Genomic DNA, 105,172 nt, shown 5'->3' with positions numbered 1-105,172 from the left:
CGCGACAACCGGCGGCGGCAACAGTAACGTGTCGTATTTCATCGACACGACGCGGCTTACTCCATCTTGGTCATCTGCTCGTACAGCAGCTTCCAGGGGCCGCCGCGCTTGACCCAGATCTCGGCCACTGCCACCTTGTCGCGCATCGGCTGGCCAGTGGTCTTGCCGCTGAATTCCGCCGTGTACATCACCAGCGCGGCGGCCGCCGCAATCGGCTTCACCTTGAAGTCGGTGAGCGCGTACTGCTCCAGATCGACCTGGTCAATTTCGGCTACCTCCGCCATCTTGTCGCGCGGTCCGGCGCCATCATCTTCCACGGCGATGAAGTCGTCGGTCAAGATCGCGGAGAACGCCGCCTTCCGCTTCAACTGGTAATCCGCCCACGCCTGCCGGACTTTGGCTTCCAGCGCGGCGGCCAGCGGCGTCCTTACCCTTGCTGGCACAGGCTTCTTCTGCTGCGCCAATCCGGTCGCGATTAGCATGCAACAGAGGCACGACAGGACAGCCAACGATTTCCTCATTTCGGCGCTCCCTGCGGCAGTGCGGCAGACACTACCCAACCGCGCCGGCAAAGTCAACGCGCCCTGCCCTTTCGCCGATTGTGCAGCGCCAGAAATGCCCAGCGCCGGCATTCATTCCGCCGCGCGGGAAGTCCTCTCTGAGGCGAACCGATTGCTGTCAGACGCGTGTCAATAGGCAGGAAACGTTAACTCATTTGCTCGGCAGAGGAGCAGTGGTGCGAACGGAGAATTCGACGCCGCGCTCTTCATTGACCTGGCGGGTCACGTCCAAGTCGAGGTCGGCGAGCGAGATTTTGCGCGCGCGCGTTTCCGAAAATACCCACAGCGTCTGGCCGACAACCGCGTAATTGTGAATCTCCACGCGGTGACCGTCGCGGTAGACGAGCACGGTATTCGGCTCGGGCGCTTCCTGCCTAGGGCGTGTTGCGGGAATGGGCCGCGGTGTGTCGGTCGGCGAATTCAGAGCATACTGCTGACGTTCGGCTTGCGCCGCCTGCTGCTGCTGGAGTTGGTTCACCTCACCCTGCAGGCGATAGACCTCGTTCTGAAGCCCTGTGTCGCGCTCCTCCATGTATGCCGGTTGCACGGCACTATCGCTATAAACGAAGTCGCTCTGCAGGCCGAGGGGGTAGTAAGGATAGATCGTATACGGATAGGTATAGGGGTACGCGTAGGGGTACGCGAGCGGGAACGAAGTGAAGGAGCGGCGGTGATGGAACGGGCGCGGATTGAAGAAGACGCCAAAGCCCGGATTGTGTCTGAAGGCGATGCCGCCGCGCACTGCCATGCGGCCGTTCGATCGTACGCCGTTCGATCGTACTCCGATGGATGCGCCGGCGTGCGGCGAAGAGAAGCTGCGGCGCTGCGCGCACACCGGGATGGCGATGGAAATCAGAAGCGCGGCTGTTACCATGGCGCGCCGCATAGTCGAATTATAGCGCCATTCTAGACACAACCGCACTTTTCTCCGGCCCCGTTTTGGGACGGACTAAAATTCTCTCTCGCAATCCGCTGGAAGTGGGCGTAATGTTACCCATAATCTAACCCTTGACTGAGCAGGCAGGAAGGCACGGGATTGGGAAGGCTCATTCAAGACCAACAGTCGCTCACCTGTGGAAACATCTAGCCAGTACTCGGAGAGGTACGAGTATGCGTCCGGTGGCCAACCATGCAGCGACTCAGAGCGAGAGAGACGCTGAAGCAAAGAACATCACCTCATTTAGCGATTTGCCGCCCAGCATTCAGCAGGAATTGGAGCAGATCAGTTTTCCGCTGCGTTATCCCGGAGGGAGCAAGCTGTTCGTGGACGGCGAGCCGCCGCGTGGGGTGTTCATCCTGCGCAACGGACGGGTAAAGCTGTACGTCTGTTCGGGCGAAGGCAAGACATTGATCTTACGGATGGCCAAGAGCGGCGACGTGCTGGGCATTCCAGGAACGCTGGCCGGCCGGCAGTATGAGGTGACCGCGGAGACGGTGGGGCCGTGCGAGGTCGCGTTCATCAAGCGCGATGCCTTCCTGCGGCTGATGTACGCCCACAAGGAACTGTGCATCGCCGTCGCCCACGAAGTCACGAACAACTACATCGGCGCCTGTCAAGAGATCTGCTGGATCGGGCTGTCGCACTCCGCCGCCGAAAAGCTGGCCAACCTGCTGCTGGAATGGCCGATGGTGAACGGCGACACCCCGAGCCGCATGAAGTTCGTCTTCCGCCACGAAGAGGTAGCGCAGATGATCGGGACCTCACGCGAGACGGTGAGCCGCCTGTTCACCGAATTCAAGAGAAAACACATCGCCGAACTGAACGGTTCCACGCTGCTGATCCGCAACCGGCCAGCCCTGCAGGCGATTGCCGCGGGCGCCCCTTTGTCCGAGCAAAACGGGACCGACGGTCACTCAGACAGCCACTTCCACCCCGATGGCGTGTAAGCGCTTGGCGATCGCATTCTTGGCATAGCCGATCATCTCCGCGCGCAGCGAGTGAGTTGAATGCTCTTATCGGTTTCTGGGCAGAAGTTCAGGACAGCTTCTTCTTTGCGATTGGCCGAGCGAAGGCGTTGGTCGGGTTGTGATTGTTGATGGCCAGGACCTTGCGGTAGTAGTCCACGGCTTGCGCTTTGTCGCCGGACTTTTCATACGCCTGGGCGAGCAAAACGAGGATGAACGGATCACGCTGATTTCCCTTCAGCAGGCTGGCGACCGCGGCCTTGTAATCGCCGAGGTAATAGGCGACGTAACCCTCGAGATAGGGGAAGAAGGGCGCCTGCTCGGGATTGGCGCCCTTGTCGAGGATGGCCTTGGCGGCGGCAACATGCTTTTCGGCTTCGGCGCGCTTGCCGCGGCGGGCAGCGATGCGCGCCTGAGCGTGCTCCCAGCGGAAGTTCCACAGATCAACGCCGGCGGGCTTGATGTCGGTCTGTTTCAGGCCGGCGGCGTGACCCTTCTCGTACCAATTCTGCGCGTTGTCAAGATCGCCGGATTCCAGGTAAATGCGCGCCAGCTCGTTGGCGATTTCGCCGGCGTTGAAGAAGTTTCCCTTGGCAATGTACTCATCGTAGAGCGGCTGCTCGTAGCGGGCGGCGTCGGCGGCCTTGCCTTCGAAGGCGTAGGAAAACGCCATGTTGCGCTGGGCCTGCGACTTCTTTTCCGTGGGAGCAAGATCGATAGCCTTGGCGAGGTGCTGGCGGGCTTCGTCGTACTTGCCGTCGAGATCGAGAACGATCCCGGCGCCAAGGTGGGCGTCGTAGGAATTGGGGTCGGCCTGCAGGACCTGGGTGTAGAGGGCGAGCGCCTGGTCCTGGTGGCCTTCGCTGTTGAGCTTGCGTGCCTGCTTGATGAGTGCGGCGGGATCGGACTGTGCCAGAGCGGCGGTGCAGAGGAGGAGAAGCGCAGCAAGAGTTCTCGTGGTTTTCATGGGAGCGGAATTATGGCGGGGAGGAGGAGGAAATGCAACTTGCGGCAGACGAGGGCGGGCGAAAGTGGTGAGAAGGGGATGCATGGCCAGTTGCGAACCGCGCCGCGTTGCGGCAGAAGAAAGTAGCCCGTCAATATCGACTCGACGAGTCGGCCAGATCCGAAAAGGTATGTCAATAGACGACTGGCAGACCCTGTATTCTGAGCGGATGCCAATGGCTAAAGCTGCGATCCTCGACGACTCGCCGTCAAACACGAAATCAGCTTGAAAGCTCTAGGCTTGATGGCGCAGTCAACTACGGAGCCGAGGAGTTACGACCGCGCCAGCACTGCCGGGTTCATCGGTGTAATCCGTCGCTAAGATTTGCCCCATCCCGCGCCCGGATCACCAGCAGGAGCGCGCAAATCATAACTGCCCCGCACAAGGGCATAGCCATGCCTGCGCGGAAGCCGACCGAATGCGACAGATGGCCGATGCTCCAGGGGAAGACCATGCCTCCCGACAGACCGACGGCAAACAGCACGCCGAACACGGTGCCGGCAAAACCGCGGTAATGATTGCCGGCCATCGCCAGCATGGTGGGATAAATGGACGCGAAGGTCAGCCCGCCCAGCGCAGCTCCCAGCGCGAGCCCTAGAATGGAGCGCGCGCTTACGAGAATCGCCATGCTGGCCAGCGCGCCCAGGGCGCTGCCCAACACCAGTTGGTCCTCGCGAACGACGCGAAGCAGGCGGCTGGCGCCAATTCTGCCGAGCATCATCATGGCCTGAAACAGTGCCAGCACCAGGGTGGCGGTGCGCACTCCGGCGCCCATGGCGCCGGCCCACGTGGAGGTCCAGCCCAGCAAAGCGGCTTCATTGCCCGATTCGAAAAACAGCAGGAACGCGAACAGCAGCATGCCGGGATAGCGCACCACCTTGCCGGCTTCACGCAGGGAGAATCCGCTGGCCTCGCGCGCTGGGGGAAACGCGAGCAGCAAGTAGGAAACCATGCAGGCGGCCGCAATCACGGCAGCGGCGGCCATCACCCCCGTGATGTGCTTGGCTCCCGCCACCGCCGCCGCCAAGGGAACCAACAGCGCGCCGACGCCGAAGAAGACGGCCAGCAGGTTCAACCGGGCGCCGCGGTCGTCTGGGAAAATGTCGGAAACCAAGACGTTGGTTGCCATGTTCAGGCCGCCGCCGCCGATGCCGAGCACAACGCCGAATACCAGTGCCATCGAATAGCCGGCGACGACGACGAACCCCGCCAGCGCCAGCGTGGCAAGAAATGCGGAGACGACCAGCACTAGCTTGTTGCCGTAACGGTCAATCAGCGGCCCCGCCGCCACGGTCGCCAGGAAGACACCGAACAGCAGCAGGGTCTGCAGGTTCCCCTGGCGAACCATGTCGCTCACGTCCAGCCGGGCGCGCGATTCCGGCAAGCCAAACAGGGTGCCCAGCAGAACCATCACCACGCCGAAAACCAGCAATCCCCCGCAGGCCGACAGGAATAGAGGAGCGCGGCGCAGGGTGTCATTCGGCACGGGAGATTCGGGCATGAGAGAGGTCAGATGTCTGCCGGTCTCGAGTTCGGATTATCTTGTGGCCGCGTGTGCCCCGGCGTGCTTCTTCTTAACCTTTGTAGCCGAAACCTGGTGAGGGTCTTCATAGGAAGCCGGCGGAGACGCCGCCGCGTTGGCTCCCCGCCACGCCAGATAGCCGGCGCCGTGGAGGTTGGCATCTTCTCCCAGGCCGCTGATGCGGATGCGTGCCAGGCGCGCGGACATCGGAAAGCAGCGTGCCAGGGCGGTGTGCGTCAGTTCGTCCCAGAACAGGTCGCTGGCCGACGCCAGGCTGCCGCCCAACACCACCACGTCGGGATCGAAAAGACTGATCAAGTTGGCGACCGCCAGTCCCAGCAGCTTCCCGGCGCGGCGGTAGAGCTGCAGACGTTGCCGCGGCGGGCGAGTTCAGCAACGTCTTCGGCGGTGAAGGCGTCCCCATCGAACTCAGCGAGTTCTTCGCCAACCCCTGTCTGCATCGCTTTCTTGGCGGCGCGAACGATGGCCGGCTCGGAAACAAACGCTTCCAGCCCGCCGAATTTGCGCACCTCGAACCCGTCGCTATCGCAGACGGCCATCCAACCCGCCGCGCCGGAGAGATCGTGCGCACCACGCAGCAACCGGCCCCCACAGATGATGCCGGCGCCAACGCTGGCGCCGACGGTGAGGGCAATGACGTTGTTGCGGCCGCGGCCCGCCCCGCGCCAGGTTTCGCCCAGCACGGCGGCACTGCGGTCGCTGACTACGAATATGGGGATTCGGAGCTTGGCTTGAAGTAAACGAGCGAGGGGAACTTTATCCCACCCCGGAACGTATCCGGTGCAGACCGTGCCATCGCAGCGAACCAGCCCGGCGACGGCGATCCCGGCGGCGCAGAAGCGGGGCTTCCCGTTGGACAGCTCGTCGGCGATGCGTGCGATCTGCTTCACCGGCGCCTGGGTTGCGGAAAGATCCAGGGATTCCGTCCTGCGCGCCAGCACCTTGCCGTCGCGGTCGAGAACCGCGGCAGATAGTTTGTTCGCCCCGATATCGGCAACGAAAACGGCTTCAGCCATTGATGGCACCTATGTCTACGGACCGCCTGCTGAAGCATATCAGCGACAGAGCGCGAAAAGGCACATGCTTTCTTGGCGAATACGCGGCGATGTCCAAGTTGGGACGGGGCGCAGCGGCGGACGCACATCCCGGCAACGTCCCACCGGCAGGGCTGAGAAGGCCGATGCGGCCGACGGACGGAGTAAGTTTAACAATTTTTTACTTCTTTTTACTTCGATTTCACATCTGCGAGGACCGAATTAGCTATTGTGTGAACGCTTTGGGGACAGGTGGGAGGTACATCAGCGATGGCAAAACGACCGCGTGGCGAGCGAATGAGGCTGCTGGTCACACTGGGATTCGTGGTGTTTCCGGCGGCGGCGCTGATTGGCTTTAGCGTGCTGCACTTGCGCAGCATCCAGCGCGACAAGGCGATCGAGGCGGCCATCCAGCGCGACTTCCAGCACATGATGGCAATCACGGAAAAGCGCCTGGCACGCAAGTCCTACGAGATGGTAGACGAGGTCCAGCCCAAGGTTCCCTGCGCGTTCGATTCGGCGGCTGGAAGCAAGCTGGAGGCGATCCTGAAAACGCATCCCTATGCGGCGCACGTCTTCACCTGGGCCAAAGGGAAAGGGACGGTCGTGCGCTCGCAATCGCGGCATTTAAAAGCGGCCGAGGTCGGCGCCGAGGGCGAAAAGCTGGGCAGCATGATCACCGGGTGGTTCGACCTGGAAGGCGCGTCGATCTTGGAAAAGCTGCACAAAATGCAAAGCAAGGGTGAACGACCGTATGCCACCTACCCGGACTCGGTCACCCGGGACGGCAAGCAGGTGTATGAGGCGTTGGTGTTCTTCCCGGTCAATGAAAACAACAACGCCATCGGCGGCATGGTCTTTGATCCCGATTATCTCCAGGACAAGCTCTTCCCCGAAATGATGAACGCGATGATGGCGGAGAGTGAGACCGACGCAAAAAGCAATAACAATGGGCACTCGGAGGCGGTGATGATGATTCATCAGCCGAAGGAGCCACCGCTGGCGGCCTGCTCCGATTGGGACGGCGGCACTCCGGAGATGGAGCGCAAGCTGGAAGCGGGCTTTCCCGGGCTGATGCTGGCCATGAAATTCCGCGGCACCACGGTGGAGGCCATCGGACAAAAATTCTTGCGCACCAGCTTCCTGGTGCTGGGAGGGTTGTCACTGCTGCTGGCGGCCGGGATCGTGCTGACGTATCGCGGCGTAAAAAAAGAAGTGGAACTGGCGAAAACCAAGTCGGATTTCGTGTCGAACGTCTCGCATGAGTTGCGGACGCCACTGGCCCTGATCCGCCTGTATGCCGAGACCCTGGAGCTGGGACGCGTGCCCAACCCGGAGAAAAAGCAGGAGTATTACTGCACCATTCGCAAGGAGAGCGAGCGGCTGACGGCGCTGATCAACAATATCCTTGACTTTTCGCGCATCGAGGCGGGACGCAAGGAATATGACTTCCGCGAAACCAACCTGCCGGAACTGGTGCGCACCACGCTGGATTCGTATCGCTACCAGATCGAGCAGCACGGATTCAGGTTCGAGGAACACATCGCCGAGGACATTCCGCCCGTGCTAGTGGACCGCGAAGCGATTGCGCGCTCGCTGCTCAACCTGGTGAACAATGCGATCAAGTATTCGTCGCAGGACCGGTACCTGGCGGTGAACCTGAAGCGCATCAACGGATCGGTGAAGCTGGAGGTGGTGGACCACGGGATCGGAATTCCTCGCGACGAACAGCCCAAGATATTCGAGAAGTTTTATCGGGTTTGCGATCCGCTGGTGCACAACACGAAGGGGAGCGGGTTGGGGCTGTGCCTGGTGCGCCACATCGCGCATGCCCACGGCGGTGACGTGTCGGTGGAGAGTACGCCCGGCCAGGGCAGCAAGTTCAGCCTGGTGCTCCCGGTGTCGCCAGCGGTGGTCGCAGCGAGCGGGCCTGACATGAAACAAGGCGTGGGGGTGGCGTAAATGAGCAAGATTCTGATCATCGAAGACGAACCCAACATGGTGGCCGGGCTGAGGGACAACTTCGAGTTTGAGGGCTACGAGGTGGTAGCGGCGTACGACGGGGTGGACGGACTGGAGCGCGCGCTGAAGGAGTCACCCGACTTGGTCCTACTCGACGTCATGATGCCGAGGATGAGCGGACTCGATGTATGCAAGCAGCTCAAGGCGAAGCGGCCGTCCATGCCGATCATCATGCTCACCGCGCGCGGACAGGAGGTGGACAAGGTGGTAGGACTGGAATTGGGAGCAGACGACTACGTCACCAAGCCATTCAGCATTCGCGAACTTCTGGCGCGCACCAAGGCGGTGCTGCGGCGGGCGCCGCACGCCGGCGCGAACGGCGACTGCATGGGGTTCTCCGATATTTCGGTGGACCTGAAGAAATGCCGGGTGACGCGCCGCGGCAAGGCCGTGGAAGTGTCGGCGAAGGAATTCGAGTTGCTGAAATATTTCATCAACCACAGCGGCGAAACCTTGAGCCGCGACCGTCTGCTGGGCGACGTCTGGGGCTACGAGCGCTTTCCGACCACGCGAACCGTGGACGCACACATCGTTCGCCTGCGGCAAAAGCTCGAGCCCAACCCCGAGCAGCCGCAGTTTTTCCTTACCGTTCATGGTGTGGGGTACAAGTTCGTTGGCTGACGCGTGAGAGCCACGCTGGAGAACAAGGATGGCAAGCAGCGGTTATAACCATGCGCCTCAGGACGACCCTTACTTGATGGTGAACGCGGGTGCAGGGAAAAAGCGCGCTAAGGGTCCGTCGAAGGCCGAAGATCTTGAACTGAGAGTTGCCACGCTGGAGCGCGAACGCCGCGAGATCCACCAGGAATTGTTCGAAGCGGCGCAGGTGCAGCGGCGGCTGAGCGGGCCACGGCAGTTGCTGCGTGGGCGCTTCGAGATCGCCAGCGAGATATTCCCTGTCCGGCACCTTGCGGGGGACTTCGTGAGCGCGACGGACATCGGCACGCGGACCTGGATTGCGCTCGGCGACATCTCCGGCAAGGGTCTGGCGGCGGCGATGTGGTTCACGCACCTGGTCAGCCTGATCCGCTGCCTGGCGACGGCACATCAGCGCCCGGCAGCGGTCATGCGTGAACTGAATGAGGATTTGTGCGGATTGCAACCGGCGATACCGTACACGTCGATTGTCCTTCTGGTTCTCGATTGCGAATCAGGGCAGATGGAGTACTGCAACGCGGGACATCCGGCGCCGCTGGCGCTGCGGCGCGCCGGCTCGGTGGAGAAGTTAGAAGCGGGCGGGCCATTGCTCGGCGTGGTGAGCGGCGCGGCGTACGAATCGGCGCGCGTCGAGCTTTGTCCGGGCGACCTGCTGCTGGGCTGCACCGATGGCGTCTTGGAGTGCCGCAACGCGGCCGACGAGGATTTCGGTCATGTCCGCCTGGTAGGAGAAGCGCGCGAGCATGCGAAGGAGTCGGCGCAGGCCGTGCTGTTCTCGGTCCTGGGCGCGGTGCAAGACTTTGCCGGCGAGAAGCCGCGACATGACGATGTCAGCCTGCTGGTGATCCGCCCGGCGGAAGAGTTCCGCGCCTGAGCGCGACGACCATGTGGTTGAAAGCGACAATTCGCACTGCCGGGTACGCACCGGAACCGGTTGCCGGACGCAGCCCGATGTCTCCCGACGAACCGGACGAGCGGTTGATCCGGCAAGCGGAAGGCGGAAACGCGCAGGCGTTTGAGAAACTCTCCACGCGCTACGACGAGGCGATCCTCGCCTTGCTGCTGATGCTGACGTCATCGCAGCAGGAAGCGCTGGAGCTCTGCCACGCGACGCTGATCGCCGCATATCAGGGACTGGCGCGGCGCAAGACCGAGTCGTTGTACATCTGGCTGTACCGGCTGGCAGCCGCGCAGTGGCTGGAGTGGGCGAAAAAGGAAGCTGCTCGTACGCAATCGGCGGCGGAGACCGTGGGGCAATTGTCGGCCCGCGAACGGCTGGTGTTCACCCTGAAAGCGGACCAGCATCTGGCGCTGCGGACCGTGGCGCAAATCCTGGACGCTTCCGAAGAGACGGTTGCGCGGACCTTCAGCCGGGCAGTGTGCAAGCTGCAGTTATCGGCGCGAAAAGCGGGCTGAACCGTTACTGATTCTTGCGCAGGAATTTCAGGCGCTTGTGCGGCTGGGCGGCGGCAGTGATGTCGTCGTACTTCAGCGCGCTGATGGAGCCGTCCACCTCCAGGACGGCGAGCGCCACATCGCCCAGGTCGCCGATGCCGTGCTCGCGCAGCGCGCGCATGAGTTCGTCGTGCGAGACGTGCTCACGCGCCAAGTGCGACTCGAGCACTTGGCCGTTGTGTACCAGCAACGTGGGCGAGCCCTCGATGACACGCCGTAAACGTCGGTCCTTACCGGACACTTCAGCCACCAGATAATTCACCACCAGCAGGGTAGCGGCGGCGACGATGCCGCCGAGGAGCGAAGTGTCGGGGCCGGTCATGGCGTTCTGCACCGCGTTGCTGATGAGCAGCAGGAGCGTGAGGTCGAACGGGGTCATCTGGCCGACTTCGCGCTTGCCGCTGAGACGAACGCCGATCAGCACGACCAGGTAAATGACGAGTGTGCGGGCGACGATCTGTAGGAGAACCGCGTAGCCGGGGTACATGAGTGGGCACTTTCGAGTTGTGAGTGCAGGCCTTCGAGGCCGAAACATTAAACCGCAGGACGCAAAGTACACAAAGGACAAAAACGCCACGGATTTCACGGATGCACACGGATCGAAACCGAAATGGTCGAGCCGCGTTGACGCGTAAGATCCGTGGCTTCCTCTGCAGCCTTGGCGTTCTTTGCGGTCCAGGGTTTTCAGATCGTTACTGCTTCACGATCGGGACCGGTGCGCCCTTCGGCGTGCTGAGATAGCCAGTCACTTTGTTCTTCTCGGTCGAGAGGACCACGACTTCGTACAAGTTGCGATCGCGTCCGGAGTAGAACTGGAGCGGCTCGAACAAAGTGCGGTCTTTCTTCTCGATGGTGCGGTCGTCGGCCATGACGTTGAGGGTGTACTTGCCCTTCTTGGCGTCCACTTTTTTCAGTTGCAGGCTGATGGTGGATACCGGAGTGGGGTGCCTGCCCTTCTGCAAACTGAATTCGTAGATGTTGCGATCGCCGCGGTGCTTGAGCGTCTCGAGGTCCTCACGCGTATGAGCGATCAGACCGCTCTGCACGCCGAGGTCGCCCATAACGCGCTCCAGCTTCGACTTGGTAGCTTCCAGGTCGGTGCGCGTCGTTGCGATTTCGGTCTTGGCGCCGCCGAGCTCGGTTTTGACGCCGGCCACTTCCCCGCTGACCTGCTTGGTCTGCTCGCTCAGCCGCTGTTCGGCCTCTCTCTGCTGGCGCTGAAGGGCGGCGGAACGCGAGGCGATGTCCTTCTGCGTCATGCCGACTTTTTCAGCCAGGACCTGTTCGGCCTGGCTGGCGGCCTTGAGGCTGGCTTCGGTGATGCCGAGGCGTTTCAGGAGCTGGGCGTTTTCCGCTTTCGCGGCGGTTTGCGCGGCTTCCAGCTTGTCGATGCGGCCGCGGGAATCAAAGATGAAATACAGCGAAGCAATCACGTAAACGATGGCGATGCCAAGCAGCACGTTGCGCAGCATGCTGCCGTTGGAGGAGGTCTCGGTATCCGGGTTATCTGCTGGCGAAATAATTCGGCCGTCTTCTTCGGACATAAGTCTCCTGACTGGCGATGAAGGCCACCTGCATTCTTCAGCAGAAACCCAGGGAGTGTCAATGACGGGAGCCGCGGGCTGCCAGTTCCGCGCTGGAGCGCATGGAACAGCGGGTACGGCACGAGCTTAGGGCTCCAATTGCAGGTCTTATGAGCAGGAGATTACCCCGGAGAAAGGGGCGCAAGCGCTGGGCACATAACAGACTCGGTTTCGACCTCCAGGGGAGGACAACCGAACTCCAACGGTTGGAATCTACACGCTTAGCGCGCCTCAAGCTTCGGTCATGAGCGGAGTAACTTGGGAGGCCAAAGTGAGAGAGCTAAGGATCATCGCCGTCCTACTAATCGTGCTGGCTGTGCTGCCGGCGAGTTTGGGAGCGCAAAACTCGCGAAGCTCGCCGAAGCAGGGAGCGGGCCAAACAGTCAATCCAGCCGCACAGGTAAGCGCACTGCGGATCATGTCGCCGAAAGCGGGAGAGCATCTGCGACAAGACTATGTCAACGTGCAATACGAGTTGAAGAACGACGCCGCGTCGGCGGCGGGGATGCCGACCTTCCGAGTGAAGCTGGACAGCCAGGACCCGGTCACGACCAGCGCAACCAACTACACCTTCAATGGTCTTAAGCCGGGCCCGCACACGGTGATGGTGCAGTTAGTGGACGCCAACGGCACGCCGATCACGGGTGCGGAAGGCGAAGTCCAATTCATTGTGCCGCAACCATCGCCGGGCCCGGGAGCGGCGACCGCGGCGCATGGTGGGCTGCTGAAGGAAATTGTATCGGCGATACACATCAGGCCAAGGTAGATCTCCCAGATCGTGCCAATGAGGTTTGATTTGTCCTGCTGGCGGGAGATTCGCCACCCCGGATTTCTTGAGCGGGTGCGCGTCCTCGAGTTCCAGAGCCGCCGCCTCACCCAAGAGGCTGGCGGTGTTTGCCAAGCTCGTGGGCGAAGACGAGGCGCAGGCGCAGAGGTCGGCGGGCAACGCATTAGTCCGTGGAAAAGATCCTATTCAACACGGCACAGTAGAATGTCCCGGTGAAGACTTGGGATGCCATCATCGTCGGCGGCGGGATTATCGGAATGTCGCTGGCGTATTCGTTGAAAAAGCACGGAACGCAGGTGCTGGTGGTGGAGCGCGGTGAGCCTGGACGCGAGGCATCGCATGCGGCGGCCGGAATGCTGGCCGATCTCGATCCGCACACGCCGGAAGCGCTCCGACCGATGGCGACGGCCAGCGCGCGGATGTATCCCGAGTTCGTGCACGAGCTGCAGGACGAGTCCGGCAGCCGCGCGGACCTGCGCGACGACGGCACCATCTACTTCCCCGACCCGAAGGCCACGCTGGGGGCCACCGCCGCCGAGATGACCGACGGCGAGAAGCTGAAAGCACTGGAGCCATGGCTGAGGTACACCGGAGTTGCGGTGTCGCTGAAGGAACGCAGCGTAGATCCGCGGGCGCTGATGGCTGCGCTTCTGAAAGTGGCCAAGCACCGCGAAATCCAGATCGCCTCCGGCAGCCCGGCTACGGGACTGATGCTGAACCACGGAGCCGTCGTGGGAGTAAAGACCGCAAGAACCGAGTTTTACGCACCCGTTGTCGTGAACTGCGCGGGCGCATGGGCGAGCGCATTCGGTCCGGGACGCACGCCCACCAAACCCGTTAAGGGGCAGATGCTGGCGCTGATTCCGTCGCGCCGCAACCTGCTGCGGCACGTGGTGCGCGCGCCGACGGTGTACCTGGTGCCGCGCAGCGACGGGCGCATCGTGGTGGGTTCGACGCTGGAGGATGCTGGCTTCGACAAACAGGTCAATCCGAACACCATTCAACACCTGCATCAGAAAGCGGCGGAACTTCTGCCCGAGCTTGGACAGGCGCGGATATTGGAAGCGTGGGCGGGCTTGCGGCCAGGCACGCCGGATGGATTGCCGATCTTGGGTCGCGGAGACGTGGAGGGATATTTTCTGGCCACGGGCCACTATCGCGACGGCATCCTTATGGCGCCGATCACGGCGGTGGTTGTGACGCAGTTCATCCACGGAGTGCAGCCGGAGTTTGACCTGAAGGAGTTCGCGCCAGAAAGATTCAGATAAACATCTCGTCCTGCGGCTGGCCGGCGTGATGGCGCGAACGGCGGCCCAGCAGCGCGCCCAGGCCGGCGGTCAGGCCCTGCACGATGCCGGCGATCTGGCGGACGGGCGAGATGACCGTGTGGTGGACGAGATCCGTGGTCTCTTCCACGCGATCCATGGTACGCGTGACAAGCTCATCGGCACGGATGACGTGCAGGCGGGTGCGGTCCACGACATCGTTCACGGTCGCGTCGAGCCGTTCCAGTTGGCTCTTGATGGTAGCGGACGAGGCGGCGGCGTTGGCCACCAGTTCCTCGATCTTTGGCTTGGTGGTTTGCAGCAGCGACTGCGCCGCATCGAGGGTAGGAAGCGCCCGGCGCTGGACTTCTTCGGCCAGTGCCTGCATGCGCGCGGAACTCTTCTTCACGGCGGCAAGGATCGCCAGCAGGATACCGATCTGCAGCGCCAGGGCCACACCGATTTCAAACAGCAGAACCGTGAACCGTGTTTCCATAAGGGGCGCTTATACCTTCGATTCACCTTCGGCAGTGGCATCGCGATAGGCCTGGCGGCCGGCTTCGTACGCCGACTTGAACTGCTCTTTCTGCTGGTTGAGAACTTCGCGTCCCTTGTCCACCCACTCGTTGGCCTGGTTGCGGGCACGCTGCGCCCGCTCCAAGACCAGGTCGCGTCCCTCCTCCGCCCTGCCGACCAGGGTTTCGCGGGTTTCGCGGCCCGACTTCGGAGCGTAGAGCACGCCGATGGCCGCGCCGATTCCAAGACCGGTTAAGAACCAGAGAAAGCTGCTTCCGTCTCTGTCCGACATGAGAACCTCCCGGGGTGTTCCTGAAACACCCGATGTTAGCATCCGTGGCAGTTAGCAGCAAGCGGCAAGCGGACACGGCCGAATTCGGAAGTCAGAGGCGGTCCTTGGGGTAAATTGCATTCCCTACTCTCACTTCTGACTTTTTGGCTTCTGACTTCTGACTTTCCTCACGGCTTCTGGGCCGGGCGGAGGACGACCTCGCTGGCGAACGATTGCGGCGCCTGCGTGACCAGCATGGCGACAACGTGCGCGACATCGCTGGGGCGCAGCATTTTCAATGAATCCTTGCCGGGGTGCGGGCTGAGCTCGGATTGCGTGCTGCCGGGACACACGACGCTGACGCGGATATCGTAGCGACGAAGCTCCTCGGCGACCGAGTAGCTCAACCCGTTCAGCCCCCATTTCGACGCGGCATAGGCGGCGCCGTTGGGCAGCGGATTTTTGCCGGCGATGGAGGAGATGTTGATGATGTCACCATGGCCGGCGTTGATCATCATGGGCGCGAACGAACGGATGGTGTAGAAGACGCCGCGCAGATTGGTGTTGACGATGCGGTCCCAATCCTCCGGCGGGAGCTGATGCAAGGCTCGGGAGAAATCGCCGACGCCGGCATTGTTCACCAGGATATCAGTGTGGCCGAAGGTCTTGTCCACCCGGGCGGCGAGCGCTTCCACCGAGCTGAGTCGGCTGACGTCGCAGACCACGGCCTCGCATTGTCCGCCGGCGGAGGTGATGGCCTGCGCCGCCGCGTCCAGCGTTTCCTGCGAGCGCCCGCAGATAATGGTAGTGGCGTCCATCTGCGCCAGCCGCTGCGCAATCGCGCGCCCTATGCCGCGGCCGCCGCCGGTGACCACGGCGATCTTGCCGGTGAGCGGCTTCGTTCCATCGTTTGTCATACGTGTCTCCTCGAATTACGCGCGGGAGCGGCGCCCGGCGCGGCACCTCCGCCGACCGGGAAAGCCGCATTAAACCAAGCGGGAGAGTCTATACCCAATACGTAACTTGCCTTTGCACGCGGTACATTCTTATAATCCCTGCCTCTGAGCGTCCTGCTGTATAGAAGCAGAACCAGGGCAGGTGGTGGTAAGAAGTTGCCGTTCCGGGCCCGGGCACGTGCGCCTCGACGCGTGCCACCCGCGTGCCGGTTTGTGTGCGTGGAGAGACGTGGCAATTTTCCCAGGAATCCGAAGGAGCCCTATGAAGAAGTTGCTCATGTTGCTGGTGCTTGTTCCTGCCGTGCTGGGCATGATACAAGCCGGCGCGCAAACCGCGTCTCAGCCGTCCGGCCAGGCGGCCCCAACCGGACCGACCATCAAAGACCCCGCTGAATACAACGCTTACGTGACGGCCCTCAACCAGACCGATCCGCCCTCCAAGGCGCAGGCGCTGGAAACCTTCCTGCAGCAATACCCGAACAGCATCGTGAAGGTGAGCGCGCTGGAATTGCTGATGGCGACCTACCAGCAGCTCGGGAATGCGCCGAAGGTCACGGACGCGGCAAATCGCGTGCTCCAAGCCGATCCCAACAATCTGCGGGCGCTGGCGCTGCTGACTTACATCTACCGACAGCAGGCGGAGGCCGGCGGCGCCAATGCCGCGCAGATGCTGCAACAGGCGGCGCAGTATGCGCAAAAGGGAATGCAGGCCATCCAAAGCGCGCAAAAGCCGAACGAAGTCACCGCGGCGGACTGGGAGAAACTGAAGGAGCAGACGCAGGTGATCTTCGCCGGCGCGGCCGGCATGGCGGCGCTGCAGCAGAAAGACTATCCCGGCGCGCAGAAGTATTTGACCATCGCGGCGCAGGCGCAGCCCAATGATCTGCGCAACGTCTACCCGCTGGCGCTGGCGTATCTGCAGCAGAAGCCGCAGGATGTACGCGGGCTGTGGTACATCGCGCGCGCGGTAAACCTGGCCGCGGGTTCACCGGCGCAAGCGCAGATCGCCGCCTATGGCAAGCGCGCCTACACCGTCTATCACGGCGGTGACGATGGCTGGGACCAACTGGTGGCGCAGACAAAGACCACGGCCGATCCCCCGGCGGGATACTCCGTAAAACCCGCACCCACGCCGGCCGAGCAAGCGGCAAATTTGGTCAACACAAAGCCCGTCGGGCAGATGTCGTTCGATGAGTTCCAGTTGATCCTGACCGCGGGCAATCAGCAGGCTGCAGAGAAGGTCTGGAACGGGATCAAAGGTCAAGAGATCGCGTTCGAGGGCAAGGCCATCAGCACGACGAAGAGTTCCCTGATGCTGGCCGCGACCGTGGACGACATTCAGAACAACAAGGCCGACGTGGAATTGATGTTTGAGGCGCCGATTACGGCTAGTTTGATGCCGAAGGAGGGTGCAATGGTGAAGGTGCAAGGCGTGCCCGTGAGTTATGACGTAAGCCCGTTCATGATCCACATGAATAAGGGCGTGTTCATTGGGGCGCCGGCTAAGAAGACTCCGCCGGCGCGCAAACCTCCGGCTCGGAAGAAGCCAGCGCATTAGTTTGATCAACTGCAGTGAGAGAGTGGGCACGGTGTAATGCCGTGCCCCTTTGTATTGAGCCCACGGGTCAGTGGGCGGCCTTCTTCTCCACGGCAAGCGGACGGGCGCTGCGCGGTGGACGCCGCGCGCCGTCGCGCAGGCTGCGGACGTCCACCTTGAGTTCGGCGATGGTGCGAGAAAGCGTGTTGCGGTGCATGCCCAACTGGCGGGCAGCCTTGCACTGATTTCCCTGGTTCTCTAAAAGGACAGTCAGAATAAATCGCTTCTTAAACTCTCGGACGGCCTCGGAATACAGTATGCCGCTCTTGTACATCTGCATGACCAGGGATTCCAGTTGGTCTTTCACGGTACATCTCCTTTGATGACTGTCCGTTCGTTCTTATTTAGCCGGGACCGCGGACGGTCCGGGCGCGGCCGTTCCATTCGCCGCCGGCGCCACACCCCTGCGAATGTTGGCGATGGCGTCCATGCCGGCACGAAATTGTTGCCGTACCTGCGACGGTGCGACCCAGACCGCTGCCCGCGCCAGCACCAGCAGATACGGCGCCGTGCGCGAACGCGCCAGCAGGCTCGAACCGGGGGAGAATGAAGCCAGCGCTAGAACGAAGACCATAACCAGGGCCACGCCTCGCGCCAGTCCGAACATCCCTCCCAGTACGCGGTCGAACCAGCGCAGCCCGGCTTCCTTCATTCCGAAACGCGCGATCCGCCCGATACAGCCCGCCAGCAGGACGACAACCACAAAAATCGTCAGAAAGGCACACAGGTCGGCCACCCACGGCGTCTTCGCGTACGGCATATACCAGGGCGCCACCTGCCGGTATCCCCACGCCGCAAACAAATAACCTGCCACCACTCCGGCGAGGGAAAAAACTTCGTACATGAACCCTTGCGCGGCCGCGACCAGCACAGAAAACAAAACGACGGCGATAATCAGCCAATCGGCACCAGTCATGCGGAATCTTTCAGCAAACCTTGCTCTCTCCTCAACCGCAAGCGCGGATCACGCAGCCCGCGTCTGCAATTCACGTCCGGTCAACCGCCGGAACGCCTCCAGATACTTCGCGCTGGTGTTTTCCACCACGTCGGGCGGAAGCGCCGGAGCGGGCGGCTGCTTGTTCCAGCGGATCGTTTCCAAAAAGTCGCGCACGTACTGCTTGTCGTAGGAATCCTGCCCGCGGCCCGGTGAGTAGGTTTCGGCGTTCCAGAAGCGGGAGGAATCCGGCGTAAGCACTTCGTCGGCGAGCACCAGGCCGGCGGCGGTGCAGCCGAATTCAAACTTGGTGTCGGCGATGATGATGCCACGCGCGGCCGCGTAGTCGGCAGCCTTGCGGTAGATGCGCAGGCTGAGGTCGCGCAATTGCTCGCTGACCGGCGCCCCGACGATCTTCTTCATCTCCCGAAATGGAATATTTTCGTCGTGGCCGCTGCTCGCCTTGGTCGCGGGGGTGAAGACGGGCTCCGGCAGCTTGTCGGATTCGCGCAGGCCCTCCGGCAAGGTGATGCCACAGACTGCGCCGTTCTGCTGGTATTCCTTCCAGGCGGAACCCGAAATGTAGCCCCGCACTACGCACTCCACCGGCGCCATGTCGGCGTGGACCACCAGCATGGAGCGTCCGCGCAGTTGGTCCTGGTACTTGCGCAGGCACTGCGGGTAGCGGTCCACGTCCGCGGTGACGAGATGGTTGGCGACTATATCCTTCAGAAAATCGAACCAGAACAGGGAAAGCTGCGTCAGCACGCGGCCCTTGTCGGGAATGCCGGAGGCGAGGACGTAATCGAAGGCGGAGATCCGGTCGGTAGCGATGAACAGCAGGCGCTCGTTGTCCACCCGGTAAAGGTCCCTCACTTTTCCGCTGGCATAAAGCTCGAGGTCGGAAAAGTCGGTTTGCAACAGGGCGTCTTGGCGGGGGAGGGCCACGGGGGATTTTTTTTAAAAAGAGAACGCCGCGTATTCTAGCCGCCCACGTTTTTTTGTCAACGCCAAGACTTGCAGCACCCGCCGCTGTCGTTTCCGGCGCGAAGAAAAAATATTGACAGCAGGACCGTTCCCGCGAATTGGGCTCTGGTGGCCGATTTCGTGGAATCCCGATGTGGAAATCAGGTCCCATTTGTGGTACGTGATGGGAAACCAATCGGCCACCGGACCGAATTGGTTTCCCGGTAGCGACTCGTCGTTATGCTGTCGCCGCCTGCTGGCTCTCGTGAAAGCGTACCGAGACCAGCTTGGACACGCCCGGCTCCTGCATGGTGACGCCGTACATGACCGGCGCCACGCTCATCGTCTTCTTGTTGTGCGTGATGATGATGAATTGCGTGGCGCCGCTCATTTCGCAAACCAATTCGGTGAAGCGGCCGATGTTGCTTTCGTCCAGCGGCGCGTCCACCTCGTCGAGGATGCAGAAAGGGCTGGGCTGATACTGAAAGATGCCGACCAGCAACGCCAGCGCGGTCAAGGCTTTTTCTCCGCCGGAGAGCAGCAGCACGTTCTGCAGCTTCTTGCCCGGGGGCGAGGCGACCACGTCGATGCCGCTGTCGGCGGCATTTTCTTCGTCGGTGAGGCGCATGAAGCCGTTGCCGCCGCCGAACAGCTTGCGGAATGCCGCCTGGAAGTTGATGTTGATGGCGGCGAACGCCTCCTGGAATTTCTGACGCGAAATGGTGTCGATTTCCCGGATGGCATTCTGCGTATTCTCGATGGAGTCGATCAAATCTTTGCGTTGCGTTTCCAGGAATGCGTGGCGCTGCGCCGCCTCCTGATATTCCTCCAGCGCCATCATGTTCACCGGGCCCATGTTGTCGAGTTTGGCGCGCAACTCGCGATGCGCCGCCTCCTCGAGCACGAGTTGTTCTCCCCTGACCAGCACGGTGGACTCGTCAATCAATAGCGTGTCGGCCGTCACACCGAGTTCGTTCAGCGCGGTTTCCGCCATGTGCTGCTGGTCGGACTGGAGCTTGGCCGCCTGCGCCGAAAGCTCGCCGCGCCGGTCGCGCACCGCGTCCATCTCCTGCCGCGCGCCGCGGAGTTGATGGTCGATTTCGACCAAGCGGGCACGCACCTGCTCCGACTCGGCCTGCAGTTCGCGTTCGCACACCTCCGCCCGCCCGCGTTCGCCGGCCAGCGCGACCAGTTGCTCGGCAAGCTGCAGGTTTTCGATCTCGCGCTGCGCTTGCTCGGCGGAGGCCATCTGCCGCTGCGAATCCAGGGCCTCGACCCGCGCAGCGACGTCCGTAGCCATGCTGTCGATGCGCGCCAGGGCGGCCGCGGCGGCACGGCGGCGTTCTGCGACGGCGGCGACCTGCGCCCGCATCTCCGCCGCAATCTGCGCCGCGGCATCGCGCGCAGCACGCAGGCCGGCGAGGCTCTCCCGCGCGGCAGCAGCTTCGCCGTCCAAAGCCGCGCGGCGTTGCTCGCATCCTGCAAGCTCAGCCCGTTTCTCGAGCCCCAGCGCCTCATACGCCGAGCGCTCGGCCGCGACGTGCTGTGCTTCGCGCTCCGCCAGCGCAACCCGCTCGGCGATGCGCGTTACTTCGCTCTCGAGTTGACGCAGGCTGTGACTCGTGGTCAGCGCAGCATGGTCCGCTTCGCGCTTGTCCGTTTCGAGTCGTTCCAGCAAGCCGGTGAGGTCCGCGATCTCGCGCGCCAGCGCGGCCGCTCGGCGCTCTTCCTCAGCCAGCGCTTTCTCCAGCTCGGCGATCACGCGCAGCGCGTCGCGCAGTTCGCGCTTCATGGAGAGCGGGCCTTCGCTGCGTTGCTTGCCGCCGGTAACGGTGAGGTTATGGAAGCACTCGCCGGACTCGCTGAGGAAGAACGCGTCCGGATTCTCCAGCGCCAGATCGCGCGCCACGTTTGGATCGGGCACGATGTAGCCGTCGCGCATCTTGGGCAGGATCACTTCCAGCGACTTGCCGAAGCCGTTGAGCACGCGGATGGTCTCCTTCAGCGGGCGTATCGGTTGCGCGTGCGGTGGCGCTTGATGCGCGGCCTCGTCGAGCACAAAGGAGAAGCGCGCCTGCGCGTCGTGCGGGTGCACCAGGAAAGTCGCCCGGCCGTCCACGTCGCTGCGCAACAAGCGCATGCCTTCGTCGGCGGCGTCCCACGATTTCACGACGATATAGTTCAGTTCGTCGCGCAGGAAATCTTCCACCACGTGCTCGTAGCGGTCTTCGACTTCCAGGAAATCCGCCAGCACGCCAACCGGCGCGAAGCCGCTGCTCAGCGCGCCTGACTGGAAGAGGCGGCGAACCGATTCGGTAGAGTATCCGTGCTCGGCGATTACCGCTTCCAGGGAACCCCTCTTGCCCAAGGCGGTGGCGTACTCGGCGCGCAGCGTGTCCAGCCGACGCTTCGACTCGGTTTCCGCACTGCGCTTCCCGGCCACCGCGGCGCGCGCCTGTTCGATATCCTCCCCGAGCGACTTCACACGCTCCGACGCATTCTCAAATTCAAACGCGATCTGCCCGCGCTGGTTACCGAAGACATCCATCTGCGCGCGCCCGGTGTCAATCTCGTTGGTGAGGCGGCGCAACTCGCGTTCCAAGCCGGTGATGTGCTCTTGCGCGCGCGTCAACTGATCGCGCACGCCGGACGCAGCGGCAACAGCTTCCATGATGGCGGCACGGAGCGATTCCTGCTGGCGCTCGACGTCAGCAAGCGCGATCGCCGCGGCCGAGGCTTGCTGCAGTGCCATCGTTGCCTGTTGCTGCGCGGCCGCAACTTCGCTGTCCGCCGATTCCAAACTCTGGCGATAGGACTGGCGCTCTGCCTCGATCCCGACGAGCTGCAGGCGTGTCTGCGCCAGTTCGGCGGCGGCGGACTCAGCGCGCCGCGTCAACTCAGCACAACGCTCTTCGTTATTGCGTTGACGCGAATGGGCGCGGTCGATCTCGCGCGTAACGGCCGACAATCGCTCGTGGTTATTGCGGGCATCGGTTTCCAGTCCGTAGCCGCGCTGCGTGCACTCGGCTTGCTCCAGTTCAAGCTCACCCACCGCCTGGGTTCGGGCGCGCAATTCTTCCCCGAGTGCAGTGATGGTGGCATCCAACTCCTCGGCTTCGCGGCGGAGCTGGGCGAATTTTCCGGCCAGCACGACGCGCAGTTTGCCGCGCATCTCCTCGCGCAAGCGGGCGTAGCGCTCAGCCTTCGACGCTTGGCGCTTGAGCGAGTTCATCTGGCGCGTGACTTCGTCGAAGATGTCGTTCACGCGCGCCAGGTTCACCTTGGCTTCTTCCAGGCGGGCTTCGGCAAGACGCTTGCGGGTTTTGAATTTTGTTATCCCCGCGGCTTCTTCGATGATGGCACGGCGGTCGGTGGGCTTGCTGGAAAGAATCTGGCCGATTCTTCCCTGCTCGATGATCGCGTACGACTCCGGCCCCAGGCCGGTGCCCATGAAGATGTCCTGGATGTCGCGCAGGCGGCAGAGCTTGCCGTTGAGCAGGTACTCGCTGTCACCGGAGCGGAACAGGCGGCGCGTGACCACAATTTCGCCCGCTCGGAAGCTGGGCTTGAACTTGCGGCGGCGGATCTTCAGAACTACGGTCGACGGTCGATGGTCGACGGTCGACGGCTGCGTGCCTGAATCCGCTTCCGCTTGATTGCCGCTCGTCGCGGTGGTGGACTCTGCGCTCGTATCGGCGCGCAGTTCCGTCGGGCTTGTCTGCAATTGTGATGCAGCTTGAGGCGCACTGGCACCCTGACCGTCGACCGTCGACTGTAGACCGTCGCCCTCTTCGGCCTGTCCCGGCTGCACTTCGCCGAGGTACTCATCCGTCTCGGCTGCCGCCTTCTCGCGCAGCACTGCCTCGTCCCAGTCTGCCTCCGACATTTCGTCGTGAATTTCGATCTCCGGCTCGCCCGCGACGTCGGGGCCGTCATACACGGCGGGATCAATCAGGGTGAGCGATACCTCGGCCATGCCGGTGGGCTTGCGGTCGCGGGAACCGGCGAAGATGACGTCCTCCATGCGGGCGCCGCGCAGCGTGCGCGCCGACTGTTCGCCCAGTACCCAGGCAATGGCGTCGGAGATGTTGGATTTCCCACAACCGTTAGGGCCGACAATCGCGGCGATCCCGTCGCCATGGAATTTCAGCTCGGTGCGGTCACAGAAAGACTTAAACCCGAGGATCTGGAGCTTCTTGATTTTCAGCAACGTCCACTCCTTAACTCGCAAGACCGGCGGTTCGCTGGTCCCACAACGTTGCGTTCAACCCGCAATTGCGGGCAACGCGGCGCGTTCCGGCTGGGAGAGACGCCGCTCCAAACTCCTTCCGGGCAGAGCCAGGGTCGCACCCGGATAGCACGGATTTGAAGTCAATGTACCGTCGCAAAGGGGCGGCGTCAAGACAGAAAACGCTATATATTGGGGCTGCCTGTGGGTAAACCCACGATATTGCACAGGCATTGCAGCAAACAGGTGTTGCACGTCGAACGTTTCCTTGAGATGGGAAAGGAGATCGGCAGGATGGACCGCAAGAGCAGACAAAGCGTAGCGCAATTCGCCCCGCTTTTCAATACTCAACGAGTGTCATTCTAGGGGCCGCTGCCAGGATCAAATGCGTTCGGAAACATCGTGGTTCTGGGTTTCTGGGGATACGCAAAGGGGGACGCAGGCGCGCCCCCACAAAATGTTGCAGCTTTTATTCGAGTCTTATCCAAGCCGCTGGAAGAATCGGATGATGCTCTCGATCCCACGGTAGAAGTTCGGGATGTGGAACTTCTCGTTGGGAGCGTGCAGATTATCGTCCGGCAGGCCCATACCCATCATCACGCTGGGGATTTTAAGCTCGTTCTCGAAGTCGGAGACGATGGGAATGGAGCCGCCCGAGCGGATGTACACCGTGTCCTTGCCGAAGATTTCGTGCATGGCCTGCGTCGCCGCCTCGATGTACTTGTTGTCGGTGGACACCACGCAGGCCGGACCCTTGCTGTGCACCTTGATGTTGATCTTGATCCCCTTGGGCGTGAGCTTGGTGACGTAGTCGGTGTACTTCTTCAGGATGTCGTCCGGGTCCTGGTCGGGAACCAAGCGCATCGAGACTTTGGCCGCCGCGCGCGCCGGAATCACGGTCTTGGCGCCGGGCGCGGTGAAGCCGCCGGGCATGCCGTGGACCTCCAATGTCGGGCGCGCCCAAGTGCGATACAGCACCGAGTAGCCGGGCTCGCCGGTCAACACCTTGGAGCCGACTTCCTTCTTGCGGTACTCCTCTTCGTCAAACGGCAGGCGCTTCCAAGCGTCGAGCTCCGCCTTGGTCGGCTGCTTCACCTTGTCGTAGAACCCCGGGATCAGGATCTTGCCGTTGGCGTCCTTCAGCTTGCCGATGATCTCGACCAGCGCGAACAGCGGATTGGGAGCGGCGCCGCCGTAGACGCCGGAATGCAGGTCTGTCGCTGCGCCCTGCGCCTCGATTTCCGTGTACACCAAGCCACGCAGGCCGACGCAGAGCGTGGGGAGATCGGGCGCGAACAGCTCGGTGTCGGTGACCAGCGCGAAGTCGGCCTTGAGCCTGTCCTTGTGCTTGTGAACATATTCGGCAATGGATTCGCCGCCGACTTCCTCCTCGCCCTCGAGGATGACACGCATGTTGATCGGCAACCTGCCTTCGGATTTCATCAACGACTCGAAGGCTTTCAACTGCATCCAGAGCTGGCCTTTGTCGTCCACCGCGCCGCGAGCATAGATGTTGTTGTTGCGCTCGGTGGGTTCGAAGGGCGGCGACTTCCACTCGTCCAGCGGCTCAGCGGGCTGGACGTCGTAGTGCGCGTAGCAGAGGACCGTGGGCTTGCCGGCGGCGTGCAGCCAGTCGGCATACACCAAGGGATGCGCGTTGGGACGCTCCTTGGTGGCGCTGGGGATGATTTCCACGTGCTCGAAGCCGATGCGCTTGAGCTCGTCGGCACAGACTTGGGCGGCCTTCTCCGTGTCCTGGTTGTGCTCTTCCAACGTGCTGATGCTGGGGATTCGCAGCAGGTTCTTCAACTCTTCAAGGAACCGCTTCTGGTTTTCACGAGCGTAGTTAAGTGCGGTGGATGATGCGGCTGTGGCCATCTGGATTTTCTCCTCTACTGGCGCCAAACCAGCTATGACGCTCCAATGTCATCACGCAAACCAACAAGTATACAACTCCGGTCGGGAGAGCTGCAGGGTTAGCCACACCATTGCCGCCTCGTTGAAATTATTTAGCGTTGTGGCGGGTCATCTGTTCCAACAAGCGCGGATTGCCGCAGGCGGCGGCGAACTCGGCGTGCACGCGGGCGCGGTCAAGGTCGCCTTCGGCAATATAGATCTCACCCAGGGCGACGTGGGCGTCCGCCAACGCGGGTTGCATTTCCAGCGCGATCAACAGATGGCGCTTGGCTTCGTCGCGCTTGTGCTGCACACGCAAGAGCTGCGCCAGGTGGTAGTAGCCTTCCGCCCAGTCGGGATTCTGCTCGATGGCGCGTCGCTGCTCGGCGATCTGACGAGCGGTCTCGTCATCGAGCGCCTCGTCAGCGGCGCGGCGGAAGAAAGGTAGCTGGCTGGACATCGCATTAGAATAACTGCATGCCTGTCAAACCGCCGGACTATTTGGACGAGAGCGATCACCTGGACAATTGGCAGATCGAGGAGATCAAGAAAGCAATTATCGAAGCTGATCGCGGTGAGTTTGCCAGCGATGAAGAAGCACAGCAGATATTTCAAAGACTGTCACACCACTAAACGATCCAGCCGCCGCCGACCACCAGATCACGGTCATAGAACACCGCTGCCTGGCCGGGCGTAACCGCGCGCTGGGGCTGGTCAAAGGTCGCCAGCACTTCATCGTCACCGGTCTTTTCGATCACGGCGGGTGCGGGCTCGTGGCGGTTGCGGATCTTTACGGAGACGCGCATCGGCGAAAGGAGGTCATCGACAGCGACCCAGTTCAACCGGCGCGCACGTAGCGTCTTCGAATACAGCTCTTCCCCGCTGCCGACCACGACCCGGCGCTGGTCCCCCTTGATCTCCAGGACGTAAAGCGGCGAGCCCGTGGCCACACCCAGGCCCTTACGCTGGCCGACGGTGAAATTGTGAATGCCGGCGTGCGTGCCGATGACCTCGCCGTTGGTGGTGACAAGTTCGCCCGAGGTGTCGGGCGGCGACTCGCCCTGCTCCGCCAGGTAGGCGTCTATGAACTGCTTGTAGTCGCCGCCGGGAACAAAGCAGATTTCCTGCGAATCCGGCTTCTCGGCCAGCGCCAGCCCGTGCTGCCGCGCCAGCTCGCGGACCTCCGACTTGCGCATATTGCCCAACGGAAACAGCGTGCGCGAGAGCTGCTCCTGGGTGAGGCCGAACAGGAAGTACGTCTGGTCCTTGCTGAGGTCCGCTGGACGGCGCAGCAGCCAGCGCTGGCGCGAGCTGTCGAACTCCACGCGCGCGTAATGCCCAGTGGCAAGCTGCTCGGCGCCGATCTGGCGCGCGGTGATCAGGAGCTGATCGAACTTCAGGTGGTTGTTGCACAGGCTGCAGGGAATCGGCGTGCGGCCGGACAAATACTCGCTGATGAACGGGCGCACGACTTCGTGCTCAAAGCGGCGTTCCTGGTTGACGACGTAGTAGGGAATGCCGAGCGATTCGGCGACGCGACGCGCATCGTAGACGTCGTCCAGAGAGCAGCAGCGGCCGGTGACCGTCTCGGGCATGCCGTCGTGCCCAGCTAGGCGACGCTGGTCCCAGAGCTGCATGGTCAGCCCAATCACTTGGCGGCCCTCAGCGCGCAGCATGGCCGCGACGGTGGAGGAATCGACACCGCCCGACATGGCAACGGCGATAGGAAAAGAAGCCATTGGCTTTTAGCTCTTAACTGTTAGCGCTCGACGACAAGACTCACCGGACACGATCGGACGGGCCAAGTATGACGCCAGCCGGCCCGACGGACAAAACCTGTTTCCCTGGCAAGAAGAACATCCAGTAATGGTCTCGTTCATCGGCATCGTCCAAATAATCAGGACGACCTACGGTCAGCCGAAACTCACCAAATCGAAAAACTGTTTCCAACGAGGCGGGATCCACCTCGATATCGCTGAGTTTCGTTTCCTGCAGCCGTGGGATGGCAAGGGCGATGTAACGTCGCTCCGAATCAGCATTGACAATTTGCCGTTGCTGATCGGCAAGCGACCAGTTTGCCTGATAAATCCACAAGTGCCACTTGCCGACCAAGTGGTGGTCCTCACGCGACAGAGGACCGAAATCGAACGTCAGAAAGCTGCCGACACCGAGCTTGGCGCGAGTAGGCCTTTGTCCGATAACTGGCTGCAGCACTTGTCGTATGTCAATTTCAGTAGCTTTCATGGCTCAACTGAACATCGATAAACCGGTTTGAACTATATTTTCGTAGTCAAAGCCCAGCTTAGTAACTTCGCGGTGTAAGCGATCCCATTCTTTCTCAGTGAGCTGCCGCCGTAAAATGCGCTCGATTTCGCGTACTGCCGCACGAAATTGGCGGTTCTGGTCGCGATTGCTCATCCGATGTGAAAGTTCTCACACAGCTTTATTGTAAACCGGCGACAGCTCCCGCAGCCACGCCACGGCTTCAGGCAGGATGGAGAGCAGCAGGTCCACATCTTCGCTGGTGTTCTGCTTGCCCACGGAAAACCGCAGGCTGGCGCGGGCGCGGTCGGGGGAAAGGCCCATCGCGGTCAGCACGTGCGAGGGCTCGATAGCGCCCGAGGAACAGGCCGCGCCGGTGGAAACCGCTACGCCCTTCAGATCGAGGGCAATCACCAGCGCTTCGCCCTCGATGCAATCGAAGTAGATGCTGCTGGTGTTGGGAACGCGCGGGGCGCTGCCGCTGTTCACGCCGACCGAATCAATTGTCCCGGTGATGCTGCGCTCCAGCCGGTCGCGCAGAGAGCAAATGCGCTCGACCTCGCCGTCGCTGAAGCCGGCGTGCGCCAGTTCCGCCGCCTTGCCCAGACCAACAATTCCCGCGACGTTTTCCGTCCCGGCCCGCCGCGCGCGCTCGTGACGCCCACCGTACAGCATGGGCTGCAGCAGCGTTCCCTTCCTCACATAGAGCGCGCCGATGCCCTGCTGGGCGTGGATCTTGTGTCCAGAGATGGAGAGCAAGTCGCAGCGAATCTTGGCGACGTCAATCGCCACTTTGGCCGCGGCCTGCACGGCGTCGGTGTGGAAGTAAACGTCGGCTTCGGCGGCAATTGCACCGATCTCGTTCACTGGCTGCAGCACGCCGGTTTCATTGTTCGCCATCATGACGCTGATCAGCCGCGTTTTCTTGGGCCGCAGCGCACGCTTGACATCGTCGGGCGACACCAGAGCCTGTCCGTCCACCGGAACATAGGTTACCTCGCAACCCATGGCCTCTAGCCGCTTGCAGGCGTTGAGCACGGCATGGTGCTCGATGGAACTGGTGATGACGTGGTCGCCGGGACGGACGATGCCAAAGATGGCAAGGTTGTCGGATTCCGTGCCGCCGCTGGTGAAGACGATTTCCGAAGCTCGGCAGCCTAGCAGCGCGGCCACCGACTCGCGCGCGCGCTCCACCGCGGCGCGCGTCTGCTGGCCGTGATGGTGGATGGACGAGGCGTTGCCGAACTGCTCGATGAAGTACGGCTGCATCGCCTCCAGCACCGAGGGCAGCAGCGGCGTGGTGGCGTTGTTGTCCAGGTAGGCGCGGCGCATCGCCTTTATTCTACGCCGTCACACTCGAGAGTGATCTACCAGGGAGCCACGGAGGCACGGAGCGCTTTGTCTCCTCTGTGTCTCTGTGGCGAATCGGTTTGGGAAGTTCACCGCCGATCAATCGGCACGTAGTGCTGCGGGTAGGCCGGGCCGACGTAATCCGCCCGCGGGCGGATGAGGCGATTGTCGGCAAGCTGTTCCATCACGTGCCCCGTCCAGCCGCTGATGCGCGACACGGCAAAAATCGGCGTGAACAGGTCGAGGTCTATGCCGAGGGTGCGGTAGGTAGAGGCGGAATAGAAATCGACGTTGGCGTTGAGCTTCTTTTCGGCCTTCATGAACTGCTCGATCTTGTGCGAATACTCGAACCATGGGCTCTGGCCGCTGGACTCGCCCAGCTCGCGCGACATCTGCCGCAGGTGGGTGGCGCGCGGGTCTTCGGTGTGATAGACGCGGTGGCCGAAGCCGGGAATTTTCTTCTTCTGCGCCAGCAAGCCCTTCACGTACTCCACCGGATCGGCGCCGGCTTTCGCAATCTCTTCCAGGATTTTGAACACCGCCTCGTTGGCGCCGCCGTGCAGCGGCCCTTTGAGCGCGCCGATGCCCGAGGTGATCGCGGAATGCATGTCGGAGAGCGTTGCCGCGGTCACACGCGCGGCAAAGGTGGACGCATTCAGCTCATGGTCGGCGTGCAGGATGAGGGCAATGTCCAGAGCGCGTTCGGCGGTCTTGGACGGCGGCTCGCCATTCAGCATCAGCAGAAAATTTCCGGCGTGGGAGAGCGAGCGGTTGGGCTCAACTAACGGCCGTCCCTTGCGGATGCGGTCGTAGGCGGCGACGATCATGGCGATCTGCGCGGTCAACCGCAGCGACTTGTGCAGATTCGCGTCCGCGGTGTTGACCCTCTCCTCGGGATCGTAGAAGGAGAGCGCCGACACGACGGTGCGCAGCACGTCCATGGGCAGCGCATGACGCGGCGATTGCCGCAGCAGGTTGATGATCGCCGGGTCCAATTTCCGCTCTTCGGCCAGCGCACGCGTGAATTCGCGCAACTCGGCCCGGGCCGGCAGCTTGCCGAACCAGAGCAAGTAGCAGGTTTCTTCGAAGGTGGAATTGTCGGCGAGTTCGTGAATATCAATTCCGCGGTAGGCCAGGATGCCACGGTCGCCGTCGATATAACAAATGCTCGATACGGCCGCGACTACGCCTTCCAGGCCCTTGGGCGCAAGAGTGCTGCTGGACATAAAAACTCCTCGCAATCCTATTGATGCGGGACGCCACGCAAGTGACTCTGTCCCCCGCCGCTGACACCCAGCCGGAGAGAACCGGTTACCATACCGCAAACCAGAGGCAATTCCAAATTGGTCCCGCCCAAGGAGAGCTGCACGCGGATGAGCGGCGCGGCGTTGCCGGGCAGCGCGCGCCAGCGTATATTCAGGAGTTTCGTGATTCTCGCCAGCCGCAGTAGTGCGGCGGCGACGGTTCTTACATTTGTGAAACTCGCAGTCATGCCGGACCGGCATGGGAGATCGAGCATGTTGAAACGCGCAGTTCTATTCATCGGTATCGCAATAATTCTGGCCGGAATCGCGTCGGCCGACGAGGGCATGTGGCTGTTCAACGCTTTTCCCAAGGCCCGTGTGAAAGCCAAGTACGGATTCGAACCCACGCAAGCGTGGCTGGACAACGTGCGGTTGTCGTCGGTGCGGTTTAACAACGGCGGCTCGGGTTCGTTTGTCTCCCCGCATGGCCTGACGTTCACCAACCATCACGTGGGCGCCGTCTGTGTGCAGCAGCTTTCCACCGGCGGCAAGGACTACATGAAAACCGGCTTCTACGCCAAAACGCAGGCGGACGAGGCCAAATGCCCCGACCTGGAATTGAACGTGCTGCAGAGCATTGAGGACGTCACGCAACAGATTCAGAGCGCGGCGAAGCCCGGCTCGTCGGCGGCCGAGGCCGGCGCCGCCCAGCGCGCTGCCATGTCGGCGATCGAGAGCGACTGCGCCAAGAGCACCGGCTTGCGCTGCGACATCGTCACCTTGTACGCGGGGGGCATGTTCCAGCTCTATCGCTACAAAAAGTACACTGACGTGCGGCTGGTGTTCGCACCCGAGTTTGAAGCCGCGTTCTTCGGCGGCGATCCCGACAATTTCGAATACCCGCGCTACGACCTGGACATCACTTTTTTCCGCGTGTATGAGAACAATAAGCCGGTCGACCTCACCCATTCTTTGAGGTGGTCCAAGGCCGGTGCCAGCGAGGGCGACCTGATCTTCGTCCCCGGCAATCCCGGCTCCACCGGACGCCTGCTGACCATGGCACAACTGGAGTTCCTGCGCGACACCAGCTATCCGTGGCGGCTGAAATCGCTGCGGGAGATGATCCAAACGTTGAAGAGCTTTTCCGCCCAGTCTCCGGAAAACGCGCGGCGCGCGCAGGAAGATATCTTCGGCATGGAGAACTCACTGAAAGCGCTGACCGGCTATCAGTCCGGCCTGCTCGACAAGAAGCTGATGGCGCAAAAGCAGCAGGACGAAGACAAGCTGAAGCAGGGCGTCGCTTCCGATCCTCAGAAGAAGCAGAAATTCGGCGATCCGTGGGCGAAAGTTGCGCAGGCGGAGAGTGTCTACAAGCAGATCTACCTGCCGTACATCTACCTGGAGCGGCGGCAGGGACTGCGCGGCGACCTTCCCGGGATTGCCCGAATCCTGGTCCGCGCCGCCGTCGAAAAGCAAAAGCCGAATGGCGAGCGCCTGCGCGAGTATCGCGAATCCGCGCTCTCGTCGGTCGAGCAGCAATTGTTCTCCACCGCACCCATCTACAAGGACCTGGAAACCATAACCGTGACCGAGTCGCTGCGGCAGATGCAGCGTGATCTCGGCCATGACCCCGCCGTCGCCCAGGTGCTGAAGGGGCAGGAGCCGGCGCAGGCAGCCAAGGCGTTGATGGACGGCACCAAGCTCGACGACGTTGCCGTCCGCAAGCAGCTCTATGCGGGCGGCGAGGCGGCGGTGAACGCCAGCACCGATCCGCTGATCGTTGCCATGCGCAACCTCGATCCGGAAGCGCGCAAGTACCGCAAGCAGTATGAAGACCAGGTGGAATCGGTGGAACGCCGCACCGGCGCCACGCTGTCCAAGATCCGCTTTGCCGAGCTCGGCACCGACACCTATCCCGACGCCACCTTCACCCTCCGCCTCAGCTACGGCGTGGTGAAGGGGTACACGGAGGACGGGCGTGGCGACGTCGCATCCGCCGGCACCAAGCTGCCGTACTTCACCACCTTTGCCGGCGCGTTCGAGCACGCCGCCAAGCACTCTAGCAAGCCGCCTTACCGGCTGCCGCAGAGCTGGATGCAGAACAAATCGAAGATCAAGCTCGACACGCCCCTCAATGCCATCGAAACCGCGGACATCATCGGCGGTAATTCCGGCAGCCCGGTGGTGAACAAGGCGGGTGACGTGGTGGGCATTATCTTCGATGGGAACATCCAGTCGCTGCCGTGGAATTTTCAGTACGAAGACGAGATCGGCCGCTCGTTGCACGTGGATTCGCGCGGCATCCTGGAAGCGCTGCGCAATATCTACGGCGCCACGCGTCTGGCGGATGAACTAGCCGGAAGTTCGGCCGCGGCGGCCAAGAAGTAGGCGCGAAAAGCAAATAGCCGCGGATTGACACGGATGCACACGGAAATGCTTATTTGAACCGTGACAATCCGTGGCGATCCGTGGCTCGTTGTTTCCGATTATTCCGGCCAGATGCCGAGCGCCGTCTTGCCGAGAATCTGTCCCTTCGCTGTCTCCGACAGCGGCAGCGCACGGATGGCATCGATATTGCGGCGGATGTCCACTCCGCCCGGGCCGGGCCAGTCGCTGCCGAACATGGTCTTGTGCGCGATCTCCTCCAGCCGCGGAAACCAGTTGAGAAGCTGGCGCGGCGGGATGCTGCTGATATCGAGATAAACGTTGGCGTGGCGCCGCAACAGGAAGAACGCCGTGTCCATCCACAGCGGACGCCCGCCATGCGCCATCACGATCTTCAGCTCCGGGAAATCCACGGCGACGTCGTCGATGTAAATGGGATCGCCGTAGCGGTTGCGCGCTCCCGGAAAAATGGACGTTCCGGTGTGGAACATGACCGGAATCCCGTTCGCTTCCCCCGCACGATAGAGGAGTTCGAGTTCGGTCAGCCCGTTGAGGTAATCGTTGGGGTAGAAAAGCTGGTGCGGCGGATGAATCTTGATGACGCGAATGCCGAGCCGCAGAAAATCGTCCAGTTCGGCCATGAAATTCTGCGCATAGCGCGGATGCAGCCCGCCGCAGGGGATCAGCCGCCGCGGATCGGTGCGCGCATATTCGGCGTAATACCCGTTGATGCTGGAATCCAGGCCGATCACTTCCGGTGACACCGATCCGATCAGCACCGCGCGGTCCACCTCGATGCTGTCCAGGTACTTCAGAAACGATGCAGGCGAGCGCGCAAACTGGCGCATGCGCTCGTAATCGGCGCTCGCCTCCATTAGCGCCTGCGCCCCGGGCTTGAGCACCAGGTCGGGCGGGTGAATATGGATATGGCAGTCGGTAATCATCAGTCGACGGTCGATGGTCCCCTCGGCTGCGCTCGGGGTAGGCTTTGGTCGATGGCCGCAGCTTCCAATACGGCGCGCTTGGAAAACACCCGAATCATCTCACGGCGGTACTCCGGCGTCAGCGCCGATGTCGTCAGCGGCTTGGCGGTGCGCGCCGCCAGCTCGCCGACGTGCAGCGCGATCTCCTCGTTCACTTTCCTTCCCGCCAGCGCCTCGGTTGCGCCTTTCACCAGCAGCGGCGCCGGATTGACAGCGGTGATTGCGACCCTCGCATCGGCCACGTGCCCGTTGCTATGTTTCAGCGCCACCGCGATCCCAGCGAGCGGATAATCAATCGACCCGCGAATGCGCAGCTTGCGATAGACGCCGCGCCAGCCCGCGGTCCGCGCCGGCAGCAGCACGCGCGTGAGCAGCTCATTGTTTCGGAGATTGATGCGCGCGTCGCCCAGGTTGGTGTAGAACTCGCTGAGTGGGACACGGCGCGTGCCCTGCGGTCCGGCAATTTCGATCTCCGCCTCCAGGCAGAGCAGCGCCGGCGGCGTGTCGCCGGAAAACGCCGCCCAACACTTCGTCCCTCCGGGCGCGACGTGGCATAGGTCGCCGTCTTTCTTAATGCAGAACCCGCACGACTTCCGCCACGGCAACGATTGGTTGTACCAGAGACAGCGCGTGTCCAGGCAGATGTTTCCGCCGATCGTGCCCATGTTGCGCAGCAGGGGCGAGGCAACAGTTTTCACCGCCTCGTGCAGCACAGGATAGGTGCGCGCGATCTCCTGTGAGCGCTCGATCGCAGTGAGCGTAGTTAGCGCGCCGATTTCCAGCCCACCGTCACGCGCACGAATGCCGCGCAGTTCGCTAATGCCCCGAATGTCAATCAACCAGCGCGGCGCGAACAAATGCTGGCGCAAGGACGGAATCAGATCCGTGCCTCCGGCCACGATCTGTGCACTGGCCTCGTGCTTTGCCACCAGGTCGATGGCTTCGGCGAGCGCGGGCGGACGGAGAAGTTGAAATTCAGGGAGCGACATCAGCGGTCGCCTCCCAGGTCCGCGGGCGAGGGCGCCCGCGCCACATCGAGTGGGTGCCGCGCCGGGCCTCTGCCCTTGAAGCAGAGCGCGCCGCCGTGTTCGGGGAAAGTCGCGGGCGCGGTCGGGTCCACGTCGCGCGTCATGTTCAACTTCTTGTCGCCTTTTTTCGCGCGGAGCGCCGCGAGCACGCGTTCCGGCGTGAACGGCACTTCCCGCAGCCGCACGCCAACCGCATCGTAGATCGCGTTCGAGATCGCAGGAATCGTCGCCGCCAGCGAGCCTTCGCCCGCTTCCTTGGCGCCGAACGGACCCTCGGGATCAATGCTCTCCACGATCATGCACTCGATTTCCGGCGACTCCGCCGCCGACGGCGATCTGTACTCGAGCAGGCCGGGGTTCATCAGCAGGCCGTCCTTCCACACCATCTCTTCTTCCAGCGCCTGCCCCAGCCCCATCCACACTGAGCCGATCACCTGGCCCTCGACCGCGACCGGATTCAGCGCGCGCCCGCAATCGTGCGCCGCCCAGATCTTGTGGACGGTGACCGCGCCGGTCTCCTCGTCCACGCTGACCTCTGCCACCTGCGCGGAATACGAGTACGCCGGCGATGGACCGACTCCTGCGCCCTTGAACTGCCCGCCACGCGCCTCCGCCGGCGGCGCGTACGACCCGGTGCCGGTGAGCGCGCCGCTGAACTCAATCGCCGCGACCACGGCCTCTTCGAAGCTCATCCAGTCTCGGGGGCCTTCGTCTTCATTCTTTCTCTTCTGCTGGACCGAGCCGCGCAGAATCTGGCCCTCCACGCGACCTTGGGCCTTCACCGCGCTCGAGGGCGAGCGCGCTCCCTCGCCCGCAGCCCCAGTTGGACGATCTTTGCCGGCAAGGATCGAGGCTGTTTGCTGGGTAGAATTCGCGGGCAAGGACGCCCGCGCCACATTCTCTGTGCCTCTGCGGAAGACTTTGTCGCCGCGAAATACAACGTCTTCAATGGCGCAATCCAGCCTGCGCGCAGCCGCACTGGCGATCTTCTTCTTCACCTCTTCGGCCGCGCGCAGCGACGCGTTGCCGTTCATAAATGTCACGCGGCTGGAATACGAACCCAGATCAATCGGCGTGAGGTCGGTGTCGGCGGCAACCACCTTGACGCGCGACAAATCGCAACCCAGAACTTCGGCAATGATCTGCGCGGTCATGGTGTCCGAGCCCTGCCCGATTTCTGACGCGCCGGTGTACGCCACCACGCCGCCGTCGCGGTCCACCTTGAGGTTCACCGTGGAGTGCGGCATGTCGGAACGGATGATGGAATTCGCCGCGCCGCTGACGTAGTGCGAGCAGGCAATGCCGAGACCGCGGCGGAGTGAATCGCCGTTGGCCATTGGCGGTTGGCCGTTAGCCGCAGAGCCACGCTTCTCGCTCCACTTGGATCGTTCCACGACCTTCTCGATGCACTCGCGCAACCCGTAACTGAGCACCCGCAGCCCGTTCACCGTCACGCACGGCGGCTTCAGCAGATTCCTGCGCCGCATATCTGCCGGGTCCAGCTTCAGCGCGGCCGCAATCTCGTCAAGCTGCGATTCAAAAGCGAAGCGCACATTCACCGTGCCGTGCCCGCGCATGGCGCCGCATGCCGGCTTGTTGGTCAGCACGCGATAGCCGTCGTAGCGCACGTTGGGAATGTCGTACAGCGCCCCCAGAAGCGCACCGGAATACAAGATCGTGACCGGGCCGTAGGAGCAGTACCCGCCGCCGTCCTGGATTACGCGTGCCGCCACGGCGACGATTCGCCCGTCGTTCATCGCGCCCATTCTCAGGTCCATGATGGTGCGCGGCCGGCCGCGATGCGCCCAGAAAACCTCTTCCCGCGTATAGGTGATCTTCACCGGCGCGTGGGCGGCGCGCGCCGCGATGGCCGCCGTGATTTCCAGCGGGATGACCTCGCTTTTGCCGCCGAAGCCGCCGCCCACCAGCGGCTTGATCACGCGAATCTGCGACATCGGAATGTCCAGCACCAGCGAGAGCTTGTGCTGGAGATAGTAGGGCACCTGCGTGGACGACCACACCGTCAGCCGCCCCGGCTTTCCGGTTTGCGGATCAAACTCGAATGCCGCCAGCGTGGAATGTGGCTCCATGGCGGCGTGTGTCACCTCGTTGGCGACGTAGCGCGCCTCGGCTACGTAGTCCGCCTCGGCGAACGCCTTGTCCGGATCGCCGAAGGTGTGGTGATATTCCTTCTCGATATTGCGTGGCCGCTTCTCATGAATGAAGTCGCTCTCCGCCTTCATCGATTGCTCGGGATCGAACCACGCCGGCAGCAACTCGTACTCGACATCGATCAACTCGAGCGCCTCTTCCGCTGTCGCCTCATCCACCGCCACCACGCATGCGACGTTGTCCCCGACATAGCGCACTTTGTCCAGCGCCAGCGCGTGCTCGTCGTGGCCGATCGGCAGGATGCCGTACGTCGTCGGCGCATCATGGCCGGTGATAACGGCGACGACTCCCGGGAACGCCCGCGCACGCGACGTATCCGTACTCTTGATCCGCGCGTGCGGATGCGGAGAATGAAGAATCTTCCCAATCAGCATTCCGGGCACGCTGAGGTCGTCGGTGTATTTGCCATGGCCGGTGGTTTTCTCCGCCGCATCGACGAAGGCGACGGGCTTACCGATGGCGCTGAATTCGCTCATGCTCCGCTCTTCCGCGGATCCATGTCGATACCCGCCTCATCTGGATCGCGCACCATGGCAATGTTGGCGTCAATGGCTCGCATTCGAATGGGAACGATCTCCTGGTACTCGGGAGAGTCGTACCACTTCTGCGCCGCCGCAAAATTGGGATAGGCAACAATCACGGTGCGCACGAACGGCCACTCGCCCGAGCGCACGTCCGGGGTTTTGTCCACCGCCACGTACTTTCCGCCATACCGCTCGATGATCGGGTACACCTTCACGGCGTACTCGCGGAACGCTTCGATGTCTTTCACTTTCTTGATGGTGACAACCACGTATGTCATCGGCTCACCGCTTCTCTCCCCTTGCGCTCCGCTTCGATCGCCGCCTTGATTGCCTGGAACATCTGCATGTACCCGGTGCAACGGCACAGGTTTCCGCTTAACGCACCACGTATATCGTCTTCCGATGGATTGGGATTCTCCGTCAGCAAGTGATCCACGGTCATCATGAAGCCGGGCGTGCAGTAGCCGCACTGGGCGCCGCCCCAGTCGCCATACGCTTTCTGAATCGCAGCCAGCGATCCGTGCTCCGCGATGCCCTCCACCGTGGTGATCACCTGATCCTGGCAGGACGCCGCCAGCAGTGTGCACGAGAGCACGGGCACACCGTCCAATTGCACCGTGCAGGCGCCGCACGAGGAGTCGTCGCAACCGCGCTTCGAGCCCGTCAGCCCCAGGTCCCGCCGCAAGACATCGAGCAGCAGCTTGTTGGGCTCGCTGGCGAGCTCGTGGGTGCGCCCGTTGATCTTCAGAGTGATGAGTTCTTTTTTCATTTGAGCTTGGCCGTTGGCGGTTGGCCATTAGCCGATGGCAATCGGCGGACCTTCGCGGGCCAAAGGCCAATGGCTAACGGCTAACACTTCAGTACGTCGGAACCTTCGAGTCCACTTCGCGCGACCAGCGGTCTATCCCGCCGCGCATCGACTGCACCTTCTCGAATCCTTGCAGCCGCAGCCAGTTGGTCACGTTCAGCGAACGCACGCCGTGATGGCACATGACCACGATGTGCGCGTCCGGGTCCAGTTCCTGGTTGGCGCGCATGGGGATCTCGCCCATCGGAATATGAACCGTGCCCTCGAGGTGCGCCATCTGCAGTTCCACCGGCTCGCGCACGTCGAGCAGCAAGGGAGCCTCGCCGTTATCGAGCTTCTGCTTCAGCTCTGCGGGTGTAATTTCAAATTCCATGTCGTTAGTCGTTGGTCGTTAGCCGTTGGCCGGTCGTCCGCAGATCGGCGAACGACCATCGACTAACGACAGCTTAGTATCCGAAATCCGCCGCTGCGGCGTACGCGTGCTGCTTTACGCCCAGCTCTTTTACGCGACACTCGCCCAGCAGTGCGACATATGCGGCGCGGTCCGCCACACCGTGCACCCAGCGCTGTGCCCACGCATCAAAATCCGCTTTAGTCTTCGTCTGCTCGTGATACTGGCGGAAGTACGCGTCATCGCGCTTGTAATATCCCTGGACCGGCGACGGATGCGCCCCCATCGGCGCCTCCACCACGGCGCTCACCAGGAACCCGGGAATCACGGTGCGGTTCGGGTCGCTGGCGATCACCTCCGGCGCAACCACCTCCTCCGCCGTCACGATGACACGCTGGGCCGCCTTCACCGCCTCCAGCATGATCCCGAAATTTCCCCAGCAGTGCGCATTGCCCTCAGCGTCCGCCCGCTGCACGTGCACGATGGTGACATCCGGATGCAGTGCCCTCACGGCATGCAGCTTCTGTTTGCGATGCGCCACGCCTCCGTCTACGGTCATCTGCTCTCTCTTGGGTGTCATCCCGACGCCGAGCGAAGCGAGGGGGAGGGACCTGCTGTTGTCGTCAGCGAACGGCGATTCAATCTCGGCAAAGAACTCGTTATCCCGCGCTACGTCACTCCCCATCGCCGACAGCGTCGGCAGGAAAGGCACGCCCATGGCAGCCGCCTGCAGCGCTAGCGCGACGGTGAAGTTGGTCATGTCGGTGACCTTCAGCCCTTCCTGCTCCACCGCGCGCCGGAAGTTGTACGCCGAGCCCATCATCACGTTGCCCACCCAGGCGGCGATCACCCGCGCCGCGCACCCCGCGCCAATCATCTGGTCGAACAGGATGTCCGAAATCGGCCCCACCAGCGTCAGCCCACGCTTCTTCTGCCGCATGACCTCGTGTCCGGCGGCAAACGGAATCATCTGCTCCAACTGGCAGCCAAGCACGACACTGCTCCCGTCCGGCACGAACCGGGCAATCGCGTCGCCCATGGTTACCAGCTTAGACATGAACGACCTTGCTCCTAAGCCACTTCAATCCGTATGCCGCGAGCAGGACAAAAGCCGGTAGCTCGGTGATGCTCGACGTAGCGGTGAGGACCCGCGCGGTTGAACTCGACAAATGCAGCCAAATCATCACAAAGTGCATCAGCATTCCGATCAACATCAGCCCAAACGCAAATCTCAGAATCCGCTCTTCGCTCTTAATTACGACATTCACACAGATGAACATAGCGAACGCGTAGAAGAACGAATCCGACAGTCGCCAAAACATCGGTTGCCGAGGCACTAGCCGAAAAGCAAATTGCCCGTGGACTACATGCCAAATATCGAAACCAATCACGACAAAAAGGAACAGTAACCCACACGCGACCAGCAGGGCGGTCAGCCAATCGGTGTCGAGCGCGACTTCCTTCTTGGGTGTACCGGTCACTTCCCCTTCCACACCGGCTTCCGTTTCTCCATAAACGCCTTGATTCCCTCGTGCGCGTCCTCCAGTTTCATCAGCTCCTCCAGGTAAATCTGTTCGGCGCGCATCAGTCCCTTGTCGAAATGAATCGCGTCCCACGAATAAAGCGCCTTCTTGGTCATCGCCAGCGACGCCGCGCTCAGCTTGCCCAGCCGCTCCGAGGTTTCGTCCACCAACTCCGACAACTCGTCCTCCGGCACAGCTTCATTGGCCAGCCCGATCCGCATCGCTTCCTCGCCGCTGATCTTGCGCCCGGTCAGGATCAGGTCGGCAGCGCGCTTCTGCCCGACGATTGCCGAAAGCACCACCGCCGCCACCGGAGGAAAGCAACCCAGCGTGATCTCCGGAAATCCCCAGTTCGCGGTGTCGGTGGTGAACACCAGGTCGCACATCGCGGCCAGCTCCGCGCCGCCACCGAAGCAGTTGCCACGCACCGCCGCGATGGTCACCTTGCGGGTGTCGGCCAGCGCGCGCATCACCGCGTGCATTTTCACCAGCATGTCCCCCACTTTGTCCGGAGTGTGCGCGCTCACGTCCACCCCCGCGGAGAACGCGCGGTCGCTGCCCGCAAACACCACGGCCGCGATGTCGGCCCGCGCTTCGATCTGCTCCATCGCGACCAGCAACTCCTCCATCATCGGAACATCCATCACGTTCACCGGCGGGTTTGCCAGGATGATGCGCGCCACCGGCGCCTGCAGGGAGACCATGAGGCGCTGGTACTTCCAATTCCTGGTCGCGGTCGCCATGGGCACCAGCCTTCAGCGGTTTCACGCTTCGAGTTTCACGTTTCACGTTGTGGAGAGAGAGACCAAATTCGAGCAACGTGAACCTTTGAAACGCGAAACTTGAAACATCCTCTCTACTTCGTCCAGAAACCTTCTTTGTCGTACTCCCGGATGGCTTGCAACTCCGCCGCGCTCGGCGAAGGCGTCTCCGCCACATTGTCAAGGACGCGCAGTTTCCATCCGGTGTTCGCCACGACTTCCTCGACCGCCACGCCGGGATGCACCGACGCCAGTCGCGCCTCGCCGTCCTCCCCAAACCGCAGCACTGCCTTGGTGGTGATCACCGCACTCGGCCCGCCGCGCGGCAGACCAACGCGCTGGCGCCACCCCGCACCGTCGCCATTGCCCGGACTGGTGACATAGGCAACTCTCTCCGGCAGCCGCCGCTTGGAATGTTCCAGCAGCACAACAAAACGTTTCGCGAGCGAAGCGATATCGCACGCACCGCCGGAACCTGGCAGTCGCGTGAAACTGCCTTTGGCCATTGTCCGTTGGCCGCTGGCCGTCGGTTGTTGGGCTTTGGCCAACCCGACACGCGTTGAATTCAGATTCCCGAAGCGATCCACCTCCGCCGCTCCCAGGAATCCGAGGTCTACTCTCCCCGCTTGCAGCAGGCTCATCACGCTCAGCATGTCGAGGCACTGCGTTGCCCCCTGGATGTTCGGAGGATCGGCCATGGTGTAGATCAACTCCGGCGCCGGCGTTGTCCGGATCACGCCATTCTCGAACAACCCCACCGCATTCGGCGCATGCGTGCGCTTCGCCACCACGAAAGCGATCAGCGGCAGCCGCATTCCCACGAACACCACTTCGTGATCGCGAATCTCGCGCGCCGCCGAGGCGACCATCAACTCGCCCAGCGTGTAGCCGGTGCGCTCCGAAATGTGGGCGGGGGTGGTCATTGTGAGAGTTGTCGGTTCTCGGTAAGGAATTCCGGTACCGGCAACCGAAAACCGTAAACCGACGACTAAAGATTTATCGCCGACTTCCTTACTTCCCCGATCGACTCCAGCGGATCGCGCGCGCCGGTCTTTTCGGCGATCCAGTTCTTCTCGTTGTGGATGATCTCCACCAGCAATTGCTTGTCCGCAGCGGTCGGCAGAAATTCATTCAATTGCTGTTGGTATGCTTTGTCTTCCATCGCCTCGCCGGTTTTCGGATGGAACTTCTGTCCCGCCCAGCGCCCGATGGCGCGGTTGAACTTGATGTCCGGCGCATACAGCGGATCGGTTCCCGCCGGCAAATATTTGTTCAGCCGCTCGATCAATCCCGCCACCTCGTCGCGATACAGATTGCGGTTGTAGTCGTTCAGATCATCGAGGTCAGGCGTGCTCGCGTTCTTTGGCTCGTCGTACCGGCCCTTGATGCCCCACACATAGACCCAGTGCGCCGACGACGAATGATCGGTGCCGAACAGGTCGTACGATCCCGAAATCCACTTGTTCAGGTATTTCTGGATCAGCCACGCCGGCACCCTGCCGGCCTTTACGACGCGCGCCAAGCCGTCGTTGCCGGTGCCCATGTGGAACGCCTCTTCACGCAGCATGTAGGACATCGAGCGCCCCAGCGGCGCGAACGCCGAGTACTTCAGCATCTGCAACTGGAATTTTCCGTCGCGGTCCACGAAATCCGTGTAGGTGAAAAAGTCCATCCAGTTGTCCACGTCCACGTTGAAGGCGCCCAGCAGGCGCTTGTTCTCGAACGCGCGCCGCTCCAGCATCTTCTGCGCTTCGACTTTCCCTGAGTGTCCGAAGTGGTCCACCAGCAGGGCGCACATTTGCCAGCCGTGCCGCATCTCCTCGATCCAGACCCGCAGCAGCGCCTTGCGGTCGTAATCGGTGGGCGCGGTTTCGTACAGCCAGCGCTGCTGCTCGACGCTGGCAAATTCGGTGTCGCCCTGGTAGACGATCAGGTTCATCAGCGCGTCGCGCATCTGCTGCGTCGGTATCTGGCGCAGGTTTTCCCACTTGCGCCGGCCCTTGTAGTGGCCGAACTGGATCTCGTCGGTCTCGATCGCGCCATAGAGCGTGTCGAACTTGAATCCGGCAACCTCACCCTGATTCACGCCGACGTCCTTGCGCCACTCGTCAAACAGTCCCACCCAGTCGCTGAACGTTCCGATCTTCAGGACTTTGCCCGGCATCTTGCTTTTTCCTCAACCGCCAAGGTCACGAAGGAGCACGAAGTCCTTTGCGATCCTTCGTGTCCTTCGCAGTTAGCTATTTCGCTTTGAACTCCGCCGGCCGCTTCTCCACGTACGCCGTCAAGCCTTCCTTGGCGTCCTGGCTGTTGAACAGCAGCGCCTGCAGCTCGCGCTCCACCGCCAGCGCCGACTCCATGGGAATCTCGCACCCGGTCTGGATGGAGCGCTTGATGTTCCCCACCGCCTTCGACGCCTTGTTGGGCGGGCAGAACTGGCGCGCGTACTCCAGCACGTTCTCCATGAAATTCTCGCGCTCGAAGATGTCGTTCACAATCCCGAGCTCTTTCGCCTCTTCGAAGGAAAACGTGTTCCCGGTCACGATCAGCTCGATCGCTTTCGACTTGCCCACCAAGCGCGACAGCCGCTGCGTCCCGCCGGTGCCGGGCAGAACTCCCAGGTTGATCTCGGGCAGCCCGATCTTGCCCGCGTCGCGGCGCGCGATGCGCAAGTCCGCAGCCATGGCGATCTCCAACCCACCGCCCACGGTGTGTCCGTTCAGCGCCGCGATCACCAGCTTCGGCGTGTGTTCCAGGCGCAGCAGGGTCTCGTTGGCGTGCAGACAGAAGTAGTACTTGAAGGTCGGGTCCACGCTGGCCAGCATCTTGATGTTCGCGCCGGCGGAGAAAAACTTGTCGCCCGCGCCGGAGAGCACGATCACGTGAACGTCCGTGTCCATCCTCGCCTTCAGGATGGCGTCGTCCAGTTGCCGGTTCATCTCGTAGGTGTAGGTGTTCGCCGGCGGATCGTCCAGGGTGATGATCCCGACGCCGGCGTCACAGCGGTAGTGAACAAGCGGTTTGGCGCCTGCAACTGTCTCAGTGGTGCTTGCCATCCTAGGCCCCCTTTTTTTCAGCTCTCGATTCAGATCGTGGACGATGCCGAACGGGCTGCGCGTCCGCTCGACTTCTGCCCCGCCGCGCTCCCCACAGAGCTCGGTTTCGACGATGGTTGTCCCACCCTAGTGCCGCCCGCTTTTGGCGAGACCGGGTGGGCTTGTCCCAGCAGACCGCGCAGGAAAATATCCGCCATCATGTCCGCCAGCTCCGTCGCCGACGGATCGCGGCGCGGGTTGTGCCAGGTATAAATCCAGTTCATCATGCCGAACAGGCTCAGCGCGGCCGCGCGCGACGAAATTTCCCCGTTGAACTCCTTGGCCGTGGTCCGCCGCAACTCCTCCACCATGCCGCGAATCAGGCGGTAGTAATCGCGTTTCATCGCCGCGATCTCCGCCCCCAGCGGCCCGGTAAGCGCCTCGTCCTCGTGCGACAGCAGCTTCATCGCTTTCAGGTTCGCCAGAAAATATTCCAGGTGATTGCGGATGAACACGCGCACGCGCTCTTCGGGATCGGAAACACCGCGCAGCCGTTGCTGGAGCTGCTCGGTGATGGTGGAAAAGGTATGCTTCTGGATCAGGTAGAGGAGTTTCTCTTTGGACTCGAAATAGTAATACAGCCCCGCCAGCGACATGCCGCTGGTGCGCGAGAGGTCGCGCATGGAGGCGCCCTCGTAGCCCTTGGTGTAAAACACCTCGGTGGCGTGTTCGAGGATTTCGCCCAGCCGGCGGTCGAAGCGGGTTTCGCCGTTCTCCCCGGCGGTGGGGCGCGACCGGCGGTTATGCCTGCGGCCTTTCATCCCGTCCCTCCGGACTCGAACGGACGTTCGTTATTTTACACCATGAGCGGCATCCTGCCAGCGCCAGCCGCAGTTGGTGGCGCGCGGCTAGTTGTGGATATTGGCCATCAGCCTCTCGACCGTGGCTTTCTCTTCCGCGGTCAGCGGCAGCAGCGGCAGGCGGACCGGGCCGCCGAAGTAGCCGTTCAGGTCCATGGCATACTTCACACCCGGGATGCTCATCTCGCTGACTACCTTCACCGCCGCCTCCGCGATGCGCTCCTGCTTCTGGCGCGCGACCTTCTCGTTCATCTCTTTCCACGCCGCGTAGATCTCGAAGCAGGCGGTCGGAGCGGCGCAGGCAAACGCCAGAATCGCGCCCACGGCGCCCACGGCCATGGACGGCTCCAGTTTCTGCGCCGCGCCCACCATCACCTGGAACCCGACTTCCTTCTGGCGCGTCTTCAATCCCGCGATTGTGACGACCGCGGAAGACGATGACTGTCCCGCAATCGGCAGGCTACCGGAGCAAGCCGCGGCCTCGGCGGCCTTCTTCATCCGTCCGGTCACCGCTTCCTGCACTTCGGTGACAGCCACGGTGCGCTGGATGTGGCGCGTGAAGGCGACCATCTTCTGGACCTTCTCGATCGAGCCGCTGGATTCCTTGATGGCGACGATGTTGGGATGCTCGGCGAGCTGGATCACTACCTCGGCGGGAATGTCGTAGCCGGTGGCCTGCGGGAAGTTGTAGATGATCAGCGGCAGCGGCGAGCGGTCGGCGATGGTGCGGTAGAAGGCGAGCATGTTCTGCGGCCGATTGATCTGCGCCTTGTAGTAATGGGGCGTGCGCACCATGGCAGCGTCGTAGCCGAGCGAGGCGGCGTACTCGGTCAAGCGCAGGGTTTCGCGCGCCGACTCAATGCCGGTTCCGGCAATCATCAGCTTGTGTGGCGCAGCCGCGGCCATGGCCGCCTTGAGCACGTCCCGCCGCTCCTGGTCGCTGAGCAGGATGGCTTCGCCTGTAGATCCTTGCACGACGAGCCCCGCGACCGGCGACTTGCAGTAGCGCTCGACGTTGGCTTCGAGCTTCTTGTAGTAAATCTCGCCGTCGGGATAGAACGGCGTCGTGATCGGAGGAACAATTCCGTGGAGAAGCATGTTTCTAGTTTCCAGTTTCTAGTTTCTAGTTGCAACTCATTTCGCTTGCGTCGTGATCGTTTCAATCAGCTTCGGATCATCCGGCAGCAGCCCGGAGGCGGGCAAGCGCGGGGTCAACTCCGCCCAGCTTTTCTCGATGGCAAAGCACTTCTTGAACAGCGGCAGCGCTTCATCTACGCGCTTCATGTTGACCAGTGCGACCGCGTGCCAGAAAATCATCTCCGCCAGGCGGCTGGGGAAAACGCCTTCGGTGTGCGCCGCGATATCCTCGGCCGCAGCGTACTCCTTCAATGCGGTTTCATTGTCCTTGTGCTCGACCGCGAGATCGCCGGCGTTCATGTGGTTATAGGCGCGCTGGAGGGCGACGAGGCGCCGCAGTTCTTTCAGCGGCTCCGCGGCATCGTCCACGCGCAGATCGAAGACACGTCCTTCCCACGGCGCCTTCTGCCGCTTGCCTTCCACCACGATCAGCGCCGCGGACTGCCGCCCGCGTATGTCGCCGCCGACGGCCTGCGCCGCATCGAGCGCGGCGAGCATGCGCTCGGCGAGATCGCCTTGAGTCATCGAATAGGCCTCAGCCATTGCGCCCCAGATCTTGTCATTCGACATTAGGTTCGCTTGCGCGGAGAAGCCCTTTCCAATGCTAAATTGCCCGTCGCTGATCGTACGATCTGCGTCGGCCGCGCTGTTCACGGGGTTCGCCGTGGCATGCCCTGCGGGTTGAATGTCTTTCCTTCCGGTCCAAGTAGCTACGCGACCTTCGGCATCTACAAACGCAACCTGCCGCACGTCTCGACTCGCATCCGTGTTCAGCAGTCCGCGCAGTGCTTCCGGCGCGCTCTTCCCCGCCCGCATCAGGTTCAGCCCGAGCGGCCCGTAGCTCGGATCGACGAACGACTGTGTTGCGACCGCGCCAACGCCTGCTTCCGCCCAAGGCACTACCTGACCAACCGAGAACCAGTGCGACTGGACGGCAACGCCGATCTGTCCGGTGGCGGGATCGCGGGCAACGATGGAGAAAGTGTGCACCGGCCTTTGTTGCGCCAGGACGGAGCCACAGAGAACACAGAGGACACAAAGCAGGTTTTCTATTCTTGATGGCACAAGCTATACCCCTCCCGTTCCCCAACGAAATCCGATTTAACCACAAAGGGCACGAAGGAACACAACGGGTAATTCGGAGGCGGTTTTTGAAATGCTTATCAACAGCCGCAAAGCAACCAACAAACAGCAGGTCCCTCGACTCGGACGCGCCAACCCGCGCGCCAACAACGGGCGCGCTGGTTGTATGGCGCGTCCTCGCTCGGGATGACACGCCTTTAATTCTTGTTTGTCTGTGCCGCTGTGTCTCGGTGGTGGAGTCAACGCACGCCGGCGCGCTGGGCGTGGTGCGACTGGAGGGCGCGGACGGAGGTGTGGCCCTGCTGCAGGGCGGCGATGCCGTCGGCGGCGGCGCGGGCGGCGGCCAGCGTGGTAATGGACTGCACGTTGTGGGTGACGGCGGCGCGGCGGATGGATTTTTCGTCAAACCAGGGCTCGGCGCCGTGCGGCGTGTTGATGATGAGCTGGATGCGGTCGCCCTTGATCAGGTCCACGACGTTGGGGCGTCCTTCCTTCACCTTGTATACGCGCTCGATGGTCAGCCCGGCTGTTTCCAGAACGCGCGCGGTGCCGCTGGTAGCGACCAGCTTGAAGCCGAGATCAACGAAACGCTTGGCAATGTCCACGACAGCAGCCTTGTCGCGATCGGTGACGCTGACGAAGACCGCGCCGTGCGTGGGCAGGCGGTTGCCGGCGGCGATCTGCGCCTTGGCGAAGGCTTCGCCAAAAGTGTCGGCCGTGCCCATCACTTCGCCGGTGGACTTCATCTCCGGGCCCAGCACGGTGTCCACGCCGGGGAATTTCGACCACGGGAAGACCGGCGACTTAACGTAGTAGCAGGAGCCGGTGTCGAGGTCGGCAGCGCGCTCGATGTTGTCGGGGAGGAACTCGCGCAGCTTGCGTCCGGTCATCAGACGCGCGGCGATCTTGGCCAGGGGCACGCCGGTGGCTTTGGAAACATAGGGCACCGTGCGCGAGGCGCGCGGGTTGACCTCCAGCACAAAGACTTTCGCGTCGCCGTTGTGGCGCTGGATGGCGTACTGGACGTTCATCAGTCCGATGACCTTGAGCGCGCGTGCCAGCCGGAAGCTGTAATCGCGCAGCGTGCTGAGCACTTCCGGAGAAAGGTCCACCGAGGGCAGCACGCAGGAGGAATCGCCGCTGTGGATGCCGGCTTCCTCGATGTGCTGCATGATGCCGCCGATGACTACGTCCTCGCCGTCGGAGAGCGCATCCACGTCCACCTCGATGGCGGCTTCGAGGAAGTGGTCAATGAGCACCGGGCGCTCCTGCGAGTACTCGACCGCTTGCTTCATGTAGTGGATAACGGACTCGTCGTCGTAGGCAATGACCATGGCGCGCCCGCCGAGCACGTAGGAAGGGCGAACCAGCACCGGATAGCCGACTTGGTTGGCGCCGGCCACGGCTTCCGCGATGGAGGTTGCCATCGCGCCCGGCGGCTGCGGGATTTGCAACTCGTCGAGCAGTTTGCCGAAGCGTTTGCGGTCTTCGGCGAGGTCAATGGATTCGGGCGAGGTGCCGATGATGGGCACGCCCGCGGCCTTCAGCGGCAGCGCAAGGTTGAGCGGCGTCTGGCCGCCGAACTGCACGATCACTCCGATGGGCGCGCCGCCCTCCACCCCGTCGCGCGCGGCGCGCGCCGGGGACCCCGGCTTCCGCGCTTCGTGCTCGTACACGGCCATCACGTCCTCGAGCGTGAGCGGTTCGAAGTAGAGGCGGTCGCTGGTGTCGTAGTCGGTGGATACCGTCTCCGGGTTGCAGTTCACCATAATGGTTTCGTAACCATCGTCGCGCAGCGCGAATGCGGCGTGGCAACAGCAGTAATCGAACTCAATTCCCTGCCCGATGCGGTTGGGACCGGCGCCTAGGATGATGACCTTCTTCTTGCCGGTCGGCGCGGCTTCGTCCTCGTCCTCATAGGTCGAGTAGAGATACGGTGTGTAACTCTCGAACTCGGCGGCGCACGTGTCCACGTGCTTGTACACGGGGATGACGCCGCGCGATTTGCGCAAGTGGCGAATCTTCTCCGCCGCACCGCGGCCGTTGGACACGCGCCACGCGCGGGCCAGCCGGTTGTCGGAGATGCCGGCGCGCTTGGCTTGGCGGATTACCTCGGTCGGAACGGCTTCGATGGGATGCTTTTCGACCTCAAGCTGCGTGTCGATGATTTCCTTGAGTTGGAAGATGAACCACGGATCAATGGAGGTCATCTTCGCCAGCTCTTTGACGGTGTGCCCCTGGCGCAACGCGTAGCGCAGGTAGGAGAGGCGCTCGGGATGGGGCGTGACCAGGCGCTGGATGAGAATCTTCGGCTCGATGTCTTCCGTGCCGGGCTTCTTGCCGGTTTCGAGCGAACGGACGGCCTTGAGCAGCGCCTCCTTGAAGGTGCGGCCGATGGCCATCACTTCGCCGACCGACTTCATCTGCGGCCCGAGGCTCTCATCGGCGCCGGGAAATTTTTCGAACTGCCACTTGGGAATCTTGACGACCACGTAATCGAGCGTCGGCTCAAAGCAGGCGGGCGTCTTGCGCGTGATGTCGTTGGGGATCTCGTCGAGGGTGTAACCGACGGCAAGCTTGGCCGCAATCTTGGCAATCGGAAAACCTGTGGCCTTGCTGGCCAGCGCGGAGGAGCGCGAAACACGCGGGTTCATCTCGATGACGACCATGCGCCCAGTGGTCGGATGTACCGCAAACTGGATGTTGGAGCCGCCGGTCTCGACGCCGATCTCACGGATGACGCGGATGGCGGCGTCGCGCATGCGCTGGTACTCGCGGTCGGTCAAAGTCTGCGCGGGCGCCACGGTGATGGAATCGCCGGTGTGCACGCCCATGGGATCGAAATTTTCGATCGAGCAGATGATGATGACGTTGTCGCGCAGGTCGCGCATGACCTCGAGCTCGAATTCCTTCCAGCCGAGGACGGACTCCTCGATCAGCACTTCGTGGACGGGCGAGAGATCGAGGCCGCGCGCCAGCAGTTCGACCAGCTCTTCGCGGTTGTAGGCGATACCGCCGCCGGTGCCGCCGAGGGTAAAGCTCGGACGAAGAATCACGGGGAAGCCGATTTTGCCGCTGAATTCGAGGCCGTCGCGAAGGTTGTTGACCAGGGCGGATTTTGGGACGTCGAGGCCGATGCGCGTCATGGCGTCCTTGAACATCAGGCGGTCCTCGGCCTTCTTGATGGCCTCCAGTTGCGCGCCGATAAGCTGGACGTTGTATTTTTCGAGCACCTGCGCGTCGGCGAGTTCGACGGCGAGGTTGAGCGCGGTCTGGCCGCCGACGGTGGGCAGCAGGGCGAAGCCGTGCCCGCCAGACATTTCGGATTCAAGGCGGATGATTTCTTCCAGGTACGGGCGGGTGAGCGGCTCGATGTAAGTGCGGTCGGCGATCTCGGGGTCGGTCATGATGGTGGCCGGGTTGGAGTTGGCGAGCACGACCTCGTAGCCTTCCGACTTGAGCGCCTTGCAGGCCTGCGTGCCGGAGTAATCGAATTCGGCGGACTGGCCGATGACGATCGGGCCGGAGCCGATGATGAGGATCTTCGAGATGTCGGTGCGGCGTGGCATCAGTTCGTTCGCTTCACCAGTGCTTTCGCTGTTGTCGGCAAATTTTGTGGTGTGTCATCCCGAGGAGCGCAGCGACGAGGGACCTGCTGTTCCGGGGCGTAGATGTGAGAGTCGTACCAGTGTTCAGCCAAGTCCTCCCAAGTTGGATTGAGTGATTCGATCAGCGCAATCTTCTTCTCGCGACGCCAGCCCTTAATTTCTTTCTGGCGATTGATCGCATTGATCACTTGAGAGTAAAGCTCGAAGTACACCAAACGATGGATTTTGTATTGCTTGGTGAAGCCGTCCAGCAGGTCGTTCTTATGTTGAAATACGCGGTTGTGAAGGTCGTTCGTCATTCCCGTATATAACCGGCGCGACTTGCTGGCCATCATGTACACCGCGAAATGCCATTCACGCCGCATTAAAAGCAGGTCCCTCGCTCGCGCGCGAATCTGTCCGCGCGCGCTCTCTCGGGATGACACACGCTAAGGGTGCTGCTGATCTTCGAGATGTCGGTGCGGCGTGGCATCAGAGTTTTCGGACCAAATCTTCTTCTTCGTCTTGCAACTTTTCTTCGTTTTGAAGCGGCGCGCCTTCACCCGATCGCAACTTTGATTCTTTCGATCTTTGAAGGGGCGCGGCTTCTGCCGCGCCACAGGCCGCAGTCCGAGTTTCTGGCTTTAGCCGTTGAGGGACATCGTCCAGCTCAAAGCTGGCATGCGCCGACGAGTAGCCATACTGTTCCGGCTGTGAGCACAACCCAGCTCGCACCGGATTGAAGTGAATGTAATTCACATGCACTTCCCAATCTGCAGCGTCACGGATGCGATGATCGGAAAATCCCTTTTGCCATACCTCCATATTGGAGCCTAGCTCAATCTTTGCGCGATGTGAAAATCCGCCCTTGATGTACTGGATGGCGCGCTCCAGGGAACCGGTCGGTGTAATCAGGGCGTGAAAATGTTCGGGCATTAATACAAATGCATGAAGTTTGTAGCCAGAGTCGCGGTAGTGATAAAGCGTGTCGATGAACAGCTTTGCCCAAGGCTCAGCACAAAACAGAGATCGACGACCCCACGTCTCGGAGGTGACCATGTACGTCTGCTGGTTGTGGGTCGCGTGCTCTCGTGTGGGTCTCAACCCATTTCCCTCAGCGGCTAAAGCCGGTTTTGTCATGGCCCTCAACGGCGCGGCTGAAGCCGCGCCCCTTCAAAGCCAAATCAGCGGCTGAAGCCGTAACCCGATCAAGATCATCCGATGTTCCTCCCCTTCCACTCCTCCATCATGGCCACGAAATCGATGAACAGGTAATGCGAATCGTGCGGGCCGGGTGAGGCCTCGGGGTGGTACTGCACCGAGAACAGCGGCAGGTTACGGTGGCGCAGGCCCTCCAGCGTGTTGTCGTTCAGGTCCATGTGCGTCAGCTCGACTTCGCTCATGGGCAGCGAGTCGGGATCGACGGCGAAGTTGTGGTTGTGCGCGGTGATCTCGACTTTGCCGGTGTGCAACTGCTTCACCGGGTGGTTGCCGCCGTGGTGGCCGAACTTGAGCTTGTAGGTCTTGCCGCCCAGCGCTAACCCGACCAACTGGTGGCCCAAACAGATGCCGAATATCGGGACACGACCCATCAGGCGGCGGATGTTTTCCTGGGCGTAGGTGCAGGGTTCGGGGTCGCCGGGACCATTGGAGAGGAAGACACCGTCGGGCTTGAGTGCGAGCACGTCTTCGGCGTTGGTTTCCGCGGGCACGACCGTGACGCGGCAGCAGCCGCTGACCAGCTTGCGCAGGATGTTGTGCTTGATGCCGAAATCGTAGGCGACCACGTGGCGCTCGGGCTCGGCGTCTTTCACGCCGACAACTTCAGTAGGTTCAATCGACCGTTCGCCGGTGTCCCACACGTAGCGCTGCTTGGTGGTGACCACCTTCGCCAGATCGGTGCCGTCCATTTTGGGGATGGAGCGGGCTTTGGCGACCAGCTTGTCGGTATCGGTTTCGATGGTCGAGATGACGCCGCGCATGACGCCGTGATCGCGCAGATGGCGCACCAGCGCGCGCGTGTCGATGTCGGCGAGCACCGGGATGCGGTAGCGCTCCAGGTATTCATCGGCAACCTGTTGCGAGCGCCAGTTGGAGCTAATGCGGGAAAACTCGCGGACGATCAGGCCCTCGATGTAGGGGCGGGTGGCTTCGTTGTCGTCGTCGTTGGTGCCGTAGTTGCCGATCTCGGGATTGGTGAGAACGACGATCTGGCCGGCGTAGGAAGGGTCGGTGAAAATCTCCTGGTAGCCGGTGATGGAGGTATTGAAAACAACTTCCCCGTAACATTCGCCTTGGGCGCCAAAACCTTTGCCGCGGAAGACTCGGCCGTCTTCCAGGGCGAGAATGGCTTGCATCAGCTCTCCGGGGAGTGGATTTTGAGGATTCTAGCAGGTTTGCAGGAGAGCGGGGGTTGTGAAAAACACGGCTTATTTCACCGCCAAGACACAGAGGGCAGCGAGGTTCACCGAGAAATGCTTCTTGGTTGGCTACTTCACGATGCCCATGCGGTCCACGGGCCAGTAACCGAAGACGGCTTTGCCGTATATGTAGCGTTGGCTGACGGGGCCGAAATCGCGGCTGTCGCTGGAAGAGCTGCGGTGGTCACCGAGCAGGAAGTAAGCGCCGCGGGGAACGACGGTATCGGCGACAGAGCGGTCATCGGCGAAATCGACCGGAACGTAGGGCTCGCGCAGGTGGTGGCCATTGACGTAGACGGCGCCGTCGTCAATGCGGACGCGGTCACCGGGCACGGCAATGACGCGCTTGATGTAGCTCTTGGAAGGGTCGCGGGGATAGCGGAAGACGACGACATCGCCGCGCTCGATGGGCTCGAAGTTGTACACGAACTTATTGATGAAGATGCGCTCCTGATCATCGAGGCCGGGGAGCATGCTGGTGCCTTCAACTTTCACCGGCTGGTAGAGGAACACGATGATGAAGGCCGCGATGACCAGAGAGACGACGAGGTCGCGCCCCCAAGCCAGCAGCGACGGCGCTCCGGGGGTCCGGCGGTTACGAGCGGGAGGTTGAGCCACGGGTTCCATGCTCGGTCGTAGGTTAATACAGAATGCAGCCGCAGGGAAAAAGTTGCACGAAAACAGCAATGGCTCTTAGCGAGCAGCTCTAGGCTTGATCGGGACGGACCGAATGTTGGGATCGGAGGTTAAGTTTGGAGCCGGTGCGCTGTTGCGTGCATCTAAAGTAGAATTTCGACCGAGGATGGTGCGATGAAACGAGTCTGGTCCCTGTTGTTGGTGACGCTGGTGGCGATGGCAATGTTTGCGCAGGGCGATGTGCCGGCGCATCACACGGCCCCACCGCCCAAGGGTGCGAAGTTGCCGCCGATCCTGCCTGCTCCCGAGCGTTGGGGACCGAGCTTCCAGTATCCGGTGCAAGCGCGCGCCTATGAGGTGGCGGAAAAGATACCCGGCGTCCTCTACCAGCAACCGTGCTACTGCCATTGCGACCGCTCGGTCGGGCACACCAGCCTGCACAGTTGTTTCGAGTCTACCCACGCCGCCCACTGCGATGCCTGCATGAAGGAAGCCTTCTACTCCTACCAGATGACCAAGCAGAAGAAGACGCCCGCCCAGATTCGCGAAGGGATCATACGCGGCGACTGGGAGAAGATAGACCTGGAAGCAGCGGTGAACATGCAGTAGCGATCGTCAGCCAGTGTTCGATGGCCAGGTGCGGCAACCCCGGCCGCGCCGCCAGCGTCTTTCTTCGGGTGCCCCGGCGAGCAGCCCGGAAATGGGGCGAGTTGACGCGCACTGGCTTTTCTCGTATATAAACGTTCGCTCGTCGGCACAGCCTTTTCCACAGGCTGTTGCAAGATGGTCCGCGCCGGCAGTTGCGCAGGTGCAACTCGATGAAGAAAAAACCCGTGGCGAAGATTAAGCATTCTTCGGCTAACCTCAAGAAAAAAAAGGTGAAAATCGGCAAGGGTGGGCGCGTTCCCAAAGCCACCTTGCCAGTTCAGGCTAGGCCGTCGCCAGTGGCGGATCCGCGTTATGCACAAGCAGTGGAAAACTACCAGGCTGGCCTGAAGGCCATGCAGGAGCACAAGTTCGAGAAGGCAAAGGCGCTGCTGCAAAAGGTGGTGGCCGCCGGACCGCGGGAGTTGGCTGATCGCGCCGCCGTTCACCTGAGCAGTTGCAACCAGCGGATGGCGCACGCCTCAACCACCTTCAAAACGCCGGAGGAACATTATGACTATGCTGTCTCGCTGATGAATATCGGCGACTACGTGGGCGCGCGCGAGCACCTGGAAAAGATCCTGAAGCAGAATTCGAAGGCGGATTACGCCGTCTATGGACTGGCGGTGCTGGATTGCCTGACCGGGCACTATGAAAATTCGCTGAAAGGGCTGGCGGAGGCGATCATTCTCAATCCGGGTAACCGGTTCCAAGCGCGGAATGATTCCGACTTTCAGAATCTCGCCGATGATCCCCGTTTCACGGAATTGATCTATCCTGAGGTGGACGAGTCCCCCAAAGGGGACGGCTGGCGCTAGGATGCAATGAAAACCCCGGCCACGAAGAGCATGGCAAAACCGGCGCGTGAGCAACGCGCGCTGAAGGTTGTGGCAATCGGCGGCGGCACGGGCCTGTCCACTCTGCTGAAGGGCTTGCGCGAGTACGTAGCGCACCCGGGCGAAGAAGGTCCGGGCGCGGCGATCACCGAACTTTCGGCGGTGGTGACGGTGACCGACGACGGCGGATCCAGCGGACGGCTGCGCAAGGAATTCAACATCCTGCCGCCGGGGGACATTCGCAACTGCATCGTCGCGCTCTCGGAAGACCAGGCGCTGCTGTCGCAGTTGTTTCAGTACCGCTTCCGCGGCGAATCGGCGCTGGACGGACACAGCTTCGGCAACCTGTTCCTGGCGGCGCTGGCGGGGGTGACCGGCGACTTCGCCGAGGCGGTGAAGCTGTCGTCTGAGATTCTGACCACACGCGGACATATCTTTCCCGCCACCACCTCGAATGTCGAACTGGAAGCGGTGATGAACGACGGCTCGCGGGTGCGCGGCGAAACCAGCATCACGAACAGCCAGAAGCGGATCGTGCGGCTCGAGATGGTGCCCGGCGACGTCAAACCCATGCCGCAAACGCTGGCGGCGCTGGCGCAGGCGGATCTGATCAGCATCGGGCCGGGGTCGCTGTTCACCAGCCTGATTCCCAACGTGCTGGTGCACGGCATCCCGGAGGCCATGGCGAATTCGCCAGCGATCAAGGTGTTTGTCTGCAACCTGATGACGCAGGCAAACGAGAGCCTGGGACTCACGGCGGCCGACCACGTGCGCGCCATCTACAATCATGCCGGTTGCGCCATCCTGGATTACGCGTTGCTGAACCGCACGCCGGCATCGAATTCGATGAAAGCCAAGTACGCGCTGGAGGCGGCGACGCAGATTGTGGTTGATGCCGACCAGTTACGCCAGCTCGGGGTCGAGCCCATCTTCGGCGATTACCTGTTCGAGGAAGACGGAGTGGCCCGCCACGCCTACGGCGCCGTCGCCCAAGATCTGCTGCAACTGGCGTCGCGGCAACGGCTCCCCACCGGAGCGGGAAGTCCCACACTAAAGGCGTAGCAGGCGCCGGGTTTAAGGCGAAAGGCGCAAGGAAAACCAACATCGCCCGCGAGCCACCGTCAATTCCCTGCTCTGAATTCCAATCCTCTCGCGGTAAGATGAGCGCCATGAGTTCGCGCAAGCCATCATCCCAGAAGGCGCAGTCTGCGCCGCGCTTCGCAATTGCCATCATGGCCGCCGGCAAGGGCACGCGGCTGAAGTCAAAGCACCCCAAAGTGCTGCACGAGATTGGCGGCAAACCGCTGCTGCAATTCGTGGTGGACGCAGCTAAGGCGGTGCTGCCGGCGAAAGACATCTTCGTCATCATCGGGCACGAGGCGGAACGCGTCCGCGAAGCGATGGGAGGCACTGGCGTGCAGTTTGTTTTGCAGACAGAGCAACTGGGCACGGGACACGCGATCATGTCGGCGCGGGCGTCGCTGACCGGGTACGACGACGTGCTGGTGCTTTCCGGCGATGTTCCCCTGCTCCGGCCAGAGACGGTTCGCGGCATCCGAGACTCTCACCTGAAGAACCATGCGGCGATGACCATCCTGACCGCGGATTTTCCCGATCCCACCGGCTACGGCCGTATCGTCCGCAAGAAAAGAAGCGGACGCGCCAGCGACGAAGTGGAGGCTATCGTCGAGCAGAAAAAGCTCAAGGCGCAGCAGGAAAAAATCCGCGAGGGCAATTCGGGCATCTATGCGTTTGCAACCGGGCCCTTATTCGAACATCTCGATGAGCTGCGCACCGACAATCCGCATGGCGAGTACTACCTGACCGACATCGCCGGAATCCTGGGGAAATCCGGCGCCAAGGTACTGGCCCTCAAGGCCGGCGAGACGCACGAGGTCGCCGGGGCGAACAATCGCGCCGAGTTGGCAGTGCTGGACAGCGAAGTACGGGCACGCAAATGCGTCGAACTGATGGCGGCGGGGGTGACCATTTTCCGGCCGGAGACGTGCGTGATTGACGCCGAGGTCGAGGTCGGCGCCGACACGGTGATTGAGCCCTTCGTGCAACTGCTGGGGAAGACGCGGATCGGGGGGGACTGCCGCGTACGCTCGTATTCGGTGATTACGTCGTCGGAAATCGGCGATGGAGTGACGGTGCGCAATGGGTGCATCATCAGCGGCGCGCGCGTGTCCGAGGGTGCGGTCCTGGGGCCGTACTCGCACCTGCGCCCGGGCAGCGATATCGGGCCGGGAGCGCATGTCGGAAACTTCGTGGAGACCAAGAAGGCCAAACTGGGCCGGGGCGCGAAGGCCAATCACCTCACCTATCTCGGCGACGCGGTAATCGGGGAAAACGTGAACGTGGGCGCGGGCACCATCACCTGCAACTACGATGGGGTTAAGAAAAACGTCACCATCATCGAGGATGGCGCCTTCATCGGCAGCGACAGCACGCTGGTGGCGCCGGTCAGGATCGGTCGCAATGCCTACGTCGGCGCGGCGGCGTGCGTCACCGAGGATGTGCCGGAGGATGCGCTGGCGATCGCGCGGGCGCGACAGGTCAACAAGGAAGGCTGGGTGAAGAAGAAGCGGGAGGAGATGGAGGCGGCGAAAGACAAATCGTAGCCCCAAAGGACGCAGGGGTGCGCAGAGGAAATCAAAACGAGAAATCTAGATTGCAGAACTTAGTTTGAGCGATGCAGAGGGAGGTGGCAGCTGGCGCAACGAAGAGAAGCCTGCTACGAGCTACGAGCTACCAGCCACCGAACTCATGCGCCGGCGCTCGGCTTCAGCCCTGGTGAACACGCCGGGAATGTGCGTGCCGCAGTGCCTGCACTTGCCGTCGCGCACATCGTTGCTTAGGATCGAGTGCCAGGAGCGGCGAATGATGGCGCGCTTGCACCCGGGGCAGATGGTATTGCCGCCGTCGGACCAGATATTCCCTTCGTAAACAAACTTCAGCCCCATTTCAAAGGCAATGGCGCGGGCGCGATGCAGCGTTTCCGGCGGCGTCGGGGGCTTGTCCTGGAGCTTGAAATCGGGGTGGAAGGCGGTGAAGTGCACCGGGACATCGTCGCCCAGGTTCTGCAGCACCCAGTCGCAGAGCTGGCGGAATTCGCTGTCGCCGTCGTTGAGCGTGGGAATGATCAGGTTGGTAATCTCGAACCAGACTTCGGTCTCGTGCCGCAGCCATTTGAGCGTATCGAGCACCGGCTGAAGGTGGGTCAGCGTGATCTTGGAATAGAAATTTTCGGTGAACGCCTTGAGGTCGATGTTGGCGGCGTCAATGTGCTGGTAGACGTCGAAGAAGGCCTCGCGCGTGATGTAGCCGTTGGAAACCATCACCGTGTTCAGGCCCTCTTGGTGCGCGACCTTGGCGATGTCAATGACGTACTCGCTCCAGATGGTGGGCTCGTTGTAGGTGAAGGCGATGGAGGGCGCGCCGTGCTGCAGCGTGAGGTCCACCACCTGTTCGGGCGTCAGGCTGGCGGATTTAACCTGGTCGGATTTGGCCTTGGAGATGTCCCAGTTCTGGCAGAAGAAGCAGCCCATATTGCAGCCGGCGGTGCCCATCGACAGGATTTTCGTGCCCGGGAAAAAGTGGTTGAGCGGCTTCTTTTCGACCGGGTCCATTTGCAGCGCGGCGGGGCGTCCGTAGCCGAGTTGTACCAGGTGTCCGCCTTCGTTCTTGCGAATGAAGCAGAAGCCGGTCTGTCCTTCGCCGATGTGGCAATGCCGCGGGCAGAGATAGCAATGCAGGCGGCCGTCGGGCATGGTCTCCCACCAGCGGGCCGGGTGGTGGGCGGAATTGAGCACGGGGAGCATTGGGACTACGGATATTGTACTGCCGGAAGCTCGTCGAGGGATTTGGCGATATCGTGATTTGCGTCTTAGAGATTGCCGGCGCCGCCAAATCGATCAATCGCAAAACACTCAACCGTCCAATGAACAAGCCCCTCATTCGAGGGGCGAGTTCGGGAGAGAGGAAAGGGAAAAGCCGCGCTCGGAGCTGCCACTACCGGACCATTCTCGCCAGCAGGTTGCGCAGGCGGAGCCGCGCCTGATGCACTCCCATCCGCGATTCGTCCACGCTGATGCCCAGAGTGCGGGCAACGCGAGAGTGGTCGTAGGCTTCCACATCGTGGAGCAGGAAAATCACGCGCTCGGTGGGCGGCAATTGCACCAGGGCGCGCTCCAGGTGCACCCGCAGGGTATTCTGGCGCACGCTGAGCGCGTCGGCACAGATGCCCTCCTGGAGCGTCAGGACGCCGATCGGCATTTGCTCGCGCAACTCGGTGATAAGCGCCTGGTCAAGGGCTTCCGCCGAAGCTTCGGCGCTATGGGCAAAGCCGCGGCAGAAGGTGAGATGCATGAGTTCTTCGGCCGCCACTTCGTTGTCGGTCATCCAAAATGCGAGGGCGTAAATGCGATGGCGGTTTTCTTCGAAGATCGCCCGGAATTTTTCCGCGCGTTCGGCGGCAACTGCGGGTAAGAATGTGGCGTACCCGGAAATTTTTGCTTGCTGACTGATGCTCGCCATGTCGCCTCCCATTTGCTAAGTACTTGGGATGTCGCTTCAAATCTGCTGTTTGCGCGTCAATAACGCGGGAAATGACTGCACTTACCACGCCATTCCAGCCACTCGGGAACTGCTTGAAAAGGGCGCCGTGAAAAAACTGCTGCCCGCGGACACCGGCAAAGCGAGCCTATCCGGGTGCCAAGGGAGGAAACCCAGCCATTGCGGGTTGGGCGAGGTTACAAATCGTTACACTTCTGTGCCAATCGAAGCTGCGGATAAGAGAGGACTGCTCTCCCCACAATGGCGGGACGACCATGGATCACGACGGAGGGTAGAACCGCGGGTGCCAGAAGTTGGCATCGGGAGACACATTTTGAATGCGAAACCGGTTAGTTTCTGCTTGTCGAAGACCAGGAGAAACAGGACTCAGTTGGCTCCCGAGGACTGGGTCAGCAGCGGACGAGTAATCGCAATCAGGTCAGCCACCTGGAATGGCTTGACGATGCATGGAATGCGCGCCTGCTGGAGGAAAGCGCGCGTCTGACCATCGCGGATCTCGGAAGTCGCCAAAATGACGTTCTTCTCCGCCCCGGGAAGATTCGCAGCCACCCAGCGATAGAGGTCAATTCCGGTCCAGCGGCCAGGCATGCTGGCGCCGAAAAGCATGGCGTCGAACTTCTCCGCTTGCAGATGCTGGATGGCCTGATCGCCGTCGGAAACGGCGACCACCTCAGCGCCGGCGCCGGCCAGGGCTTCACGTTCGAACTCGAGCACCGCTTCCTCGTCGACCAGCAGAATACGGCCGCTCAACGGGGGCAGACGAGGCGCGACCTCCTGCGGCGCCTGCGCCGGTACCATTTGAGTAGCCGGCAACAAGACGCGGAACAATGCTCCGCCGTCGGGGTGGTTCAGAGCCACGATGTCGCCGCCGTGCTCCTTCACGATGCCGTAGCAGATGCTCAGCCCCAGCCCGGTTCCCTTGCCCACCGGCTTAGTGGTGTAGAACGGGTCAAATACCTTTTTGGGCTCGCGAATGCCGGGGCCGGAGTCGCGGAACTCAAGGCAGACGTGCCCGTTCTGGCGGCCGGCGCGGACGGAGAGCGTACCGCCGCGCTCGCGCTCCAGCATGGCATCGACGGCGTTGTTGATGATGTTGAGGAAGACCTGCTCCATCTGGTGAGCGTCAGCGACGACGGCCGGCAAGTTGTCCTCCATGTCGCACACGACGCGGATGTCGTGCCGGGTGAGGTCGTAATCGCGCAGCGCCAACGTGTCGTCGAGAACCTTGCGGATGTCAACTTCCTTTTTCTCCGGCTTGCGCTGGCGGGCGAAGGAAAGAAGATTCTGGACCAGGCGCTGGGTGCGCTGCGCCTGCTTGAACAGCTTGGCGACGAAATCACGGGCGCGTGCCTCCAGCGCTTCGTTCTCCAGCAGTTGCGCGTAACCGAGGATCGCCGTTAGCGGGTTATTGATCTCGTGGGCGACGCCGGAGATCAACTGCCCGATCGCCGACATCTTCTCGCTCTGCAGCAATTGCTCCTGGGTGCGGCGCAGGTTGTCGTAGGCGCGGCAGGTCTCCTCGTAGAGTCGCACCTTTTCGATGGTCATGGCCAACTGGCGCGCGACGGCCACTATGAGGTGCTGATCGGTCTCGCTAAAGCAGTGCGTCTCGTCGCGGCTGGCGATGCCGAGCACGCCCACTGCGGCGTCGTTGGTCCACATCACCGCCCAGATCCAGCGGCGCAACCCTTCGCTGCGAACGTACTCGCCGACATTGTCGGGCAGCAGTTCCAGGTCTTCGTGGGTAAGCACCTCGCGGCGCGATTCGCGCAACTGTTGGGTGAATTCGGGCGTCAGCTCGAACTGGGTCGCGGCAAGGCGGCTGCGATGGCCGTTCGAAGCGCGACGATGGAGGACGTTGCCTTTGCCCATCAGGTACACGCTGCCGACATCGGCGGTGAACAACTCCATGACGTGGCGCAGCGAGGTATTCAGGATTTCATCCAAGTCAAACGACTGTGAGGTAATCACGGCGATGGCGTTGAGCACGCCCAGTTCGCGGTTGTGCCGGCGGATCTTATCTTCGGCGCGCCGCTTTTCGGTAATGTCGAGCAGAAATCCCTGGTAACGGTCGACCTTTCCGGAAGCGTCGCGGGTGGCGAAGCTGTGTTCCAGCGCGTTCAGCACTGATCCGTCGCGGCGCCGCAGGTCCACCTCGTAATTGCGAACGAAACCGCGCTCATTCATGATTTCGCAAAACGCCTGCCGCTGCGCCGTGGAGAAATACAGGTCGCGGGCGACGTCGAGTGCCAGCACCTCCTCGCGCCGGTTGTATCCGAACATGCGGACGAAGGCATCATTGCAATCAATCACCCGCCCCTCCGGCGTGGAGACGAACACGCCTTCCTGCACCTGCTCAAAGAGCAGGCGATAACGGTCCTCGGCTGCGCGCCGCTCAGTGGTATCGCGGACAACGTGGATGGTGCCCTGGAGCGCGTCACCTTCAGTGTACGACGAGGTGGAAACCATCGAGAGCCCGCCGAAGCAGGGGTCGGGCCCCTCATCGAAATTGGTCCGACTGTACTCGCAATACGGGCACTGGCGCCATCGCGCGTGCGCCCCCGGCAGCACCTGGTCGCAGCGCTGATACACGACGTCGCCGACCCTGTCACCTAAACGCTGCAGGACGGCGCGATTGAGCTTGAGAATGCGAAAGTCGGCGTCGTGCACCAGCACCATGTCTTCGATGGAATCGAAGGTGCTGATCCATTGCCGATGCGACCGCATGATTTCTTCCATCAGGCGCAGGTTTTCCAGCGCCAGCCCGACCTGGTGTCCGGTGGAGGTGAGGAAGTCAAGCTCGTCGCGCGTGTAGGAACGGCTGGGAGCCTGGCCCAGGGCAATCATGCCGATGACGGAGGTCTTGCCCCTTACCGGGATGAACAGGACGTGGCTGAAACCTTCCTCTCGCAGTACGCGCTGGTTGTCCGGCTCCAGAGCGGCAAGGCGCAGGATGGTGGGCACTCCCTGCTGCACGAGGCGCGCGCCGTCGGTGGTGCGGACATCCAGGGTCGGCCGCTCGCGGATGAACTTTTCCGAGAGGCCGATGTGGCGCGTCAGTACCATGCGATCGCCTTCCAGCACTCGAAACCATGCCGCGCGCGCTCCGGTCAAATTCTTCAGTTGCTCCAGGGCGGTCAGCACCATCGAGCCTTGTTCCTGGGCCCTAGCCAGCGCGCGGGAAAGCAGGTTCAGCGCGGTGAGGCGGTCGGTTCGCTGCTTGGAGTCGTCCAGCACCACCACCAGCATGCTGAGGCCGAGGAGCAACTCGATCCCCAGGTCAATCCCGGAGAGGAAGTGGGGGCTGGCGACGTCCTGATCGAGGTGCAGCAAGAGCAGCATGGCCATGATGACCCACTGCCCGATTTGGCGACGGCCGCGGCTGTACACCACCAGTGCGACGCCGCCGGCCGCCGCCATCACCGTGTAGAGACCGCGAACCATCCCCAGCAGGACCGCCGAATTGGGCCACCAGATGGCGCGCGCGACAGCCATGGCCACCGCGATGGTGGCGGTGGCCGCCAGCGGGAGCAGAAAATCCATCCTGTCGATGTAGTAAAAGATGGAAGCCACGAACAGCGCGACGGCGCAAACAAACGCACATTGCGAAACCGCGATCAGCCAATGGGGAGGCGTGAACAGCAGGAAACTGGCCGTCGCCAGACGGTACACCAGGTAGCAGAACCAGCCCAGGATCCAGGGCAGCAGATAGCGTTCGCGGAAGGTGCGGAAGACGAGAAAGCTCGCCGCCAGCAGGATCAGGACCCCGGAGCAATTGGCCAGCAACTCGAGAGCGGGGCCGCCCCGGTCCCACAGAGCGCTGAGTTCTGCCAGATTCATGGACGGAAGCAGGCGCGTCGCCTTGCTAATGTGGGCCTAGGAGCGTGTGTATAGCACGGAATCGGGGTGGGACGTTGCCCTATTTGTCTCGACTGGTGGTGTCTTTCAAGGCACGGCGGGCATCATCGTGGGGTACAATGCGCCGAACCTGCTCCTCACGGGACAATCATGCCGGCCGAACGAATCTTGATCGTTGACGACGAAGAAGCGATCCGGGAAATTGTGCACTCCATGCTGACGATGGCGGGCTACCGCTGTCAGCAGGCCAACTCCGGGGCTGAGGCCCTCGCCATTCTGGAGTCGGGCGAGCAATTCGACCTCATGCTTTCCGATCTCATGATGGCGGAGATGGACGGCATCGCCTTGCTGGAGCGCACCAAGGAAAAATATCCCGACATGCCGGTGGTGATGGTTACCGCAGTGCACGATATTTCCGTCGCCCTGGCCGCCATCCGCAACGGCGCCTACGATTACCTGCTGAAGCCGTTCGAGCGCGAACAACTGCAGGCCATCGTGCGCCGCGCCCTGGAGAACCGGCGCCTCAAGCTGGAGAACCGCGCCTATCAGACCAACCTGGAAGCGCTGGTCACGGCGCGCACCGAGCAGTTGCGCCACACCATGCAAGACCTGGAGCGTTCCTACGACATCACGCTGGAAGCGCTGGGCGACGCGCTCGACCTCAAGGACGCCGAAACCGAAGGCCACTCCAAGCGCGTGACCGCCTTCACCATGGCCATGGCGCGGTCCATAGGGTTGCCCCAAGATAAGATCCGGGTCATCGCGCGCGGCGCTTTCCTGCATGACATTGGCAAGATGAAGATCCCGGATGCCATCCTGCGCAAGCCCGGCGCCCTCACCCAGGAAGAGATCGCGCTCATGCAGGAGCACTGCTATTGGGGCTACCAGATGCTGCGCAAGATACCTTTTCTCACCGAGGCGGCCGAAATCGTTTATGCCCACCAGGAAAAATGGGACGGCACCGGCTATCCGCGCGGGCTGAAGGGGAACGAGATTCCGCTCGGCGCCCGCCTGTTCTCCGTCGCCGACACGCTGGATGCCATCATGTCCGACCGGCCGTATCGCGCCGCGCAGACCTTTACCGCCGCGAAAGAGGAAATCGTGCGCTGGTCGGGACGGCAGTTCGATCCCGAGGTGGTGAAAGCCTTCCTCACCATTCCCGATACCATTTGGGACGACCTGCGCAAGGAAATTGGTCGCACCATCGACCGCATCACCTACTCGCAGAAGGTGGCTACGAAAGCGTAGGGGCGGGACTTAACGCGCACGCGGCGCGGGGCCGCGCGTTCTCCTTCTCCTTGCCGGTATTGGACGCCGGATGCAACCGCAAAGCTTCCAAATGCCTCATTCTTGACGCTACTTTTTTCGCTCCCGGGCCGCATCCCCACGCCGGATTTTGGGTTTATGTAAATCGAACGTGCAAGAGGGTGCGAATCACGAATAAAAGAGGTTCTTATGAAAAGGACGGCCCTGTGGACCGCTGTCTTGGCTCTGGTGCTCGCGGGTTTGCCGCTCTGGGCACAGTACACCAGCCAGGATCAGAATTCCGGGTACGGCAACAACCCGTACCCAAATTCAACTTACGCGAACAACGCGATTCCCGAAGGGACGCGCTTCGTCGTCAGGCTGGATGACACACTCGACACGACAAAGCTGAAGCCGGGAAAGAGGTTCACCGCCAAGCTGGGCGAGGATCTCACCGCCCCCGACGGCTCCACGATTCCCTACGGGAAGAAGATTCACGGGCACGTCAGCTCCATCAACCGCGGCCTGCACGGCAGCATGCTGCTCAGCTTCGACGAGATCGAAACACGTCACGGTTGGCGTCCGCTGGCGGCAACCGTCAGCGATGTTCCCGGCGAGCATGGGGCGAAGGCTAACGGCGAGGAAGGCGAAGTCGAAAAGAAGGGTACCAGCAAAAAGCGCGTGATTGAAGGCACTGTGGCCGGCGCTGCCGTCGGCGCGGCAGCCGGAGCGGTGGCTGCCGGACCGCATGGCGCGATCATCGGCGCCGCTGCCGGTGGTGCGCTCGGTGGAACCGCGGGCCTGCTCACCGATCGCGACCTGAGGCTCAACAAGGGCCAGCAGCTCGAGTTGCGGCTCGACCGCCAGCTGCAGGTCCCTCGCTAATATTTCCCCTGAGGTCCGGCCGCTGCCCCGGGGTCACACGCGGCAAGCAGGACCCTGCCCTGCGGTAGTTAGTTGGTAGTCGGTAGCAGACAGCGCTACCAGCTACTTGCTACCGGCTGCCAGCCCGAGTTGCTCCGCTCACACCGAGATACTGCAAGCTTCCTGAGCTTCCGCGTTCTATGATCGGAGATCGAGGACGAGTCACCATGAAACCGGCTTCGTCAGTTCTTCTGGCGCTCACGCTCTTGGCGTGCGCCGCCGCTCAGAACATGCCCTCCGTGACGGCGCAGCCCAACACGGTTTACGTAAGCGCCGAGGGCAAGTTCGAATCGGCGCCCGACACCGCGCTCATTCAGTTCAACATCTCCGCCCAGGAAAACTCGGCGCGCGCCGCCTATGATCGCGCCGCACAGGAAAGCGAGCAGGTCCGCCAGATCTTGAGAAGCAATGGAGTGGACCCCAAGTCGGCGGAGATCGGATTCTTCTCGCTGCAGCCGGTATACGACTGGAAAGACCCCAAGCGCCGCGTCATCGGCTTCCGCGTCAGCAACAGCGTCAGCCTGAAGCTGAAGGATTTCGCCAAGGTGGGGCCGATCGTGCAGCAGCTCGGGGCGGAGGAATTCAATGAAAACGTCAACCTCGGCTACACGCTCCAAGACATTGACGCCGCCAAGCTGCGCGCCGTGGAAGACGCCTTCCAGCGCGCGCGTGCGGAGGCCGCAGCGGCGGCCAAGGCTGGCGACCGCGCGCTCGGCGAGTTGAGTTACGCCTCCGTGGACACGTTCGAGCCGATCATCCGCTCCATGGGTGTAGCCATGCAAGCACGCGCGATGGCCGGGCAAGCACAACAGGTCGCGGCCCCGACAGAAGTATTCTCGGCGCAGAAAATCACGGTAACGGCGAGGGTGAGCGCGGCATTTGCTCTGAAGTAAGAATTATGAAATCAGCTGACTTCTTAATTCTTACTCTTCCCGCTCGCAAACAGCTTTGAAAATATTCCACCAGCCTTTGCCTCCGGCAGGTTCAACTGCGACAGGATGGGTGTGATACCGGCCTCGCCCAGCGGCGGCGCGTCCTTACGTAGGCGAATCATCTCCAGAAACGACGTGTAGCGGTCAAGGCAGCGGAAGCAGTCGCGGATATGCTGCTCGGCCAACTCGCGTTCGCGCCACGACAACTGCCCGTTCACCAGGTTGTTGAAGGTCTTCAGCGGCAGGCAGGCGTCGCCGCCGGTTTTCTCCGCTTCCGCGATCAGCACGCGCGCCGAGATGTTGTAGGCGTCGGCGGTGGCGGAGGGCAGCGCCTGCTGCAGCCGCTCGTGCGCGATCACCTTGGCAGCTTGCGCTGTGGCTTCGCTGTTCATGATCATGGCGCCGATGCGCCCCGCGTCGTAGCCCTTGATGAACAACCACAGCACCTCGCGCTCCACTACCGGCAGGTCCTTCATGATCGAGCGCACCTGCTCCAGCGAGAGCTCCGGCGCCGGCACGCGTGCCACCTCGCGTCCGTAAGCGAAGACCAGCTCGCGGAAGGTCATCATGAATTCGCGCTCATTCTGGAACTTGAGCTGGCCGAACCAGGCATTGTCATTGGCACGGGCGCGCTGAAACACCGCCGTGACGTGCGTCTCGATCTCCGGCGCCAGCATGGGGAAGTAATGGTTCAGCAGCGTGCGCGCCAGGGGAGCGTAGTCGCGGACGAACTCCTGCCATCCCAGGCGCTCGCCCCGGGCGCAATCCTCGGCCATGGAAAAGATGGTGCGAACAGCCACGGCTGGAGTCTAGCAAACGGCTCGGATAGCTGCGACCGACGCGGGTCGAATGGAATTCTTGCCGAGGTGAACGGCGGTGGGTGGGAGTCGGTAGTTCGTAGTCGGTAATCCGGGCGTTCCGATCACCGACTACCGACTACGTTCTACCTGATCTTATTTCCGTCGAGCGACAACGGCCGCTCCAGCACGAGCTGTACGCTGGTTCCGGGCGGCAGATTGATGTCAGGTCCGCGCGTAAACAGCACGTACGCCAACCCGGCGGCTGCGCCGGCCGCACCGCCGATGCCCGCGCCCTTGACGCTCCGTCCTGCGATGGACCCCACGCCGGCGCCGGCCCCTGCCGTCTTGGCGACGGTTCCCGCGTCCTTCCCCTTGGTCCCTTCCTGCTGGATGGTGCCCTCCCTGTCCTTGATCCGTTGCTGATCGGCGCCGGGCACATTTTCCACTCCGCCGGGCAGCATCACCGTATAGCCGTTGTGGTAGATCATGGTGGTGAAGTGCATCAGGAACTCGGCGCGGCCCTTCACCCGTCCCGGGCGCTTGATGTCGGTAATCCGGCCCTGGACGTAGGTGCCGGCGGGAATGATGATGCGGTCGTTGGCCGTGACCGGAAACACCGTCTCGGCGTACACTGCGTCGCCGATTTTCGCGCTCTTGGTGGAAATCCCCTGCGCCAGCTTGACTGGAATCTGCGTGCCGGCCGGGACGGTGATGGTGGCATCGTGGCGCGAGCCGGCCGGACTCGATTCGCGCACGTCCTCCGCCTGCTGCGCTGCCGCCATTACACTCAGCAGCATAACGACAATCGCCCAACGCATAGAAGTGCCTCCGAACGCGCCTACGAATTAGAACACGCGGAAGAGGAAATTGTTTCTCGTGCGTCTATCGTTCCATCGGCCTTTCGGTCATTCGGTTTCGATCTGCCGACCGACCGAGAGACCGACCGACCCCCTTCAATACAGCAAATACTCCCTCCTGATCTCGACAAACCGCTCCAGCTCCTCGCGCCAGTCGTCGGCGATGTTGCGCGGGTCCGTGCCGACAGCAATCGCGTCCATGGCCCGCCGGTTGTTGACCAGCAAAATCATCTGGCGCATGTCAAATTCGTTGGGGTACAACTTGCGCAACGCCGACGCCAGCTCAATGCCCAGCTCCGGCGCGTCCAGCGTGTTGCGGTTGAGCAGCACGAGGTTGACGCCGCCGAGTCTCTGTCCGGCGAACTTCGCACCCGCGGTGGGCGTGAAATTGATTGGGACAAAGCGCACGCCCTGGATCCCGCGCGCGTTCAGGTAGTCGGCCAACTCCTTCGCTTTGATCCACGGCGCGCCCACGACTTCGAACGGCGTATCCGTTCCGCGCCCCACCGAAACATTCGTGCCCTCGATCAAAGCCACGCCGGGATAGAGCGTCGCTTCGGTCAGATTGCGCAGGTTGGGCGATGGGCTTGTCCACACCAGCCCGGTCGAATCGAACCAGTCGCCGCGAATCCAGCCTTCCATCGGAATCACGGTGAGGCGCGCGCCGAGGTGTCGCTCGGCGTTGAACATCTTCGCGAGTTCGCCGACAGTCATGCCGTGCCGCGGCGGTTCCGGCATGTAGTTGACGAAGCTCTCCTGCCCCGGCTCCGACACCGGCCCTTGCACGTAGCTGCCGGTGATGGGATTCGGGCGGTCGAGCACCACTACTTCAGTTCCTGCCTTCGCCGCGGCCTCCAACAAATATCCCAGCGTGGTCTCGTAGGTGTAGAAACGCGCGCCAGCGTCCTGAATATCGAACACCACGGCGTCGAGATTGCGCAGGACGTCCAGCGGCGGCCGGCGTTTCGCATCCGAGTCGCCATAGACGCTGTACACCGGCACGCCGGTCGCCGCGTCCACCGTGTTGCCGACCGCAGTCGTGTCCAGCGCGCCGGTGACGCCGTGCTCGGGGCTGAAAATCGCCATGAGCTTCGTGCCCTCCACATGCGCCAACACGTCAATCGTCCGCCGGCCCTGGCCGTCCACGCCGGTCTGATTCGTGAGTAGCCCAATGCGCCGCACCTTGCCGGGCTCGGCCGCGCGCAGCCGGTCGAAGTTGTGCGCTTCAAGCACGTCAATTCCGGTCTTCACCTGCCCGTTGCGCACGTTGACGCGCCGTGAGGCCGCGAAGCTGTCGTTGTACCCGGTAATGCGCGCCAGACGCATGCTCTCTTCTTCGCTCGGGGACAGCTTCAGCGCCGCCGTGACCGCGGTCGCCGTGCGGTTGCGCAGCGACACCATGGCGCCGTTTTGCCCACGCGGATGCACCGCGTTGGAAAGGATCATGATGTAGGTCCGCGTCACCGGATCGATCCACAGCGAAGTGCCGGTAAAGCCCGTGTGGCCGAACGATCCCACCGGCAACAGGTCACCGCGGTTGCTGGAGAACGACGTATCAATGTCCCATCCGAAGCCGCGCACAGACGTGGCGTTGGGCGGCTGCTGCGGGGTGGTCATTTTCTCGACCATCAGCGGCGACAGCACTGGTCCCCCACCGTCGAGCATGGCCTGCGCGAACTTGGAGAGATCGTCAGCGGTCGAGAACACGCCCGCATGTCCCGCGACTCCGCCCATCCGCCGCGCCGTCGGATCGTGCACCACACCGCGCAGCATCTGGCCGCGCTCGTCATATTCCGTGGGCGCAATTCGCGGCCGCCACGATGGCGGCGGCAGAAACGCGGTGTGCTCCATCTGCAGCGGCTGAAAAATGTGCAGCTTCGCATATTGATCCAGCGGCAGGCCCGACACGCGCTCCACGAGGAACCCGAGCACCTCGTAATTCACGTCGCTGTAGAAGAACCGCGAGCCCGGCGCATACACCGGCGTGGTGTCCATCGCCATGCGATACGCCGTATCCCGCCCGCGCCACGGCTGCTTGAGATCGAGATCGTCGGGCAGGCCGGAATAGTGCGTCAGTAACTGCCGCACCGTGATCTCGTCCTTGCCCTTCGCGCCGAATTCCGGGATGTAATGCGCCACCGGATCGTTCAGCCGCACCTGCCCGTACTGCACCAGGCGCATCACCGATACCGCGGTCACCAGGCACTTGGTGAGCGACGCCATGTCGAAGATCGTGTCCAGCGTCATTGCCTCGCGCCGCGGCTCCAGGCTGCGATGGCCGTAAGCTTTGCGGAACACCACCTTGCCGTCGTGACCCACCAGCACCACTGCGCCGGGAATGCGATGTTGCGCGACGGCCGCGCTGAAGATGGAATCGACGGCGGTGAAGCGTTCGTCCGTCGTGGGGGACGGCTTTGGCTTGCTCGCCGTAGCTTTGCGTGCCGCCTGGCGCGCGCTTTTCTGCGCGCTGGTGGGGATGGCCGGCGCAAAGATGAAAATGAGCGCCAAAAAGGCGGATAGCGAGCTGCGATGGGCTTTCATGCAGGGCACAGGATTTCATCGCGAATTTACAGGAGTTCGCCGCGACAGTACAGTGATGAGCGTCGATCTTGCTCCCAGTGAACCTCAAATCCAACCTCGCCGCCCAGGACCGGCGCTTCGCCCGCGCGTTCCGCCTGGTGCACGATGCCATCGCCGCGCGTGCCTTCCCCGGTTGCTCGCTTGCCGTCGTGCATCGCGGCGAACTGGTCGCGTGCCGGGGCGTGGGCCGCTTCGCCTACGAGCCACAGGCGCCCGAAGTCGCTGCCGACACGATCTTTGACGTCGCCTCGCTCACCAAAATGGTCGCCACTACGACGATGGCGATGATCCTCTACGAGCGCGGCCTGCTTGATCTCGACCTGCCGGTGCAATCCGTGGTCCGCGAATTCGCCGGCAAGGATAACGACGCGCGTCGCCAAGATGTCACCATCCGCTCATTGCTGGCGCACAACTCGGGCCTGCCGACGTATGTGCGCCTGTACGAAACATGGCGCACGCGCGATGAGCTTGCCCTTGCCGCCTGCCGCACTCCTCTGGAGGCCGCGCCCGGAGAACGCACCGCGTACAGCGACATCGGCTTCATCGTGCTCGGTGAGGCCCTGGCGCGCCTGGCCGACGACCCGCTCGACTCCTTCTGCCGCCGCGAAATCTTCGGCCCGCTCGGAATGTCCCGTTCTTGCTTCAATCCGCCGGCAGAATTGCGTCCGCTGATTCCGCCCACCGAAGACGACCGGAGGTTTCGCCAGCGCATCATGCAAGGCGAGGTCCACGACGAAAACGCTTTCGTGATGGGCGGAGTCGCCGGACATGCCGGTCTGTTCTCCAGCGCGCCCAACCTCGCCTGCTTCGCTGCAGCCATGCTGCGCGGCGGCGTCATCGTGCGCGCGCAAACGCTTGCCGTATTCGCACAGCCGCACCTCGCAAAGGCCGGCAGTCCGCGGGCTCTCGGTTTCGACCTGCCCTCCGTGCCCTCGCAGTCCGGGCGCTACTTCTTCCCGCGCGCACTCGGCCATCTCGGCTTCACCGGTACTTCCCTGTGGCTCGATCCGGATCGCGACCTCGCCGTCATTCTTCTCACCAATCGCACTTGGCCCGATCGCAGCGCGCAGGAGATCAAGCGCGTGCGTCCGCTGGTGCATGATGCGATCGTCGAAGCGCTGACATCGTAGTCGGTAGGCCGGAAATCTGGGTCGCGCTATCACCACTCGTAATCACAACTGCTAAACTCTCTTCCAATGCTCGACCGCGAACACTTGCGCGACCTCCGCACCGAAGCCCAGAATCCCGCATCGGCGGAACTGGATACCAAGTCGGCGCTGGAGATCGCGAGCATCATCAATGCCGAGGACGCCAAGGTCGCCGACGCGGTTGCGCGCGCGCTGCCTCAAATCGCGCAGGCGATTGATGTCGTCGCCGAAGCGATCGGCAATAGCGGGCGGCTGATCTATGTTGGCGCCGGCACCAGCGGTCGGATCGCCGCGCTCGATGCCGCCGAGTGCCCGCCCACCTTCAACACCGATCCGCAGACGGTGCAGTTCGTGATCGCCGGCGGCGTCGAAGCCTTGTCGCGCGATGTCGAAGCCGACGAGGACTCCGCCGAATCGGGCCGCCACGACCTGGCCCGCCGCAAGCCGGGCCCTCAGGACGTGGTCGCCGGGATCGCCGCCAGTGGCCGCACTCCCTACACCGTCGCCGCTGTTGAATACGCGCGCAGCCAGGGCGCAAGGACCATTGCCATCACCTGCAATCCCGGCACGCCGCTGGCTCGCACCGCCGATATCGGGATCATCGTCGACGTAGGCCCCGAGGTGCTCACCGGTTCCACCCGCATGAAGGCCGGCACGGCACAGAAGATGGTCTGCAACATGATCACCACCGGCGCCATGGCACGCGCGGGTTACGTGTATGGCAACCTGATGGTGAACGTGGACGCGAAGAACCAGAAGCTGCTCGCGCGCGCCGTCGGCATCCTGGAACAGGCCTCCGCTGTGGACCGCGAACGCGCCGCGACCGCGCTCCAAGAGGCTGGCAACAGCGTGCCGGTGGCGCTGATCATGCTGAAGGCAGGTGTCAGCAAGCCGGACGCGCAGCGCCACCTCGAACTAGCCGGTGGTAACGTGCGCAGGGCGATCGAGTCCGCGCAGCCGCTGAGCGCGCGGCGAAGTTCGCGGAAGACTTAACCGTCGGCTGGAGGGAGTGCGAATCCAAAGAAGAGTCTGCGTAAACCCAAACGCACAAAGCCGCCCAAACGGGCGCGGCGGTCTCTGCTCGCGCAACTGATCGCGCGGATCACGAAGTCGAACCGTCACAAGCAAACCGACTGGGGACCTCCGGTCGGCAACGAGCAGTGGTAAAGCGACTTTCGCAGCGAACTTCCGCACACAAGTACAATGTCAACTGAGGTTCGTGGCTGATCCAAGCGTGTGCTCGTGCGACACTAACCACCGGCCACTGCTTTATGGACAAGTTCGTCATTCGCGGCGGCAATCCCCTGCTCGGCACCGTTCGCATCAGCGGCGCCAAGAACGCCGCCCTGCCCGCGATGGCGGCGGCGCTGCTCACCGACGAGCCGGTCATCCTGGAGAATATCCCGCAGGTGCGCGACATCGAAACCACGCGCCGGCTGCTGGCCAGCATGGGCGCCGAGGTCGAACTCGGCTACGGCCGCGCTCACCATCGCACCACCATCTCTTGCGCGAAACTCGAACATCCCGAAGCCACCTACGAGTTGGTGAAGACCATGCGCGCCTCCACGCTGGTGCTCGGGCCGCTGGTCGCGCGCTGCGGCATGGCGAAGGTCTCGTTGCCCGGCGGATGCGCCATCGGTGCGCGCCCCATTGACCTGCACATCAAGGGCCTGGAACGGCTGGGCGCGACCATCACCACCGAACACGGTTACGTGGTGGCGCGCGCCGAGCGGCTGCGGGGCGGGCATGTCGTGTTCGACAAGATCACAGTCACCGGCACCGAAGACTTGCTCATGGCCGCCGTGCTCGCCGACGGCGAAACCCTGATGGAGAACTGCGCGCGCGAGCCTGAGGTCGCCGACCTAGCCGCGCTGCTGGTCAAGATGGGCGCCAACATCGAAGGAGCGGGCAGTTCGACCATCCGCGTGCACGGCGTCGCCAAGCTGGGCGGCGCGCGCCACCGCATTATTCCCGACCGCATCGAAGCCGGCACCTACATCATTGCCGCCGCGCTCACCGGCGGTGACCTCAATGTCGCCGACTGCAATCCCGCCCACCTGACCGCGCTCCTGCAGAAGCTGGAGGAGACGGGCGTGAAGGTGCGGCACAATGCCGAGTCGGTGCGGGTGATGAGCGAAGGCGGAATCATGCCGGCTGACGTCAACACCGAGGAATATCCCGGATTCGCCACCGACATGCAGGCGCAGTACATGGCGCTGGCCACGCAGGCCGATGGCACCTCGATCATCACCGAGAACATCTTCGAGAACCGCTTCATGCACGCGCAGGAACTGGTGCGCATGGGCGCCAACATCAGGATTGAAGGCCGCCGGGCGATCGTGCGCGGCAAGACGCCGCTCAGCGCCGCCGCCGTGCTTGCCTCCGACCTGCGCGCCTCCGCCTCGCTGGTGCTGGCCGCGCTTGTCGCCGACGGGGAGACCATCATTGACCGCGTCTACCACATTGACCGCGGCTACGAGCGCATCGAAGAGAAACTGCGCGGCGTCGGCGGGGAGATACGCCGCATCGGCGAAATGTTTCCCAAGCGCGCGACTGTTCCCGCCGCACAGGGTTGAAGAAGAAGTTTCAGTTTCAGGTCTCGGTTACAGCACGTTGCAGGTTTCGGTGTGGGCTTCGTATCTGATTCACCGCTGCCATGCCCAGAAGAGTTCTAGCCGCAGGGATTGTGCTTTGGCTCACCGTTGCGCTGGTGCACGCGCAGGGCCTGGGAGCGCAACCCTACGGCCAGGCGCGTGGATTCGATCCCAACGCGCCCACGCACGACGTCAGCGGGAGCGTGATCAACACCGCGACCGGCGAGCCCATCCCGCGCGCGCTGGTGCAGATGTTCGGTCCATCTCAGCGTTCCGACTTCACCGACTCGCAGGGCAGCTTCCGCTTTGAAGGCGTGCCTGAAGGCCAGGCCATGTTCACGGCGCGCAAGCCTGGGTTCTTCAACTCCGATGAACTCGCGCGCGGCGGTGGGCGTCCGCGCTCGGCGGTAAAAATCACGTCGGGCATGAGCCCGATCATGCTGCCACTTACGCCGGAAGGAATTATCACCGGCACGATCACGGGCGATGACGGCGAGCCGCTGGAAGGCGTGCGGGTGCGACTGAAGCACCAAGTCGTAAACAACGGCCGCAAGCGGTGGGAGGAGAGGCAGCAAGCAACCAGCAACGAGGACGGGGAATTCCGCGTCGCCAACCTGGTTCCGGGAACGTACAACCTGTTCGCGGAAGCGCAGCGTCCGGCGACACCGCGGGCAGCCAGCGAACCCAGGCTCGGCTACGCGCCGGCGTATTATCCGGGCGCGCCCGATGCTTCCTCCGCCGCTCCCATCGAGGTGCGCGGCGGGCAGACCGTGCAACTGGACTTCCACCTGCGCACGCAGCCGGTGTTCGATGTGAGCGGGCTGGTCACCGGCATCGCGCCGGGCCAGCGGGGCGTAAACGTGCAGTTCATGAACCACTCCGGCGATTCGATCTCGGCCAATGTGCACTTCAACCCCAGCGAGGGAACGTTCAGCGCCAAGCTGCCGGCGGGCACCTACACGGTGCGAGCTTCGTCGTTCGAACCGCCGCGCCATAGCTTAAGCGCAACCGCGACCATCACGGTGGCGGCCGACGTCAGCGGCCTCCGACTGCCGCTGCAGCCCGGCGCCTCGATTCCCATCGTAGTCAGGACAGATTTCACCAAACAGCAGAGTTCGCCCAATCTCGGGAGCGGCAGCGCATCGCAAGATCGCGCTCCGGCGCAATACGCATCGGTGCAATTGATCGGTCTCGACAGCACGCGCATGAGTGCGTTCTCCAGCATGGAGCGCACGTCCGACAACGCATCGTACGCCTTGCAGAACGTGGAGCCAGGACACTACGCGGCGCAAATCTCGCCGCACGGACCGTGGTACGTGCAGTCGGCGACGTATGGCCAGACCGATCTGCTGCGTGAGGACATGGTAGTCACTCCAGGCGACGCGCGTCCGATCGAGATTACCTTGCGCGACGACGGTGGTTCGATCACCGGGTCCGTCATGTCGGACAACGCCGCGGCAACGGCGATGGTGCTGGCTGTGCCGGAACGCCGATCAACACCGCCGCAGCCGCACTTTGCGTCGGAGACCGGATTCACCATCAACATGCTCGCGCCGGGAGATTACCTGCTGTTCGCCTTCGACAGCACGGACGGCCTGGAATACACGAATCGCGACGCGCTGGAGCCGTACGCGTCGCGGGCGACGCGCGTCAGCGTGTCCAACAACAGCAGCGCCAACGTCACGCTCACGCTGACCAAGCGAGGCGCGCCATGAAGATGCTGCAACGGTTCGCGTTCGCACTCCTTTGTGCTCTCGCGCTTCCGCTGGCGGCGCAGCAGCGCAACCCTGCAGCCGCCGGCGGATATCAGATCAGCGGCGTGGCCATCAACGCGACCAGCAATTTGCCGGTCGCACAGGCGCATGTGACGATCGCCTTGTCCGGCGGCAGCTTCAGCCGAACCGTGATGACCGGCGCGGATGGACGGTTCGCCTTCGACCACCTGCGCGCCGGAAAGTACGCATTGGCAGCAGAGCGCCGCGGGTTTGCGTCGCAGGGTTACGAGCAGCACGAAGGGCGCTTCTCTACCGCCATCGTGGTCGGTCCCGAACTCGATGGCACCAATCTCGTTTTCCGCCTTGCGCCGGATGCATCGTTCACCGGGCGCGTTACCGACGACGGCAATGAGCCGGTGCGCAACGCGCGCGTCATGCTGGTCCACGAGCTCATGGTCGAAGGACGGATGAGCAAGCGCGTCGTGGGAAATACCTCGACCGACGATCAGGGCCGCTACCACTTCGCGCATCTCAAGCCGGGCGCGTATTACATCGCGGTGTCGGCGCGGCCGTGGTACGCCCAGCCCCTATTCATGGGCCGAATGGGCTTCCGCGACGGCGGCGTTGTTGGCTTTGGCGGCGGAAGCGCCGACGCGCCAGCCAATCCGGCGCTCGACGTTGCCTATCCGCTGACGTTTTATCCCGACGTGACCGATGCGGCGTCGGCGAGCGCGATCACGCTGCAAGCCGGCGACCGCGCCTCGGCCGACATCATGCTGCGCGCGGTTCCCGCGCTGCATGTGCGCATCAACAACGCAGCGGGACAACAAAAGGGAGAGGAACAGCGGCAATTCGTCAATGCAACGCTGGTACAAACCATGTTTGACGGCATCGAAGTTCCGATGCCGGCCATGACTCGCCCCATGGGCGGAAACGTAAGCATGCTTTCCGGCCTTGCGCCTGGACATTACCTGCTGCGCGTCACGCCGAATGCTCGCAGGTTCCCGCGCATGGCACAGCGAGTAAGCGACGAGCAAGATCAGCCAGAGCAGGAGCAGCTTGCGCGCGTGCGCGAAGTGGACCTGGTCTCGGACACGGAACTGGACGCGAGCGAGATGGCGCCGACGACGATGGTCAGCGGAACGGTGCGGCTGGCGAATGGGAAGGCTCCGTCGAAACCGCCAATGATCGAATTGCGGCGAGGCGCAATGCGGCGGGCGTTCAGCGCGCTTGCCAACGCGAATGGTGAGTTCGCGTTTCCGCAGGGATTCGCCGCGGGAACTTATGAAATCATGACGAGCAGCAGCGATGACCTGTTCATCGGCAGCGTGACGGCAACCGGCGCGAAGATGGCTGGACGCACGCTGCAGATCGGCAGTTCGGATGCAGTGAAGCTGAACATCATGGTGAGCGCGGGAGCGGGCAAGATCGAGGGCGTTGCGCTACGCGACGGAAAGCCACAGTCGGGAGCGATGATCCTGCTGGTGCCACAGGATCCAGAAAACAATCTGCCGCTGTTTCGCCGCGATCAGAGCGACAGCGATGGCTCGTTCACACTGGCAACCGTTCTGCCTGGGCGATACACGTTGCTGGCGCTGGAAAAGGGATGGGATTTGCAGTGGGGCGATGCTGCGGTGCTGAAGCCGTTTTTGGCGAATGGCGAAACGCTGGTGGTGCCGGCAAAAGGCAAGAACGAGGTACGCGTGACGGTGCAGTAAGAAAAATGGAAGCCAGAAGTAAGTGGTCAGGGAAAGTTAGATCTTACTCTTACTTCTTACTTCAGTAGTTCTTGTACGGGGTCTGGGGCTCGGGCTGGTCCGGCTCGGTGATGGTTTTCCAGTTCTCCATCTGGTCACGAGTGGCGCGCTCGGGCTGGTCGGGAGGATGGCCGCGGCGCACGGTGACGGTGGTACCGCCCCGGCAGGTGATGGTGCCGGGGATGTTGGGGTCGACACTGGATAGTTGAACGTTGCCGGAGATGCAGATGAACTTGGTGAGGTTGGGGTCGGTGGCGTCGACGCCGAAGTCGGTGCCGATGACACCGGCGATAGCGGTAGGAGTGCGGAGCTCGAATTTGCCTCCGGCGCGGGTGATCTTAGAGACCTGAGCGCGCAGTTTTCCGTAGTTGAGTTCGAGCGAGGTCTGGCGAGAGGCGGCGTCGTGGCTCACGATGCGAAGCTGCGACTTCACGCCAATGGAAAGCACCGACTGGTCGAGGAGCTTGATGCGGACGCGGCCCTGGTCGTCGGTGCGGAGAAGGTCGTTGAGTTGGACCTCGGCACCGCGGGAGGCGTCCATGACGGCGCCGGCGCGCTCGATGCGGGCGGCGGGCAGCAGGGCGGAAACGCTGCCGGCGCGGGTGTCGGCGAAGCAGGTAGTGGTCAGCAGCAGTGCAAGCAAGAGGTGGCGCATACCGGGAGAGTGTAGCGGGATTGGGGAATTTTGTAATTTGGTAATTTGAGTGATGAGCGGTTGACGGCCCTGGTCGGGGACGAGCGAACGCAAGGTCCCTCGACTCACGCGGCAAGAAGCTTGCCGCGCTGCTCAGGATGACATCTCATTAAATTTGGTTCGTGCGCAAAGGAAAGCGCGATCGAGGGCGAGCGCGCTCCAACTCACGGTGTTTGCAATACAACACACGCGCGGGCGCGTGTGCCGCAAGGCTCTCTTGAGCTTAGGCCGGCTTGGGAAATGGTGTAGCCGTGAAGCAGTCCCTCAGCGGCTAAAGCCGGATAATTTTCCGGGCCTCAACGGCACGGCTGAAGCCGTGCCCCTCCTCGGCGGTTACAGCAATTCCTAAACGGCTCTAGTGTCGGCCGCCGCGGTCGCCGCCGCGACCACCACGCCCACCACGGCCGCCGCCGTCATGGCCACGGCCGCCACGGCTACCCCCGCCGCCGGGTCGCCGACCGCCGCCACCGCCGCCGGGCCGGCGGCCGCTGCCGCTGCCTTCAGAGCGTCCACCAACGCTGGGGGCTTCGGCGCGATTGAAGTTGGGCTCGTGCTCGTGCTCGGCTGCGGGTTCCTCGACGAAGTCGCCGCCGCCCTCGAAGGTCACCGGACCAGTGCCGCCTTCGAGGCTGGGTTCGCCGCCGCCCATCTTGGCGCGCTGCTCCCTGAGGATGGCCTTGCGCGACAGACGGATGCGATTGCCTTCGACCGACAGCACTTTCACCAAGACCTGGTCGCCTTCCTTCAACTCGTCGCGAACGTCCTTGATGCGATGTTCGGCGACTTCGCTGATGTGAAGCAGGCCGTCAGTGCCGGGCAGGATTTCGACGAAGGCACCGAAGTCGGCGAGTCGAACGACCTTGCCGAGGTAGGTCTTGCCGATTTCCGCGGTGGCGGTGATGTCGCCGATCATCTGCAGGGCTTTGGCAGCCGATTCCTGGTCGCTGGAGGCGACGTTGACGCGTCCGCTATCCTCGACATCAATCTTGACGCCGGTGGCCTCGATGATGCCGCGGATGACCTTGCCGCCGGGCCCGATGAGGTCGCGAATCTTGTCGGTCGGGATTTGCAGGGTGTAGAAGCGGGGCGCGAACTCGGAGACGGCGGCGCGCGGCTCGGGCAACGCCTGATTCATGTGCTCCAGGATGTGCAAGCGGCCGCGATTGGCCTGCTGCAGGGCCTCGCGCATGATCTGCGGGGTGATGCCCATGACCTTAATGTCCATCTGCAAGGCGGTAATGCCCTGCGCGGTACCGGCGACCTTGAAATCCATGTCGCCATAATGGTCTTCGGCGCCGGCGATGTCGGTAAGGATGGCGTAATCGTCGCCTTCCTTGACCAGACCCATGGCGACGCCCGCCACCGGCGCCTTGAGCGGAACGCCAGCGTCCATCAGCGAGAGCGAGGCACCGCAGACGGTGGCCATGGAGGAGGAACCGTTGGACTCCAGGATGTCGGAGACCACGCGCATGGCGTAGGGCCAGTCGGTTTCGGCGGGGAGAACGGCCGCGATGGAGCGCTCGGCGAGGGCACCGTGGCCGATCTCGCGGCGTCCAGCGCCACGCAAAAATGCCACTTCACCAACGGAAAATGGCGGAAAGTTATAGTGCAACATGAAGCGCTTCTTAGCTTCGCCTTCGAACAGTTCCAGACGCTGCATGTCGTCGGAGGTACCCAGAGTGGTGGTCACCAGTGCCTGAGTTTCGCCGCGGGTAAAGATGGCCGAACCGTGAGTGCGCGGCAAGACGCCGATTTCGATCCAGATGGGACGGACTTGGTCGAAGGCGCGGGCGTCGGGACGGCGGCGCTGACCGATCACCTGCTCGCGGAAGAGGCGCTCGCGCAGGATTTCGAAGTTGGCGGCGAGTAGCTTGCGAGCGTCTTCGTCCTCTTCGGAGATGGCTTCCTTCAACTCGGTTTTGAGCGCTTTGACCAGGGTATGGCTCTCGGCCTTGGGGTGCCTGGCGGTGTCAAGGGCGTCGGTGAGGCGAGCGCCGATGCTCTTGCGGAGCGCGGCGATGCCGGCTTCGTCCACTTGCGGAGCTTCGAAGGCGCGCTTGGGCTTGCCGGCGCGCTGAGCCAGATCGCTGATGGCAGCACAGATTTTCTTGATTTCCTTGTGCGCGAACTCGATGGCGTCGACGATGGTGTCTTCCTGGACTTCACTGGCGCCGGCTTCGATCATGACGATGCCGTCGGCACTGCCGACCACCATGAGGCGGAGCAGGCCGTCGCGCATCTCTTCGTAAGTGGGGTTGGCGATGAACTGACCGTCTTTGAGGCCGACGCGAATCGCACCAACCGGCCCGGCGAAGGGAATGTCGGAAAGCGTCAGGGCACAGGAGGCGGCATTGATGGCGGCGACGTCGGGATCGTTCTGGGTGTCGGCCGAGAGGCAGAAGGCGATGATCTGCGTCTCGCTGCGGAAGCCCTCGGGAAACAGCGGGCGAATGGGGCGGTCAATCTGGCGGCTGGTGAGGATTTCGCGCTCGCTGGGGCGGCCTTCGCGTTTGATGAAGCCGCCGGGAATCCGTCCGCCGGCGTAGGTGTACTCGCGGTAATCGACGGTGAGGGGGAAAAAGTCGATGCCCTCGCGGGGCTCCTGGTTGGCGGTGGCGGTACCGAGTACAACGTTGTCGTTCGTGCGGACGACGGCAGAGCCGTGGGCCTGCTTGGCGAGCTTGCCGGTTTCAAATGAGATGGTTTTGCCGCCGGTCAATTCGACGGTGACGGACTGTGGTTCTGGCTTCATGAGAAATTCCTTCCAAGAGGAGCGCGGGACCGGGTAGGTAGGTGAGAGCAGACCCGGCGTAGACGCAAGCGCACGCGCCAACGCGGTGAAGCGATGGTGTGGGGAGCAACGCCGGGAAGACGCAAAACGACCGAGTCACAGATATTTAGTGGGCAAACGCAGCTACTTGCGGATGCCGAGTTTGGCAATCACTTCTTTGTAGCGCTCGGTGTCGTATTTCTTGAGGTAGTCGAGCAGGCGACGCCGCTTGCTCACCAGCATCAGAAGGCCGCGCCGGGATGCGTGGTCCTTTTTGTGCGTCTTGAAGTGCTCCGTCAACTGGCCAATGCGCTCACTCAACAACGCGATCTGAACTTCGGGACTACCGGTATCGCTAGCGTGCGTGCGGTATTGGCCGATGATGGTCTGTTTATGCTCTCGGGCTAACACTGAACTGGGTGCACTCCTGTAATTTTCGCTATCTCCTTCTACGTAAAGGAGCGTACCACGCGCGGCGGAGGGCTGTAAAGCCGCGCAGGAGCGATCCTTAGCGCGCGCCGGGCGGCGTACATCCAACCCCGCAGCGGGCGAGGAGAATCACAGGTGTGGAGGCTACGAGCAGGCACGGGTCACAAGCGAAGACAACTAGAGCAGCATGTCTGGGTTGGAGAGTAAGAGAGGAGAGTGGGCTGTGTGGTGTCGGCATTGCGGTCATAACAATCCGGAGGAAAACCGTTTCTGCGGAATGTGTGGGAGGCTGCTGATATTCCAGCCGATTGCGGAGGTCGAGTCGGCGCCGGTGACTCAGCAAATGCAGGCGCCGGAGGAGCCGGAAGAAAAGGTCGCGCGACCGGAGGTCAGGCGAGAGGCGGTGGAAGCGCAGCCTGAGCCAGTTGAGGCCGGCGAGGTGGCGCCGGAACCGGCCAAGCGCAGCAATCTATGGTGGGCGGATGAATACAAGGACGAAGACCAGACGACGATCAGTGGGCCGTCGTTTCTGGGACTGGGCAGCGCGAAATCGGGCGAGCACGGATATTCGTACTTGTTTCAGGAAGACGCGGAAGAGGGGGAGCGGTCGCACAAGGCGGGTTGGGCGTTGCTGCTGGTGCTATCGGTGTTGGGCGGAGTGATGTACGCCAACTGGCATCCGATCCGGGATTATGTGCTGTCCACGGCTAACTCGCTGGCGCACCAGAAGCCGCCGAACCAAGCCGCGGACCCCGGGTCAGCGATCCCGGCCACGCCAGCAGCGCCGACCACGACGGTAGCGAGTAGCGGTGCGCAGGCGCCCCCGACGAGCACCGCCGACACCGAAGGTCAGAGCAAGGCGGCAGAGGCGCAGACCGGCGCTGCCCAGGAGGGGCTTCCAGAACGAGACCATGAGTCCGGCGCCAACAGCCCCGGCAAGCAAGCCGAAAAACAGCCAGCGGCTGCCAAGGAAAAAATCCCAGCGGACGAAACCGGGCCGCCCCCGGCCAAGAGGGAGAGCACGACACCATTGAACGAAGGCGGCGAACTCGTAAACAGCGGCGAAAAATATCTTTATGGGCGCGGCGTGGCACGGAGCTGCGGCCAGGCGATGATTTACTTCAAGGCGGCGGCGGCGAAGCGGAATCCGCAGGCGTTCAGCCATCTGGGGGCGCTGTACGCTACGGGCAGGTGCGTGCCGACAGACCGGGCGGTGGCGTACGCGTGGTTCCGGCGGGCGTACGCGGAGGAACCCAATAACCGGTATTTCGAGCAGAACCTGACCATGCTGTGGCGGGAAATGACCCCGTACGAGAGGCAAAGGGCGACGGGGAGGCAGTAGGTCGGGAGTTAGTAGTTAGCTAGGCGCGGCTGCGGCGGCGCCTTTCTTGTGCCTGTCGTGGCGAAGAACACACTCGCAACAGCCAGGGCACCGCGGCGATTTGCCTTGCGGCCTCACCCTGAGGAGGGTTGTGGAGCACATATAGCTGTGACAGGCGCGCTCCGGGGCCGTCTTGACCCCGGTTTTTCCGGCCAGAATCGGCGAACACCGAGCCTGGATTGTGCCAACATCACCCGCGAGTGTGATTCCGCTCACTGCTTCGTTGCCCATTGAGCAACACAATGGCTCCGGCAGAGGTGCATTACAGAACCCTGTCTTACCCTGTCTTCCAGACAAGCTTCCCGCGCCAATCCTGGGGTGCCTGGAACTGGGCTGTGTGAGCGTGAAAGGAGTTCTCATACTATGGCACTGAAAGAAGTACTAAGACAAAAGATCGAGGAGTTCCGCCCCCGCACTACAAAGCTCATCAAGGAACACGGCCATGTCGTTATTGATGAAGTGACCATCGAACAAACCATGGGAGGTGCGCGTGACATCCGCAGCCTGGTTACCGACATCTCCTACCTGGATCCGCAGGAAGGGATCCGCTTTCGCGGCAAGACCATTCCTGAGACTTTGGCGTTCCTTCCGAAAGCAAGAAATTCGAATTACCCCACCGTAGAAGCTTTCTGGTACTTCCTTCTGACGGGCGAGTCGCCGAACCAGGCGCAGCATCGTGAAGTTCTCGGCGAATGGAAGGTCCGCCAGATGGTTCCTTCCTACGTATGGGACGTCATCCGCGCCCTGCCCCGCGACAGCCATCCCATGGTGATGCTCTCCACCGGCATTCTGGCCATGCAGAAGGACTCCAAGTTCGCGCATTTCTACGGGTCGGGCAATTTCAACAAGATGGCGGCATGGGAATACGTCTACGAAGATGCCTTCGACATCGTGGCCCGTATCCCCATCATCGCCGCGTTCATTTACAACCTCAAGTATCGCAGCGATTTTCAGGTGGCGATCAATCGGGATCTGGATTCGGGCGCAAATTTCGCGTACATGATCGGGCAGGTCGAAGAGTACAAGGATGTTGCCCGTATGTACTTTATCCTTCACTCCGACCACGAATCCGGCAATGTTTCCGCCCATACGACGCACTTGGTGCACTCGGCCCTGTCGGATCCCTACTATGCTTATTCCGCCGGCCTCAACGGCCTTGCCGGCCCGCTCCACGGCCTTGCCAACCAGGAGGTCCTGGACTGGCTGCTGAAATTCGAGAAGAAATACTGCAAGGACGAGGAACCGACCAAGGAGTTGGTGACCCAGGCGCTGTGGGATACGCTCAAGGCCGGCCAGGTGATTCCGGGGTACGGCCACGCCGTTCTTCGCAAGACCGACCCGCGCTACATGTCGCAGCGCGAGTTCTGTCTGGCGACTCCAGGGCTCAAGGTCGATCCGCTGTTCAAACTTGTTTCCATGATCTTCGAAGTGGCGCCCGGTGTTCTGGCGCAACACGGCAAGGCCAAGAATCCTTGGCCGAACGTGGATGCCCAGTCCGGCGTCATCCAGTGGTACTACGGGCTGCACGAGTGGGACTTCTACACCGTGCTGTTCGGTGTCGGTCGCGCCCTCGGGTGCATGGCCAATATCACCTGGGACCGAGCTCTCGGAAGTCCTATCGAGCGTCCCAAGTCTGTTACCACACCGATGCTGGAGCAGTGGGCTGCGGAAGGTGGCCGCAAGCTGGGAACGGCGGCGAAAGCAGCAGCAGTTCCAGCGACTGCACTTGCCGGTGCGGGTCGATAGGACCTGGCAAAGGTCGACGCGAGGCAATTGTCGGTTGCGAGTGTCTTGTTGTTTGTGAGTTGGCGCGGACCCGGGGGCCGCGCCAATTTTCTTTCTCCGCCGCCACTTCCGCCGGAGAGCACAATGGTGACGCTCGAAGCCGGAGGCCGTCGTACCCCTACGCGAAGTTTTTCTCGAACGGCTTCAAGTTGAGATCTTACCTTATACTGCTCGCGTAACTCCGAGGCTGATGATTCGATGACTGGGCCCGACGAGGTGACATCTCCAACGCCCAAATCCCCTGCGGTTCAGCCAGGGATAAGCTGTGCCGAATTCCCACGGGATATGCTCGTTCTGCTTCGCTGCAGCCATGATGGCGGTGAGCTGGCGCCTACAGCCGAACTGCGCAGCGGCGCCTTCGGCGTGATCGACGCGCAACTCCGCTGCGTGATCTGCAAAACTGAATACCTAATCCAGGACGGAATCGCCCGCATGGTGGTGAGCGCTTTGGGAGCTGAAGGCGATCATGAGATGGCCATCCGGGATCGCGAATACGCGAACATGCCCGAAAGCTTCGTCGCGCCCCAGTTTGGCTGGCGTTCCAGCTTGTTCGATCTGCTCCAAGTACCGCAACATCTGCGTCGCCTGGAACCTCTCGACGGCTGCACCGCGGTGGACATTGGGAGCGGGGATGGCCGGTTCACAATGTTGATGGCGCAATTAGGGGCGCGAGTGCTGGCAGTGGATTTCTCGATTAACGCGCTGCGCAGGTTAAGCTCCAGGCTACCGTCCGGCGTTGCCCCGACTACATTCCCGCTTCCACGCGTGGTGCGCAGCGGCGATTTGCGCGGGCAGGTCGGGCTGGCGCAGGCCGACGCAGGCCAGTTTCATCTGGCGCCTGGCAGCTTCGACCGGGCAGTCTCAGCGACTCCGCTCGATTCACGCGACCAGCGCATGGCCATGTATCGCGTCATTGCCGATGCGTTGCGCGACGACGGCCGCTACCTTTGCTCGGTGGAGCACGATGACTTGCTGCGGCGACTCCTGGGCTTGCCGCTGGCACGCCGCTACTCAAGGGCGGGAATTTTTCTCGAACACTTCGATGCCGACACGCTACGGCGCGAAGTATCACCCTACTTCCTGAAGCTGGAGACTCGACCGATTCGGCCCGACGTTCCATTTATTTCCCATCTGCCGTTTGCCTGGCAGGTGCGTGTGTCGCTCGCATTTCAGACGTTGCCGGTACTGCGCGAATTCGGGGAAATCATGCTCCTGCTGGCCGAGCGACCGGTGCGGCCCCCGACCGAAGGCCTGCATCGCCCGGGCAACAAACTCGCCAAGACACTCTTCTCCATTTACAGCCGCGTTCGGCACCGGGAGCCCATCGTGGGCGGAGAACACGAGCGGGTCTTGTAAGTTGAGATCTGGATAGAAAGAAAAAAACCGGCCGAAGCGCGGCCGGGCTACATCCTGCAGAACAACGAATCAGTGGACTTCGAGGGCCTTGACGGAAGACTCGGATTCTTCCGCAGTGGCGGCCTCGCCGGCGGCGCGGGACTTGCCGTACTCAAAACCCTTGTCGAACGCCTTGAGGTTGAGTTCCTTGAAGGCCGGGGGAACGGAGTCGGCGACCGCCTGACGCAGCGACTCGGGCTTCACCAGGTCCGTAACCGCGGCGTAGAAGCCGACCATCACGATATTGAGCACCATTTTCTTGCCCAGCTCTTCGGCAAGCCGGGTTGCCGGACAACTGAAGACCGTGGTACCGGAGGGAAGATCGCCGACGCGGACCAGGTCCTGCTCGATGACCAAGGTGCCGCCCGGTTTCAGTTCGGGCACGAACTTGGTGTACGCCTCCTGCGACATGACGACCAGGATGTCCGGACGAGTCACGTAGGGATAAAGGACCGGCGACTCGGAGAGGATGACCTGCGCACTACAGGCGCCGCCGCGGGCCTCGGGGCCAAAGCTCTGGGTCATGGTGGCGAAGTCGCCTTCAAAGATGGAAGCGGCCTTGCCGATGACGATGGCGGAGAGGATGACGCCCTGGCCGCCGAATCCGGCAATGCGAAGCTCGGTGAGTTGCATTAGATTCCCTCCTCGCAGCACTCCGCCGCGCACTCGTCGACGTAGCGGTCGCCGAGGGCTTCCACGAACTGGTCGTGCGCCATGGCGAGGTAGTCGGAGCGGTCGCGGTCGACGAACTTGCCGACGATGATGTCGCCGTTGCGGGTCAGTCCGACCTCGCTGGTGGAAACACCGTTCTTGATCTTGCTGTGCTCTTTGTAGAACTTCATGGTGTCGAGGCCGTCGCCCATCTTGTTGCGGCGCTGGTAGAGCGTCGGGCAGGGCGAGAGGATCTCGATGAAGCAGAAACCGGGTTTCTTGAAGACCTCGGCCATGGAGCGCGCGATCTGGCGCACGTGGAACGTTGTCCAGCGCGCGACGTAGACGGCGCCGGCGGCCTCGACCAGGTGCGGCAAGTTGAAGTTCGGGTCGAAGGTGCCGTAGGGATGCGTCGAAGTAATGACGTGGCCGGGCGTGGTGGGCGCCGTCTGCCCGCCGGTCATGGCGTAGATGAGGTTGTTGACGCAAATCACCTTGATATCCATGTTGCGGCGGGCGGCATGAATCAGGTGATTGCCGCCGATGGCGGAGAGGTCGCCGTCGCCGGAATAGACCACCACGTTGAGCTTGGGATTGGCCAGCTTCAATCCGGTGGCGAACGGGATGGCGCGGCCGTGGGTGGTGTGGAAGGAATCCAGCTTGACGTAGCCGGCTACGCGGCCGGTACAGCCGATGCCGGAGACGATCGCCAGGTGCCGGAGGTCCACCCCGGAATCGAGCAGGGCGCGCGAGAAACAGTTGACGGTGGTGCCGATGCCGCAGCCCGGGCACCAGATGGTCGGCAGGCGGTCAGTGCGCAGGAACGGCAGAACGGGATTGACAGGGACGGTGCTCATTGGTTCGCCTCCACGATGGCCTTGACGATGGCCTCGGGCTGATGCACGCCGCCGCCGGCGTGCCCGACGTGAATGACTTTGGCGGCGCCGCGGGCGGCGCGTTCGACTTCGCGGACCATCTGTCCGAGGTTGAGCTCGGGGACGACAAACGCCTTCACTTTCGATGCCAGATCGCGAATGACTTTTTCGGGGAAGGGCCAGGCGATGATCAGCCGCAGCTTGCCGACCCTCAGCCCTTGCGCGCGGGCCAGGTCAATGGCGCGCTGGGCGACGCGCGAAGTGATGCCGTAGGAGACGACCACCACATCGGTGCCTTCCAAGTTGTCGGCTTCGTAGGCGACCAGGTCCTTGGCGTTGTCGATCTTGGCGCACAGGCGTTTGACGAGCTGGTCCTGGACCTTGACGGTCATGTTGGGATAGCCGCGCTCGTCGTGAGTCAAGCCGGTGACGTGGAAGTTGTAGCCCTCGCCGGCGTGCGCCATCTCGGGCACAAGCGAACCGTCGCCGTTGCACTGGTAGGGCAGATAATCGGCGGGCGATTTCTTGGTGTGCTTGCGCGGCGTGACCTCAAGTTGGTCGGCGGGGGGAATGACAACCTTCTCGGTCATGTGGCCGACAACCTCGTCCATCATCACCATGACCGGAACGCGGTATTGCTCGGAGAGGTTGAAGGCCTTGATGGTGAGGTCGAAGCACTCCTGCGGCGAGTTGGGGCAAAGGGCGATGATGCCGTAGTCGCCGTGCGAGCCCCAGCGGGCCTGCATCATATCGGCTTGCGCCGGAAGGGTGGGCAGCCCGGTGGAGGGGCCGCCGCGCTGCACGTTGACGAAGACGCAGGGCGTCTCGGTCATGGCGGCGTAGCCGATGTGCTCCATCATCAGCGAGAAGCCGGGGCCGCTGGTCACGGTGAAAGCTTTGGCGCCGCCCCAAACCGCGCCTTGCAGGCAGATGGAGGCGGCAAGCTCGTCTTCCATCTGAATGAAAGTTCCGCCCACCGTCGGAATGCGCGAGGCGAAGCGCTCGACGACCTCGGTGGAGGGCGTGATGGGATAGCCGGAGGCAAAGCGGGCGCCGGCGGCGAGGCAACCTTCGCAGCAAGCGTGGTCGCCGTCGAGGAAATGGGTGCCGGTCAGAACGCCGGTGGGATCAGCGTGCATCAGGGGCCTCCTTGTCCGCCGCGCCGGCGCCCTCGGGCGGGTGCAGGCGATATCCGAAGATGGCGAAGTCGGGACAGTACATGCCGCACAGATCGCAGCCGCTGCACTTTTCGGGAGCGACCATCTGCGGCGGGTGGTATCCCTTGGAATTGAACGCCGAGGAAAGCGCCAGGACCTTGGTGGGACAAAACTCCACGCAGAAGCCACACGCCTTGCAACGTTCGACGTGAATGGAAACGCTGCCTTTGGCCATCCGAACCTCTCTCACTGGGGACTGTGCCCGGCATCACGCGAAAAGGTGATCTGCCTTCCTAGTTGCCCGCCCGGGTGCGAGGGGCGGGCGAGCGGACCGGCCAAAGAACCCCTAAATATGCGGTCAAGACAAACGGTGTGCGATGGCACATCCTCAACCATCTGGGATTGTGCGCTTTGCATGATGCAGGCGTGTATGACGCAGGTCACAAGATAGTGTGAGGGGGGACACAGCGGCGAAATTGGCCGGACCAATTTACGAGGATGCGGCCGAGGTTTTGTATAGAATCAGGCGCGACCGAGGTGATCCATGGCGTTCGCAAACATCCGCTTCGAGAACGACGGGCCGCTGGGAATCCTGACGCTGAACCGGCCCAACCGGCGCAATGCGCTATCGCTCGACCTGATGCTGGAGGTGATTGACTGCCTGAACCGCGTGGGCGGCGACGCGTCGGTGCGCGCGGTGATCCTGGCGGCGGAAGGAAAGGTGTTTTCGTCGGGACACGACCTAAGCGAAATGGTGGGCCGGAACATCAACGATTACCGGCGCATCTTCGATGTTTGCGCGGAGATGATGATGAAGATCCAGGGCATCCCGCAGCCGGTGGTGGCCGAAGTGCAGGGGATGGCAACGGCGGCCGGCTGCCAACTGGTGGCTACGTGCGACCTGGCGATCGCGGTGGCGGAAGCGACGTTCGCCACGCCGGGAGTGAAGATCGGATTGTTCTGCACAACGCCGATGGTGGCCTTGAGCCGCGCCATCGGCCGCAAGCGCGCACTGCAGATGCTGATGACCGGCGAGCCAGTGAATTCGCATACGGCGGCGGAGTGGGGATTGATCAATGAAGTGACGACAGCGGCGGAGTTGAGGTCAAGAACCCAAGCATTGGCGCTGAAGATCGCCGGTGCGAGCCCGCTGACGCTGGCGATCGGCAAGCAGGCGTATTACACGCAGGTCGATCTCGATCAGCCGAAAGCGTACGCCTACGCGAAGGAGATCATGAGCATGAACTCGATGGCGGCAGATGCGCAGGAAGGGATCGCGGCATTTCTGGGAAAACGGGCGGCATGTTGGGCAGGGAAATAGTTACGAGTTCCGGGGCTGAAGCCCGATTTACTTCTGGGCGAGGATTCGCCGGTTGGGCCGTCGGTTCTAAAGCCCGGCGCTTCCACCGTAGTTGTAGGAAGGAATTCCTGGAACCGGAGGTTCAGGATAATTCCTGCAAGGTACGGCCTAGGCGGTCGAGGGCCTCGCGCGTCATCTCGGTTTCGCCGCCGACGCCGATGCGGAAATGGCGCGGCGCGGAGAAGAAGCTGCCGGGAACGACGCTCGCTTCGTACTTGTCGCGCAACCGGTTGAACAGCCTATCGACGTCGCCGCTGCGCAAGCGCGGAAAGGCCACGGTCCCGAACTGGGGGCGCACGACGTCCAGCTCAGCACAAGAATCGAAGAAGCGGTTCAGTAGCGCGCGGTTGGTTCCCAGCAGCGATTTTGCGCGCACTGCGATCTTCGGCAGGTTGTCGAGGGCGATGACGCTCAGCAACTCGGCGGCATGGACGGGCGTCGCGCCGAACACGTCGTTGATGCGCCAGATGCGCCGGGCCAGCTCAGGTTCGGCGAGAATCCATCCGCAACGCAATCCGCTCAGGCCGTACGCTTTGGTCAGGCTGCTGGTCACCACGAAACTTTCCGGGTCGAGATGGAAGGACGAGGGCGGCGTGCGCTCGAATGCCATGTCGAGGTAAACCTCGTCGACGAGCACGCGGGCGCCGGCGCTGCGGGCGAGATTGCCGATGAGGCGCAGCGTGTCGTTGTCGGCGAGCACGCCCGAGGGATTGTGCAAGTTGGTGATGATGATCAGGCGTGTGCGCGGGGTCAGTTGGCGCTCGATGTCGAGCGGATAGAGGCGGTAGCCATCCTCGAAGCGGCGCGCGAAATGATCGATCTCGAGGCCGAGGAAGCGCGCGGTAGTGTCGAGCAGTTCGTAACCCGGAGTTTCGATGAGCACGTGGTCGCCGGGCTCGGTGGTACAGGCGAGGGCGAGATGGTTGGCCAGCGAGGTGCCGCCATTGACGTACACGACACAGTCGGGCGCGACGTTATGCTTTGCCGCCAGACGCGTAATCAGCGGCTCGTAACCGTAGGCGGTGGGCCCGTTGATCTCCAATTGATCGAGGGTCACCGGCAGCTCGGAGAGCGGGTAGTTCATGATCCCGCTGGCCGCCAGGTTGAAGCGCGACGCCGAGTGCAGCTTGGCGAACTCCATGTAAGCCGAACATATCGTGCTGCGATTCATGTTATTCCAGTGGCACGTGGCCAGCGATCAGGGGCTGGAGTCCGGCATTTTACGGTGACGGCTGCCGCGGATGCTCCAGATGAAATACACGGGCACGCCGGCCGCCAGGATGACCATGCCGGCCAGGCTGTTGCGCGGATAACGATAAATGGTATTGGCGACCACCAGCCAGCAGGCGGCGACGAACAGCGCCGTGGTGACGGGATGACCGGGCACGCGGTAGCCGGGCGCAGCTTTGCCCGACCTACAGCTGCCAAGATCGGGCAGAGGTGGAACACCGACTGGGTCGCGGCGGCGAAAAGCAAAAATGCAGGTCGCGGTCAGGCCGAAGAAGATGAAATCCATGGAGACCACGTAGTTGAGGATCTGCTCGTAGCGGCCGGAGACGGCGATCACGACGGTCCACACGCTTTGCAGGATGATGGCCACTACCGGCACTCGGGTACGCGGGTGGATGCGGGCGACAGCGCGAAAGAAAAGGCCGTCGCCGGCCATGGCGAAATACACGCGCGGCGCGGTGAGAATGGACTGGCTGAGAAAACCGAGAGTGGAAATCGCAATACCCACCGCAATCAGCTTCTTGCCGGTTTCGCCGAGGGCAACGCGCATCACCGCTGAGGCCGGCGTCTCGGTGTGCGCCAACCCAGCGGGGCCGAGCGCACGCACGCACACGAAACTCACGCCGACATAAAGTGCAATCACGCCGCAGACGCCGAGCAGCAGCCCGCGCGGCAGGTTGCGGCGGGGATCGCGGATCTCGCCGCCGATAAAGTTGGCAGTCTGCCACCCGCCGTAGGCAAAGAGTACCGGCACCATGGCGGCGCCGAACATCGAAAACAGATGAAACGACGGCGCCTCGCCAACCACCGGGCGCAGCGTGAATTGCGAGGGCCGGCGGAGCAGAAACACACCGCAGAAAATCAGCGCGGCGATGGCGACGATCTTCATCACCATCAGCGTGCTCTGCACGGCGCTTCCCTGCTTCACGCCGAGGCAGTTAATGAGGGTCAGCACTGCGAGGGCGGCGGCGCCGACCAGCCAATCGGGAGCCGGGGCGCCGGTAAGGTCGAGCAGGTAACGCGCGAAGGTGATCGAGACCGCCGCCATGCCGCCGGTCTGGATCACCAGCAGCAGCACCCAGCCGTAAAGAAACGCGACAGCGGGATGGTAGGCCTCGCGCAGGTAGGCGTACTGGCCGCCGACGTCGGGCATGCGCGCGGCGAGTTCCGCGTAAATGAATGCGCCGGCGAGCGCGATCAGTCCGCCGACGATCCACGCACCCAGGATCAGCACCGGGGTGCGCACCTGCTGCGCAACGACGTAGGGATTGATGAAAATGCCGGCGCCAACAATGCCGCCCATGACGATCATGGAAGCGTCGAAGAGGCCCAGCTTGCGCGCGAGCGTCGGTGGCGTCGGCAGAGCAGCGGACGTTTTGGGCGCGGGAGAGGTCAAGACCGTTGTCGTTGTCGGTCATCGGTTTTCGGTGTTCACAGCCACCAGGCAGGTCGGTTCATTGTCATTGCCGTTGCCCGAACTGAAAACCGGCAACCGTAAACCCACAACCGCCTGAGTTTACCTCGGTGCGGCACAAGAGTATCGTTTCAGCCGACGAAACGGAGGTGTTTGATGGCAACGTACGTGATTCTCAGCCAACTATCCCCCGACGCATTCGACGATCCCAAAGACTTCAAGAAAATGGCCAAGACGGTGGCGGACAAGATCCGCAAGGAGTGCAAGGGAGTGGTGTGGAAGCAGAGTTACGCGCTGCTGGGGCGCTTCGACGTCGTGGACATTGTCGAAGCCGCCGATGTGCGCGAGGTGGAGCGGGCGGCGCTGATTATCCGCGCCTATGGGCACGCCAGCACGGAGACCATGCCGGCGACGCCGTGGAATACGTTCGTTGATGGGTTGTGAGCGAGTGATATTGGAAGCCGGCGAGAGTTGCGAGTCATGGTGTAACCGAAAATGGGGTAACGGCGCCGTTCATTCTACAGAGGAGAGGCCGCACGTCAAGGGATGATGTTCCGGGACCGATTCGACGCGGGCGAAACGCTGGCGGAAAAGTTGCGCGAGTACGCCGGGCGGGCCGACGTGGTCGTGCTGGCGCTGCCGCGCGGCGGTGTGCCCGTCGGCTACGAGGTGGCGCGCGCGCTGGGAGTGGCGCTGGACGTGTTCGTGGTGCGCAAGCTGGGCACGCCGGGGCAGCCGGAGCTGGCCATGGGCGCGATCGCCTCCGGCGGCGTGCGCGTGCTCAACCGCGACGTGGTGGAAGCGCTGGGGATTCCGGATTGGGCGATCGAAGAGGCCACGCAGCAGGAGCAGGCCGAACTGGAGCGGCGCGAGGGGCAATATCGCGGCGATCGTCCGCCGCTGGAGGTGCACGGCAAGACGGTGATTCTGGTGGACGATGGGCTGGCCACTGGGTCGACCATGCGGGCAGCGGCAGCGGCGCTGCGCAAGGCGGGAGCGTCGCGGATCGTGGTGGCGGTGCCGGTGGCCGCGCGCGCCACTTGCGATCAACTGCGCGAAGAAGGCAACGAGGTGTTGTGCGCCAGCACTCCGGAGCCCTTCTTCGCGGTCGGGCAATGGTACAAGGATTTCGCGCAGACCACGGACGAGGAAGTCCGAGACCTTCTGGAGCGCGCGGTGGTGAAGGGACAGTAGTAGTTTCAGGTTCGAGTTTCAGTTTCAGGTCAAACTGTGAGCGGTCTTTCGGCCTATCCGTCTCTCAGCCTTTCAGACCTTCAGCCTGTCACTTGTTGTGTCTATCGGTCAGTTCTGAATCAAACCCGAGTCTCGTGGACCGACAAACTGATTGACCGACAGCCCGACCTCTCCGCGTGTGTTTTAATACTGGGCTGTCCGATTCACTGGCGGTCACCGTGAGGAGAGAACGATGAAAGCGATTCGAGTGCGCGAGTTCGGCGGTCCGGAGGTTCTGCGACTGGAGAATGTTCCCGACCCGCTTCCCGGGCCGGGCGCAGTCCTGGTGCGCGTTCGCGCCATCGGCGTGAATCCGGTGGATACCTACATCCGCAGCGGCGCGTATGGAATCAAGCCGGCGCTGCCATACACGCCGGGCTCCGACGCGGCCGGCGAGGTGGAGAGCGTGGGCGAAGGTGTGACCAAGGTGCGCCCGGGTGATCGCGTTTACATCTACCGTTCTCTGACCGGCGCTTACGCGGAGAAGGCACTGTGTACCGAGGCACAGGTGCACGCGCTGGCGAAGAACGTCTCTTACGCGCAGGGAGGGGCGCTGGGAGTGCCGTATGTGACCGCGTATCGCGCCATGTTTCACAAAGCGAGCGCGCAGCCGGGAGAAACCGTGCTGATCCACGGAGCAAGCGGCGGAGTTGGCGTTGCGGCGGTGCAGATGGCGCGCGCGGCAGGCCTCATGGTGGTGGGGACGGCGAGCACCGACAAGGGAAAAGAGTTGGTAGCGGGCGAGGGCGCGCATCACGTGGTGGATCACAGCGCGGCGGATGCGCAGGAGCAGTTGATGAAGCTCACGGGCGGACGCGGATTCGACATCATCCTGGAGATGCTGGCCAACAAGAACCTGGCGAAGGACCTGACGATGCTGGTCATCAAAGGGCGGGTAGTGGTGGTCGGCAGCCGTGGGGCGGTGGAGATCAATCCTCGGGACATGATGGCGCGCGACGCCGTGGTGTATGGCATGACGTCGTTCAATATCTCCGACCACGACCTGGCGAGCATTCATGCAGCATTGGTTGCGGGCCTGGAGAACGGTACGCTGCGGCCGGTGGTCGGGCAGGAGTTGGCGCTGAAAGACGCGGCGCGCGCCCACCAGGCGGTGATGGAGCCGGGCGCATACGGAAAAATCGCGCTCATTCCCTGAGGTCGAACTCAGCGCGGAGGAGGGTCCATGTACTGCAACGCCTGCGGCAAAGCGATACCCGATGATGCGCGGCTGTGCCCGTATTGCGCCAAGCCCGTTCCCGGCACAGCGCCGGTGACGCATCAACTGCTGCGGCCGCGCCAGGGACGCATGATAGCGGGCGTCTGCGCCGGATTGGCACAACACTTCGGCTGGAGCCTCACGCTGCTGCGGCTGGTGTGGCTGTTGCTGTTTATTTTTGCCGGCGCCGGCGGCCTGCTCTACATCATTTTCTGGATCGTCATTCCCAACGAGTAAAGATTCTCCAACGCCTCGCGGCCATGCCGGCGCCCCGAACGGCGCGCTGCCGGCCCGCCATCGAGAGCGCGCGACCCGGGCTGACATATCGTATAGCGATACAGTTCTAACACTGCAGAATCGGGAAGCGCGCAAATTGGGACCGTCGCGCGGCATGTCGCAGGTTGACGTAACCCCACGGCGCCTGGCCGTATCACCATAAGAGCCGTGCAAAAGTCCGCCCCAGAACGCGGTCCCGAACCGGACAGGATTTACCGTGACCTGGACGGTACGCTGGTGCTTGTCGTAGAAGTCAGCAGGAATTTGTGCACCTGGGTTCCGGTCACCGTTGGCGAGGAGAGCCGGCACGTGACCCACCGCGACAACTTTCTCCGCCGCTTTACTCCGCTGAAAAAGGCAATCGAGAAAATGGCCGCCTGAGCGGATTGTGGGAATCAAATTCGGCGACCCTGATTTGATAGCTGCCGCGTACAACTCTGCACCGCAACCCTTTCGCCGAGGAAAAGACATCGGAAAGATTCGATACACGCTGGCCGCGGCTTGCTTGTTGGCGGCCGTCGCCATGTTTGCGCAGTTTGCCCAGAAAGCTCGAGCCATTATTCTTGGCTGGGAACACCGATGGGGAGCGCATCCTTGCGCGGGCGCCGGTTCGACTGCAGGACCTTCTTGCGCAGGCGGAGCGACTTCGGTGTTACCTCGACATACTCATCGTCGGCAATGAATTCGATGGCCTGCTCCAGGTTGAGGGTGCGGAAGGGCACCAGGCGGATGGCATCGTCGGCGGTGGAGGAGCGCATGTTGGTGAGTTTTTTTTCGCGCACGCAGTTGACGTCGAGATCGTTGTCGCGCGAGTTTTCGCCGATGATCATGCCTTCATAGACCTCGACCCCCGGCCCGGCAAACAGCTCGCCGCGCTCCTGCAGGTTCCAGAGCGCGTAGGCGGTGGTGGCGCCGGCGCGGTCGGCCACCAGGGTGCCGGTCAGACGATGCGGGATTTCGCCCTGCCACTCGGTGTAGCCGTCAAACAGGGAGTTCATCACGATGGTGCCGCGGGTGTCGGTCAGCAGTTCGCTGCGCAGTCCGATCAGACCGCGGCTGGGCACACGGAACCCCATGCGGACGCGCCCATAGCCATGGTTGTGCATCTGCTGCATTTCGGACTTGCGCATACCGAGCTTTTCCATGACCACGCCGATGAATTCCTCGGGGACGTCCACGGTGAGCCGCTCCACCGGCTCCATCAGCTTGCCGTTCACGTTTCTGGTGACAATCTCGGGCTTGCCGACCATCAGTTCGAAGCCTTCGCGGCGCATGGTTTCGATGAGGATGGCGAGTTGCAGTTCGCCGCGGCCCATCACCTGGAAGGAATCGGTGCTGCCGGTTTCCACGACCTTGATGGAAACATTGGTGAGCAGTTCCTTGTCCAGGCGTTCGCGCAGGTTGCGGGAGGTAACATACTGCCCTTCCCGGCCGGCGAAGGGTGAGGTGTTGACGGTGAACTGCATGGCGATGGTGGGCTCATCAATGGCGATGTGGGGCAGGGGCGCAGGATTTTCGGCGCTGGTGATAGTCTCGCCGATGGTGATGCCGGTGACGCCGGCGACGGCAACGATGTCCCCGAGATCGGTCTCGGCGATGTCCACGCGTTGCAGGCCGCTGAAGGAGAACAGCTTGGTGATCCGCACCTTCTGGAGCGAGCCGTCGAGCTTGGCGATGCCCACGTCCTCGCCGGTGCGCAGGGTGCCATTGAGCACGCGAGCGATGGCCAGGCGGCCGAGGTAGTCGCTGTAGTCGAGATTGGCGACCTGCACTTGCAGCGGAGCAGCGGCATCGCCGGCCGGCGCGGGAATGGTGGCCACAATGCTCTCAAACAACGGCTGGAAATTCTGCCCGGCGAGCTTCGGGTTCGCGGTCGCCGTGCCCAGCTTGGCATTGGTGTAGAGCACGGGAAAATCGAGCTGCTCCTGGACGGCGTCGAGATCAATGAAGAGATCGTAGATTTCGTTGAGCACTTCCTGTGGTCGGGCGTCGGGACGATCAATCTTGTTGATGACCACGATGGGCGGCAGCTTGGCTTCCAGCGCCTTGCTCAGCACGTAGCGCGTCTGCGGCAGCGGGCCCTCGCTGGCGTCCACCAGCAACATGACGCCGTCCACCATCTTGAGGGCGCGCTCGACTTCACCGCCGAAATCGCTGTGCCCGGGCGTGTCCACGATGTTGATCTTGATGTGGTGGTAGAAGACCGCCGTGTTCTTGGCCAGGATGGTGATGCCGCGCTCCCGCTCCAGTTCGTTGGAGTCCATGACGCGGTCCACCAGTTCCTGGTTGGCGCGGAATACACCGCTCTGGCGAAGCATGGCGTCCACCAGGGTGGTCTTGCCGTGGTCCACGTGGGCGATGATGGCGATGTTGCGAATACTCAAAGTGAATGTCCTTACCGGTTCGATGCAAGCTACCCACGCGGTCCCGAGTGGATAGTTGGAATCGACCTCACCCACTGACTATATCAAGTCATGCAGGACACGAACGCGGCTCAGCGACGAATAAAGCTGGCATCAAATGCCCATTGGATGCATTGAGCAACTTGTTGCCGGGACATGGCGCCGATCCTGGTCAGGAACTCCTCTTCTTTATGCACATTGGTGTGGTACAGCTCCGGGCCGTCGGTATTGATGGTGGCGCGCACGCCGTGCGCGAGCAGGGTGGTGATAATGCGCTTCAGTTGGCGTACGTCGCGCACCATGCGGTTCTTGAGGTTTGACGTGGGGCACAGTTCAAGAGTGGTTCCCGCCTCAGCAAGCTTATCCATCAAGCGGCGATCGCGCACCGCGGCAATGCCGTGGCCGATGCGATTGGGCACAATTTGCCGCACCACGTAGCGCATTTCGTCCAGATCGCCGGTTTCGCCGCAATGGACAGTGACGCCCAAGCCGGCATCCTTGGCGCGCTGGAAGAGCGGCGCCACCTCTGCCATGGAGAATGAGCGCCGGTCCGGGCCAGCCAGGTCCACCCCGATGACTCCTTTGCCCTGGTACTTACTTGCCTTTTGCACGATGATGGCGTTCTGCTCGCGCGTCAGCCGACGGTCCATCATCAGGATCAGCCCCGCCTTGACGGTCGGGTATTCCATGGTGGCGCGTTCCAGGCCCCAAAGGGCCGCGTTGATGATGTGGTCCAGATCGCGCTCGCCGCCGCGATTGCGGAACATGGGGTTGAAGCGCAACTCTTGCAGCACGAGGTTGCACTTGCGGTATCCACCCCCGATCACGCTCGCCACCGATTCCTGGATCGCCTCGGGCGAGGATTGAATCAGCTCCGTCCACTTGTAGAAGCGCTCGTTCATTTCATTCAAATTGCGATTGTGGTCGCGAGCCGCCATGGTGACCATGGCCTCGAATTCCCAATAGTCTTTGGTTGGCAGACGGATTCCTTGACGGTGCGCGATGGACCACAGAATGGGCGGATCCACGGCTCCGCCTAGATGGGTGTGCAGTTCGGCGCGTGGAATGCTGGTGCTAGCGGGCATGCGCCCATCATAACGCCCCGATGCTGGCGACGATTGCTAGTTTTGTGATAGGGTAACGCGCGCCATGCAAGCTCTAGAGAGACTGAAGGAACGTGCCCGGGCGGCTCCGCAGAGGATCGTACTCCCGGAAGGCGAAGATGACCGCATCCTAGCGGCAGCCGCGGTGGCCGCGACAGAACGGTATGCGAGGCCGACGTTGCTGGGCCGCGAAGAGGTAATCCGGGCGTCGGCCAAGCGCCTCGGCGTGAATCTTGCAGGGGTGGAAATCCTGGATTTTCTCGCCAGCCCGCAACTGGACGCTTACACGCAAATCTACTACCAGCGACGTCGCGCCAAGGGCACGTCGCCTGAAGAAGCCCGCGAACTGGTGCGCAAGCCCCTGTATTTCGCGGCCGTGCGCGTGGCAGCCGGAGACGCCGACGGCACGGTGGGAGGGGCAACCAATTCGACGGCGGAAACCATTCGCGCGGCTTTGCGTGCGATTGGGCTGGGATTCGGAAGGAAGCTGGTTTCGAGCTTCTTTCTCATGGTGGTTCCGCCGCAACAGGGCGCCGTGTACGGGAACCAGGGCGCGATGCTTTTCGCCGACTGCGGCGTGGTACCCGATCCTTCGGCGGAGGAGTTGGCGGAAATCGCTCTGGCGACAGCAGAAAACGCGCGCACCTTTCTGGAGACAGAGCCGTGCGTGGCCTTGCTTTCGTTTTCCACGAAAGGCTCCGCCGAGCACGAGCGGGTAGATAAGGTGCGCGAGGCGGTGCGAAGAGCGAAGACGCAAAGCCCGGAACTGTTGCTGGATGGCGAGCTGCAGGCCGATGCCGCGCTGGTTGCCGCGGTCGGTGCGAGCAAAGCGGCGGGCTCGCCGGTCGCAGGCCGCGCCAATGTTCTGATCTTCCCCAACCTCGACGCCGGAAACATCGGCTACAAACTGGTGGAACGGCTTGGCGGGGCAGTCGCGCTCGGCCCCATTCTCCAGGGCCTGGCCCGTCCAGCCAACGACCTCTCGCGAGGTTGTTCAGCCGCCGATGTTGCCAATGTGATTGCGATCACGGCGATTCAAGCCATCGCACGGCAACGGACGGCTGCCTCGGCGGCGTAGCTCGCATGCGCTCGATCGCGGAGGGCCGATTGCAAATGTCCCCTCCCGTAGTGCGGGCGATTGGGGGCTGCGGCCACGACGACGACCACGGTTCCCCGAGAACCGCCCATTACGGCGGCAGATTTTTGCCCGAGCAACTGCGCAGGTTCCCGCCGCTGCTGCTAGTTACCTGGAACGTCCTGCCAGGTCCACGACTTCATGAATGGGCTGAAGCCGCGGATTCGCGAGTTGTCTCCTCTCGAACCAGGTACTTGAACGATTTCGCGTCAGCGAAGCAATCCCGCATCGGCTTGGCGAGATCGCGATGTTCTGGAGTCTTCTCCCATTCCAGGAAATGGTCGAGCGTCTCCCACTCGCTGGTGATCAGCCAATCCAGCGGGTCGGTGGGAGATTGACACACTTGATCGACGAGGTGGCCCTTCACGCCCTGGGCCACCTCATGCCGAATGCTGTTGTAGGCCTGAAGAAAGGCCTCTTGTGACCCGGGCTTCAGGCGCAGCACGAAGACCACGCGGCCTTTCATGGTCGTTCCTTTCTATGCCGTAGCCGGCATGGCATATTGATTGCTCTGCATCGGATACTTGGCAAACCATCCGGCGAGCGCCGCAGCGATGCCCGGCGGATCCAACAATGGCAGGGCGTGTTCGGCACCAGCGAGAACAAGTTTTTCGGTGTGGGGAATCCAGGAGACGAGGAAATCCTGCACCTTCTGGGCACGGATGGGGCTGTTGGCACCCAGAATCGAGAGTACGGGAGTCTTGATCTGCGCCGCTTGTTGGGCGCTGAACTCCCACCGGTAAGCGGCGGGCATCTCCACCCCCAGGAAAGTGTCAGCGTCCTTGACGGCGGTCTCGAACTCACCTGTCTTGAGCAGGAAGTTGAGCACGTCGCGGAAGGCTTCTCCAGCGCGGGTTTGCAAAAAGGTTTCCAGGGCGCCGCGCTTGTCTCCGCGGGCATAGATCTCATTGACCTTGGCCATGCCCTCCATGAACTTCTGCTGCGATGCCTGGGCGTCGACGCCCTTTTCAGACTTGGCGATGGCGGCCATCAGCGCCGGCTCCATCAAGGCAAGGCTCTGCACCGAGTCGGGATGGGAGTGAGCGAGTTGAATCCCAATCACGCCGCCCAGGGAATGTCCCATGACGTGGGTGCGCTTTACGCCGAGGTGCCGCAACAGGGCATAGCAGTCCGCCACCTGATCCTCAATGACCGCCGGAGGGCCCGGAACACGCTGGCTACCGGCAAAGCCGCGACGGTGGTAGTTAATCACCTGGTAGCGGGAAGTGAGGGCAGGTTGGCTCATCATGGGCGTGTTCTCGTCCGCCAAAAGGCCCCCGTGTAAAAGGATCACAGGCTCGCCGGATCCCCGCACATCGAACTCAAGCTCAACTCCGTTCACCCTTGCTCGTTGCATACATCCTCCATCCGTCCCTGTTTCCGGGCGGCAGTTTAGTGACTGATTCAGGCGGGAGCGGTCCATCGACCGTCGCCACCATACCTAAGGAGCGTTCAAACCCAAGCTCGGCCGGCTCGCGATGCTAAGGCGAGATGCAAAACCACTTCCTGTCGCAACCTGTTCTTCAGCGCGTCAATTCCGCCACTAGATAACATGTCAATGCAAGCAGGCTGGACGAGGTACGTACGATGTGAAATCGATGCCACCTGTCGAGCATCGCCGGGTACTCCGGCGCAACGTAGTCTTTTTGAGCCCAGCTTTTAACTACAGCATTGATACGCACATTGAAGAACTCGGACGTGACAATAATGCCCAGGGTACCCAGAATTCCGATGACGTAATAAGCCAAGATGAGCGGCGTCCGCGCGCCGTGAAGCACGAGGATGAGCACCCCACACACTCCCGAGAGGATGGTGGAGGGCCGCATGTAACTGTCCGGCAAGAGATCAATGGCCTGATGAATGCGCGCGGTCATCTTGGGCTCAAAGGTTCGCATTGCCGGATAAACTCCCATGAGCACCATGACCAGTCCTCCCGCCGTTATGGCGGCGCAGAAGATGTTCACGAAACGAAAAATATCTACGAGACTCGGCACAGCTTACCTCCAACGCCAAGCGGCAGGCGCACCCCCGCCGATGATTTCCACCACGAATTCAGACATCATGCGCCAAGTTGGACTGCAATGACTTTCGCATCACGTTATTCGGCAGTACCTTGAGCAACGCGTTGCGCAACATGCAGGCCAGCGGGTTTTCCCATTGACCAACTCTCCCGATATGCCACGAAAGGTTGGTGATGTGCGCCGTGTAGTCTCGACGGACATGCTCATAGCTGCGCAAGCCTGAGAGCATATCGCCTTTGCCGTTCGCTCGTGCGCCAGCCAGGCATTTTCCGAGAGCGACGGAGTCCTCAATGGCCTGACAGGCGCCTTGACCCATGTTGGGGGTGGTGGGATGCGCGGCGTCGCCTAACAGCGTAACCCGGCCCTCTCCCCATCGTTCAAACGGCGGCAGATCATGAAGAACATTGTGCAAGATAGCAGTGGGCTCCGTCGCCTCAATCACCGCCGAGACCGGGTGAGCCCAGTTTCGAAATCGGTCCAAGACCCTCTGCTGGCGCCCAACTTCCGGGTCCGGCGCGTCCTCGGAAGCGTTAACCATGGCGTACCAGTACACGCGGCCGGCTCCGACGTAGGAAACGCCGAATCTGGCACCGCGTCCCCAGAACAACCATGACGAGCCGACCGGCAATGCGGGATCTCTGAATTCGGCGATCGAGCGCCAACAGTGGTAGCCGGAGTAACGCAGCTTGCTCTGTCCAAGTTGCTGCGAGCGAGTGACCGACTTGATTCCGTCGGCGCCGATCAGGATGGTCCCGCGCTCTTCCCTGCCGTCGGCAAAGCGCGCCGTCACGCCCTCAGAATCCTGGGAAAAACCAACGCAGTTCGAGTTCACCTGCACTACCCCGCTCCCGAGAGCGCGCCAGAGGGCCATCTGCACGTCGGCGCGCCGCACCACGACACTGGCTGCTCCCACCTCGTCCCGCATTTCCCCCACGGGAACGCGGATGAGAGGCCGCCCATTCCAGGAGCGAAACTGGTAATCCAGCACCTCGACACCGGCGGCCACGACCCGGTCGGCGACGCCCAACTGCTGCAGCGCCTTGATGGCATTCGCCCAAACTGCCAAGCCGGCACCCACTTCGCGGATTTCGGGGGCGCGCTCGAAAACGCGGACATCGAGGCCGGCGCGCTGGAGGGCGCAGGCGGCCGACAGGCCGCCGATGCCGGCTCCGATGATCAGTATCCGAGGCGCCGAATCGTTCACTCCAATATCCTGTCCAAGACTCTGCGGTTGCCCGCTGGCAAAATTCAGGCGGCAGCCTTCATGACCAGAATCTGGTTTCCCGTCGTGGAGCGCGACTCGATGCGCCGGTGGAGCTCGGCGGCCTGCTGCAGCGGGAGCCGCTCACCGATGACCGGCCGCACCTTGCCCTCGGCAAACCAACGCATCAGGTTCCCGATAGCTGGGCGCGATTGCGGTCGCTGCATGAGCGTGCCCAGCGTGAAACCCTGGATGGACTGATTCAGAGCGATGAGACGACCCATGTTCACGGCGCCGGGACGTCCACCGGCCAGACCGAAGGCCACGGCTCGTCCAGCGAGAGCGAGCACGTCGAGGCATGCCTCGAAAACGTCGCCTCCCACGCTGTCCAGAACCACATTCACGCCCGCGCCGCGAGTGATCTTTCGCACTTCGCCTTGCCATCCCATACCACGATAGGTCAGGCTTGCGTCAGCACCGAGGCCCTGCGTCAATCCATTTTTCTCGGCACTGCCGCTGCCGGCGATGACATGCGCTCCGAGCGCTTTGGCAATCTGTACGGCATAGGTTCCGACGCCGCCAGCCGCGGCGGTTACCAGCACCCACTCCCCTTCCTGAACCTGCCCCGCCACTTGGATGGCGAGCGCCGCAGCGAGGCCCTGTACCGGAATCACGGCTGCGTCGGCCAGTGGAATGCGATCAGGAGCGGGAAATACGCGCTGTGCCGGAACTACCACCATCTCCGCATAGCCGTTGTTGGGAGTGACGGCCATCACGGGTTGGCCCACCCGAAGGCCGTCTACACCCGCTCCCACCGCCGCAACGATGCCGGACACCTCGAGGCCGGGAGTGAAGGGCAGCTTCATGCTTTCTTCCGGCCCGTGGCGCTCGCCTTTGCGGATGAGCGTGTCGGTATGCACCACGCCGGCCGCTTCGACCCGAATCAACACCTCATTGGGACCTGGCACCGGCTCGGGTACATCCTCATATAACAACTTTTCGGGACCTCCCGTTTCGTGTATCCGAATCGCTTTCATAAATCCTCCGTCTTTCCGGCACCGACCGTTCGGTGCGATATAGAAACTGCTGGCAATTCACTTCGACGACTGCCCGCCTGTCGGCAAACGGGGCTAAACGCTGGACAAGGGCCCTCAGACAGTTAACGTGGCGACGATGAACGCAGCCGTCATTAACAGCGCTGCAGCGGTGCGCACCGCATGCACACTGTCGTAGCGCTGCTGTAATTCGGCAAAACCACCAGGAACCACACCTTCTGTCCAGCCTGCAATGGTGCGGCTAAGAGGCTCGGCTAAAACCACGGAGGTCAGAGTCACGGCCGCCGCAGCGAGAACACCCACAACATCGAACAGGCCGGAAACGTCCGCTTTGTGCCGCAGAGCCAAGATAGCGATGGCCGACAACGGGCACACGACGGCGGACGGAACGATAAATTTGTCCGGCGTCTGGAAAAGCATCGCCTGGTGCGTCTGCACAGCCATGGCTGGAGACCAGCGCCGCATCACCGGAAGGATGACCATCAACACAAATACCTGGCCACCAGCGATCAGGGCCGCGGACAACAAGTTAATGAACCGCAGAACCACG

General features: G+C 62.4%; 96 protein-coding genes and 1 pseudogene. 32 read left to right on the top strand and 65 right to left on the bottom strand.

Annotated elements, in window-relative coordinates; genetic code table 11:
- Positions 1–56: 56 nt before the first annotated feature.
- Positions 57–482, bottom strand: a complete 426-nt coding sequence (locus tag LAN64_03075) for a nuclear transport factor 2 family protein (GenBank protein MBZ5566815.1) — start codon at positions 480–482, stop codon at positions 57–59.
- Between the two features lie 229 nt (positions 483–711).
- Positions 712–1,434 carry a hypothetical protein gene (locus tag LAN64_03070; GenBank protein MBZ5566814.1) on the bottom strand — a complete coding sequence of 241 codons (723 nt, stop codon included), beginning with the start codon at positions 1,432–1,434 and terminating at the stop codon, positions 712–714.
- A gap of 236 nt (positions 1,435–1,670) precedes the next feature.
- On the opposite strand from LAN64_03070, the gene LAN64_03065 reads away from it, so the two are divergent.
- Positions 1,671–2,447 (top strand): Crp/Fnr family transcriptional regulator, encoded by a 777-nt coding sequence (locus LAN64_03065; GenBank protein MBZ5566813.1) that lies wholly within the window; start codon positions 1,671–1,673, stop codon positions 2,445–2,447.
- An 88-nt stretch (positions 2,448–2,535) separates the two neighbouring features.
- Here the strand turns inward: LAN64_03065 and LAN64_03060 are convergent, their stop codons facing one another.
- From LAN64_03060 to LAN64_03045, 4 genes are all read right to left on the bottom strand, one after another.
- Entirely contained in the window at positions 2,536–3,432 is an 897-nt protein-coding gene (locus LAN64_03060; GenBank protein MBZ5566812.1) for a tetratricopeptide repeat protein, read from the bottom strand.
- A gap of 337 nt (positions 3,433–3,769) precedes the next feature.
- On the bottom strand, positions 3,770–4,957 hold the full coding sequence (locus LAN64_03055) for an MFS transporter (protein MBZ5566811.1): 1,188 nt from the start codon (positions 4,955–4,957) through the stop codon (positions 3,770–3,772).
- A 51-nt stretch (positions 4,958–5,008) separates the two neighbouring features.
- Complete coding sequence (locus LAN64_03050; protein ID MBZ5566810.1) at positions 5,009–5,362, bottom strand: ROK family protein; 354 nt, start codon at positions 5,360–5,362, stop codon at positions 5,009–5,011.
- Positions 5,308–6,030: an ROK family protein gene (locus tag LAN64_03045; protein ID MBZ5566809.1), complete on the bottom strand. Its 723-nt coding sequence runs from the start codon at positions 6,028–6,030 to the stop codon at positions 5,308–5,310. The genes LAN64_03050 and LAN64_03045 overlap by 55 nt, the downstream gene beginning before the upstream one ends.
- Before the next feature lie 288 nt (positions 6,031–6,318).
- Between LAN64_03045 and LAN64_03040 the strand changes: the two genes are divergently transcribed.
- From LAN64_03040 to LAN64_03025, 4 genes are all read left to right on the top strand, one after another.
- Positions 6,319–8,010 carry a HAMP domain-containing histidine kinase gene (locus LAN64_03040; protein ID MBZ5566808.1) on the top strand — a complete coding sequence of 564 codons (1,692 nt, stop codon included), beginning with the start codon at positions 6,319–6,321 and terminating at the stop codon, positions 8,008–8,010.
- The gene (locus LAN64_03035; GenBank protein ID MBZ5566807.1) at positions 8,011–8,691 is read left to right on the top strand and encodes a response regulator transcription factor; all 681 of its coding nucleotides are present in this window, start codon (positions 8,011–8,013) and stop codon (positions 8,689–8,691) included.
- Between the two features lie 28 nt (positions 8,692–8,719).
- Positions 8,720–9,601, top strand: a complete 882-nt coding sequence (locus tag LAN64_03030; protein ID MBZ5566806.1) for a serine/threonine-protein phosphatase — start codon at positions 8,720–8,722, stop codon at positions 9,599–9,601.
- Between the two features lie 77 nt (positions 9,602–9,678).
- The gene (locus LAN64_03025) at positions 9,679–10,143 is read left to right on the top strand and encodes a hypothetical protein (protein MBZ5566805.1); all 465 of its coding nucleotides are present in this window, start codon (positions 9,679–9,681) and stop codon (positions 10,141–10,143) included.
- A 4-nt stretch (positions 10,144–10,147) separates the two neighbouring features.
- Here the strand turns inward: LAN64_03025 and LAN64_03020 are convergent, their stop codons facing one another.
- Complete coding sequence (locus tag LAN64_03020) at positions 10,148–10,669, bottom strand: DUF421 domain-containing protein (protein MBZ5566804.1); 522 nt, start codon at positions 10,667–10,669, stop codon at positions 10,148–10,150.
- Positions 10,670–10,874: 205 nt separating this feature from the next.
- Positions 10,875–11,726, bottom strand: a complete 852-nt coding sequence (locus LAN64_03015) for a hypothetical protein (GenBank protein ID MBZ5566803.1) — start codon at positions 11,724–11,726, stop codon at positions 10,875–10,877.
- A 310-nt stretch (positions 11,727–12,036) separates the two neighbouring features.
- Here LAN64_03015 and LAN64_03010 point away from each other — a divergent pair, with 310 nt between their 5' ends.
- Together LAN64_03010 and thiO are read left to right on the top strand one after the other, a co-directional pair.
- On the top strand, positions 12,037–12,531 hold the full coding sequence (locus LAN64_03010; GenBank protein ID MBZ5566802.1) for a hypothetical protein: 495 nt from the start codon (positions 12,037–12,039) through the stop codon (positions 12,529–12,531).
- 233 nt (positions 12,532–12,764) lie between these two features.
- On the top strand, positions 12,765–13,820 hold the full coding sequence (gene thiO, locus LAN64_03005; GenBank protein MBZ5566801.1) for a glycine oxidase ThiO: 1,056 nt from the start codon (positions 12,765–12,767) through the stop codon (positions 13,818–13,820).
- Here thiO and LAN64_03000 read toward each other — a convergent pair.
- The 3 genes from LAN64_03000 to LAN64_02990 form a co-directional block, all read right to left on the bottom strand.
- Positions 13,813–14,313: a hypothetical protein gene (locus tag LAN64_03000; protein ID MBZ5566800.1), complete on the bottom strand. Its 501-nt coding sequence runs from the start codon at positions 14,311–14,313 to the stop codon at positions 13,813–13,815. The two genes, thiO and LAN64_03000, sit on opposite strands and share 8 nt — an antisense overlap.
- A 9-nt stretch (positions 14,314–14,322) precedes the next feature.
- Positions 14,323–14,625, bottom strand: a complete 303-nt coding sequence (locus LAN64_02995) for a YtxH domain-containing protein (protein MBZ5566799.1) — start codon at positions 14,623–14,625, stop codon at positions 14,323–14,325.
- A 167-nt stretch (positions 14,626–14,792) separates the two neighbouring features.
- On the bottom strand, positions 14,793–15,521 hold the full coding sequence (locus LAN64_02990) for an SDR family NAD(P)-dependent oxidoreductase (protein ID MBZ5566798.1): 729 nt from the start codon (positions 15,519–15,521) through the stop codon (positions 14,793–14,795).
- 301 nt (positions 15,522–15,822) lie between these two features.
- Here LAN64_02990 and LAN64_02985 point away from each other — a divergent pair, with 301 nt between their 5' ends.
- Positions 15,823–17,118, top strand: a complete 1,296-nt coding sequence (locus LAN64_02985; GenBank protein MBZ5566797.1) for a hypothetical protein — start codon at positions 15,823–15,825, stop codon at positions 17,116–17,118.
- Positions 17,119–17,185: 67 nt separating this feature from the next.
- Here LAN64_02985 and LAN64_02980 read toward each other — a convergent pair whose 3' ends face one another.
- From LAN64_02980 to LAN64_02955, 6 genes are all read right to left on the bottom strand, one after another.
- Positions 17,186–17,464, bottom strand: a complete 279-nt coding sequence (locus LAN64_02980; protein ID MBZ5566796.1) for a histidine kinase — start codon at positions 17,462–17,464, stop codon at positions 17,186–17,188.
- Positions 17,465–17,497: 33 nt separating this feature from the next.
- Positions 17,498–18,073 carry a CvpA family protein gene (locus tag LAN64_02975; protein ID MBZ5566795.1) on the bottom strand — a complete coding sequence of 192 codons (576 nt, stop codon included), beginning with the start codon at positions 18,071–18,073 and terminating at the stop codon, positions 17,498–17,500.
- A 48-nt stretch (positions 18,074–18,121) separates the two neighbouring features.
- Complete coding sequence (locus LAN64_02970; GenBank protein MBZ5566794.1) at positions 18,122–19,039, bottom strand: phosphoribosylaminoimidazolesuccinocarboxamide synthase; 918 nt, start codon at positions 19,037–19,039, stop codon at positions 18,122–18,124.
- A 256-nt stretch (positions 19,040–19,295) separates the two neighbouring features.
- A complete protein-coding gene (gene smc, locus LAN64_02965) occupies positions 19,296–23,267 on the bottom strand; it encodes a chromosome segregation protein SMC (GenBank protein ID MBZ5566793.1) in 3,972 nt (1,323 codons plus the stop codon).
- A 498-nt stretch (positions 23,268–23,765) separates the two neighbouring features.
- Positions 23,766–25,163: a dipeptidase gene (locus tag LAN64_02960; GenBank protein MBZ5566792.1), complete on the bottom strand. Its 1,398-nt coding sequence runs from the start codon at positions 25,161–25,163 to the stop codon at positions 23,766–23,768.
- 127 nt (positions 25,164–25,290) lie between these two features.
- Complete coding sequence (locus tag LAN64_02955) at positions 25,291–25,641, bottom strand: tetratricopeptide repeat protein (GenBank protein MBZ5566791.1); 351 nt, start codon at positions 25,639–25,641, stop codon at positions 25,291–25,293.
- Between the two features lie 17 nt (positions 25,642–25,658).
- On the opposite strand from LAN64_02955, the gene LAN64_02950 reads away from it, so the two are divergent.
- Positions 25,659–25,814, top strand: coding sequence for a hypothetical protein (locus LAN64_02950; GenBank protein MBZ5566790.1), 156 nt, complete (start codon positions 25,659–25,661; stop codon positions 25,812–25,814).
- Here LAN64_02950 and mnmA read toward each other — a convergent pair.
- From mnmA to LAN64_02925, 5 genes are all read right to left on the bottom strand, one after another.
- Positions 25,811–26,920: a tRNA 2-thiouridine(34) synthase MnmA gene (mnmA, locus tag LAN64_02945; protein ID MBZ5566789.1), complete on the bottom strand. Its 1,110-nt coding sequence runs from the start codon at positions 26,918–26,920 to the stop codon at positions 25,811–25,813. The two genes, LAN64_02950 and mnmA, sit on opposite strands and share 4 nt — an antisense overlap.
- 40 nt (positions 26,921–26,960) lie before the next feature.
- Positions 26,961–27,425 (bottom strand): hypothetical protein, encoded by a 465-nt coding sequence (locus tag LAN64_02940; GenBank protein ID MBZ5566788.1) that lies wholly within the window; start codon positions 27,423–27,425, stop codon positions 26,961–26,963.
- Between the two features lie 3 nt (positions 27,426–27,428).
- Positions 27,429–27,599 (bottom strand): hypothetical protein, encoded by a 171-nt coding sequence (locus LAN64_02935; GenBank protein ID MBZ5566787.1) that lies wholly within the window; start codon positions 27,597–27,599, stop codon positions 27,429–27,431.
- A gap of 15 nt (positions 27,600–27,614) precedes the next feature.
- Positions 27,615–28,775, bottom strand: coding sequence for a cysteine desulfurase (locus LAN64_02930; protein ID MBZ5566786.1), 1,161 nt, complete (start codon positions 28,773–28,775; stop codon positions 27,615–27,617).
- 107 nt (positions 28,776–28,882) lie between these two features.
- Positions 28,883–30,019, bottom strand: coding sequence for a citrate synthase (locus LAN64_02925; protein MBZ5566785.1), 1,137 nt, complete (start codon positions 30,017–30,019; stop codon positions 28,883–28,885).
- Positions 30,020–30,310: 291 nt separating this feature from the next.
- On the opposite strand from LAN64_02925, the gene LAN64_02920 reads away from it, so the two are divergent.
- Entirely contained in the window at positions 30,311–32,425 is a 2,115-nt protein-coding gene (locus LAN64_02920; GenBank protein MBZ5566784.1) for a S46 family peptidase, read from the top strand.
- A gap of 98 nt (positions 32,426–32,523) precedes the next feature.
- On the opposite strand, the gene LAN64_02915 is transcribed toward LAN64_02920, so the two are convergent.
- The 20 genes and pseudogenes from LAN64_02915 to lepB form a co-directional block, all read right to left on the bottom strand.
- Complete coding sequence (locus LAN64_02915) at positions 32,524–33,366, bottom strand: amidohydrolase family protein (GenBank protein ID MBZ5566783.1); 843 nt, start codon at positions 33,364–33,366, stop codon at positions 32,524–32,526.
- Positions 33,366–34,394, bottom strand: a complete 1,029-nt coding sequence (locus LAN64_02910; protein MBZ5566782.1) for an FAD binding domain-containing protein — start codon at positions 34,392–34,394, stop codon at positions 33,366–33,368. The genes LAN64_02915 and LAN64_02910 overlap by 1 nt, the downstream gene beginning before the upstream one ends.
- Positions 34,394–37,081 carry a molybdopterin-dependent oxidoreductase gene (locus tag LAN64_02905; protein ID MBZ5566781.1) on the bottom strand — a complete coding sequence of 896 codons (2,688 nt, stop codon included), beginning with the start codon at positions 37,079–37,081 and terminating at the stop codon, positions 34,394–34,396. Before LAN64_02905 ends, LAN64_02910 begins: the two co-directional genes overlap by 1 nt.
- Positions 37,078–37,407 carry a DUF1330 domain-containing protein gene (locus LAN64_02900; protein MBZ5566780.1) on the bottom strand — a complete coding sequence of 110 codons (330 nt, stop codon included), beginning with the start codon at positions 37,405–37,407 and terminating at the stop codon, positions 37,078–37,080. Before LAN64_02900 ends, LAN64_02905 begins: the two co-directional genes overlap by 4 nt.
- Positions 37,404–37,898 (bottom strand): (2Fe-2S)-binding protein, encoded by a 495-nt coding sequence (locus LAN64_02895; GenBank protein MBZ5566779.1) that lies wholly within the window; start codon positions 37,896–37,898, stop codon positions 37,404–37,406. Before LAN64_02895 ends, LAN64_02900 begins: the two co-directional genes overlap by 4 nt.
- A gap of 88 nt (positions 37,899–37,986) precedes the next feature.
- Entirely contained in the window at positions 37,987–38,310 is a 324-nt protein-coding gene (locus LAN64_02890) for a sulfurtransferase (protein ID MBZ5566778.1), read from the bottom strand.
- A 73-nt stretch (positions 38,311–38,383) separates the two neighbouring features.
- Positions 38,384–39,385, bottom strand: a complete 1,002-nt coding sequence (locus LAN64_02885; protein ID MBZ5566777.1) for a CoA transferase subunit A — start codon at positions 39,383–39,385, stop codon at positions 38,384–38,386.
- The gene (locus tag LAN64_02880) at positions 39,378–39,821 is read right to left on the bottom strand and encodes a hypothetical protein (protein MBZ5566776.1); all 444 of its coding nucleotides are present in this window, start codon (positions 39,819–39,821) and stop codon (positions 39,378–39,380) included. The genes LAN64_02885 and LAN64_02880 overlap by 8 nt, the downstream gene beginning before the upstream one ends.
- Positions 39,806–40,594 carry an enoyl-CoA hydratase/isomerase family protein gene (locus LAN64_02875; GenBank protein ID MBZ5566775.1) on the bottom strand — a complete coding sequence of 263 codons (789 nt, stop codon included), beginning with the start codon at positions 40,592–40,594 and terminating at the stop codon, positions 39,806–39,808. The genes LAN64_02880 and LAN64_02875 overlap by 16 nt, the downstream gene beginning before the upstream one ends.
- Before the next feature lie 113 nt (positions 40,595–40,707).
- Positions 40,708–41,535, bottom strand: coding sequence for a CoA-transferase (locus tag LAN64_02870; GenBank protein MBZ5566774.1), 828 nt, complete (start codon positions 41,533–41,535; stop codon positions 40,708–40,710).
- Positions 41,536–41,600: 65 nt separating this feature from the next.
- Positions 41,601–42,776, bottom strand: a complete 1,176-nt coding sequence (locus LAN64_02865; GenBank protein MBZ5566773.1) for a phenylacetate-CoA oxygenase subunit PaaI — start codon at positions 42,774–42,776, stop codon at positions 41,601–41,603.
- Between the two features lie 76 nt (positions 42,777–42,852).
- Positions 42,853–43,668: an enoyl-CoA hydratase/isomerase family protein gene (locus LAN64_02860; protein MBZ5566772.1), complete on the bottom strand. Its 816-nt coding sequence runs from the start codon at positions 43,666–43,668 to the stop codon at positions 42,853–42,855.
- Positions 43,669–43,697: 29 nt separating this feature from the next.
- Entirely contained in the window at positions 43,698–44,468 is a 771-nt protein-coding gene (locus LAN64_02855) for a TetR/AcrR family transcriptional regulator (protein ID MBZ5566771.1), read from the bottom strand.
- 87 nt (positions 44,469–44,555) lie between these two features.
- Positions 44,556–45,605 carry a dihydrodipicolinate synthase family protein gene (locus tag LAN64_02850; protein ID MBZ5566770.1) on the bottom strand — a complete coding sequence of 350 codons (1,050 nt, stop codon included), beginning with the start codon at positions 45,603–45,605 and terminating at the stop codon, positions 44,556–44,558.
- Between the two features lie 36 nt (positions 45,606–45,641).
- The gene (locus tag LAN64_02845; protein MBZ5566769.1) at positions 45,642–46,697 is read right to left on the bottom strand and encodes a DUF1028 domain-containing protein; all 1,056 of its coding nucleotides are present in this window, start codon (positions 46,695–46,697) and stop codon (positions 45,642–45,644) included.
- 269 nt (positions 46,698–46,966) lie between these two features.
- On the bottom strand, positions 46,967–50,296 hold the full coding sequence (carB, locus tag LAN64_02840; protein ID MBZ5566768.1) for a carbamoyl-phosphate synthase large subunit: 3,330 nt from the start codon (positions 50,294–50,296) through the stop codon (positions 46,967–46,969).
- A complete protein-coding gene (locus tag LAN64_02835; GenBank protein MBZ5566767.1) occupies positions 50,296–50,700 on the bottom strand; it encodes a GIY-YIG nuclease family protein in 405 nt (134 codons plus the stop codon). The genes carB and LAN64_02835 overlap by 1 nt, the downstream gene beginning before the upstream one ends.
- Positions 50,701–50,989: 289 nt before the next feature.
- Positions 50,990–51,373, bottom strand: a pseudogene (locus tag LAN64_02830) (transposase).
- A gap of 155 nt (positions 51,374–51,528) precedes the next feature.
- Positions 51,529–52,671, bottom strand: a complete 1,143-nt coding sequence (gene carA, locus LAN64_02825; protein MBZ5566766.1) for a glutamine-hydrolyzing carbamoyl-phosphate synthase small subunit — start codon at positions 52,669–52,671, stop codon at positions 51,529–51,531.
- Positions 52,672–52,803: 132 nt separating this feature from the next.
- Positions 52,804–53,361: a signal peptidase I gene (gene lepB, locus LAN64_02820; protein ID MBZ5566765.1), complete on the bottom strand. Its 558-nt coding sequence runs from the start codon at positions 53,359–53,361 to the stop codon at positions 52,804–52,806.
- A gap of 183 nt (positions 53,362–53,544) precedes the next feature.
- Between lepB and LAN64_02815 the strand changes: the two genes are divergently transcribed.
- The 4 genes from LAN64_02815 to glmU all read left to right on the top strand — a co-directional run bounded on the left by LAN64_02815 (position 53,545) and on the right by glmU (position 57,475).
- Positions 53,545–53,979 (top strand): PCYCGC domain-containing protein, encoded by a 435-nt coding sequence (locus LAN64_02815; protein ID MBZ5566764.1) that lies wholly within the window; start codon positions 53,545–53,547, stop codon positions 53,977–53,979.
- Between the two features lie 209 nt (positions 53,980–54,188).
- On the top strand, positions 54,189–54,833 hold the full coding sequence (locus LAN64_02810; protein ID MBZ5566763.1) for a hypothetical protein: 645 nt from the start codon (positions 54,189–54,191) through the stop codon (positions 54,831–54,833).
- A gap of 30 nt (positions 54,834–54,863) precedes the next feature.
- On the top strand, positions 54,864–55,913 hold the full coding sequence (yvcK, locus tag LAN64_02805; GenBank protein ID MBZ5566762.1) for a uridine diphosphate-N-acetylglucosamine-binding protein YvcK: 1,050 nt from the start codon (positions 54,864–54,866) through the stop codon (positions 55,911–55,913).
- A gap of 107 nt (positions 55,914–56,020) precedes the next feature.
- Positions 56,021–57,475, top strand: a complete 1,455-nt coding sequence (gene glmU / locus LAN64_02800; GenBank protein ID MBZ5566761.1) for a bifunctional UDP-N-acetylglucosamine diphosphorylase/glucosamine-1-phosphate N-acetyltransferase GlmU — start codon at positions 56,021–56,023, stop codon at positions 57,473–57,475.
- Between the two features lie 120 nt (positions 57,476–57,595).
- On the opposite strand, the gene amrS is transcribed toward glmU, so the two are convergent.
- The 3 genes from amrS to LAN64_02785 form a co-directional block, all read right to left on the bottom strand.
- Positions 57,596–58,675: an AmmeMemoRadiSam system radical SAM enzyme gene (gene amrS, locus LAN64_02795; protein ID MBZ5566760.1), complete on the bottom strand. Its 1,080-nt coding sequence runs from the start codon at positions 58,673–58,675 to the stop codon at positions 57,596–57,598.
- Between the two features lie 190 nt (positions 58,676–58,865).
- Positions 58,866–59,390, bottom strand: a complete 525-nt coding sequence (locus tag LAN64_02790) for a hypothetical protein (GenBank protein ID MBZ5566759.1) — start codon at positions 59,388–59,390, stop codon at positions 58,866–58,868.
- Positions 59,391–59,795: 405 nt separating this feature from the next.
- Positions 59,796–63,269, bottom strand: a complete 3,474-nt coding sequence (locus LAN64_02785; GenBank protein MBZ5566758.1) for a GAF domain-containing protein — start codon at positions 63,267–63,269, stop codon at positions 59,796–59,798.
- Between the two features lie 168 nt (positions 63,270–63,437).
- Here LAN64_02785 and LAN64_02780 point away from each other — a divergent pair, with 168 nt between their 5' ends.
- The 3 genes from LAN64_02780 to LAN64_02770 all read left to right on the top strand — a co-directional run bounded on the left by LAN64_02780 (position 63,438) and on the right by LAN64_02770 (position 66,349).
- On the top strand, positions 63,438–64,535 hold the full coding sequence (locus LAN64_02780; GenBank protein ID MBZ5566757.1) for a response regulator: 1,098 nt from the start codon (positions 63,438–63,440) through the stop codon (positions 64,533–64,535).
- Positions 64,536–64,742: 207 nt separating this feature from the next.
- A complete protein-coding gene (locus LAN64_02775; GenBank protein ID MBZ5566756.1) occupies positions 64,743–65,417 on the top strand; it encodes a hypothetical protein in 675 nt (224 codons plus the stop codon).
- Between the two features lie 206 nt (positions 65,418–65,623).
- Positions 65,624–66,349 (top strand): SIMPL domain-containing protein, encoded by a 726-nt coding sequence (locus LAN64_02770; GenBank protein MBZ5566755.1) that lies wholly within the window; start codon positions 65,624–65,626, stop codon positions 66,347–66,349.
- A gap of 23 nt (positions 66,350–66,372) precedes the next feature.
- Here LAN64_02770 and LAN64_02765 read toward each other — a convergent pair whose 3' ends face one another.
- From LAN64_02765 to LAN64_02755, 3 genes are all read right to left on the bottom strand, one after another.
- The gene (locus LAN64_02765; protein MBZ5566754.1) at positions 66,373–67,188 is read right to left on the bottom strand and encodes a hypothetical protein; all 816 of its coding nucleotides are present in this window, start codon (positions 67,186–67,188) and stop codon (positions 66,373–66,375) included.
- 143 nt (positions 67,189–67,331) lie between these two features.
- On the bottom strand, positions 67,332–68,006 hold the full coding sequence (locus LAN64_02760; protein ID MBZ5566753.1) for a TrbI/VirB10 family protein: 675 nt from the start codon (positions 68,004–68,006) through the stop codon (positions 67,332–67,334).
- Positions 68,007–68,141: 135 nt separating this feature from the next.
- Complete coding sequence (locus LAN64_02755) at positions 68,142–70,586, bottom strand: DUF1343 domain-containing protein (protein ID MBZ5566752.1); 2,445 nt, start codon at positions 70,584–70,586, stop codon at positions 68,142–68,144.
- Between the two features lie 77 nt (positions 70,587–70,663).
- Between LAN64_02755 and LAN64_02750 the strand changes: the two genes are divergently transcribed.
- From LAN64_02750 to LAN64_02730, 5 genes are all read left to right on the top strand, one after another.
- Complete coding sequence (locus LAN64_02750; protein ID MBZ5566751.1) at positions 70,664–71,755, top strand: beta-lactamase family protein; 1,092 nt, start codon at positions 70,664–70,666, stop codon at positions 71,753–71,755.
- A 66-nt stretch (positions 71,756–71,821) separates the two neighbouring features.
- Complete coding sequence (gene murQ / locus LAN64_02745) at positions 71,822–72,766, top strand: N-acetylmuramic acid 6-phosphate etherase (GenBank protein MBZ5566750.1); 945 nt, start codon at positions 71,822–71,824, stop codon at positions 72,764–72,766.
- A 278-nt stretch (positions 72,767–73,044) separates the two neighbouring features.
- Positions 73,045–74,349, top strand: coding sequence for a UDP-N-acetylglucosamine 1-carboxyvinyltransferase (murA, locus tag LAN64_02740; protein ID MBZ5566749.1), 1,305 nt, complete (start codon positions 73,045–73,047; stop codon positions 74,347–74,349).
- Between the two features lie 80 nt (positions 74,350–74,429).
- Positions 74,430–76,082 carry a carboxypeptidase-like regulatory domain-containing protein gene (locus LAN64_02735; GenBank protein ID MBZ5566748.1) on the top strand — a complete coding sequence of 551 codons (1,653 nt, stop codon included), beginning with the start codon at positions 74,430–74,432 and terminating at the stop codon, positions 76,080–76,082.
- Positions 76,079–77,800: a carboxypeptidase-like regulatory domain-containing protein gene (locus tag LAN64_02730; GenBank protein MBZ5566747.1), complete on the top strand. Its 1,722-nt coding sequence runs from the start codon at positions 76,079–76,081 to the stop codon at positions 77,798–77,800. The genes LAN64_02735 and LAN64_02730 overlap by 4 nt, the downstream gene beginning before the upstream one ends.
- A gap of 61 nt (positions 77,801–77,861) precedes the next feature.
- On the opposite strand, the gene LAN64_02725 is transcribed toward LAN64_02730, so the two are convergent.
- The 3 genes from LAN64_02725 to rpsO form a co-directional block, all read right to left on the bottom strand.
- Positions 77,862–78,494: a FecR family protein gene (locus LAN64_02725; GenBank protein ID MBZ5566746.1), complete on the bottom strand. Its 633-nt coding sequence runs from the start codon at positions 78,492–78,494 to the stop codon at positions 77,862–77,864.
- A gap of 394 nt (positions 78,495–78,888) precedes the next feature.
- A complete protein-coding gene (pnp, locus tag LAN64_02720; protein MBZ5566745.1) occupies positions 78,889–81,285 on the bottom strand; it encodes a polyribonucleotide nucleotidyltransferase in 2,397 nt (798 codons plus the stop codon).
- 162 nt (positions 81,286–81,447) lie between these two features.
- Positions 81,448–81,714 carry a 30S ribosomal protein S15 gene (gene rpsO / locus LAN64_02715; GenBank protein ID MBZ5566744.1) on the bottom strand — a complete coding sequence of 89 codons (267 nt, stop codon included), beginning with the start codon at positions 81,712–81,714 and terminating at the stop codon, positions 81,448–81,450.
- A gap of 295 nt (positions 81,715–82,009) precedes the next feature.
- Here rpsO and LAN64_02710 point away from each other — a divergent pair, with 295 nt between their 5' ends.
- From LAN64_02710 to LAN64_02700, 3 genes are all read left to right on the top strand, one after another.
- A complete protein-coding gene (locus LAN64_02710) occupies positions 82,010–83,074 on the top strand; it encodes a hypothetical protein (GenBank protein MBZ5566743.1) in 1,065 nt (354 codons plus the stop codon).
- A gap of 402 nt (positions 83,075–83,476) precedes the next feature.
- Entirely contained in the window at positions 83,477–84,859 is a 1,383-nt protein-coding gene (locus tag LAN64_02705; GenBank protein MBZ5566742.1) for a citrate (Si)-synthase, read from the top strand.
- Between the two features lie 324 nt (positions 84,860–85,183).
- Entirely contained in the window at positions 85,184–86,254 is a 1,071-nt protein-coding gene (locus tag LAN64_02700; GenBank protein ID MBZ5566741.1) for a methyltransferase domain-containing protein, read from the top strand.
- 69 nt (positions 86,255–86,323) lie between these two features.
- Here the strand turns inward: LAN64_02700 and LAN64_02695 are convergent, their stop codons facing one another.
- Genes LAN64_02695 through LAN64_02680 form a run of 4 tightly spaced genes read right to left on the bottom strand, consistent with a single transcriptional unit; the run spans position 86,324 to position 89,211 of the window.
- Positions 86,324–86,926 carry a 2-oxoacid:acceptor oxidoreductase family protein gene (locus LAN64_02695; GenBank protein MBZ5566740.1) on the bottom strand — a complete coding sequence of 201 codons (603 nt, stop codon included), beginning with the start codon at positions 86,924–86,926 and terminating at the stop codon, positions 86,324–86,326.
- Positions 86,926–87,801: a 2-oxoacid:ferredoxin oxidoreductase subunit beta gene (locus tag LAN64_02690; GenBank protein ID MBZ5566739.1), complete on the bottom strand. Its 876-nt coding sequence runs from the start codon at positions 87,799–87,801 to the stop codon at positions 86,926–86,928. Before LAN64_02690 ends, LAN64_02695 begins: the two co-directional genes overlap by 1 nt.
- Positions 87,798–88,958, bottom strand: a complete 1,161-nt coding sequence (locus LAN64_02685; GenBank protein ID MBZ5566738.1) for a 2-oxoacid:acceptor oxidoreductase subunit alpha — start codon at positions 88,956–88,958, stop codon at positions 87,798–87,800. The genes LAN64_02690 and LAN64_02685 overlap by 4 nt, the downstream gene beginning before the upstream one ends.
- On the bottom strand, positions 88,948–89,211 hold the full coding sequence (locus LAN64_02680; GenBank protein MBZ5566737.1) for a 4Fe-4S binding protein: 264 nt from the start codon (positions 89,209–89,211) through the stop codon (positions 88,948–88,950). The genes LAN64_02685 and LAN64_02680 overlap by 11 nt, the downstream gene beginning before the upstream one ends.
- Positions 89,212–89,520: 309 nt before the next feature.
- On the opposite strand from LAN64_02680, the gene LAN64_02675 reads away from it, so the two are divergent.
- Positions 89,521–90,297 (top strand): enoyl-CoA hydratase, encoded by a 777-nt coding sequence (locus LAN64_02675; GenBank protein MBZ5566736.1) that lies wholly within the window; start codon positions 89,521–89,523, stop codon positions 90,295–90,297.
- A 121-nt stretch (positions 90,298–90,418) separates the two neighbouring features.
- On the opposite strand, the gene LAN64_02670 is transcribed toward LAN64_02675, so the two are convergent.
- Both LAN64_02670 and LAN64_02665 read right to left on the bottom strand, forming a co-directional pair.
- Entirely contained in the window at positions 90,419–91,507 is a 1,089-nt protein-coding gene (locus LAN64_02670; GenBank protein MBZ5566735.1) for a pyridoxal phosphate-dependent aminotransferase, read from the bottom strand.
- 27 nt (positions 91,508–91,534) lie between these two features.
- On the bottom strand, positions 91,535–92,878 hold the full coding sequence (locus tag LAN64_02665; protein MBZ5566734.1) for an amino acid permease: 1,344 nt from the start codon (positions 92,876–92,878) through the stop codon (positions 91,535–91,537).
- A gap of 258 nt (positions 92,879–93,136) precedes the next feature.
- On the opposite strand from LAN64_02665, the gene LAN64_02660 reads away from it, so the two are divergent.
- From LAN64_02660 to LAN64_02640, 5 genes are all read left to right on the top strand, one after another.
- A complete protein-coding gene (locus LAN64_02660) occupies positions 93,137–93,424 on the top strand; it encodes a GYD domain-containing protein (protein ID MBZ5566733.1) in 288 nt (95 codons plus the stop codon).
- Between the two features lie 102 nt (positions 93,425–93,526).
- Complete coding sequence (locus LAN64_02655; protein ID MBZ5566732.1) at positions 93,527–94,174, top strand: phosphoribosyltransferase; 648 nt, start codon at positions 93,527–93,529, stop codon at positions 94,172–94,174.
- A 232-nt stretch (positions 94,175–94,406) separates the two neighbouring features.
- A complete protein-coding gene (locus tag LAN64_02650; GenBank protein MBZ5566731.1) occupies positions 94,407–95,369 on the top strand; it encodes an NADPH:quinone reductase in 963 nt (320 codons plus the stop codon).
- Between the two features lie 27 nt (positions 95,370–95,396).
- The gene (locus LAN64_02645) at positions 95,397–95,666 is read left to right on the top strand and encodes a PspC domain-containing protein (GenBank protein MBZ5566730.1); all 270 of its coding nucleotides are present in this window, start codon (positions 95,397–95,399) and stop codon (positions 95,664–95,666) included.
- 207 nt (positions 95,667–95,873) lie between these two features.
- Entirely contained in the window at positions 95,874–96,086 is a 213-nt protein-coding gene (locus tag LAN64_02640; protein ID MBZ5566729.1) for a hypothetical protein, read from the top strand.
- Between the two features lie 176 nt (positions 96,087–96,262).
- On the opposite strand, the gene typA is transcribed toward LAN64_02640, so the two are convergent.
- Both typA and LAN64_02630 read right to left on the bottom strand, forming a co-directional pair.
- On the bottom strand, positions 96,263–98,089 hold the full coding sequence (gene typA / locus LAN64_02635; GenBank protein MBZ5566728.1) for a translational GTPase TypA: 1,827 nt from the start codon (positions 98,087–98,089) through the stop codon (positions 96,263–96,265).
- A gap of 110 nt (positions 98,090–98,199) precedes the next feature.
- A complete protein-coding gene (locus tag LAN64_02630) occupies positions 98,200–99,192 on the bottom strand; it encodes an amidohydrolase family protein (protein MBZ5566727.1) in 993 nt (330 codons plus the stop codon).
- Positions 99,193–99,256: 64 nt separating this feature from the next.
- Between LAN64_02630 and pta the strand changes: the two genes are divergently transcribed.
- Positions 99,257–100,288: a phosphate acetyltransferase gene (pta, locus tag LAN64_02625; GenBank protein ID MBZ5566726.1), complete on the top strand. Its 1,032-nt coding sequence runs from the start codon at positions 99,257–99,259 to the stop codon at positions 100,286–100,288.
- Positions 100,289–100,484: 196 nt separating this feature from the next.
- On the opposite strand, the gene LAN64_02620 is transcribed toward pta, so the two are convergent.
- From LAN64_02620 to LAN64_02595, 6 genes are all read right to left on the bottom strand, one after another.
- On the bottom strand, positions 100,485–100,811 hold the full coding sequence (locus LAN64_02620) for an antibiotic biosynthesis monooxygenase (GenBank protein MBZ5566725.1): 327 nt from the start codon (positions 100,809–100,811) through the stop codon (positions 100,485–100,487).
- Between the two features lie 12 nt (positions 100,812–100,823).
- Positions 100,824–101,687, bottom strand: coding sequence for an alpha/beta hydrolase (locus tag LAN64_02615; GenBank protein ID MBZ5566724.1), 864 nt, complete (start codon positions 101,685–101,687; stop codon positions 100,824–100,826).
- Positions 101,688–101,868: 181 nt separating this feature from the next.
- A complete protein-coding gene (locus LAN64_02610) occupies positions 101,869–102,339 on the bottom strand; it encodes a DUF1772 domain-containing protein (protein ID MBZ5566723.1) in 471 nt (156 codons plus the stop codon).
- A 58-nt stretch (positions 102,340–102,397) separates the two neighbouring features.
- The gene (locus LAN64_02605; protein MBZ5566722.1) at positions 102,398–103,570 is read right to left on the bottom strand and encodes an FAD-dependent monooxygenase; all 1,173 of its coding nucleotides are present in this window, start codon (positions 103,568–103,570) and stop codon (positions 102,398–102,400) included.
- Between the two features lie 44 nt (positions 103,571–103,614).
- The gene (locus tag LAN64_02600) at positions 103,615–104,604 is read right to left on the bottom strand and encodes a zinc-binding dehydrogenase (GenBank protein MBZ5566721.1); all 990 of its coding nucleotides are present in this window, start codon (positions 104,602–104,604) and stop codon (positions 103,615–103,617) included.
- Positions 104,605–104,718: 114 nt separating this feature from the next.
- Positions 104,719–105,172, bottom strand: a 454-nt coding sequence (locus LAN64_02595; GenBank protein MBZ5566720.1) for a hypothetical protein, incomplete at its 5' end; no start/stop codon positions are given.

Source organism: Terriglobia bacterium, from assembly GCA_020073185.1.
Classification (GTDB): Bacteria; Acidobacteriota; Terriglobia; order Terriglobales; family Acidobacteriaceae; genus JAIQGF01.
Note: the sequence above shows the minus strand (reverse complement) of the source record. Positions and strands in the feature narration are given on the sequence as shown.

Excerpts from the sequence above, each read along its gene's own strand:
- LAN64_02755 (MBZ5566752.1), bottom strand. The coding sequence starts at position 70,586 with ATGAAAGCCCATCGCAGCTCGCTATCCGCCTTTTTGGCGCTCATTTTC.
- LAN64_02660 (MBZ5566733.1), top strand. The coding sequence starts at position 93,137 with ATGGCAACGTACGTGATTCTCAGCCAACTATCCCCCGACGCATTCGAC.
- LAN64_02600 (MBZ5566721.1), bottom strand. The coding sequence starts at position 104,604 with ATGAAAGCGATTCGGATACACGAAACGGGAGGTCCCGAAAAGTTGTTA.
- LAN64_02705 (MBZ5566742.1), top strand. The coding sequence starts at position 83,477 with ATGGCACTGAAAGAAGTACTAAGACAAAAGATCGAGGAGTTCCGCCCC.
- LAN64_02710 (MBZ5566743.1), top strand. The coding sequence starts at position 82,010 with ATGTGTGGGAGGCTGCTGATATTCCAGCCGATTGCGGAGGTCGAGTCG.
- LAN64_02895 (MBZ5566779.1), bottom strand. The coding sequence starts at position 37,898 with ATGAAAAAAGAACTCATCACTCTGAAGATCAACGGGCGCACCCACGAG.
- LAN64_02930 (MBZ5566786.1), bottom strand. The coding sequence starts at position 28,775 with ATGCGCCGCGCCTACCTGGACAACAACGCCACCACGCCGCTGCTGCCC.
- amrS (MBZ5566760.1), bottom strand. The coding sequence starts at position 58,675 with ATGCTCCCCGTGCTCAATTCCGCCCACCACCCGGCCCGCTGGTGGGAG.
- LAN64_02770 (MBZ5566755.1), top strand. The coding sequence starts at position 65,624 with ATGAAACCGGCTTCGTCAGTTCTTCTGGCGCTCACGCTCTTGGCGTGC.
- LAN64_03065 (MBZ5566813.1), top strand. The coding sequence starts at position 1,671 with ATGCGTCCGGTGGCCAACCATGCAGCGACTCAGAGCGAGAGAGACGCT.
- LAN64_02655 (MBZ5566732.1), top strand. The coding sequence starts at position 93,527 with ATGATGTTCCGGGACCGATTCGACGCGGGCGAAACGCTGGCGGAAAAG.
- LAN64_02650 (MBZ5566731.1), top strand. The coding sequence starts at position 94,407 with ATGAAAGCGATTCGAGTGCGCGAGTTCGGCGGTCCGGAGGTTCTGCGA.
- LAN64_02620 (MBZ5566725.1), bottom strand. The coding sequence starts at position 100,811 with ATGAAAGGCCGCGTGGTCTTCGTGCTGCGCCTGAAGCCCGGGTCACAA.
- LAN64_02900 (MBZ5566780.1), bottom strand. The coding sequence starts at position 37,407 with ATGACATACGTGGTTGTCACCATCAAGAAAGTGAAAGACATCGAAGCG.
- lepB (MBZ5566765.1), bottom strand. The coding sequence starts at position 53,361 with ATGGAACCCGTGGCTCAACCTCCCGCTCGTAACCGCCGGACCCCCGGA.
- LAN64_02860 (MBZ5566772.1), bottom strand. The coding sequence starts at position 43,668 with ATGGCAAGCACCACTGAGACAGTTGCAGGCGCCAAACCGCTTGTTCAC.
- LAN64_02985 (MBZ5566797.1), top strand. The coding sequence starts at position 15,823 with ATGAAGAAGTTGCTCATGTTGCTGGTGCTTGTTCCTGCCGTGCTGGGC.
- glmU (MBZ5566761.1), top strand. The coding sequence starts at position 56,021 with ATGAGTTCGCGCAAGCCATCATCCCAGAAGGCGCAGTCTGCGCCGCGC.
- carB (MBZ5566768.1), bottom strand. The coding sequence starts at position 50,296 with ATGCCACGCCGCACCGACATCTCGAAGATCCTCATCATCGGCTCCGGC.
- LAN64_03025 (MBZ5566805.1), top strand. The coding sequence starts at position 9,679 with ATGTCTCCCGACGAACCGGACGAGCGGTTGATCCGGCAAGCGGAAGGC.
- LAN64_02915 (MBZ5566783.1), bottom strand. The coding sequence starts at position 33,366 with ATGATTACCGACTGCCATATCCATATTCACCCGCCCGACCTGGTGCTC.
- LAN64_02910 (MBZ5566782.1), bottom strand. The coding sequence starts at position 34,394 with ATGTCGCTCCCTGAATTTCAACTTCTCCGTCCGCCCGCGCTCGCCGAA.
- LAN64_02990 (MBZ5566798.1), bottom strand. The coding sequence starts at position 15,521 with ATGACAAACGATGGAACGAAGCCGCTCACCGGCAAGATCGCCGTGGTC.
- mnmA (MBZ5566789.1), bottom strand. The coding sequence starts at position 26,920 with ATGGCTTCTTTTCCTATCGCCGTTGCCATGTCGGGCGGTGTCGATTCC.
- LAN64_02870 (MBZ5566774.1), bottom strand. The coding sequence starts at position 41,535 with ATGACCACCCCCGCCCACATTTCGGAGCGCACCGGCTACACGCTGGGC.
- LAN64_02735 (MBZ5566748.1), top strand. The coding sequence starts at position 74,430 with ATGCCCAGAAGAGTTCTAGCCGCAGGGATTGTGCTTTGGCTCACCGTT.
- LAN64_02925 (MBZ5566785.1), bottom strand. The coding sequence starts at position 30,019 with ATGTCCAGCAGCACTCTTGCGCCCAAGGGCCTGGAAGGCGTAGTCGCG.
- LAN64_02850 (MBZ5566770.1), bottom strand. The coding sequence starts at position 45,605 with ATGCTTCTCCACGGAATTGTTCCTCCGATCACGACGCCGTTCTATCCC.
- LAN64_03020 (MBZ5566804.1), bottom strand. The coding sequence starts at position 10,669 with ATGTACCCCGGCTACGCGGTTCTCCTACAGATCGTCGCCCGCACACTC.
- LAN64_03070 (MBZ5566814.1), bottom strand. The coding sequence starts at position 1,434 with ATGGTAACAGCCGCGCTTCTGATTTCCATCGCCATCCCGGTGTGCGCG.
- LAN64_02775 (MBZ5566756.1), top strand. The coding sequence starts at position 64,743 with ATGAAAAGGACGGCCCTGTGGACCGCTGTCTTGGCTCTGGTGCTCGCG.
- LAN64_03075 (MBZ5566815.1), bottom strand. The coding sequence starts at position 482 with ATGCTAATCGCGACCGGATTGGCGCAGCAGAAGAAGCCTGTGCCAGCA.
- LAN64_02855 (MBZ5566771.1), bottom strand. The coding sequence starts at position 44,468 with ATGAAAGGCCGCAGGCATAACCGCCGGTCGCGCCCCACCGCCGGGGAG.
- LAN64_02865 (MBZ5566773.1), bottom strand. The coding sequence starts at position 42,776 with ATGCCGGGCAAAGTCCTGAAGATCGGAACGTTCAGCGACTGGGTGGGA.
- LAN64_03030 (MBZ5566806.1), top strand. The coding sequence starts at position 8,720 with ATGGCAAGCAGCGGTTATAACCATGCGCCTCAGGACGACCCTTACTTG.
- murQ (MBZ5566750.1), top strand. The coding sequence starts at position 71,822 with ATGCTCGACCGCGAACACTTGCGCGACCTCCGCACCGAAGCCCAGAAT.
- LAN64_02935 (MBZ5566787.1), bottom strand. The coding sequence starts at position 27,599 with ATGAGCAATCGCGACCAGAACCGCCAATTTCGTGCGGCAGTACGCGAA.
- LAN64_02700 (MBZ5566741.1), top strand. The coding sequence starts at position 85,184 with ATGCTCGTTCTGCTTCGCTGCAGCCATGATGGCGGTGAGCTGGCGCCT.
- LAN64_02890 (MBZ5566778.1), bottom strand. The coding sequence starts at position 38,310 with ATGGAATTTGAAATTACACCCGCAGAGCTGAAGCAGAAGCTCGATAAC.
- LAN64_02670 (MBZ5566735.1), bottom strand. The coding sequence starts at position 91,507 with ATGAATCGCAGCACGATATGTTCGGCTTACATGGAGTTCGCCAAGCTG.
- LAN64_03045 (MBZ5566809.1), bottom strand. The coding sequence starts at position 6,030 with ATGGCTGAAGCCGTTTTCGTTGCCGATATCGGGGCGAACAAACTATCT.
- LAN64_02630 (MBZ5566727.1), bottom strand. The coding sequence starts at position 99,192 with ATGCCCGCTAGCACCAGCATTCCACGCGCCGAACTGCACACCCATCTA.
- LAN64_02810 (MBZ5566763.1), top strand. The coding sequence starts at position 54,189 with ATGAAGAAAAAACCCGTGGCGAAGATTAAGCATTCTTCGGCTAACCTC.
- pta (MBZ5566726.1), top strand. The coding sequence starts at position 99,257 with ATGCAAGCTCTAGAGAGACTGAAGGAACGTGCCCGGGCGGCTCCGCAG.
- LAN64_03035 (MBZ5566807.1), top strand. The coding sequence starts at position 8,011 with ATGAGCAAGATTCTGATCATCGAAGACGAACCCAACATGGTGGCCGGG.
- LAN64_02725 (MBZ5566746.1), bottom strand. The coding sequence starts at position 78,494 with ATGCGCCACCTCTTGCTTGCACTGCTGCTGACCACTACCTGCTTCGCC.
- LAN64_02695 (MBZ5566740.1), bottom strand. The coding sequence starts at position 86,926 with ATGCAACTCACCGAGCTTCGCATTGCCGGATTCGGCGGCCAGGGCGTC.
- LAN64_02785 (MBZ5566758.1), bottom strand. The coding sequence starts at position 63,269 with ATGAATCTGGCAGAACTCAGCGCTCTGTGGGACCGGGGCGGCCCCGCT.
- LAN64_02960 (MBZ5566792.1), bottom strand. The coding sequence starts at position 25,163 with ATGGCCACAGCCGCATCATCCACCGCACTTAACTACGCTCGTGAAAAC.
- LAN64_02955 (MBZ5566791.1), bottom strand. The coding sequence starts at position 25,641 with ATGTCCAGCCAGCTACCTTTCTTCCGCCGCGCCGCTGACGAGGCGCTC.
- LAN64_03000 (MBZ5566800.1), bottom strand. The coding sequence starts at position 14,313 with ATGGAAACACGGTTCACGGTTCTGCTGTTTGAAATCGGTGTGGCCCTG.
- yvcK (MBZ5566762.1), top strand. The coding sequence starts at position 54,864 with ATGGCAAAACCGGCGCGTGAGCAACGCGCGCTGAAGGTTGTGGCAATC.
- pnp (MBZ5566745.1), bottom strand. The coding sequence starts at position 81,285 with ATGAAGCCAGAACCACAGTCCGTCACCGTCGAATTGACCGGCGGCAAA.
- LAN64_02780 (MBZ5566757.1), top strand. The coding sequence starts at position 63,438 with ATGCCGGCCGAACGAATCTTGATCGTTGACGACGAAGAAGCGATCCGG.
- LAN64_02685 (MBZ5566738.1), bottom strand. The coding sequence starts at position 88,958 with ATGCACGCTGATCCCACCGGCGTTCTGACCGGCACCCATTTCCTCGAC.
- LAN64_03015 (MBZ5566803.1), bottom strand. The coding sequence starts at position 11,726 with ATGTCCGAAGAAGACGGCCGAATTATTTCGCCAGCAGATAACCCGGAT.
- LAN64_02975 (MBZ5566795.1), bottom strand. The coding sequence starts at position 18,073 with ATGACTGGTGCCGATTGGCTGATTATCGCCGTCGTTTTGTTTTCTGTG.
- LAN64_02905 (MBZ5566781.1), bottom strand. The coding sequence starts at position 37,081 with ATGAGCGAATTCAGCGCCATCGGTAAGCCCGTCGCCTTCGTCGATGCG.
- LAN64_02680 (MBZ5566737.1), bottom strand. The coding sequence starts at position 89,211 with ATGGCCAAAGGCAGCGTTTCCATTCACGTCGAACGTTGCAAGGCGTGT.
- LAN64_02995 (MBZ5566799.1), bottom strand. The coding sequence starts at position 14,625 with ATGTCGGACAGAGACGGAAGCAGCTTTCTCTGGTTCTTAACCGGTCTT.
- LAN64_03040 (MBZ5566808.1), top strand. The coding sequence starts at position 6,319 with ATGGCAAAACGACCGCGTGGCGAGCGAATGAGGCTGCTGGTCACACTG.
- LAN64_02760 (MBZ5566753.1), bottom strand. The coding sequence starts at position 68,006 with ATGCGTTGGGCGATTGTCGTTATGCTGCTGAGTGTAATGGCGGCAGCG.
- LAN64_02920 (MBZ5566784.1), top strand. The coding sequence starts at position 30,311 with ATGTTGAAACGCGCAGTTCTATTCATCGGTATCGCAATAATTCTGGCC.
- LAN64_02875 (MBZ5566775.1), bottom strand. The coding sequence starts at position 40,594 with ATGGCGACCGCGACCAGGAATTGGAAGTACCAGCGCCTCATGGTCTCC.
- LAN64_02790 (MBZ5566759.1), bottom strand. The coding sequence starts at position 59,390 with ATGGCGAGCATCAGTCAGCAAGCAAAAATTTCCGGGTACGCCACATTC.
- LAN64_02815 (MBZ5566764.1), top strand. The coding sequence starts at position 53,545 with ATGAAACGAGTCTGGTCCCTGTTGTTGGTGACGCTGGTGGCGATGGCA.
- LAN64_02950 (MBZ5566790.1), top strand. The coding sequence starts at position 25,659 with ATGCCTGTCAAACCGCCGGACTATTTGGACGAGAGCGATCACCTGGAC.
- LAN64_02675 (MBZ5566736.1), top strand. The coding sequence starts at position 89,521 with ATGGCGTTCGCAAACATCCGCTTCGAGAACGACGGGCCGCTGGGAATC.
- LAN64_02730 (MBZ5566747.1), top strand. The coding sequence starts at position 76,079 with ATGAAGATGCTGCAACGGTTCGCGTTCGCACTCCTTTGTGCTCTCGCG.
- LAN64_02690 (MBZ5566739.1), bottom strand. The coding sequence starts at position 87,801 with ATGAGCACCGTCCCTGTCAATCCCGTTCTGCCGTTCCTGCGCACTGAC.
- LAN64_03060 (MBZ5566812.1), bottom strand. The coding sequence starts at position 3,432 with ATGAAAACCACGAGAACTCTTGCTGCGCTTCTCCTCCTCTGCACCGCC.
- LAN64_02885 (MBZ5566777.1), bottom strand. The coding sequence starts at position 39,385 with ATGTCTAAGCTGGTAACCATGGGCGACGCGATTGCCCGGTTCGTGCCG.
- LAN64_02835 (MBZ5566767.1), bottom strand. The coding sequence starts at position 50,700 with ATGCGGCGTGAATGGCATTTCGCGGTGTACATGATGGCCAGCAAGTCG.
- LAN64_02665 (MBZ5566734.1), bottom strand. The coding sequence starts at position 92,878 with ATGATCGTCATGGGCGGCATTGTTGGCGCCGGCATTTTCATCAATCCC.
- murA (MBZ5566749.1), top strand. The coding sequence starts at position 73,045 with ATGGACAAGTTCGTCATTCGCGGCGGCAATCCCCTGCTCGGCACCGTT.
- carA (MBZ5566766.1), bottom strand. The coding sequence starts at position 52,671 with ATGCAAGCCATTCTCGCCCTGGAAGACGGCCGAGTCTTCCGCGGCAAA.
- LAN64_02645 (MBZ5566730.1), top strand. The coding sequence starts at position 95,397 with ATGTACTGCAACGCCTGCGGCAAAGCGATACCCGATGATGCGCGGCTG.
- LAN64_02940 (MBZ5566788.1), bottom strand. The coding sequence starts at position 27,425 with ATGAAAGCTACTGAAATTGACATACGACAAGTGCTGCAGCCAGTTATC.